The sequence below is a fragment of the Streptomyces sp. NPDC059866 genome, from assembly GCF_042731325.1.
GTDB lineage: Bacteria > Actinomycetota > Actinomycetes > Streptomycetales > Streptomycetaceae > Streptomyces > Streptomyces flavusporus.
This window is the reverse complement of the sequence record NZ_JBHWJT010000004.1, coordinates 228092-342807: the sequence shown is the minus strand read 5'-3', so window position 1 is coordinate 342807 and position 114716 is coordinate 228092. Positions and strand designations below refer to the sequence as shown.

At 71.5% G+C, this 114716-nt stretch carries 94 protein-coding genes and 1 tRNA gene (2 of these 95 running past the window's edge); 44 read left to right on the top strand and 51 right to left on the bottom strand.

All coding sequences use genetic code 11. From position 1 onward, the window contains the following. Together ACFV7R_RS07990 and ACFV7R_RS07985 are read right to left on the bottom strand one after the other, a co-directional pair. A protein-coding gene (locus tag ACFV7R_RS07990) for an acetyl/propionyl/methylcrotonyl-CoA carboxylase subunit alpha (protein ID WP_385261193.1) crosses the window boundary here: on the bottom strand, positions 1-1789 show its 5' portion. The gene continues 128 nt to the left of window position 1, outside the view; only the first 1789 of its 1917 coding nucleotides appear in the window; its start codon is at positions 1787-1789; its stop codon lies beyond the left edge, outside the window. A gap of 8 nt (positions 1790-1797) precedes the next feature. Beyond that, positions 1798-3414 (bottom strand): carboxyl transferase domain-containing protein, encoded by a 1617-nt coding sequence (locus ACFV7R_RS07985; protein ID WP_385261191.1) that lies wholly within the window; start codon positions 3412-3414, stop codon positions 1798-1800. Positions 3415-3500: 86 nt separating this feature from the next. On the opposite strand from ACFV7R_RS07985, the gene ACFV7R_RS07980 reads away from it, so the two are divergent. From ACFV7R_RS07980 to ACFV7R_RS07970, 3 genes are all read left to right on the top strand, one after another. Beyond that, a complete protein-coding gene (locus tag ACFV7R_RS07980; RefSeq protein ID WP_385261189.1) occupies positions 3501-4094 on the top strand; it encodes a TetR/AcrR family transcriptional regulator in 594 nt (197 codons plus the stop codon). 112 nt (positions 4095-4206) lie between these two features. Continuing rightward, positions 4207-5364 carry an acyl-CoA dehydrogenase family protein gene (locus ACFV7R_RS07975; protein WP_385261187.1) on the top strand — a complete coding sequence of 386 codons (1158 nt, stop codon included), beginning with the start codon at positions 4207-4209 and terminating at the stop codon, positions 5362-5364. A 35-nt stretch (positions 5365-5399) separates the two neighbouring features. After that, positions 5400-6272, top strand: coding sequence for an acyl-CoA thioesterase (locus ACFV7R_RS07970; protein ID WP_385261185.1), 873 nt, complete (start codon positions 5400-5402; stop codon positions 6270-6272). Here the strand turns inward: ACFV7R_RS07970 and ACFV7R_RS07965 are convergent. After that, entirely contained in the window at positions 6265-7053 is a 789-nt protein-coding gene (locus ACFV7R_RS07965; RefSeq protein ID WP_385261183.1) for a phosphatase, read from the bottom strand. The two genes, ACFV7R_RS07970 and ACFV7R_RS07965, sit on opposite strands and share 8 nt — an antisense overlap. 76 nt (positions 7054-7129) lie before the next feature. Further along, a complete protein-coding gene (locus ACFV7R_RS07960; protein ID WP_385261180.1) occupies positions 7130-8725 on the bottom strand; it encodes a PucR family transcriptional regulator ligand-binding domain-containing protein in 1596 nt (531 codons plus the stop codon). 183 nt (positions 8726-8908) lie between these two features. On the opposite strand from ACFV7R_RS07960, the gene ACFV7R_RS07955 reads away from it, so the two are divergent. From ACFV7R_RS07955 to ACFV7R_RS07945, 3 genes are all read left to right on the top strand, one after another. Further along, the gene (locus tag ACFV7R_RS07955; protein WP_385261179.1) at positions 8909-10366 is read left to right on the top strand and encodes a sodium:solute symporter; all 1458 of its coding nucleotides are present in this window, start codon (positions 8909-8911) and stop codon (positions 10364-10366) included. Between the two features lie 65 nt (positions 10367-10431). Further along, the gene (speB, locus tag ACFV7R_RS07950; protein ID WP_385261177.1) at positions 10432-11400 is read left to right on the top strand and encodes an agmatinase; all 969 of its coding nucleotides are present in this window, start codon (positions 10432-10434) and stop codon (positions 11398-11400) included. Beyond that, positions 11397-13082 (top strand): thiamine pyrophosphate-binding protein, encoded by a 1686-nt coding sequence (locus tag ACFV7R_RS07945; RefSeq protein ID WP_385261176.1) that lies wholly within the window; start codon positions 11397-11399, stop codon positions 13080-13082. The genes speB and ACFV7R_RS07945 overlap by 4 nt, the downstream gene beginning before the upstream one ends. Positions 13083-13088: 6 nt before the next feature. On the opposite strand, the gene ACFV7R_RS07940 is transcribed toward ACFV7R_RS07945, so the two are convergent. The 3 genes from ACFV7R_RS07940 to ACFV7R_RS07930 all read right to left on the bottom strand — a co-directional run bounded on the left by ACFV7R_RS07940 (position 13089) and on the right by ACFV7R_RS07930 (position 14975). Beyond that, positions 13089-13448 carry a peptidase inhibitor family I36 protein gene (locus ACFV7R_RS07940; protein WP_385261173.1) on the bottom strand — a complete coding sequence of 120 codons (360 nt, stop codon included), beginning with the start codon at positions 13446-13448 and terminating at the stop codon, positions 13089-13091. Between the two features lie 199 nt (positions 13449-13647). Then, positions 13648-14451, bottom strand: a complete 804-nt coding sequence (locus tag ACFV7R_RS07935) for an endonuclease I family protein (protein ID WP_385261172.1) — start codon at positions 14449-14451, stop codon at positions 13648-13650. A 155-nt stretch (positions 14452-14606) separates the two neighbouring features. Continuing rightward, positions 14607-14975, bottom strand: coding sequence for a hypothetical protein (locus ACFV7R_RS07930; RefSeq protein ID WP_385261169.1), 369 nt, complete (start codon positions 14973-14975; stop codon positions 14607-14609). A gap of 106 nt (positions 14976-15081) precedes the next feature. Here ACFV7R_RS07930 and ACFV7R_RS07925 point away from each other — a divergent pair, with 106 nt between their 5' ends. The 4 genes from ACFV7R_RS07925 to ACFV7R_RS07910 all read left to right on the top strand — a co-directional run bounded on the left by ACFV7R_RS07925 (position 15082) and on the right by ACFV7R_RS07910 (position 21882). After that, the gene (locus tag ACFV7R_RS07925; protein ID WP_385261167.1) at positions 15082-16098 is read left to right on the top strand and encodes an esterase-like activity of phytase family protein; all 1017 of its coding nucleotides are present in this window, start codon (positions 15082-15084) and stop codon (positions 16096-16098) included. A gap of 77 nt (positions 16099-16175) precedes the next feature. Next, positions 16176-19895, top strand: a complete 3720-nt coding sequence (locus tag ACFV7R_RS07920) for an ABC transporter ATP-binding protein (RefSeq protein ID WP_385261166.1) — start codon at positions 16176-16178, stop codon at positions 19893-19895. An 80-nt stretch (positions 19896-19975) separates the two neighbouring features. After that, entirely contained in the window at positions 19976-20368 is a 393-nt protein-coding gene (locus ACFV7R_RS07915; RefSeq protein WP_385261163.1) for a hypothetical protein, read from the top strand. 95 nt (positions 20369-20463) lie between these two features. Further along, complete coding sequence (locus ACFV7R_RS07910) at positions 20464-21882, top strand: S28 family serine protease (protein ID WP_385261160.1); 1419 nt, start codon at positions 20464-20466, stop codon at positions 21880-21882. Between the two features lie 35 nt (positions 21883-21917). On the opposite strand, the gene ACFV7R_RS07905 is transcribed toward ACFV7R_RS07910, so the two are convergent. The 7 genes from ACFV7R_RS07905 to ACFV7R_RS07875 all read right to left on the bottom strand — a co-directional run bounded on the left by ACFV7R_RS07905 (position 21918) and on the right by ACFV7R_RS07875 (position 28310). After that, complete coding sequence (locus tag ACFV7R_RS07905) at positions 21918-22553, bottom strand: hypothetical protein (RefSeq protein WP_385261157.1); 636 nt, start codon at positions 22551-22553, stop codon at positions 21918-21920. Between the two features lie 131 nt (positions 22554-22684). Next, a complete protein-coding gene (locus ACFV7R_RS07900; protein WP_385261154.1) occupies positions 22685-24514 on the bottom strand; it encodes a glycoside hydrolase family 3 protein in 1830 nt (609 codons plus the stop codon). Positions 24515-24850: 336 nt separating this feature from the next. After that, on the bottom strand, positions 24851-25651 hold the full coding sequence (locus tag ACFV7R_RS07895; protein ID WP_385261151.1) for a sugar phosphate isomerase/epimerase family protein: 801 nt from the start codon (positions 25649-25651) through the stop codon (positions 24851-24853). A gap of 31 nt (positions 25652-25682) precedes the next feature. Continuing rightward, positions 25683-26633, bottom strand: a complete 951-nt coding sequence (locus ACFV7R_RS07890) for a GNAT family N-acetyltransferase (RefSeq protein WP_385261148.1) — start codon at positions 26631-26633, stop codon at positions 25683-25685. A 77-nt stretch (positions 26634-26710) separates the two neighbouring features. Beyond that, positions 26711-27310, bottom strand: a complete 600-nt coding sequence (locus tag ACFV7R_RS07885) for a dihydrofolate reductase family protein (protein WP_385261146.1) — start codon at positions 27308-27310, stop codon at positions 26711-26713. 95 nt (positions 27311-27405) lie between these two features. Then, a complete protein-coding gene (locus tag ACFV7R_RS07880; protein ID WP_385261144.1) occupies positions 27406-27831 on the bottom strand; it encodes a nuclear transport factor 2 family protein in 426 nt (141 codons plus the stop codon). A gap of 74 nt (positions 27832-27905) precedes the next feature. Continuing rightward, positions 27906-28310, bottom strand: a complete 405-nt coding sequence (locus tag ACFV7R_RS07875; RefSeq protein ID WP_385261142.1) for a winged helix-turn-helix transcriptional regulator — start codon at positions 28308-28310, stop codon at positions 27906-27908. A 132-nt stretch (positions 28311-28442) separates the two neighbouring features. On the opposite strand from ACFV7R_RS07875, the gene ACFV7R_RS07870 reads away from it, so the two are divergent. Then, complete coding sequence (locus ACFV7R_RS07870) at positions 28443-29291, top strand: NAD(P)H-binding protein (RefSeq protein WP_385261140.1); 849 nt, start codon at positions 28443-28445, stop codon at positions 29289-29291. A gap of 147 nt (positions 29292-29438) precedes the next feature. Here ACFV7R_RS07870 and ACFV7R_RS07865 read toward each other — a convergent pair whose 3' ends face one another. Next, positions 29439-30485 (bottom strand): LacI family DNA-binding transcriptional regulator, encoded by a 1047-nt coding sequence (locus ACFV7R_RS07865; RefSeq protein WP_385261137.1) that lies wholly within the window; start codon positions 30483-30485, stop codon positions 29439-29441. Between the two features lie 307 nt (positions 30486-30792). Between ACFV7R_RS07865 and ACFV7R_RS07860 the strand changes: the two genes are divergently transcribed. The 3 genes from ACFV7R_RS07860 to ACFV7R_RS07850 are packed head-to-tail and all read left to right on the top strand — an operon-like array spanning position 30793 to position 33925. Next, on the top strand, positions 30793-31944 hold the full coding sequence (locus ACFV7R_RS07860; protein ID WP_385261134.1) for a Gfo/Idh/MocA family protein: 1152 nt from the start codon (positions 30793-30795) through the stop codon (positions 31942-31944). Then, entirely contained in the window at positions 31941-33095 is a 1155-nt protein-coding gene (locus ACFV7R_RS07855; protein ID WP_385261132.1) for a dihydrodipicolinate synthase family protein, read from the top strand. The genes ACFV7R_RS07860 and ACFV7R_RS07855 overlap by 4 nt, the downstream gene beginning before the upstream one ends. 32 nt (positions 33096-33127) lie before the next feature. Next, entirely contained in the window at positions 33128-33925 is a 798-nt protein-coding gene (locus ACFV7R_RS07850) for a sugar phosphate isomerase/epimerase family protein (protein ID WP_385261412.1), read from the top strand. Positions 33926-33983: 58 nt separating this feature from the next. On the opposite strand, the gene ACFV7R_RS07845 is transcribed toward ACFV7R_RS07850, so the two are convergent. After that, on the bottom strand, positions 33984-34577 hold the full coding sequence (locus ACFV7R_RS07845) for a DinB family protein (RefSeq protein WP_385261130.1): 594 nt from the start codon (positions 34575-34577) through the stop codon (positions 33984-33986). A gap of 65 nt (positions 34578-34642) precedes the next feature. On the opposite strand from ACFV7R_RS07845, the gene ACFV7R_RS07840 reads away from it, so the two are divergent. After that, complete coding sequence (locus ACFV7R_RS07840; protein ID WP_385261127.1) at positions 34643-35083, top strand: GNAT family N-acetyltransferase; 441 nt, start codon at positions 34643-34645, stop codon at positions 35081-35083. A gap of 198 nt (positions 35084-35281) precedes the next feature. Here the strand turns inward: ACFV7R_RS07840 and ACFV7R_RS07835 are convergent, their stop codons facing one another. The 6 genes from ACFV7R_RS07835 to ACFV7R_RS07810 form a co-directional block, all read right to left on the bottom strand. Then, the gene (locus ACFV7R_RS07835) at positions 35282-36259 is read right to left on the bottom strand and encodes a helix-turn-helix domain-containing protein (protein ID WP_385261124.1); all 978 of its coding nucleotides are present in this window, start codon (positions 36257-36259) and stop codon (positions 35282-35284) included. Between the two features lie 90 nt (positions 36260-36349). After that, positions 36350-36739: a D-ribose pyranase gene (gene rbsD / locus ACFV7R_RS07830; RefSeq protein ID WP_385261121.1), complete on the bottom strand. Its 390-nt coding sequence runs from the start codon at positions 36737-36739 to the stop codon at positions 36350-36352. Then, positions 36736-37638: a ribokinase gene (locus ACFV7R_RS07825; RefSeq protein ID WP_385261119.1), complete on the bottom strand. Its 903-nt coding sequence runs from the start codon at positions 37636-37638 to the stop codon at positions 36736-36738. Before ACFV7R_RS07825 ends, rbsD begins: the two co-directional genes overlap by 4 nt. A gap of 69 nt (positions 37639-37707) precedes the next feature. After that, positions 37708-39657, bottom strand: coding sequence for a substrate-binding domain-containing protein (locus ACFV7R_RS07820; RefSeq protein ID WP_385261116.1), 1950 nt, complete (start codon positions 39655-39657; stop codon positions 37708-37710). Then, complete coding sequence (locus tag ACFV7R_RS07815) at positions 39647-41167, bottom strand: sugar ABC transporter ATP-binding protein (RefSeq protein WP_385261115.1); 1521 nt, start codon at positions 41165-41167, stop codon at positions 39647-39649. Before ACFV7R_RS07815 ends, ACFV7R_RS07820 begins: the two co-directional genes overlap by 11 nt. Next, entirely contained in the window at positions 41164-42198 is a 1035-nt protein-coding gene (locus tag ACFV7R_RS07810; RefSeq protein WP_385261112.1) for a LacI family DNA-binding transcriptional regulator, read from the bottom strand. The genes ACFV7R_RS07815 and ACFV7R_RS07810 overlap by 4 nt, the downstream gene beginning before the upstream one ends. A gap of 168 nt (positions 42199-42366) precedes the next feature. Between ACFV7R_RS07810 and ACFV7R_RS07805 the strand changes: the two genes are divergently transcribed. Beyond that, positions 42367-44625, top strand: coding sequence for an ATP-dependent RecD-like DNA helicase (locus tag ACFV7R_RS07805; RefSeq protein WP_385261110.1), 2259 nt, complete (start codon positions 42367-42369; stop codon positions 44623-44625). 197 nt (positions 44626-44822) lie between these two features. After that, a complete protein-coding gene (locus ACFV7R_RS07800) occupies positions 44823-46112 on the top strand; it encodes a citrate synthase (RefSeq protein ID WP_385261107.1) in 1290 nt (429 codons plus the stop codon). Between the two features lie 626 nt (positions 46113-46738). On the opposite strand, the gene ACFV7R_RS07795 is transcribed toward ACFV7R_RS07800, so the two are convergent. Further along, entirely contained in the window at positions 46739-49003 is a 2265-nt protein-coding gene (locus ACFV7R_RS07795) for a heavy metal translocating P-type ATPase (protein ID WP_385261106.1), read from the bottom strand. Positions 49004-49110: 107 nt separating this feature from the next. Further along, positions 49111-49350 carry a heavy-metal-associated domain-containing protein gene (locus ACFV7R_RS07790; protein WP_129802521.1) on the bottom strand — a complete coding sequence of 80 codons (240 nt, stop codon included), beginning with the start codon at positions 49348-49350 and terminating at the stop codon, positions 49111-49113. Between the two features lie 150 nt (positions 49351-49500). On the opposite strand from ACFV7R_RS07790, the gene ACFV7R_RS07785 reads away from it, so the two are divergent. Next, the gene (locus tag ACFV7R_RS07785; protein WP_385261104.1) at positions 49501-50544 is read left to right on the top strand and encodes a zinc-dependent alcohol dehydrogenase family protein; all 1044 of its coding nucleotides are present in this window, start codon (positions 49501-49503) and stop codon (positions 50542-50544) included. A gap of 19 nt (positions 50545-50563) precedes the next feature. Here the strand turns inward: ACFV7R_RS07785 and ACFV7R_RS07780 are convergent, their stop codons facing one another. Then, positions 50564-50764, bottom strand: coding sequence for an AlpA family transcriptional regulator (locus ACFV7R_RS07780; protein WP_053763086.1), 201 nt, complete (start codon positions 50762-50764; stop codon positions 50564-50566). A gap of 333 nt (positions 50765-51097) precedes the next feature. Between ACFV7R_RS07780 and iolC the strand changes: the two genes are divergently transcribed. The 5 genes from iolC to mmsA are packed head-to-tail and all read left to right on the top strand — an operon-like array spanning position 51098 to position 57179. Then, positions 51098-52081, top strand: coding sequence for a 5-dehydro-2-deoxygluconokinase (iolC, locus tag ACFV7R_RS07775; protein WP_385261102.1), 984 nt, complete (start codon positions 51098-51100; stop codon positions 52079-52081). Next, the gene (locus ACFV7R_RS07770) at positions 52078-52959 is read left to right on the top strand and encodes a deoxyribose-phosphate aldolase (RefSeq protein WP_385261099.1); all 882 of its coding nucleotides are present in this window, start codon (positions 52078-52080) and stop codon (positions 52957-52959) included. Before iolC ends, ACFV7R_RS07770 begins: the two co-directional genes overlap by 4 nt. Before the next feature lie 7 nt (positions 52960-52966). After that, positions 52967-53788, top strand: a complete 822-nt coding sequence (gene iolB / locus ACFV7R_RS07765; protein ID WP_385261096.1) for a 5-deoxy-glucuronate isomerase — start codon at positions 52967-52969, stop codon at positions 53786-53788. Beyond that, a complete protein-coding gene (iolD, locus tag ACFV7R_RS07760) occupies positions 53785-55662 on the top strand; it encodes a 3D-(3,5/4)-trihydroxycyclohexane-1,2-dione acylhydrolase (decyclizing) (RefSeq protein ID WP_385261093.1) in 1878 nt (625 codons plus the stop codon). Before iolB ends, iolD begins: the two co-directional genes overlap by 4 nt. A 14-nt stretch (positions 55663-55676) precedes the next feature. Further along, complete coding sequence (gene mmsA / locus ACFV7R_RS07755) at positions 55677-57179, top strand: CoA-acylating methylmalonate-semialdehyde dehydrogenase (RefSeq protein WP_385261090.1); 1503 nt, start codon at positions 55677-55679, stop codon at positions 57177-57179. Positions 57180-57250: 71 nt separating this feature from the next. Here mmsA and ACFV7R_RS07750 read toward each other — a convergent pair whose 3' ends face one another. After that, on the bottom strand, positions 57251-58678 hold the full coding sequence (locus tag ACFV7R_RS07750) for a condensation domain-containing protein (protein WP_385261088.1): 1428 nt from the start codon (positions 58676-58678) through the stop codon (positions 57251-57253). A 259-nt stretch (positions 58679-58937) separates the two neighbouring features. Here ACFV7R_RS07750 and ACFV7R_RS07745 point away from each other — a divergent pair, with 259 nt between their 5' ends. The 3 genes from ACFV7R_RS07745 to ACFV7R_RS07735 all read left to right on the top strand — a co-directional run bounded on the left by ACFV7R_RS07745 (position 58938) and on the right by ACFV7R_RS07735 (position 63491). Beyond that, entirely contained in the window at positions 58938-61586 is a 2649-nt protein-coding gene (locus tag ACFV7R_RS07745) for a CocE/NonD family hydrolase (RefSeq protein WP_385261085.1), read from the top strand. Then, a complete protein-coding gene (locus ACFV7R_RS07740; protein ID WP_385261083.1) occupies positions 61583-62446 on the top strand; it encodes an ABC transporter permease in 864 nt (287 codons plus the stop codon). The genes ACFV7R_RS07745 and ACFV7R_RS07740 overlap by 4 nt, the downstream gene beginning before the upstream one ends. A gap of 313 nt (positions 62447-62759) precedes the next feature. Next, a complete protein-coding gene (locus ACFV7R_RS07735) occupies positions 62760-63491 on the top strand; it encodes a chaplin (protein ID WP_385261080.1) in 732 nt (243 codons plus the stop codon). Positions 63492-63574: 83 nt separating this feature from the next. On the opposite strand, the gene ACFV7R_RS07730 is transcribed toward ACFV7R_RS07735, so the two are convergent. Further along, entirely contained in the window at positions 63575-64840 is a 1266-nt protein-coding gene (locus ACFV7R_RS07730) for an NAD(P)-binding domain-containing protein (protein ID WP_385261410.1), read from the bottom strand. A 2-nt stretch (positions 64841-64842) separates the two neighbouring features. Then, on the bottom strand, positions 64843-66096 hold the full coding sequence (locus tag ACFV7R_RS07725) for an ATP-grasp domain-containing protein (protein ID WP_385261078.1): 1254 nt from the start codon (positions 66094-66096) through the stop codon (positions 64843-64845). A 167-nt stretch (positions 66097-66263) separates the two neighbouring features. On the opposite strand from ACFV7R_RS07725, the gene ACFV7R_RS07720 reads away from it, so the two are divergent. After that, on the top strand, positions 66264-67469 hold the full coding sequence (locus ACFV7R_RS07720) for a glycoside hydrolase family 26 protein (protein ID WP_385261077.1): 1206 nt from the start codon (positions 66264-66266) through the stop codon (positions 67467-67469). A 35-nt stretch (positions 67470-67504) separates the two neighbouring features. On the opposite strand, the gene ACFV7R_RS07715 is transcribed toward ACFV7R_RS07720, so the two are convergent. Genes ACFV7R_RS07715 through ACFV7R_RS07680 form a run of 8 tightly spaced genes read right to left on the bottom strand, consistent with a single transcriptional unit; the run spans position 67505 to position 76900 of the window. Continuing rightward, complete coding sequence (locus tag ACFV7R_RS07715; RefSeq protein WP_385261075.1) at positions 67505-68158, bottom strand: lipopolysaccharide biosynthesis protein; 654 nt, start codon at positions 68156-68158, stop codon at positions 67505-67507. Continuing rightward, entirely contained in the window at positions 68155-69306 is a 1152-nt protein-coding gene (locus tag ACFV7R_RS07710; RefSeq protein WP_385261073.1) for a glycosyltransferase, read from the bottom strand. The genes ACFV7R_RS07715 and ACFV7R_RS07710 overlap by 4 nt, the downstream gene beginning before the upstream one ends. Before the next feature lies 1 nt (position 69307). Continuing rightward, positions 69308-70072 carry a polysaccharide deacetylase family protein gene (locus ACFV7R_RS07705; RefSeq protein ID WP_385261071.1) on the bottom strand — a complete coding sequence of 255 codons (765 nt, stop codon included), beginning with the start codon at positions 70070-70072 and terminating at the stop codon, positions 69308-69310. Continuing rightward, positions 70056-71726 carry a lipid II flippase MurJ gene (locus ACFV7R_RS07700; protein WP_385261068.1) on the bottom strand — a complete coding sequence of 557 codons (1671 nt, stop codon included), beginning with the start codon at positions 71724-71726 and terminating at the stop codon, positions 70056-70058. Before ACFV7R_RS07700 ends, ACFV7R_RS07705 begins: the two co-directional genes overlap by 17 nt. After that, positions 71723-73066, bottom strand: coding sequence for an O-antigen ligase family protein (locus tag ACFV7R_RS07695; protein ID WP_385261067.1), 1344 nt, complete (start codon positions 73064-73066; stop codon positions 71723-71725). Before ACFV7R_RS07695 ends, ACFV7R_RS07700 begins: the two co-directional genes overlap by 4 nt. 5 nt (positions 73067-73071) lie before the next feature. Further along, entirely contained in the window at positions 73072-74499 is a 1428-nt protein-coding gene (locus ACFV7R_RS07690) for an exopolysaccharide biosynthesis polyprenyl glycosylphosphotransferase (RefSeq protein WP_385261065.1), read from the bottom strand. Then, the gene (locus tag ACFV7R_RS07685) at positions 74496-75785 is read right to left on the bottom strand and encodes a glycosyltransferase (protein ID WP_385261063.1); all 1290 of its coding nucleotides are present in this window, start codon (positions 75783-75785) and stop codon (positions 74496-74498) included. Before ACFV7R_RS07685 ends, ACFV7R_RS07690 begins: the two co-directional genes overlap by 4 nt. Positions 75786-75835: 50 nt before the next feature. Next, positions 75836-76900, bottom strand: coding sequence for a DUF3344 domain-containing protein (locus ACFV7R_RS07680; RefSeq protein ID WP_385261062.1), 1065 nt, complete (start codon positions 76898-76900; stop codon positions 75836-75838). Between the two features lie 319 nt (positions 76901-77219). On the opposite strand from ACFV7R_RS07680, the gene ACFV7R_RS07675 reads away from it, so the two are divergent. The 9 genes from ACFV7R_RS07675 (at position 77220) to ACFV7R_RS07635 (ending at position 83741) form a co-directional block, all read left to right on the top strand. Further along, positions 77220-77933 carry a hypothetical protein gene (locus ACFV7R_RS07675; RefSeq protein ID WP_385261060.1) on the top strand — a complete coding sequence of 238 codons (714 nt, stop codon included), beginning with the start codon at positions 77220-77222 and terminating at the stop codon, positions 77931-77933. An 838-nt stretch (positions 77934-78771) separates the two neighbouring features. Then, positions 78772-78894, top strand: a complete 123-nt coding sequence (locus ACFV7R_RS07670) for a hypothetical protein (protein WP_385261057.1) — start codon at positions 78772-78774, stop codon at positions 78892-78894. Positions 78895-79089: 195 nt separating this feature from the next. After that, positions 79090-79593 carry a tyrosinase family oxidase copper chaperone gene (locus ACFV7R_RS07665; RefSeq protein ID WP_385261055.1) on the top strand — a complete coding sequence of 168 codons (504 nt, stop codon included), beginning with the start codon at positions 79090-79092 and terminating at the stop codon, positions 79591-79593. Continuing rightward, a complete protein-coding gene (locus ACFV7R_RS07660; protein ID WP_385261053.1) occupies positions 79577-80443 on the top strand; it encodes a tyrosinase family protein in 867 nt (288 codons plus the stop codon). The genes ACFV7R_RS07665 and ACFV7R_RS07660 overlap by 17 nt, the downstream gene beginning before the upstream one ends. 539 nt (positions 80444-80982) lie before the next feature. Then, a complete protein-coding gene (locus ACFV7R_RS07655) occupies positions 80983-81258 on the top strand; it encodes a hypothetical protein (RefSeq protein ID WP_385261050.1) in 276 nt (91 codons plus the stop codon). A 371-nt stretch (positions 81259-81629) separates the two neighbouring features. Further along, positions 81630-81899, top strand: a complete 270-nt coding sequence (locus ACFV7R_RS07650; RefSeq protein WP_385261048.1) for a hypothetical protein — start codon at positions 81630-81632, stop codon at positions 81897-81899. Positions 81900-82441: 542 nt separating this feature from the next. Next, a complete protein-coding gene (locus ACFV7R_RS07645) occupies positions 82442-82708 on the top strand; it encodes a hypothetical protein (protein WP_385261046.1) in 267 nt (88 codons plus the stop codon). A gap of 342 nt (positions 82709-83050) precedes the next feature. Then, a complete protein-coding gene (locus ACFV7R_RS07640) occupies positions 83051-83323 on the top strand; it encodes a hypothetical protein (protein ID WP_385261043.1) in 273 nt (90 codons plus the stop codon). Between the two features lie 142 nt (positions 83324-83465). Next, the gene (locus tag ACFV7R_RS07635) at positions 83466-83741 is read left to right on the top strand and encodes a hypothetical protein (protein ID WP_385261040.1); all 276 of its coding nucleotides are present in this window, start codon (positions 83466-83468) and stop codon (positions 83739-83741) included. 1359 nt (positions 83742-85100) lie between these two features. Here ACFV7R_RS07635 and ACFV7R_RS07630 read toward each other — a convergent pair. The 6 genes from ACFV7R_RS07630 to ACFV7R_RS07605 form a co-directional block, all read right to left on the bottom strand. After that, a complete protein-coding gene (locus tag ACFV7R_RS07630) occupies positions 85101-85445 on the bottom strand; it encodes a hypothetical protein (protein ID WP_385261038.1) in 345 nt (114 codons plus the stop codon). Beyond that, positions 85442-85681 carry a hypothetical protein gene (locus ACFV7R_RS07625; protein ID WP_385261035.1) on the bottom strand — a complete coding sequence of 80 codons (240 nt, stop codon included), beginning with the start codon at positions 85679-85681 and terminating at the stop codon, positions 85442-85444. Before ACFV7R_RS07625 ends, ACFV7R_RS07630 begins: the two co-directional genes overlap by 4 nt. Before the next feature lie 121 nt (positions 85682-85802). Further along, positions 85803-86105 carry a hypothetical protein gene (locus ACFV7R_RS07620; RefSeq protein ID WP_385261033.1) on the bottom strand — a complete coding sequence of 101 codons (303 nt, stop codon included), beginning with the start codon at positions 86103-86105 and terminating at the stop codon, positions 85803-85805. A 219-nt stretch (positions 86106-86324) separates the two neighbouring features. After that, positions 86325-87689: an ISNCY family transposase gene (locus tag ACFV7R_RS07615; protein ID WP_385261030.1), complete on the bottom strand. Its 1365-nt coding sequence runs from the start codon at positions 87687-87689 to the stop codon at positions 86325-86327. A 117-nt stretch (positions 87690-87806) separates the two neighbouring features. Then, entirely contained in the window at positions 87807-87947 is a 141-nt protein-coding gene (locus ACFV7R_RS07610) for a multiprotein-bridging factor 1 family protein (RefSeq protein ID WP_385261027.1), read from the bottom strand. Positions 87948-88130: 183 nt separating this feature from the next. Continuing rightward, positions 88131-88203: transfer RNA gene (locus ACFV7R_RS07605), tRNA-Arg, on the bottom strand. Positions 88204-88524: 321 nt separating this feature from the next. On the opposite strand from ACFV7R_RS07605, the gene ACFV7R_RS07600 reads away from it, so the two are divergent. From ACFV7R_RS07600 to ACFV7R_RS07585, 4 genes are all read left to right on the top strand, one after another. After that, on the top strand, positions 88525-90132 hold the full coding sequence (locus tag ACFV7R_RS07600; protein WP_385261025.1) for a dynamin family protein: 1608 nt from the start codon (positions 88525-88527) through the stop codon (positions 90130-90132). 642 nt (positions 90133-90774) lie between these two features. After that, positions 90775-92442, top strand: coding sequence for a GTPase (locus ACFV7R_RS07595; protein WP_385261023.1), 1668 nt, complete (start codon positions 90775-90777; stop codon positions 92440-92442). A 277-nt stretch (positions 92443-92719) separates the two neighbouring features. Continuing rightward, on the top strand, positions 92720-93196 hold the full coding sequence (locus tag ACFV7R_RS07590) for a single-stranded DNA-binding protein (RefSeq protein WP_385261020.1): 477 nt from the start codon (positions 92720-92722) through the stop codon (positions 93194-93196). 283 nt (positions 93197-93479) lie between these two features. Then, positions 93480-94889: a TQXA domain-containing protein gene (locus ACFV7R_RS07585; RefSeq protein ID WP_385261017.1), complete on the top strand. Its 1410-nt coding sequence runs from the start codon at positions 93480-93482 to the stop codon at positions 94887-94889. A gap of 169 nt (positions 94890-95058) precedes the next feature. Here ACFV7R_RS07585 and ACFV7R_RS07580 read toward each other — a convergent pair whose 3' ends face one another. Next, positions 95059-96621 (bottom strand): alpha/beta hydrolase, encoded by a 1563-nt coding sequence (locus ACFV7R_RS07580; RefSeq protein WP_385261015.1) that lies wholly within the window; start codon positions 96619-96621, stop codon positions 95059-95061. Positions 96622-97174: 553 nt separating this feature from the next. On the opposite strand from ACFV7R_RS07580, the gene ettA reads away from it, so the two are divergent. From ettA to ACFV7R_RS07565, 3 genes are read left to right on the top strand one after another with little or no spacing between them, the layout of a single operon-like run. Further along, complete coding sequence (gene ettA / locus ACFV7R_RS07575; RefSeq protein ID WP_385261013.1) at positions 97175-98839, top strand: energy-dependent translational throttle protein EttA; 1665 nt, start codon at positions 97175-97177, stop codon at positions 98837-98839. Between the two features lie 2 nt (positions 98840-98841). Beyond that, a complete protein-coding gene (locus ACFV7R_RS07570; RefSeq protein WP_385261010.1) occupies positions 98842-99264 on the top strand; it encodes an acyl-CoA thioesterase in 423 nt (140 codons plus the stop codon). Continuing rightward, positions 99261-99938: a hypothetical protein gene (locus ACFV7R_RS07565; RefSeq protein ID WP_385261007.1), complete on the top strand. Its 678-nt coding sequence runs from the start codon at positions 99261-99263 to the stop codon at positions 99936-99938. The genes ACFV7R_RS07570 and ACFV7R_RS07565 overlap by 4 nt, the downstream gene beginning before the upstream one ends. A 17-nt stretch (positions 99939-99955) precedes the next feature. Here the strand turns inward: ACFV7R_RS07565 and ACFV7R_RS07560 are convergent, their stop codons facing one another. The 4 genes from ACFV7R_RS07560 to ACFV7R_RS07545 form a co-directional block, all read right to left on the bottom strand. Continuing rightward, positions 99956-100915 (bottom strand): ABC transporter ATP-binding protein, encoded by a 960-nt coding sequence (locus ACFV7R_RS07560; protein ID WP_385261004.1) that lies wholly within the window; start codon positions 100913-100915, stop codon positions 99956-99958. A 100-nt stretch (positions 100916-101015) separates the two neighbouring features. Further along, complete coding sequence (locus tag ACFV7R_RS07555) at positions 101016-103742, bottom strand: FtsX-like permease family protein (RefSeq protein WP_385261408.1); 2727 nt, start codon at positions 103740-103742, stop codon at positions 101016-101018. A gap of 1 nt (position 103743) precedes the next feature. Continuing rightward, positions 103744-107151 (bottom strand): FtsX-like permease family protein, encoded by a 3408-nt coding sequence (locus ACFV7R_RS07550; protein WP_385261002.1) that lies wholly within the window; start codon positions 107149-107151, stop codon positions 103744-103746. 143 nt (positions 107152-107294) lie between these two features. Then, positions 107295-107708 carry a globin gene (locus ACFV7R_RS07545; RefSeq protein WP_385260999.1) on the bottom strand — a complete coding sequence of 138 codons (414 nt, stop codon included), beginning with the start codon at positions 107706-107708 and terminating at the stop codon, positions 107295-107297. 101 nt (positions 107709-107809) lie between these two features. Here ACFV7R_RS07545 and ACFV7R_RS07540 point away from each other — a divergent pair, with 101 nt between their 5' ends. After that, positions 107810-108793 (top strand): methyltransferase domain-containing protein, encoded by a 984-nt coding sequence (locus tag ACFV7R_RS07540; protein WP_385260997.1) that lies wholly within the window; start codon positions 107810-107812, stop codon positions 108791-108793. Between the two features lie 6 nt (positions 108794-108799). Here ACFV7R_RS07540 and ACFV7R_RS07535 read toward each other — a convergent pair whose 3' ends face one another. The 4 genes from ACFV7R_RS07535 to ACFV7R_RS07520 all read right to left on the bottom strand — a co-directional run. After that, the gene (locus ACFV7R_RS07535; RefSeq protein WP_385260994.1) at positions 108800-110038 is read right to left on the bottom strand and encodes an FHA domain-containing protein; all 1239 of its coding nucleotides are present in this window, start codon (positions 110036-110038) and stop codon (positions 108800-108802) included. A 92-nt stretch (positions 110039-110130) separates the two neighbouring features. Further along, entirely contained in the window at positions 110131-111477 is a 1347-nt protein-coding gene (locus ACFV7R_RS07530) for a VWA domain-containing protein (protein ID WP_385260992.1), read from the bottom strand. 99 nt (positions 111478-111576) lie between these two features. Further along, positions 111577-112902, bottom strand: coding sequence for a PP2C family serine/threonine-protein phosphatase (locus tag ACFV7R_RS07525; protein WP_385260991.1), 1326 nt, complete (start codon positions 112900-112902; stop codon positions 111577-111579). Then, on the bottom strand, positions 112903-114716 hold the 3' portion of the coding sequence (locus ACFV7R_RS07520) for a tetratricopeptide repeat protein (protein WP_385260988.1). 730 nt of this gene lie beyond the right edge of the window; 1814 of the gene's 2544 nt are visible here — the last part of the coding sequence; its start codon lies beyond the right edge, outside the window; its stop codon occupies positions 112903-112905.

The window sequence follows — 114716 nt, the reverse complement described above, 5'->3', positions numbered from 1 at the left end:
TCATCGCCTCGACGACCAGCAGGCTCTGACCGGCGCTCACCTCGTCGCCGACGGCGACCTTCACCACCGTCACCGTCCCCGGCATGGGGGCGGTGAGCGAGTCGGCGCCGGAGTGGGCGGCGCGGGAGAGGGAGGCGGCGACCGGGTCGTGGTCGCGCACGTGCCATGCCTCGCCGTTGCGGCCCAACCAGTCGGCGGCGCGGTGGAAGGTGTGGCGTACGCCGTCGAGGGCGACGCAGACGTGGTCCTCGGCGACGATGTGGGTGCCGCGCGGGACGTACTCCACGGGGTCGGAGACCCGCAAGTGGAAGCCGACGGGTTTCGGTGCGCCGCCCAGGCGCCAGCCGCTCGGCACCGAGAACGGGTCCTCCCAGCCCTGTGCGCGAGGTTTCAGCGCATCGAGACGTACGGCCGCCGCCGCCTCGTACACCTCCTCCGGCACCTCCGTCGAGACCAGTCCCTCGACCTCCCGCTCGACCAGCCCGGTGTCCAGGTCGCCGCCGACGACCGCCGGATGGGCCAGCAGCCGCCGCAGGAAACCGGCGTTGGTCTGCACGCCCAGCGTCACCGTCTGCGCGAGGGCGGCGCGCAGTTTCCGCAGGGCGGTCGCGCGGTCCGGCCCGTACGCGATCACCTTGGACAGCATGGGGTCGTACAGGCTGCCGACCTCCGTGCCCTCGCTCAGCCCGGAGTCCGTACGGACACCGTCACCCTGCGGTTCCCGCAGCCGCAGCACCGTGCCGCCGGAGGGGAGGAACCCGCGTGCGGGGTCCTCGGCGCAGATACGGGCCTCAATGGCGTGCCCGGTGAGGGTGATGTCCTGCTGGGTGAGGGCGAGCCGCTCGCCCGCCGCCACCCGCAGCTGCCACTCCACCAGGTCCAGGCCCGTGACCAGCTCGGTGACCGGGTGCTCCACCTGGAGGCGGGTGTTCATCTCCATGAAGTAGTACGACGACGGATCCACGCCCGGGACGATGAACTCGACCGTGCCCGCACCGACATAGCCGCAGGAGCGTGCCGCCTGGACCGCCGCCTCGCCCATCGCCGCGCGCGTGGCCTCGTCCAGGAGCACGCTCGGCGCCTCTTCGATGATCTTCTGGTGCCGCCGCTGCAACGAGCACTCGCGCTCGCCCAGGTGGACGACGTTGCCGTGGCCGTCGGCCAGGACCTGGATCTCGATGTGCCGGGGCCGGTCGATCCAGCGCTCCACGAGGAGGGTGTCGTCGCCGAAGGAAGCCGCCGCCTCGCGTCGCGCCGCCGCGATCTCCTCGTCCAACCGGTTCAGGTCCCGCACCAGGCGCATGCCCTTGCCGCCGCCGCCCGCGCTCGGCTTGAGCAGCACGGGCGCGCCCAGTTCCCGGGCGGCCTCGGCCAGTTCGGGGTCGCGGCCGCCGGGGACGACCGGCACGCCGGCCGCCTTCACCGTCTCCTTGGCGCGGATCTTGTCGCCCATCAGGGCGATGGCCTCGGCGGGCGGCCCGATGAAGACGAGCCCGGCCTCGGCGCAGGCGCGCGCGAAACCGGCGTTCTCGGCGAGGAAGCCGTACCCGGGGTGGACGGCCTGCGCGCCGGTCCGAGCCGCCGCCTGAAGGATCCGCTCCACCGACAGATAGCTCTCGGCCGCCGGTGCCGGACCGATCCGTACCGCCGAGTCGGCCTCACGTACGTGCCGGGCGTCGGCGTCGGCGTCGGAGAAGACGGCGACGGAGCGCACGCCGAGCGACCGCAGGGTACGGATGACACGGACGGCGATCTCGCCGCGGTTGGCCACAAGAACGGTGTCGAACATCGGTCCCCTCACATCCGGAAGACGCCGAACTGGGGCTCACCCAGAGGCGCGTTGGCGCACGCGGTCAGGGCCAGGCCGACCACCTGCCGGGTCTCCAGGGGGTCGATCACCCCGTCGTCCCAGAGGCGGGCCGTCGCGTAGTAGGCATTCCCCTGACGCTCGTACTGCGCACGGATCGGGGCCTTGAAGGCCTCTTCCTCCTCGGCGGGCCAGGACTCTCCGCGTCCCTCGAGCTGGTCCCGCTTGACCGTGGCCAGCACGGAGGCGGCCTGCTCGCCGCCCATCACGGAGATCTTGGCGTTCGGCCACATCCACAGGAAGCGGGGGGAGTAGGCCCGGCCGCACATGGAGTAGTTGCCCGCGCCGTACGAGCCGCCGACCACCACCGTCAGCTTCGGTACGCGCGTACAGGCGACGGCCGTGACCATCTTGGCGCCGTGCTTGGCGATGCCCCCGGCCTCGTAGTCCCTGCCCACCATGAACCCGGAGATGTTCTGCAGGAACAGCAGCGGGATCCCCCGCTGGTCGCACAGCTCGATGAAGTGGGCGCCCTTCTGCGCGGACTCGGAGAAGAGGATGCCGTTGTTGGCGACGATGCCGACCGGGTGGCCGTGGATCCGGGCGAAGCCGGTGACGAGGGTCTGCCCGAACTCGGCCTTGAACTCGGCGAAACGGGAGCCGTCCACCACGCGCGCGATGATCTCGCGCACGTCGTAGGGGGTGCGGGGGTCGGCCGGCACCGCGCCGTACAGCCCGTACGGGTCCACCTTCGGTTCGACGGCCGGCTGCACCTCCCAGGGCAGCTGCCCGCGCGCGGGGAGGGTGGAGACGATCGTGCGCACGATCCGGAGGGCGTGCGCGTCGTCCTCCGCGAGGTGGTCGGTGACACCGGACACGCGCGCGTGCACGTCGCCGCCGCCGAGCTCCTCGGCGGTGACGACCTCGCCGGTGGCGGCCTTCACGAGCGGGGGGCCGCCGAGGAAGATCGTCCCCTGGTTCCGGACGATCACGGCCTCGTCGCTCATCGCGGGAACGTACGCGCCGCCGGCCGTGCACGAGCCCAGCACGGCGGCGATCTGCGGGATCCCGGCGCCGGACATCCGCGCCTGGTTGTAGAAGATCCGCCCGAAGTGCTCACGGTCCGGGAAGACCTCGTCCTGCATGGGCAGGAAGGCGCCGCCGGAGTCGACCAGATACACACACGGCAGGCGGTTCTCGTACGCCACCTCCTGTGCCCGCAGGTGCTTCTTCACCGTCATCGGGTAGTACGTCCCGCCCTTGACGGTGGCGTCATTGGCGACGATCACACACTCCCGGCCGCTCACCCGCCCGATCCCGGCGATCACGCCCGCCGCGGGAGCCTGGTCGTCGTACATCCCGTCGGCCGCCAGCGGGGCCAGCTCCAGGAACGGCGAACCCGGGTCCAGGAGGGTGTCGACGCGGTCGCGCGGCAGCAGCTTGCCGCGCGCGGTGTGCCGGGCGCGGGCCTTCTCCCCGCCGCCGAGCCGGGCGGCGGCCAGCTTGGCGCGCAGCTCCTCGACGAGGGCGCGGTGCGCCTCCTCGTTGGCGCGCCAGGTCTGCGACGCGGGGTCTGCCGCGCTGTGCAGCTCCGGTGCCTGAAGCATCCTGCGGTCCCCTCACCTTGTTAATGAGCGTTAACGCATTTCCTTCAGGTTAACGACCGCTAACCTCCCTGTCTAGAATCAAGTCCATGGCCACCAGAACCGACGCCCCCACCCGCCGCGAGCAGATCCTCAAGGAGGCCGCCCGGCTCTTCGCCGAGCGCGGCTTCCACGGGGTCGGAGTCGACGAGATAGGCGCCGCGGTCGGGATCAGCGGCCCCGGTCTCTACCGGCACTTCGCGGGCAAGGACGCGATGCTCGCCGAGCTGCTCGTCGGCATCAGCGGTCAGCTGCTGACCGGCGGGAAGCGCAGGGTCGCCGAGGCGGACGGGGACCCCGAGGCGGTCCTCGACTCGCTCATCGAGGGCCATATCGACTTCGCGCTCGACGACCGCCCGCTCATCACCCTGCACGACCGCGAGCTGGACCGCCTCCGGGACAGCGACCGCAAGCTGGTCCGCCAGCTCCAGCGGCAGTACGTCGAACTGTGGGTGGAGGTGGTCCGCGATCTCTACCCGGGCCTGTCCGAACCGACGGCCCGCTCGGCCGTCCACTCGGTCTTCGGCCTGTTGAACTCGACGCCCCACCTGGGCAGGCCGGGTTCGCTTCCGGGGCGGGGGGCCACGGCGGAGCTGCTGCACCGGATGGCGCGGGGGGCGTTCGCGGCGGTGGGGGAGGAGTAGCGCGGGCGGGGCGTGACGAGCGTTACGGGGGGATCACTCTGGACGCGGGTTCGTACTCGCCGGTACGGTTGCCTGAGCAAGCGCTTAGACATGTACCGGTGGAGGTGGCGGCGTGCGCCGTACGGTGTTCAACGAGGATCACGAGGCGTTCCGGGAGACCGTGCGCGCCTTCATCGAGGCCGAGGTCGTACCGGTGTACGACGAGTGGTTCGCCGCGGGGCAGGCGCCGCGCGAGTTCTACTACAAGCTCGCCGAGCTCGGCGTCTTCGGCATCCGTGTGGACGAGGAGTACGGCGGCGCCGGCATCGACTCGTACAAGTTCGAGGCCGTGCTCTACGAGGAGACCGCCCGCGCGGGCGTGACCTTCGGTGGCTCCGGCGTGCACGTGCTGCTCGGCCTGCCGTACATCAAGATGCTCGCCAACGACGAGCAGAAGAAGCGGTTCCTGCCGAAGTTCGTCTCCGGTGAGGAGATGTGGGCGATCGCGATGACCGAGCCGGGCACCGGCTCCGACCTCGCGGGCATGAAGACCACCGCCAAGCTGAGCGAGGACGGCACGCACTACGTCCTCAACGGCGCCAAGACCTTCATCACCGGTGGCGTCCACGCCGACCGCATGATCGTCTGCGCCCGCACCGCCGCGCCCACCGCCGAGGACCGCCGCCACGGCATATCCCTCTTCGTCGTGGACACCAAGGCCGAGGGCTACTCCGTCGGCCGCAAGCTGGACAAGCTCGGCCTGAAGACCTCCGACACCGCCGAGCTGGCGTTCGTCGACGTCAAGGTGCCCGTCGAGGACCTGCTCGGCGAGGAGAACAAGGGCTTCTACTACCTCGGCCACAACCTCGCCTCCGAGCGCTGGGGCATCGCCTACGGCGCGTACGCGCAGGCCAAGGCCGCCGTCCGGTTCGCCAAGCAGTACGTGCAGGAGCGGACCGTCTTCGGCAAGCCGGTCGCGCACTTCCAGAACACCAAGTTCGAGCTGGCCGCCTGCCAGGCCGAGGTGGACGCGGCCGAGGCCGTCGCCGACCGCGCCACGGAGGCCCTCGACGCCGGTGAACTGACCCCGGCCGAGGCTGCCAGCGCCAAGCTGTTCTGCACCGAGGTCGCGCACCGCGTCATCGACCGCTGCCTCCAGCTCCACGGTGGCTACGGCTTCATGAACGAGTACCCGATCGCCCGCCTGTACGCGGACAACCGCGTCAACCGCATCTACGGCGGCACCAGCGAGATCATGAAGACGATCATCGCGAAGGACATGGGCCTGTAAGGTTCCGGAAATTGCTGGCCAGTAGAAAAGTGGCCATGAACCAGGCACTTCAGTCTCTCCTCGATCTGCTCGACCTGGAGCAGATCGAGGAGAACATCTTTCGCGGCCAGTCCCAGTCCGCCGTCGTCCCGCGCGTCTTCGGCGGACAGGTCGCGGCCCAGGCGCTCGTCGCCGCCGGACGTACGGTCCCCGAGGACCGGACCCCGCATTCCCTGCATGCGTACTTCCTGCGCACCGGCGACGCCGGCGCGCCCATCGTCTACACCGTCGACCGCATGAACGACGGTCGCTCCTTCACCACCCGCCGGGTCGTCGCGATCCAGCACGGGCAGCCGATCTTCGCCCTGTCCGCGTCCTTCCAGAAGTACGAGGAAGGCTTCGAGCACCAGGCCCCGATGCCCCCGGCCCCCGACCCCGTCACGCTCCCCACCTCCGAGGACCGGCTGAGCGGGTACGGACACATCGACCCGCAGGTGGTCGAGAGGTTCCTCGAGGCGCGCGCCGCCGTCGACCTGCGCTATGTCGACGAGCCGCCGTACGGGCAGTTCGGCGAGCCCCGCGAGCCGCACTCGCAGGTCTGGTTCCGCACCAACGGCAAGCTCGCCGACGATCCCCTCCTGCACATCGTCCTCGCCACGTACGTCTCCGACATGACGCTCCTCGACTCCGTGCTGCTCGCGCACGGCCGCGGCGGCTGGGCCGTCGGGGACGTGGTCGGGGCCTCGCTGGACCACGCGATGTGGTTCCACCGGCCGTTCCGCGCCGACGAGTGGCTCCTGTACGACCAGGAGTCCCCGTCGGCGTACGGCGGCCGGGGTCTCGGCCAGGCCCGCATCTACACCCAGGACGGCCGCCTGGCCGTCTCGGTGATCCAGGAAGGGGTCGTGCGGGCACCGCGGGCTAAGTGAGCCCCGCCTCCGACAGCAGATACGCCGTCATCGGGTCGTAGTACCGGGGGCTGACCACATGGTCGTCGAGGGGGACCGTCACCTGGACGGTCCCCTCCGCCTCCGCGAGGAACAGGGCCGGATCGTTGCTGTCGGCGTAGCCGACGGAGTCGATGCCGTGCTGGCCGGCGCAGCCCGCCCAGCCGTGGTCGGCGACGACCAGGTCGGGCAGGGCGCGGCCGCCCTGTTCCATGGCGGTGAGGATGGCCTTCATCGGCTCCCCCGAGTGGGTGTGCCACAGGGTCGCGCCGTGCTCCAGCACCGCCACGTCCGCGAACTGCATGACGTAGCCCTCGTCCGTCTGCAGCCCGTCCGGGATCACCACGATCTCGCAGCCGGCGGTGCGCAGTGCGGCGGCCGTGGCGCGGTGCACGTCGAGCAGGCCGCCGGGGTGGCCGGTGGCGAACAGCACCCGCTGCCTGCTGTCCGCCGCCTTGCGCAACCGTGCCGCGAGCCGTTCCAGAGCGGCCACGGTGAGCTCGGGGTCGATGGTGTCCTGGCCGTACCGGTACTCGGGGTCGTCGTTCACGCCGACCCGCTCGGCCATCACCGCGAGCACGTCCTGCTCGTCGGTCCAGCGGTCGCCGAGCTCCAGGCCGAGCCAGAAGTTGCGGACGCCGTTCGACAGTTGGCGGTAGTGGGAGAGGTTGTTCTCACGCGGGGTGGCGACGTCGCCCGCGATACGGGTCTTCACAAGGTGCTCGACGAGCTCGGCGCGGCTGGGTGTCCCGGGTATCGGCATGGCTCCCATTGTGAGGCACGTCCCTGGGGCCGTCCCGGACGTCCCGCAGGCTGGGACGTGGGTCACTCACCCCAGGTCACAACAGCCGCAGCGCGAACCACAGTTCCATCCGTACGTCCGGATCGTCCAGGTCCGCCTCCAACAGCGCCGCGCACCGGGCGATGCGCTGCCGCACGGTGTTGCGGTGCACCGACAGGGCCACCGCCGTGCGGTCCCAACTGCCGTGCAGGGACAGCCAGGTGCGCAGCGTCTCGGTCAGGGCCGGGGTGGCGGTGACCGGGGCGAGCAGGGTGCGGGCGTGGGCCTCCGCCTCGGCCGGGGGGACCAGGCCCGTCAGACCGGGGCGGGGGTCGTGGCGGACCAGGGCGGCGCGGGTGGCGCGGGCGCGGGCCAGTGCGCGGGCGGCCCGGGCGTCGGCGGCGGGCCAGTCGTGCGGGGCGACGGGGGCGCTGACGCCCAGGGTCCAGCCGGGGTGCGGGGCGGGTTCGCGGTCCGCCGGCAGCAGGATCCGTACGACGTCCTCGGCCAGGTCGACCAGCGGCGAACCGAGCGCCGCGCCCAGCGCGGAGGCGGCCACCTGGTCGGGAGCGTGCGCGTCCGGCCGGGCGTGCACGACCAGCCACCGCTCCCCGCCGAGCAGCGGCGCGACCGTCTCCGGCTCGGCGCCCAGCAGCAGCCGTACGAGCGCCGACGACCTGGCCGCTCCCGTACCGCTCTGCTGCTCGCCGGTGAGGAGGGAGAGCAGCACGGCGGCGACCGAGGCGATGGCGTGGGCGCCGGGTTCGCGGTGGGGTGCGGCGACGCCGAGGACGAAACCCTGGCCGGCACCGAGGGCGTAGGCGGCGAGGTGGGTGCCGGCGACGGTGTCGGTGGCCGAGGTGGGAATGGCGCGGCCGGTCGTGGGGGCCGAGGTGCGGGTGGTGCGGCCGGTCGCGACGGCCGGGGACGTGGTGCGGGCCGGGGCCGGGCGGCCGGCTGCCGTTGCCGGTGGGCTTCCCGGCGCCTCGCCCGGCGTCGCGCGCATGCCGTCCGGACGTACCACCGCCGCCAGCTCCGCCAGCGCCCCGCTCACCCCGCCCTCCGGAGCCCGGCCCGCCTCGGCGATCCGGGACCCCTCCGGCCCGTACAGCACCGCCCACCCGCCGATCCGCTGGGCCAGCTGTCGCAGTACCGAGGCCACCGGGTCCGGGCGGGACGCCGCCGCGGCCAGGCTCTGCTGGGCCTCGGTGACGCGGCGCAGTTCGGCGAGCCGGGCCTGGGCCATCAGCTGCCAGACCGCGCGGGCCACGCCGGAGAAGGTGGTCTGCGGCGGGACCTCGAGGAGCGGCAGCTCGTGGGTGTCGCAGGCCGCGACCAGCGCCCGCGGCACCGTGTCGTGCACGGGCGCCACACCGAAGCCGAGCGCCGCACCGCCCGCCGCGACGATCCGGGAGACGTAGTCGTCGAAGTAGGTCCCCGATCCCGCCGCCTCCGGGATGTGCACGCCGGCCGTGAGCAGGAGCTCGCCGCCCAGGAGGTAGGGATACGGGTCCGACATCTCCGAGGTGTGCGCCCAGTGGATGACGATGCCGGGACCGGACGGCCCGGCGATCTGGCGCAGGGCCAGGTCCTCGCGGGCCAGGAGTGAAGCGAGGGGCACGGGTGGCGTGGGGGGAACCGCTGGGTCCGGCATGGTGTGCGTTCCCTCCATTCCGTTCGGCCCGGATGGATGAAACGTACACTTCGCAGTCGCTTTCCGGCCACCTAGTGTCGGTCCGGACCGGTGGCCGCGGGTACGGGCGGATGTCCCCGCGAGAAGCCACCGCACACCCCATCTGCACGACACGCCACCGAGAGCGCGTGAAGGAGGCCCCCCATGGCCGTCGACTACATCGTGATCGTCGTCTATCTGGCCGGCATGCTGGCCGTGGGCTGGTGGGGCATGCGCCGCGCCAAGTCGAAGAGCGAGTTCCTGGTCGCGGGCCGCCGCCTCGGCCCCTCCATGTACTCCGGCACCATGGCGGCGATCGTCCTCGGCGGCGCGTCCACCATCGGCGGCGTCGGGCTCGGCTACCAGTACGGGCTCTCCGGCGCGTGGATGGTGTTCACCATCGGCCTCGGCCTGCTCGCGCTGAGCATCTTCTTCTCCGCCCGTATCGCCCGCCTGAAGGTCTACACCGTCTCCGAGATGCTGGATCTCAGATACGGCGGCCGGGCCGGTGTGATCTCGGGCGTGGTCATGTGGGCGTACACCCTCATGCTCGCGGTGACGTCGACCATCGCGTACGCCACGATCTTCGACGTCCTCTTCGACATCAACCGCACCCTCGCGATCATCCTGGGCGGCTCGATCGTCGTCGCGTACTCCACGCTCGGCGGCATGTGGTCGATCACGCTGACCGACATGGTGCAGTTCGTGGTCAAGACGATCGGGGTCCTGCTGCTCCTGCTGCCCATCGCGGTCGTCAAGGCCGGCGGTTTCAGCGAGATGAAGGCGCAGCTGCCCACGGAGTACTTCGACCCGCTGGGCATCGGCGGCGAGACGATCTTCACCTATGTGCTGATCTACACGTTCGGCATGCTCATCGGGCAGGACATCTGGCAGCGCGTCTTCACCGCGCGCAGCGACACGACGGCGAAGTGGGGCGGCACGGTCGCCGGCACGTACTGCCTGGTGTACGCCCTCGCCGGCGCCGTCATCGGCACCGCGGCCAAGGTCCTCTACCCCAACCTGGCCAGCGCCGACGACGCCTTCGCCACCATCGTCAAGGACGAACTCCCCGTCGGCGTGCGCGGGCTGGTGCTGGCCGCCGCGCTCGCCGCCGTGATGTCGACGTCCTCCGGCGCCCTCATCGCCTGCGCCACCGTCGCCAACAACGACATCTGGTCGCGGCTGCGGGGCATCGTCCGGCCGGACGGCGAGCACGACGAGGTCAAGGGCAACCGCGCCTTCATCCTCCTCATGGGCCTCGCCGTGATCGGCACGGCGATCGCGCTCAACGACGTCGTCGAGGCGCTGACGGTGGCGTACAACCTGCTCGTCGGCGGGCTGCTCGTACCGATCCTCGGCGGGCTGCTGTGGAAGCGCGGTACCGCCCAGGGCGCCCTCGCCTCGGTCGCCGTCGGCGGCCTCGCGGTGATCGTGCTGATGGCGACCTTCGGCATCCTCGCCAACGAGCCCGTCTACTACGGCCTGCTGTCCTCGCTGGCCGCATACCTGATCGTCTCCCTGGCAACTCCCGCCACCGACGAGGCCGTCCTCGCCGCCTGGCGCGAGCGACTGGCCGGGCGGGCACCCGAACCCGTGGCCGAGGCGGTCCCGGCACACCAGTAGAGTCGTATGGCAGTAGTACATAGCTGTACATACGCGATGAAGCGTAAGAAAGAAGGCAGTTCCCGATGAGCAGCAACGAGACGCCCCGCGGCCCCGTCGACTCGTCCCGCATCCCGCGGTACGCCGGTCCCGCGACCTTCGCCCGGCTGCCGCGCCTCGACGAGGTCGGCCGCGCCGACGTCGCCGTGGTCGGCGTGCCGTTCGACTCGGGCGTCTCCTACCGGCCGGGCGCCCGCTTCGGCGGCAACGCGATCCGCGAGGCGTCCCGGCTGCTGCGCCCCTACAACCCGGCGCAGGACGCCTCCCCGTTCGCCCTCGCCCAGGTCGCCGACGGCGGCGACATCGCCGTCAACCCGTTCAACATCAACGAGGCCGTGGAGACCGTCGAGGCGGCCGCCGACGAACTGCTCGGCACCGGCGCCCGTCTGATGACCCTCGGCGGCGACCACACCATCGCGCTGCCGCTGCTGCGCTCGGTGGCGAAGAAGCACGGCCCCGTCGCCCTGCTGCACTTCGACGCCCACCTCGACACCTGGGACACGTACTTCGGCGCCGAGTACACGCACGGGACTCCCTTCCGGCGTGCGGTGGAGGAGGGCATCCTCGACACGTCGGCGCTGTCGCACGTCGGTACGCGCGGCCCGCTGTACGGCAAGCAGGACCTGGACGACGACGCCAAGATGGGCTTCGGCATCGTCACGTCGGCGGATGTGATGCGGCGCGGCGTCGACGAGATCGCCGACCAGCTGCGCCAGCGCATCGGCGACCGCCCGCTGTACATCTCCATCGACATCGACTGCCTCGACCCGGCGCACGCGCCCGGCACCGGCACCCCCGAGGCCGGCGGCATGACCTCCCGCGAACTCCTCGAGATCCTGCGCGGGCTGGCATCCTGCAACCTGGTCTCGGCGGACGTCGTCGAGGTGGCCCCCGCCTACGACCACGCCGAGATCACGTCGGTGGCGGCCTCCCACACGGCGTACGAACTGACCACGATCATGTCCCGTCAGATTGCTGAGGCGCGCTCGAAGTGACCCACGACCACGACCTGGTACTCCGCCCGACCGCGGCCCAGACGGAGGCCGCGCTGAACCCTCCCCCCGGCCGCAACGGCGGAGACCTGGTCGTGGAGACGCTGGCCGGGCTCGGCGCGACGACCGTCTTCGGCCTGCCCGGCCAGCACGCGCTGGGCATGTTCGACGCGCTGCGCCGCTCGGATCTGCGGTACATCGGTCTGCGGGTGGAGAACAACGCCGGGTTCGCGGCGGACGCGTACGGCCGCATCACGGGTGAGGCGGCGCCGCTGCTGCTGTCGACGGGTCCGGGGGCGCTGACCTCGCTGGCCGCGCTCCAGGAGGCGGCGGCCGCCTCGGCCCCCGTGCTGGCGATCAGCAGCCAGATCCCGACGGCGGGGCTGGGCGGCGGCCGGCACGGCTATCTGCACGAACTGCCCGACCAGGCGGCCTCGTTCCGGGGCGTGGTGAAGTCCGTCCACACCGTTCGCACCCAGTCGCAGATCCCGTCCGCCGTCGAGGCGGCCTGGAAGTCGGCGCTGACGGCCCCGCACGGGCCGGTGTGGGTGGAGATCCCGCAGGACGTGCTGCTGGCCGAGACGGCGATCCCGGTGGTCACGGGCGGCGACGCCTTCCCCGAGGAGCTGGCCCCGCGCCCCGAACTGACCGCTGTGGCCGCCGACCTGCTGTCCCGTGCGCAACGTCCGGCGATCATCGCGGGTGGAGGAGTGGTACGGGCGGACGCCTCGGGCAAGCTGAAGCAGCTGGCGGAGAGGCTCCAGGCACCGGTCGTCACGACCCCCGGCGGCAAGGGCGCGTTCCCCTGGACGCACCCGCTGTCGCTCCAGTCCTGGATCGAGGACCGGTACACCACGGACTTCCTGGAGGACGCGGACGTACTCCTGGTGGTCGGCTCGGGCCTCGGCGAACTGTCCTCCAACTACCACACGTTCAAGCCCCGCGGCCGGGTCGTCCAGATCGAGGCGGACCTCGGGAAGCTGGAGTCCAACCACCCGGCGCTCGGCATCCACGCGGACGCCCGCCTCGCTCTGCAGGCGCTGCTGGAGACGGTCTCGGAGCGGGAGGACGAAACGGCCCCGGAGCGGGTACGGGATCTGCTGTCCCGTGTGGGTGAGCGCATCGCCGCCCAGGAACTCACCCTGGAACAGGAGGTGTTGGCGTCGGTCCGCCGGGCGCTTCCGTCGCAGTCGCCGTCCTTCTGGGACATGACGATCCTGGCGTACTGGGCCTGGTCGGCCTTCGACCCGAAGGCCCCCAACACCATGCACTCCGCCCAGGGCGCGGGCGGCCTCGGCTACGGCTTCCCGGCGGCCCTGGGCGCGGCCGCCGCCGACCCCACCCGCCCGGTGCTGGCGGTGTCGGGCGACGGCGGCGCGCTCTACTCGATCGCCGAGCTGGCGACGGCCCGCCAGTACGACCTGAACGTCACCTGGCTGATCGTCGACGACGGCGGCTACGGCATCCTGCGCGAGTACATGACGGACGCCTTCGGCCAGGCCACGGCGACGGAACTCACCCGCCCCGACTATGTGGCGCTGGCCGAGTCCTTCGGTGTCCCGGGCGTCCGTACGACACCCGGAACGCTGGAGCAGGACCTGGCGAAGGCGCTGGCGTCACCCGGCCCGTCGGTGGTCGTCCTCCCGGCGGTACTCCGGATGTTCGCACCGACGCACCTGGACTGACGCGCGCTAACAGGCGCCCGGACCGACCCCGTCGATACGGCCGCCGAAGTCGCCGAGGTAGCGCGAGCGCCAGTCGCCGTTGAAGACGTCGCGCTTCTCGACCGGGCTCCAGTTGATGAAGCAGGCGCGGGTGCTCGCGACGGCCGAGCCGACGTGGTCGTGCAGGCTGGGCGGCATGTCGCGATAGCCGCTGCGTGCGGTCCACTCCCAGTAGCTGCCGCGGAAGCCCTCGCCGCTCCAGAAGCACACCGACCCGTCCGGGCAGGCGGGCGGGGCGGCGGCTTCGGCTGCGCCGGCACCGTGGGCCGGCAGGACGAGGGCGGTCAGGGCGAGGGCGGCTGCGACGGACCAGGAACGAAGCTTCATGGCACTCCTCGAGAACTCCGGTGCGCCCCGGCGGAGTTGCCGAGGCACTGCCATGCTCCCGACGGGACGGGCCGACTTGCCCGGGTTTGTCGCGTACACCACCTCTTGGAGCGAACCCGAAGCTCGGCGAGGTGATCTTCCTGGTGGAGCAGGCGCCGGTGCGCGGGGCGCATGGGCCCGCGGCACCGGCGCCCGCGGGTCACCAGATCGCCTCGACCCACTCCGGGTGGTCGATGAACGGGTTGCGGTTGCCCTGGTACGAGTCGTAGATGAGCTCGTTGCGGCGCTCCTCGAACGCGCTCGGCGGGTCCTCGTCGTTCCACTGCTTCAGGACCGAGAGACGGCCGTGGTAGGGGACGCTGCCGTTGCTGACGGAGTCGTTGGGCTCCAGGTCGGGCCAGCTGTCGTCGCCCTCGTAGCGGACGGCCATGTACAGGATCATGCGGGCCACGTCGCCCTTGACGGCGTCGCGGGGCTCGAAGGAGTTGGAGTCGGTGAGGCTGCCGCCGCCGTTGCTCACCGGGCTGCCGCCGTTGTCGAAGTCCTTGTTGCCGCGGATGCTGTTGAGCTGCACGTCCTCCGGGCGCAGGTGGTGCAGGTCCGTGCCGGGGCCCGCCGAGGTGCCGAAGTCGCCGTGGGACTGGGCCCACACGTGCTCGCGGTTCCAGTTGCCGGTGCTGCCGCCGTTGAGGGACTTGCTGCGGGAGATGCCGGAGTACAGCAGGATCACGTTGCTGCTGTTGTTCGGGTCCTGGTCGGTGACCTTCAGGGCGCTCCAGACGGCGGAGTACGAGATCGCCGTCTGGTCGCTGATGATCGTGTGGAGGGAGTCCTTCAGCGCGGTGCCGGTCTTGCCGATCGCGTCCTGGTAGTACGTGTCGTCGTACGCGGTGGTCGTCGCGCCGGCCGGGGTCGCGGCCAGGGTGGGGAGCGTGAGGCCGAGCAGTACGGCCGACGTGGCGAGCGCCACGGTCTTCCAGCGGCGGGTGTGCGTCGCGGGCATGTGGGGGCGTCCGTTCTACGCGGGTTGAGTGAGCGGGCGAACGGAGTGTGGCATGGACATGCATTCCGTGGTGTGAACGTGGCGTGTCGGGTGTGTGACGGAGTCCGTCAAAATGGCCCCCAACTGGTGTGGTTGGAGGCCGTTTTGGCGTGGGGTCAGCTCAGGAGGGCGCCGAACCGCTCGTCGTGGTCGGCGCGCTTCTTGCGGTATCCGTCCGAGAAGGCGTTCTGCGGGTTCTCTCCCATGGTGTCGGGCGGGATCTTCCCAGTCGCCGGAAGAAGGTCCGGTATTTCACGGAACACGGCCACCGCCGCGTCCCGATGAGCGCCTCCCCGGACCGTCGCCTGCAAGAGGTTGTCGACGGCGGCGAGGTTCTCCTTGAAGAATGTCGACGGCTTTTCCTTCTTGAGGAAATCCTCCGGTGGCGGCGGTGTCCCCCCGGGAGCCGCGAGGAGGCGCAGTGTCCACAGGGCCGCGTGGAGCTGTCCGCACGCGAAGTGCTCGGGGTGTCTCTGCTTCGGCATGTTCCCTGCATGCCCGGGACGCCAGGTTGCATGAACCTGGCGTCGGCGCCGGACGTTTCATGCAGACGCCGCCCCACCGTCACCGGCCCGCCCTACGGTGACGCCCATGCGCCTGAGAAACGTACTCGCGACCGCCGCCGCGGGACTTGCGGCGGCCACCTGTCTGACCGCCGCCGGCCCGGCGAACGCCCAAGAGAACAACGCCTGTTCACCCTCCGTCTCCATCGAGGGCTACTCCGACACCCTCGACAAGACGACGTACGAGGGCTCATACGTCGGTAACTTCTCCGCGCTCGCGATGGACCGCGACAGCTCGCTCGCGGCCCTCTCCGACCGCTCCTCCCTCTTCGGCCTCGACGGCAGGACGCTCGCGCCGAAGGCCGTCGTCCAGCTCGCCGACGAGAGCGGTGCCGCGCTCGACGCCGAGGGTCTGGTCGTCGACCGGGACGGAACGTACCTCGTCTCCTCCGAGACCGAGCCCTCCGTACGCCGCTACTCGCGCGACGGCCGGATCCTCGACCGGCTCCCCGTGCCGGACGCGCTCCGGGTCGCCCCGGCCGGGCGGGCCGTCGGCAACGGCACCTTCGAGGGGCTGACCATGCTGCCCGGCGGCCGTACGCTCATCGCCTCCATGGAGTACGCGCTCTCCGGTGACAGCGCGGGCATCGTCCGCCTCCAGACCTGGAAGCGTCACCACGGCAGCTTTGCGCTCGGCGCCCAGTACGCCTACCGCGCCGACACCGGTCTCGGTGTCCCCGAGGTCACCGCGACCCCCGACGGCCGTCTGCTCGTCCTGGAGCGCGGCTTCACCGCCGGCGTCGGCAACACCGTCCGCCTGTACCTCGCCGACCCGCGCCGCGCCACGGACACCAGCGGGATCGACAACCTGACGGGACAGGACGGCGTACGACTGATCAAGAAGACGCTGCTGGCCGACATCGCCGACTGCCCCGACCTCGGAGCCACCGCCAAGCAGCCCCAGCCCAACCCGCTCCTGGACAACATCGAGGCCATGACGATCACCGGCCGTACCAAGGGCCGCCTGAACGTCCTCCTGGCCAGCGACGACAACCAGAACGCGGTCCAGACGACGCGGTTCTACTCGCTGCGCGTGCGTACGTGATCGTTGCGGAGGGATGAAATCCGCTTCCGTGGACGTTGGTGCCTTCCGGAAGATCAGAACTGCAGGAGGGCACCGGCGTGGCACCGCAACGGGGATGGGCACGGAGACTGTGGGATTACGCCTGGCGATATCCCAAGGACGTCGTCCTGGCCCTGGGCTCCTCGCTCGCCGGCATGGCCGTCCTGGCCCTGGTCCCCCTGATCACCAAGGTGATCATCGACGATGTGATCGGCGACCGGACCCGGGGCATGGCCCCCTGGGCCGGTGCCCTCATCGGCGCCGCGCTGCTCGTCTACGTCCTCACCTACATCCGCCGCTTCTACGGCGGCCGCCTCGCCCTCGACGTCCAGCACGACCTGCGGACGGAGATGTTCGGGACGATCACCCGGCTCGACGGCCGCCGTCAGGACGAGCTGTCCACCGGTCAGGTCGTCGGCCGGGCCACCAGCGACCTCCAGCTGATCCAGAGCCTGCTCTTCATGCTCCCGATGACCATCGGGAACCTCCTGCTCTTCCTGATCTCCCTCGTGATCATGGCGTGGCTGTCGTTGCCGCTCACGCTGGTCGCCCTGGCCGTGGCCCCCGCTCTCTGGTTCATCGCGAAGCGCTCCCGCTCCAAGCTCCACCCCGCCACCTGGTACGCGCAGGCCCAGGCCGCCGCCGTCGCGGGCGTGGTCGACGGTGCCGTCAGCGGCGTCCGCGTGGTGAAGGGATTCGGGCAGGAGGACCAGGAGACCGGCAAGCTGCGCGAGGTCGGCCGGAAGCTGTACGCCGGGCGGCTGCGCACCATCCGTCTGAACAGCAAGTACACCCCGGCCCTGCAGGCCGTCCCCGCCCTCGGCCAGGTCGCGATGCTCGCGCTCGGCGGCTGGCTGGCCGTGCGCGGCCACATCACGCTCGGCACGTTCGTCGCCTTCTCCACCTACCTCGCCCAGCTCGTCGGCCCGGTCCGCATGCTGGCCATGGTCCTCACCGTCGCCCAGCAGGCCCGCGCCGGCACCGAACGCGTCCTGGAGCTGATCGACACCGAGCCCTCGCTGGCCGACGGCACCAAGGAACTCCCCGCCGACGCCCCCGCGACCGTCGAGTTCGACGACGTCTCCTTCGCCTACGACGACTCCAAGCCGGTCCTCCAGGGGCTCAGCTTCGAGATCCGCCCCGGCGAGACCCTCGCCGTCGTCGGCTCCTCCGGCTCCGGAAAGTCGACCGTCTCCCTCCTTCTCCCGCGCTTCTACGACGTGACGCGCGGCGCCGTCCTCGTCGGCGGGCACGACGTCCGTGAGCTGACCCTCGATTCCCTCCGGTCCGCGATCGGGCTGGTCCCCGAGGACTCGTTCCTGTTCTCCGACACCGTCCGCAACAACATCGCGTACGGCCGCCCGGACGCCACCCAGGAGGAGATCGAGAACGCCGCCCGTGCCGCCCAGGCGGACCGTTTCATCGCCGAGCTCCCCGACGGCTACGACACCACGGTCGGCGAGCACGGCCTGACCCTCTCCGGCGGCCAGCGTCAGCGCATCGCGCTCGCCCGCGCGATCCTCACCGACCCGCGTCTGCTCGTCCTCGACGACGCCACGTCCGCCGTGGACGCCCGTGTCGAGCACGAGATCCACGAGGCGCTGGGGCACGTCATGCAGGGCCGGACCACGCTTCTGATCGCGCACCGGCGTTCCACCCTCAACCTCGCCGACCGCATCGCCGTCCTCGACGCAGGCCGCCTCGCCGACCTCGGCACCCACGAGGAGCTCCAGCGCCGCTCGGCCCTTTACCGCCGCCTGCTCACCGACCCCGACGGACTCGGCGGCGTCTCCCCGGGCCACGCCCAGCCCGCCGTCCCGCCGGAGGACACCTCCGTACGCGACGAACTGGACGCCGAGTTCGACGCGGAGCGCGGGGTCACCCCCCGCCTGTGGACCGGCGACCGCGAGCCGAAGGACACCGCGCTCGCCGGGACCCCCGCCACCCCCGAACTCCTCACCCAGGTCGACGCCCTGCCCCCGGCCACCGACACCCCCGAGGTCGACGAGGCCCGCGCGGTCCGGCCGGAGGAGTCGTACGGGCTGAAGCGGCTGCTGCGAGGCTTCGGACTGCCCCTGCTGGTCAGCCTCGGCCTCGTCGCCGTCGACGCCGGCATGGGACTGCTGCTGCCCGTGCTGATCCGGCACGGCATCGACAGCGGCGTGACCCAGGCCGCCCTCGGCGCCGTGTGGGCGGCCTCGCTGCTGGCTCTGCTCGCGGTGCTCGCGCAGTGGTGCGCGCAGATCGGCGAGACACGGATGACCGGCCGGACCGGCGAACGCGTGCTGTACTCGCTCCGGCTGAAGATCTTCGCCCAGCTCCAGCGGCTCGGACTCGACTACTACGAGCGGGAGCTGACCGGCCGGATCATGACCCGGATGACGACCGATGTCGACGCCCTGTCGACGTTCCTGCAGACGGGCCTGGTCACGGCGTTCGTCTCGGTCGTCACCTTCTTCGGCATCATGGTCGCCCTGCTGGTGATCGACGTACAGCTCGCGCTGGTCGTGTTCGCCACGCTGCCGCCGCTGATCATCGCCACCTACTTCTTCCGCCGCGCGAGCGTGAAGGCGTACGAACTCGCCCGTGAGCGCGTGTCGTCGGTCAACGCCGACCTCCAGGAGACGGTGTCCGGGCTGCGGATCGTGCAGGCCTTCCGGCGTGAGCGGGACGGCGGACGGCGCTTCGCGGAGCGCAGCGACAGCTACCGGCAGGCCCGGATCCGCGGCCAGTGGCTGATCTCCGTGTACTTCCCGTTCGTGCAGTTCCTGTCGTCGGCCGCCGCGGCGGCGGTGCTGATCGCGGGTGCCGGGCGGGTCGAGGCGGCCACGCTGACCGCGGGCGCGCTGGTCGCGTACCTGCTGTACATCGACCTGTTCTTCGCTCCCGTGCAGCAGCTCTCCCAGGTCTTCGACGGCTACCAGCAGGCGTCCGTCTCGCTCGGCCGTATCCAGGAGCTGCTGCAGGAGCCGACGTCCACGAAGCCGGCCGGCGAACCCCGCGACGTCCGCTCACTGCGCGGCGACATCGCCTTCGAGGACGTGCACTTCGCCTACGGGAAAGAGGAGGAGGCTCTCAGCGGCATCGACCTCACCGTCCCCGCCGGGCAGACCGTCGCGTTCGTCGGCGAGACCGGCGCGGGCAAGTCGACCCTCGTCAAGCTGGTGGCGCGGTTCTACGACCCCACCAGCGGCCGGGTCACCGTCGACGGCCAGGACCTGCGTGCCCTCGACCTCACCTCGTACCGGCACCGTCTCGGCGTCGTCCCGCAGGAGGCGTACCTCTTCCCCGGGACCGTCCGCGACGCCATCGCCTACGGCCGCCCGGACGCCACCGACGCCGAGGTGGAGGCGGCGGCCCGCGCGGTGGGCGCACACGAGATGATCGCCACGCTGGAGGGCGGTTACCTCCACGAGGTCGCCGAGCGCGGCCGCAACCTCTCCGCCGGGCAACGGCAGTTGATCGCGCTGGCCCGCGCCGAGCTGGTCGACCCGGACGTGCTGCTCCTCGACGAGGCGACGGCCGCACTCGACCTGGCGACGGAGGCACAGGTCAACCAGGCGACGGACCGGCTGGCAGGACGCCGTACGACCCTCGTGGTGGCGCACCGGCTGACCACCGCCGCCCGGGCCGACCGGGTCGTGGTGATGGACCACGGCCGCGTCGTGGAGGACGGCACACACGAGGAACTGCTGGCGCGCGGCGGACGGTACGCCGAACTGTGGCGGACGTTCGTCGGTGCACCGGAGCCGGAGGAGCCGGTCACCGCGTCCCACTGACGGTCGTGCAACCATCCGACATACGTCGTGCGTCCGTACACCCGTACGCCATGTGTCGCGGTACGGGAGGGACGGGCGAAGTGGACAAGGGAGCGACAGGGATACGGCGGGGGCTCGCGCTCGGCATGGCCGTACTGACCGCGTCCGGACTGCTCGCACTCGCGGCACCGGCCGAGGCACAGGCGGCCGCCTCCTGCACCGGCCGCAAGGTCAGGACCCTCCCGTTCTCCACCGGCACCGTGCACGTCTACAAGCAGGGCCGCTACGTCTGCGCCGTCACGCTGGCCAAGAACCCCGGCCGCGAGCGGACGATGTCGGCCAGCGTGCAGGCGCGCGGCCACCGCCCGGTGATCCGCAAGGACAAACGCACCCGCCGCATCAGCACGCCGCTCGTGTACGTGGGGAACCGGTGCGTGTGGGTCAAGGGCTCGGTGAGCGGGGGCTCGGTGAGTTCGGGCTGGATCCTGTGCTGAACCCCTGGTCAGGCGCGTGTGCCTGAAACCCCCCTGGTGTGAACGGAGTTGCTCCGATAGCTTCCGGCGCACATCTGTTCTCACAGGGAGGGTGCATGCGCAAGGCGCTCAGATGGCTGCTCGCGCTCACCGTGCTCATAGGCACGTTGAGCACGGCGGGGGCGGCCACCGCCGCTCAGCCGGAGGCCACGGATATCAAGGACCGGCTGCTCTCCATACCGGGGATGCGGCTGGTCGAGGAGAAGCCGTACACCGGCTACCGCTTCTTCGTCCTCAACTACACTCAGCCGATCGACCACCGCAGGCCCTCCAAGGGCACGTTCGAGCAGCGGATCACCGTGCTGCACAAGGACGTCTCCCGTCCGACGGTCTTCTACACCGGCGGCTACAACGTCTCCACGAACCCCAGCCGCCGCGAGCCGACGCAGATCGTGGACGGCAACCAGGTCTCCATGGAGTACCGCTTCTTCACCCCGTCCCGGCCCAGCCCGGCCGACTGGACGAAGCTGGACATCTGGCAGGCCGCCAGCGACCAGCACCGCATCTTCAAGGCGCTCAAGCCGATCTACGACAAGAAGTGGATTTCTACCGGCGGTTCGAAGGGCGGCATGACCGCCACGTACTACGAGCGCTTCTACCCGCGCGACATGGACGGCGTCGTCGCCTACGTCGCCCCCAACGACGTCGTGAACAAGGAGGACTCGGCGTACGACGAGTTCTTCGCGGGCGTCGGCACCGAGGAGTGCCGCGACCGGCTGAACGGCGTCCAGCGCGAGGCGCTCGTGCGCCGGGAGCCGATGGAGCAGAAGTACGCGGCGTACGCGGCCGAGAACGGCTACACCTTCAACACCGTCGGCAGCCTCGACAAGGCCTACGAGGCCACGGTGCTCGACTACGTGTGGGGCTTCTGGCAGTACAGCCTGCTGTCCGACTGCGACACGATCCCCGCGGACGCCAAGAACGCCACCGACGAGGAGATCTGGACCTCGATCGACACGATCGCCGGGTTCTCCTTCTACACGGACCAGGGCCTGGAGCCGTACACGCCGTACTACTACCAGGCGGGTACCCAGCTGGGCGCGCCGACGATCGGGTTCCCGCACATCGAGAAGAAGTACATCCGCTACGGCTACCTGCCGCCGCGCTACTTCGTGCCGCGGGACATCGAGATGCGCTTCCAGCCGGGTGTGATGCGGGACGTGGACAGCTGGGTCCGCCACAACGCGCACCAGATGCTCTTCGTCTACGGCGAGAACGACCCGTGGGGTGCCGAGCCGTTCCGCCTCGGCAAGGGCGCGCGTGACTCGTACGTCTTCACCGCCCCCGGCGCCAACCACGGCGCCAACGTGGCCGGCCTCGTCGCCGACGAGAAGGCGCTCGCCACGGCAAAGATCCTGAAGTGGGCGGGTGTCGCGTCCGCCACCGTCCAGTCGGACCCGGCGGCGGCCAAGCCGCTGGCCAAGTACGACGCGAAGCTGGACAAGCGCGGCGCGGAGCGGACCCTGCGTCCGTAACCCCGTGCAACCCCGGTGCTGTGCCCGCCCGTCGACTACAGCGGGCGGGCACAGCCCACCGGGTTCTCGCCGCCCAGTTCGACGTAAAGGGCCGTCGACGCCGGGCAGTCGGCGCGGGTGGTGACGGCCTCGGTCACCTTGTACTCCGGCTGCTGCTTGCCCCTGCCGTTGCACGCGGTCTCCCGGACCTGGCCGCCGCCGGAGTCGTAGACACAGTCGCCGACGATGGTGCGGGGGCCGCCCCCGCCGCCGGGGTCGCCGGGGTGCGGCGGCTGGAGTTTGCGCATACAGGCGTAGCCCTGCGGGATCGCGCCGTCGCCGTCCTCGTCGTGCGAGGGGCGCTGTTCGCTGATGTGCAGCACGAAGTCCGTGGTCGCCGGGCACGGCGGCCCCTCGCTCACCCTGCCGTCGTGCCGCGCCACGACCCGCGCCGCCGCCCGCTCACTGGTGCAGGAGACCTCGGTGAAGCTGCTCGTACCGAAGGAACTGCACTCGTCCACCGCGAGGAACACCGCCCCGAACCCGGAGGGCCGCATCGCCGAGGCCGACGCCGTCCCCCCAGTGCCCGGCGGATCGTCCTCGGCCCCCCCGTTCGCGGACGCCTGACAGCCCATCAGTACGGCCGCCAGCAGGACCGGCAGAGCAGCCCCCACCGCACTTCTCCCACGCATGGTCATTCCCCCCACCCCCGTCCAGCGTGACCCGCCGCGGCGGGCCCACGCCAGACAAGCAGGGTGCTTTGCGCACGTTGGGGGTGGTGCGTCGGGTGTGCGGCGTACCGCGCCCTACGTCCAATTGACGGCTAGTACGTCAGCCCGTGTCCGATGGGATACAGCACCTGCGCCGGATCGTCGGCCCGCTGCACCGGCACCGGCAGCTTCCCGCGCGGCTCCACCCGCCCGGCGATCACCCGGGCGGCCGCCCGCAGCTCCACGTCCGTCCAGGAGTACGCGGCCAGGTAGGCGCGCACACCGGGGAGTCGGGCCACGTCGTACGGATTGCGGACCGCCACCGCGACCACCGGCTTCCCGGTCGCCAGCAGCCGCTCGACCAGCGTCTTCTGCGCGCTGCTCGCCGTGACGTTGTATGTCCCGACCACCACGGCGTCCGCATCCCCGGCCGCCGTCACGGCCTGGTCGATGGCCGTCGCCGACGGATTGATGCCGGTCGACAGGGCGGTTGCCGTAAAGCCCAGCTCGGTCAGGGCGCCCGCGAGCACACCGGTGGGCGGGCCCGTGGTGCCCGACGGCGAGGCCGGGTCGGCGCCGACGACGAGCAGCCGGGGATGCTCGCGCCGGGACAGCGGCAGCAGCCGCCCCTCGTTGACGAGCAGGGTCGTCGTCCGCTCGGCGATCCGGTCGGCCGCCGCCAGATGCGCCTTCGTGCCCACCGTGCGGTCGACCTCGCGCGCGCTGACGTACGGATCGTCGAACAGCCCCAGCTTCGCCTTCAGCCGCAGCACCCGCAGGATCGACTCGTCGAGCCGCTCCTCGGTCAGCTCGCCGTCCTGCACGGCCCCCAGGACCGCGTTCCAGGCGACGTCCAGCTTGGGCGCGTTGAGCAGCAGGTCCACGCCCGCCTTCAGCGCCAGCACCGGCACCCGGTCGTCGCCGTACTTCGTCCGTACGCCCGCCATGTCGAGGGCGTCGGTGACCACGACACCGTCGTAGCCGAGCTGCTCGCGCAGGATGCCGGTGAGGATGGGGCGTGAGAGGGTGGCCGGGTCGCCGGAGTCGTCCAGCGCGGGCACCAGGATGTGCGCGGTCATGATGGAGTCGATGCCGGCCTCGATCGCCGCGCGGAAGGGCGGAGCATCGAGCGTCTCCCACTGTTCCCGGGTGTGCTTGATGGTGGGGAAGCCGTAGTGGCTGTCGACCTCGGTGTCGCCGTGCCCGGGGAAGTGCTTGGCGGTCGCCGCGACCTTCGAGCGCTGGTATCCGGCGACCTCGGCGGCGACGAGACCGGCCACCGCGGCCGGGTCCGCACCGAAGGAGCGCACACCGATGACCGGGTTGGCGGGATTGACGTTCACGTCGGCGACCGGCGTGTAGTCCTGCTGGATGCCCATCGCGCGCAGTTCCTCGCCCGCGATCCGGCCGAGCGTACGGGCGTCGGAGCGGGAGCCGCCGGCGCCCATCGCCATCGCGCCCGGGAACAGAGTGGCCGGCTTGCCCACACGGGCGACGATGCCGTGCTCCTGGTCGGTGGAGACGAGTGCGGGCAGCCCACGCGGCAGTGCGAGGGACGCCCGCTGGATGCCGTTGGAGAGGTCGGCGATCTGGTGCGGGTCGCGGGTGTTGTGCGCCCACACGAAGTAGATGACGCCGCCCAGACGGTACTTGGCGATCAGCTCGGCGGCCGTCCGCACGCCGAACTCCCTGAGGTTGGCGTCGATGTCGGCCTGGTCGGGGGCGGTCGCCGAGTGGCCGTAGACCCGGGAGACGAAGAGCTGGCCGACCTTCTCCTCCAACGTCATACGGGAGATGAGGCGGCGCAGCGGGCGGTCGTCGTCGCGGGCGTGGGCGACGGGGCCGACCGTGAGGGCCGCGGCCGCGCCCGCGGTGGCGGCGAGGACGGTGCGTCTGGAGGGGATCGCGGTGTTTCCCGTGCTTCCCGTGCTGGTGTGGTGCACGTGCGCTCCTTCCGGAGGAGGTCCGCTGAAGGAAACTTCCAAAGTGCCACCAATATCCGGGAAGTTTCTGCCGGTCAAGGGGACGCACAGGGAAGGGGCGAGGGGCCGCCACCGGCGCATGGGAGGGGGGCGCGCCGATGGCGGCGGGGCGCCGGCCGCGGTACGGCGGAGAGGGTGGTCAGCGTTCGCAGCCAGCAGCGAGGCCGACACCGCACCGAGGAGACTCATCCGGCAGCCTGGCCCTTGGACGACGGCGGTACGGGGCGGGTTCCCATTCCGCACGATTTCAGGGAACTTGGGCACTCCGCCGCAGAGACCCTCCGGAGCAGCGGCCGGTCACGCCGAGTCGTTGAGGAGGCGTCCGAGGTGGTCCCGGCCTCCGTCCAGCAGGCCGGGAAGCGGGGCGGCCGCCTCGTACCAGCGCTTCTCGTACTCCCAGCACAGCCAGCCCTCCCAGCCGTGCCGGGAGAGGATCTCGACGCACTCGGCGAGCGGGAGGACGCCCGCGCCGAGGGGGAGCGGGGTGGTGTCGGTGGCGGAGGCGATGTCCTTGACCTGGACGTAGCCCAGGTAGGGGGACAGCGCCGCATAGCTCTCCGAGGGCTGCTCGCCGTCCAGCCAGGTGTGCATCACGTCCCACAGGGCGCCGACCTGGCGGTGGCCGACCTGGCCGAGGACGCGGATCGCGTCGGCGGCGGTGCGGTGCGAGTCGTGGGTCTCGAGGAGGATGCGGACGCCGGCGTCGGCGGCGTACTCGGCGGCCGTGCCCAGACGGCGTGCGGCGGTCGCGTCCGCCCCGGCGGGCTCCTGGTCCGGGCCGCCTCCGGGGAAGACCCGGATGTACGGGGCACCCAGATCGCGGGCCAGGTCGAGGAGGTCGCGGATCTCGGCGAGCACGGGCTCGTCGTCGCCCGGCGCGGCCGCCCGCGCGTACCCGGCGAGGCCCAGGATCTCGACGCCGGCCGCCTTGAACTCGGCGACCGTGTCGGCCCGTGCGGTGAGGTCGAGGCCGGCGTGGACCGGCTCCTCCGGGTGTGCGCGCAGCTCGACGCCGTGGTAGCCGTGGGCGGCCGCGAGCCGGGCCACCTCCGGTACGGGGAGGCCGGGGACGCCGAGGGTGGAGAACGCCAGTTTCATGTACCCAGCTTCATACACACCGGCGTTCCCGTCACTCCGGTGTGGCGCGCAGATCCAGCCGCCAGTCCTGGCCGACCAGGTCCTTGCCGAAGGAACGGTGCGGTTTCTCGGCGGCCAGGACGAAGCCGTGGCGCTGGTAGATGCCCCGGGCGGCGGTCAGGACGTCGTTCGTCCACAGCACCAGGTCGCGGTAGCCGACACCGCGGGCGAAGTCCACGACCGCCGTGACGAGCCGGTCCCCGATGCCGAGGCCGCGCGCGTCCGGCTCGACGAGCAGAAGCCGCAGCCGGGCGGTGCCGGGCGCCTCGTCCCGTACGCACATCACGCACCCCACCGGCCGCCCGGCCAGCTCGGCGATCCACGCCCGCTCCAGGTGCGGATCGTGGTCCTCGGCGAAGTCGGCGACGATCCTCGCCACCAGGCCCTCGTAGTCGGTGTTCCAGCCGAACTCGGCGGCGTACAGCGCGCCGTTGCGCTGCACGATCCAGCCGAGGTCGCCCGGGCCGGGTTCGCGCAGCACGACGTCTTCGGGGGCCTCGGGGGCCTCGGGGCGCGCTGCCCGGCCGCCGCCCAGGATCGTACGGACCGTCCGCATCGCCTCCACGAGCCGCGGCCGGTCCTCCGGCGGCACCGTGGCCAGCAGCGCCCCGACCGTCTCCCGCGCCCGCTCGTCGAGCAGACCGGCCGCCTCCCGGCCGGGCGCGGTGAGGGTGATACGGCGGCGCCGCGGATCCCGCTCCGACGGTCCGCGCTCGATCAGCCCGTCCTTCTCGAACCGGTTCAGGATGCGGCTCAGGTACCCCGCGTCCAGATGGAGTTCGGCGCGCAGATCGGCGGCGTCCGTGCCCGCGGAGTGCGCGAGCTCGTACAGGACGCGGGCCTCGGTGAGGGTGTACGGGGCGTAGAGGTGGCGGCCGTAGTCGAGGGCGCCGATGACGTTGGTGTAGAAGCGGTTGAAGGCGCGGATGTCCTGGACGGTCATGATCGCCGACCCTCCGGATCGTTGACTCAGTCAGAGATACCGTCGGGTCGAGCGTAGGACTCCCGAGCCCCTCGCGGCTACCCCTCGGCGGCCGGCCGGTAGACGCACACGTTCACGCCCGTCTTCCCGGTGACCGTGGAGACCAGCTCGAACGGCCGCTTCCCGCCGTCCTCCGGGAAGATCGACTTGCCGCCGCCGAGCAGCACCGGCATCACGATCAGCTGGAGCTCGTCCACCAGCCCCTCGCTCAGCAGCGTCCGGACCAGCGTGGGGCTGCCCATCATCGCCAGGTCGCCGCCCTCGGTCGCGCGCAGCTCCCGGATCCGGGCCACGGCCTCGCCGCCGGGGACGAGGGTGGAGTTGTTCCAGGTCAGGTCGGCGTCGGTGAGGGTGCTGGAAACGACGTACTTCTTGAGGGAGTTCATCTGGTCGGCGAACGGGTCGTCGCCCGCCCGCTCGGGCCACGCCGCGGCCATCGTCTGCCATGTACGCCGCCCGAACAGCAGCGCCTCGGCCCTGCTCAGCCCCCCGTCGAAGAACGGGCCGAGCACCTCCGGGTCGAAGTACGGATGCGACCAACCGCCGTGGGCGAAGCCCCCGTCGGTGTCCTCCTCGGACCCGCCGGGCGCCTGCACGACTCCGTCGATGCTGATGAACTCGGTGACCACGATGCGCATGGGGCTCACTCCTTGAGTTGTCCGGGCCGGTTGCGGCAATGACAGCACTGATGACTGCCGCACCGCCCGGAAATCATCGTGCGGTGGACGGAGTATTACCGCTGAGGTACGACCGGCGGGGGACCCTGAGTCCACACCGGCCGCACCGCAAGCCGGCTGAACCGCCAGCCGTCCGGAGTGCGGTGCAGGTCGGCCTCGCAGCGACCGCCGACGGTGAACAGCGTGTCGTCGTCGTACACATGGGTCATCAGGGCGTTCCAAGAGGCGGTGCCCCGCTCGCCGTCGACGTCGACGAGGAGCCCGGAAGCCATGTGCTGGGTTCGCGCGAAGCGCCCGAGCGCCTCCTCCGTGAGCCGCGTGGCGGCCTCGATGCCCTCCTCGACACCGACGGGCGCCTCCAGACGTACGTCCGGCGTGACGAAGGGGCGCATCCAGCCCGGGGAGAAGTCGCGGACGTCGAGGGCGCGGAAGTAGCGGTGGACGAGGGTGTGGATGTCCATGGGGCTGTGGTGATCGGTCATGGGGGAGAGGGTCGTACGTCAAGTGGACTTGAGGTCAAGGACGCGACCCCCGAACCGAACCCCACGCAGACGCGCTAGCGGGCAGCCGGTTCTGTGTCGTAGTCGTGCCGGGCCTGTTCGACCCTCTCCAGGTTCTCGGCGGCCCATTCGGCCAGGTGCGCGAAGAGCGGGGCGAGGCTGCGGCCGAGTTCGCTGATCTCGTACTCGACCCGAGGGGGGACCTCCGGGTGGTACGTGCGCACGATCAGGCCGTCGCGCTCCAGTTGCCGCAACCGCTGCGTCAGCACCTTGGGCGTGATCTTCGCGATGCGCCGCTCCAGTTCGACGAAGCGCTGCCGGCCGTGGGTGTGGAGCGTCCACAGGATCGGTGTGGTCCAGCGGCTGAAGACGATGTCCACGACCGGACTGATCGGGCAGGCGAGTTCCGGTTCGGTGGCCCCGGCCGGCGTCCAGGTCGTCGTGTCGGGCGCCATGCGCATCCCCCTGGGGTAGCCACTTTCCTATAGGTACCTACTATACCGACGGTGTTAGCGTCCTTCCATCGCCCGGAGAGTCGGCCTCCGGGGCCCTTTCAGCAGATTCAAATGCGCTGCCAAACACGGGAGTTGGACATGATCGTAGTGACGGGTGCGACCGGCAATGTGGGACGTTCGCTCGTACGGATCCTGGCCGCGGCCGGCGAGCCGGTGACCGCGACCTCGCGCAGGATCGCCGACGCGGATCTGCCTCAGGCGGTGCTGCGGCGACCGGCGGATCTCGTCGACGCGGAGAGCCTGCGGCCGGTCCTCGACGGCGCCGACGCATTGTTCCTGCAGAACGGCGGCCCCAGCGCGCACCTGCTCAGCCCCCGGGACCTCGTGGACGCCGCCAAGGCGGGCGGAGTGCGGCGGATCGTACTGCTGTCCTCCCAAGGGGTCGCGACCCGGCCCGGATCGGCCTCGCACGGGGAAGTCGCCCGGACCATCGAGGACGCGGTACGGCAGTCAGGGCTGGAGTGGACCGTCCTGCGGCCCGGCGGCTTCGCCTCCAACACCTACGCCTGGGCCGAGTCGGTCCGTACCCGGCGGACCGTCGCCGCGCCGTTCGGTGATGTCGGGCTGCCCGTCATCGACCCGGACGACATCGCCGAGGTCGCCACGGCGGCACTGCGCGATGGAGGCCGACATGCGGGGCAGGCCTACGAGTTGACCGGGCCCGCCCTCATCACGCCCCGGCAGCAGGCCGAGGCTCTCGGGGACGCGCTCGGCGAACCCGTCCGCTTCGTCGAGCAGACCCGCGACGAGGCCAGGGCCCAGATGCTGCGGTTCATGCCCGAACCGGTGGTCGAGACCACGCTGAGCATCCTGGGTGAGCCCACGCCCGCCGAGCAGCGGATCAGCCCCGACGTCGAGCGGGTCCTCGGTCGTACGCCCGGCACGTTCGCGGACTGGGCGCGGCGCCACGTCGCCGCCTTCCGATAGGCGTTGCCCTTCAGCCGGCCGAGTCCGCCCGTCGCCGGCTTCTGTCGGAGAAGGCACGGGGAAAGTCGCAGACCCGTCCCTCGCCTTCCTCCTGCACCATCGAGGTGACCCGGCTGGAAAGCCGCCCCTTCCCCGGGGCGGCACGCCTCACTCCCGCGGCACCCCCGAAGATCCTCGCACCATCAACTCCCCCCGCACCGTCGCGATCCCCCCGGGCGGCGGCTCCTCCCGCCCCATGGCGATCCGCCCGGCCCGCGCCCCCGCCTGCGCGAGCGGCAGCCGTACCGTCGTCAGTGAAGGCACCGCGTCGATGCTGAACGGCAGGTCGTCGAAGCCGGCCACCGAGACGTCCGCCGGGATCCGCAGCCCCGACTCCCGCAGCGCCGCGCACGCCCCCAGCGCGACGGAGTCGTTCGCGGCGACGACGGCCGTCAGGGACGGGTCCCGGCGCAGCAGCTCCAGGGTGGCCTCGTGGCCGGACCGGCGGTCGTAGCGGCCGTGGACCGTCCAGCGCGGGTCCTCCTGGATCCCCGCCGCCTCCAGCGCCGCCCGATGCCCCTCCAGGCGGTGGCGGGTGGTGGTGCGCTCCTCCGGGCCCGCGATGTAGCCGAGCCGCCGGTGGCCGAGGCCGATCAGGTGCTCGGTCAGCTGCCGGCCCCCTCCCCGGTTGTCGAAGGTCAGCGCGACCGCGGACGTGTCCGGCGCCGGCGGCCGGCCGCACAGCACCACCCGCGTCCCGGCGTCCGTCAGTTTCCGCAGCTTCGCGGAGACCGCCGCCATGTGCGAGGCGTCCTCGATCGCGCCGCCGGTCAGGACGACCGCCGCGGCCCGCTGCCGCTGGAGCAGGGTGAGGTAGGTCAGCTCGCGTTCCGGGGAGCCGCCCGTGTTGCAGACGACGGCCAGCCGCTCACCGCCCGCGCGCCCGCCCGGTCCGCCGATCTCGGACTGGATCGCGCTCGCCATGATCCCGAAGAAGGGGTCGGCGATGTCGTTGACCAGGATCCCGACCAGGTCGGAGGTCGCGGCGGCGAGCGCGCTGGCGGGGCCGTTGAGCACGTAGTCCAGCTCGTCGACCGCCTTGAGCACCCGCTCCCGGGTGGAGGTGGCCACCGGGTAGTTCCCGTTCAGCACGCGCGACACCGTCGCGGGCGAGACCTGTGCGCGGGCCGCCACGTCCGCCAGGGTCACCGTCATCTCGTCGTCCTCCGGTCGCGCGTCTTGTCGTACGTCGTCATACACATGCGGTGGTCGTACGTCGTCATACACGTGCAGTGCACGGGCCACGGTTTCGTGCAGACCATAAGGCCCGGAACCCCGCTTGTTCGCCCCCTCGAACAACTCGAGACGGTCACGGCCTTGTCTCAACCGCTGGTCAGAGGCTAGCTTCTCATGGGATAGAAAGCGCTTGCTGTACGGCTTACCAGTAGCACCGGTGGCATCAGTGAATCCAGGGAATCCAGACGCTCAACGGGGCGGACCAGACGCCCACGAAGGGAACGACGTGACACGCAAGACGGTGCGTATCGCCATGAACGGTGTGACCGGGCGCATGGGCTACCGCCAGCACCTCGTCCGCTCCATCCTGGCCCTCCGCGAACAGGGCGGCCTCGACCTCGGCGACGGCACCGTGCTGTGGCCGGAACCGATCCTCGTCGGCCGCCGCGAGCACGCCCTCAAGGCACTCGCCGAGCGGCACGGCCTGGAACACCTCTCCACGGACGTGGACGCGGTCCTCGCCGACGACACCGTGGACATCTACTTCGACGCCCAGGTCACCTCGGCCCGCGAGGAGGCCCTCAAGAAGGCGATCGCGGCCGGAAAGCACATCTACACCGAGAAGCCCACGGCCACCGGACTCGAGGGGGCCCTGGAACTGGCCCGCCTGGCGGCCGGGAAGGGCATCAAGCACGGCGTCGTCCAGGACAAGCTCTTCCTCCCGGGCCTGCTGAAGCTCAAGCGGCTCATCGACGGCGGCTTCTTCGGCCGGATCCTGTCCGTGCGCGGCGAGTTCGGCTACTGGGTCTTCGAGGGCGACTGGCAGCCCGCCCAGCGCCCCTCCTGGAACTACCGCGCCGAGGACGGCGGCGGCATCGTCGTCGACATGTTCCCGCACTGGGAGTACCTCCTGCACGAACTGTTCGGCCGGGTGCGCTCCGTCCAGGCCCTGACCGCCACCCACATCCCGCAGCGCTGGGACGAGAACGGCAAGCCCTACGACGCCACCGCCGACGACGCCGCCTACGGCATCTTCGAGCTGGAGGGCGGCGCGATCGCCCAGATCAACTCGTCGTGGGCCGTGCGCGTCAACCGCGACGAGCTGGTCGAGTTCCAGGTGGACGGCACGGAAGGCTCGGCGGTCGCCGGCCTGCGCAACTGCCGCGTCCAGCACCGCAGCGCCACCCCCAAGCCGGTCTGGAACCCGGACATCCCGGCCACCTACTCCTTCCGCGACCAGTGGCAGGAGGTGCCGGACAACGCCGAGTTCGACAACGGCTTCAAGGCCCAGTGGGAGCTGTTCCTCAAGCACGTCTACGCCGACGCCCCCTACCACTGGGACCTGCTCGCCGGCGCCCGTGGCGTCCAGCTCGCCGAGCTGGGCCTCAAGTCCACGGCCGAGGGCCGCCGTATCGACGTACCGGAGATCGCGCTGTGACCATCCGACTCCCTGACACCTCCGGCGAGTTGCGGACCTACGAGCCCCGCACCGAACCCCTCGCGCTCACTCCCGGCGCGGGTTTCTCCTCCCGCACGGTCTTCTCCGCGGCCCACGTGGTCGCCGACCCCTTCGCCGACGTCACCCCCGACTCACCGGCCGCCGTCGACTGGGACGCCACCCTCGCCTTCCGCCGCCACCTGTGGTCCCACGGGCTCGGCGTCGCCGAGGCGATGGACACCGCCCAGCGGGGGATGGGCCTGGACTGGGCGGGCGCGGCGGAGCTGATCCGCCGGTCGGCGGCGGAGGCCCGTGGCGTGGGCGGACGTATCGCCTGCGGCGTCGGCACCGACCAGATCACCGGCCCGGCATCCCTCACCCAGGTCCGGGCGGCCTACGAGGAGCAGCTCGCGCTCGTCGAGGAGTCGGGCGCGCAGGCCATCCTCATGGCGTCCCGGGCACTCGCGGCGGCGGCCCGGGGCTCCGAGGACTACCTGGAGGTCTACGGCCACCTCCTGCGCCAGTGCGCCGAGCCGGTGATCCTGCACTGGCTGGGCCCGATGTTCGACCCGGCGCTGGAGGGCTACTGGGGGTCGGGCGACCTCGACGCGGCGACTTCGACGTTCCTGGAGGTCATCGCCGCCCACCCCGACAAGGTCGACGGCGTGAAGATCTCCCTCCTGGACGCCCAGCGGGAGATCGACCTGCGCCGCCGCCTCCCGGACGGCGTCCGCTGCTACACGGGCGACGACTTCAACTACCCCGAGCTGATCGCGGGCGACGAGCAGGGCTTCAGCCACGCCCTGCTCGGCATCTTCGACCCGCTGGGCCCGCTGGCGTCCGAGGCGGTACGGGTCCTGGACACCGGGGACGTCAAGGGCTTCCGTGAACTCCTCGACCCCACCGTCGAGTTGTCCCGCCACCTCTTCCGGGCCCCGACCCGCTTCTACAAGACCGGCGTGGTCTTCCTGGCCTGGCTGGCCGGCCACCAGTCCCACTTCACGATGGTCGGCGGCCTGCAGTCGGCCCGCTCCCTCCCGCACTTCGCCCGCGCCTACGAACTCGCCGACAGACTGGGCCTGTTCCCGGACCCGAAGCTGGCGGAGGACCGGATGAAGAACCTGCTCGCACTGTACGGGGTGACCCAGTGACCAGTGACCTCTCCCGCTTCTCCATCAACCAGATGACGGTGAAGCAGCTGTCGATGCCGGAACTGGTCGAGGCATGCGTCGCGTTGGAGGTCCCCGGCGTGGGCCTGTGGCGCGAACCCGTCCAGTCGTACGGCGTGGAGGCGACGGCGAAACTGGTCCGGGACGCGGGCCTGACGGTGACGACGTTGTGCCGCGGCGGCTTCTTCACCGCGATCGACCCGGACGCGCGTGCTCACGCCCTGGCCGACAACCGCCGCGCCATCGACGAGGCGGCGACGCTGGGCACGGACACGCTGGTCCTGGTCTCGGGCGGCCTGCCACCCGGCTCCAAGGACCTGCACGGTGCGCGGGAGCGCATCGCGGACGCGCTGGCGGAGCTGGGCCCGTACGCCGAGTCCCACGGCGTACGCCTGGCCATCGAGCCGCTGCACCCGATGTTCGCCGCCGACCGCTGCGTCGTCTCCACCCTCGCCCAGGCCCTGGACCTCGCGGAACGCTTCCCCGCGCACCAGGTCGGGGTCACGGTGGACACGTACCACATCTGGTGGGACGACACCGCTCCCGCGCAGATCGCCCGTGCGGGCACCGGCGGCCGTATCCACACCTTCCAACTCGCCGACTGGACGACCCCCTTGCCGGAGGGCGTCCTCAACGGCCGCGGTCAGATCGGCGACGGGGCGATCGACATGCGGGAGTGGAAGAGCTACGTCGAGGCGGCCGGGTACACCGGTCCCATCGAGGTCGAGCTGTTCAACGAGGAGCTGTGGGCCCGGGACGGACGGGAGGTGCTGGCGGAGACGGCCCGGCGGTTCGTGGAGCACACCGCGTAGGGATTACCGGGTGGCCCGTCCGTGCGGAATGCGGGCCACCCGGGGCCGGCCGCCGACGTCATTCGTGCCGGTCGGCTTCCTGGGCTGCGCGCTCCAGTCGGCCTCGATAGTTCTCCCACCATGCCGCGTCGCCCGACGGCATGCTGTCGTTGCCCTTGTTCATCCCGACGGCACCGTCCATGAGTTCCCGGACGATGTCGGCCTGCCCGGCGTGCCGGTGCGTGTCGGCGATCACGCGCACCACGGCATGGTGCAACGTCACTTCGTTTCTGTCGGCCGGCCACCACGGCACCTTGCCGACCGTGTCCAGCGGCAGCGCGTCGATCGTTGCGTCCGCGTGCGCCCACGCCCGGCGGTAGAGCTGCACGATGTACTCGCGTGACTCGTCGGCGGTGGCCCACATGTCCCCGTTGGACTCGGCAGCGTCCTCGAGCCAGGGCAGTGGCTCGCCGGACGGCCGTCCGAAGGTGTCGCCGAGGTAGCCCAGTTCCATGGTGGCCACGTGTTTCACCAGGCCCAGCAGGTTCGTGCCGGTCGGCGTCCGCGGGCGGCGGATGTCGTACTCCGAGAGTCCTTCGAGCTTCCAGAGCACGGCATCGCGGGCGGACTGCAGGTAGAAGTGGAGGTCTGCCTTGGGATCCGATGCGGTCATGGGGCCAGTCTGCCGCTCGCGCGATCTCTGTCCACTGCCTTTGCCTGCCCGGTAGCGTGGTGATCATGGCGGACTGGGATGTTCGGCAGGCGTCGGTGGCGGACGTCGAGGCGGTGGCCGAGTTGCGTGCCGTGGTGCTGCGGGCGGATCTGGAACGGCTCGGGCGGTACGACGAGCAGCGGGTGCGGCAGCGGCTGCGGGACGGATTCGACCCGGCCCACACCTGGGTGATCGAGGTGGGCGGTGCGTTCGCCGGCTGCGTGGCGCTGCGACCGGCCGAGGACGCCCACTGGCTGGAGCACTTCTACCTGGCCCCGCATCTTCAGGGCAGCGGTATCGGTTCGGGTGTGCTGCGCGAGCTGCTGGAGCGGTGTGACCGCCGTGGTGTCCTCGTCCGGTTGAACGTGCTGCAGGGCAGTCGGGCCCAACAGCTGTACGAGCGGCACGGGTTCACGGCCGAGACCGAGGATCCGGTGGACGTGTTCATGGTGCGCAGGCTGGACTGATGGTCATGGTCGGCAGCAGCCCGGCGTGCGGTGCCGACCGTCGACGCCGACTACGACGACATCGGTACCGCACGCCGGTCCCCCCGGTGCTTCCCCGCCGTGCACGCCGTTCATCTGTGCACAAGCGCAAGGATGACAAGGTACGGACCTCGAATCCTTGGCCGCGCGTGCACGGATCTTGATAATTCCTGCATATCGTCATGCGGGCCGGCGATGGTCGTGGTGCCGGTAGTCCCTCGGCGTCGTCCCGTAGGCGCGGCGGAAGAGCCGGCTGAAGGTCGCGGGGTCGCCGAAGCCCCAGCGGGCGGCCACGGCCTGGATGGGACGGCCGTGCAGGCGCGGGTCGGTGAGATCGCGGCGGCAGCGTTCCAGGCGGCGGTGCCGGATCCAGGCCGCCGGTGTCGCGCCCTCCTCGGCGAACAGTTGGTGGAGGTGGCGCACCGAGATGCCGTGGGCGGCTGCGACGTCGGCGGGGGACAGGGACGGATCGCCGAGATTCTGGTCGATGAAGTCCCGGATGCGGACATGCAGGGCACGCCGGCGCGACTCCGGGGTCATCGCGTTCTCGGCGTCCAGGCAGCGGCCGAGCGCAGTGGCGAGCAGGTCCGTGGTCACCGACGCCAGCGCGGGGGCGTCGGCCGGTGTGAACTCGTCGGCGCGGGTGGCGACATCGGCCAGCCAGCGGTACAGGGCTCCGCCCATGCCGTGGTCGAGCGGGACCGGCTCGGCCAGCACCCGCCGGATCGTCCTCGGCGGCAGCGGCAGCAGAGCGTGGGGGAGCGTGACGATCACGCACGACAGGGGCGCGGACATCCCGGTGAGCCGTGCCTCGTACGGCAGGCTGCTGTCGACGAGGACGAGGTCACCTCTGCGGAACGTGCTCTCACGTCCGTCCTGCGCGGCGCACCCCTCGCCCCTGAACTGACAGTTGACCTGGAAGACCTCCGGGTCGGACCGCCGGATGACCCGCGCCGTGCGCACCGTCTCCAGCTGCGGGAAGCGCAGTTCGGCGATCTGTACGTCGCCGAGCGGCAGCACCCGCATCGTCGCGAGGAAGTCGTCCTCCCGCTCACTGCGCAGCAGGTTGGGCAGGTGGGTCCGCCCCGCCACGTCCTGCCACAGGTCCCACCGCTCGCTGGCCGGCACGACCTCGGTCCGGAACTCCTGCACCAGCATGAGAACAGGGTAGGGAGGCGGGGCCGGAATGAACCCGGAGAGAATTCGAAGGGACGGTGCAGCCTTCCCGGACCGAAGCAGCCGTGGGCGTCAGAAGAACACCCCGCACCGCAGCAGCACATTCGCGTACGGCCGGGCCTCCCCGGTCCGTACGACCAGCCGTGCGCCCGCCGACAGCTCCTTGAGCTTCTCGTGGGAGACCAGCGTCAGCTCGGGGAAGTGGCCGTCCAGCAGCGCTGATGCCGCCGGGTTGGCTTCCCGCACCTCGGTCGCGGCCGTCGCGCCCTCGATCACCAGCTCGGCCAGCAGGCCGTCGAGGACCTCGGCGAAGGACGGGACTCCGGCCCGGAAGGCCAGGTCGACGACGCGCGGCCCGCCGGGTATCGGCATACCGGCGTCGCACACCAGTACCCCGTCGCCGTGGCCCAGTTCGGCCAGTGCGCCGGAGAGATGACGGTTCAGGATTCCGGCCTTCTTCACAGCGCCGCGACCTCCGCCGCGGTGGGGAAGGACTCCTGTGCGCCCTGCTTCGTGACGGCCGCCGCCCCGACGCGGGCCGCGTACGCCGCCGCCTCGGCGAGGGACGCGCCCGCGCCCAGCTTCCAGGCCAGCGCCGCGGTGAAGGCGTCGCCGGCGCCGGTGGTGTCCACGGCGTCCACCTTCATGGACGGCACCCGCGTCACGCCCTCGGCGGAGGCCACCAGCGACCCCTCCGCCCCCAGCGTCACGACCACCGAACGCGGGCCGCGCGCCAGCAGGATCCGCGCCCAGTCCGCGGGGTCGTCGCCGACCAGGGCGTCGCCCAGGATCACCTTCGCCTCGTGCTCGTTCAGGATCAGCGGATCGCAGGCCGCCAGCACCTCCTGCGGCAGCGGCCGCGGCGGGGAGGGGTTCAGCACGAACCGGCTGCCGGGCCCCAGACTCCGTACCGTCTCCACGACCGTCTCCAGCGGGATCTCCAGCTGCGCCGACACCACCCGCGAGGTGTGGAAGAGGCTGCCCGCCGCCCGCACGTCCGCAGGCGTGAGCTTCCCGTTGGCGCCGGGCGACACCACGATGCTGTTGTCGCCGGACGGGTCCACGGTGATCAGCGCGACGCCGGTCGGCGCGCCGCCCACCAGGACGCCCACCGTGTCGACGCCGGCCGCCCGCTGCGAGTCGAGCAGCAGCCGGCCGTGGGCGTCGTCGCCGACCCGGGCCAGCAGGGCCGTACGGGCACCGAGACGGGCGGCCGCGACCGCCTGGTTCGCGCCCTTGCCGCCCGGGTGGACGGCGAGGTCGGAGCCGAGCACCGTCTCGCCGGCCGCCGGCCGCCGCTCGACCCCGATCACCAGGTCGGCGTTGGCCGACCCCACGACCAGCAGGTCGTAGTCGTACATCACATGTCTCCCCTGGTAGGTGACCTGAGGCGGGCGCCCCCGGTGAGGGCGCCCGCCTGTTGCCCGGTGTCAGCCGCCGAAGCCGGCCACGTTCTCCTTCGTGACCACCTTCACCGGCACCTTCACCATCTCGCTGACCTTCTCGCCGTCGGCGGCCCGCAGCGCGTTGTCCACCGCGATCCGGCCCAGCTCCTTCGGCTGCTGCGCCACCGACGCGTACAGCGTGCCCGCCTCGACCGCCTTCAGCCCGTCCGGCGTGCCGTCGAAACCGACGACCTGGACCGACTTTCCGGCCTTCGACCCCAGCGCCTTGATCGCGCCGAGCGCCATCTCGTCGTTCTCCGCGAAGACGCCGTCGATGTCCGGGTGGGCCTGGAGCAGGTTCGTCATCACGTCGAGGCCCTTGGTGCGGTCGAAGTCGGCGGGCTGCTTGGCGACCACCTTGATGCCCGGGTAGGCCTTCAGGCCCTCGGCGAAGCCGGCGCCGCGCTCCCGGCTGGCGGAGGTGCCGGCCTGGCCCTGCAGGATCACGATCGTGCCGTTGCCGCCGAGCTTCTCGGCGAGCGCCTTGGCGCCCAGTTCGCCGCCCTCGACGTTGTCGGAGGCCACCAGGGCCGCCGTGTCCGCCTTGTTGACGCCCCGGTCGACGCCGACGACGGGGATGTCCGCCTTGTTGGCGGCCCGTACGGCCGGACCGGCCGCGTCCGAGTCCACCGGGTTCACGATGATCGAGGACAGGCCCTCGCTGGTGAAGTTCTGCAGCTGGTTGGCCTGCTGCGAGGCGTCGTTCTGCGCGTCGGTGACCGTGAGGTCCACGCCGAGCTTCTTCGCCTCCGCCTCCGCACCCGCCCGGATCTGCACGAAGAACGGGTTGTTGAGCGTGGACAGCGACAGCCCGACCTTCTGCGTCGTCGACGAGGAGCCACTGTGCAGCAGCGAGGTCGCGCCCACGATCGCCGCGGCGACCACGGCGGCCAGTACGTACGTCAGCGCCTGCTTGCCCTTGTTGCCGCCACCGGCCCCGGCCGGTGCCGCAGTCGCCCCCGCCTTGCGCCGCACCGTGTCGAGCAGCACCGCCAGCGCGATCACGACGCCGATGACGACCTGCTGCCAGAAGGCGGAGACGGACAGGAGGTTGAGGCCGTTCCGCAGCACCGCCAGGATCAGCGCACCGATCAGCGTCCCGGACGCCTTGCCGGTACCGCCCGCGAGCGAGGCACCGCCGATGACGACCGCGGCGATCGCGTCCAGCTCGTAGCCCTGCGCGGCCTGCGGCTGCGCGGAGGACAGCCGGGAGGCGAGCACGATGCCCGCGGCCGCGGCGAACAGCCCGGAGAACGCGTAGATCGCGAGCTTCTGCTTCTTCACCCGCAGCCCCGACAGCCGGGCCGCCTCCTCGTTGCCGCCGATGGCGTACATGGAGCGTCCGATGTACGTCCGGCCGAGCACGAACGCCGTGAGCAGCCCCATGACGATCATCACGAGCACCGGCACCGGCAGCCAGCCGCCGAGCGTGTCACCGAGGTGCGAGACCGAGTCCGGGAAGGCGATCGGCGAGCCCTGCGAGATCACCAGCGACAGACCGCGGGCCACCGACAGCATGGCCAGCGTCGCGATGAACGGCGGCAGCTTCCCGTACGAGATCAGGAAGCCGTTGACCAGACCGGCCGCGATGCCGGTCCCGATCGCCAGCAGTACCGCCAGCACGACCGGGACGCCCTCGTTGGTGGCGCTCCAGGCGAGCACGGTGGCGGAGAGGGCGGCCACCGAACCGACCGAGAGGTCGATGCCCGCCGAGACGATCACGAAGGTGACGCCGAAGGCGAGGATCGCGGTGACGGCGGCCTGGACGCCGATGTTGAGCAGGTTGTCCGTCGTCAGGAAGTCGCCGGACAGCGCCGACAGCGCGACGACCAGGACGATGAGCGCGGTGAGCGCCCCGTTGTCGAGCAGCAGCCGGCGCAGTCCGCCGGAGGCGCCACCCGCGCCCGCCGAGCTCTTGAGCGTGTCAGTGGCCACGGGAGGCCTCCGTTTCAGTCGTAGGAGTGCTGACGGCAAGCGCCATCACGGCGTCCTGGGTCGCCCGGTCGGCGGGGAGTTCGCCCGCGATCCGGCCCTGCGCCATCACCAGCACCCGGTCGCTCATACCGAGCACCTCGGGCAGATCGCTGGAGATCATCAGGACGGCGGCGCCGGCGGCCGTCAGTTCGTTGATGAGCTGGTAGATCTCGACCTTGGCGCCGACGTCGATACCGCGCGTCGGCTCGTCGAGAATGAGGACCTTCGTGTCGGCGAGCAGCCACTTGCCGATGACGATCTTCTGCTGGTTGCCGCCGGAGAGGGTGCGCACCTGCTGGCCGAGGCCCGCCATGCGCACCCCGAGCTGCTCGGCGATCCGGGCGGCGGCCGCACGCTGGCCCCTGAGGTCGACGAGCCCGCCGCGGGTGGCCGAACGGAGCGTCACCAGGCCGAGGTTCTCCTCGACGGAGGCGTCCAGCACCAGCCCCTGCCCCTTGCGGTCCTCGGGGACGAGCCCGATCCCGGCGGACATGGCGGCGCCCACGTCATGGCGCCTGAGCTGCGCGCCCGCGACCTTCACGGCCCCCTTGTCGTAGGGGTCGGCCCCGAACACGGCCCGTACGACCTCGGTACGGCCGGCGCCCACGAGGCCCGCGATGCCGACGACCTCACCGGCGCGCACCTCGAAGCTCACGTCGTGGAAGACGCCGTCCCTGGTCAGCCCCTCCACCTTGAGGAGGGCCTCCCCGGCGTCGGTGCGCTCCCGCGGGTACTGCTGCTCGATCGACCGTCCCACCATGAGGCGTACGAGTTCGTCCTCGGGCGTGGCGGCGGGGACCTGCCCGACGCTCCTGCCGTCGCGGATGACGGTGACCCGGTCGCCGAGGGCGGCGATCTCCTCCAGGTGATGGGTGATGAAGACGATCCCGACCCCGTCCGCACGCAGCGCGCGCACGATGGAGAAGAGCTTCTCGACCTCCTCGGAGGTGAGCACGGCGGTCGGCTCGTCCATGATCAGCACACGGGCGTTCAGACTGAGCGCCTTGGCGATCTCGACCATCTGCAGGCGTGCGATGCCGAGTTCACGCACCCGCGCGCGCGGGGACACGTTGACGCCGACCCGCTTCAGCAGTTCGGCGGCCTCGGCCTCCATCCGCCTGCGGTCGATCATCCCGAACCGGCGCGGCTGCCGCCCGAGGAAGATGTTCTCGGCGACGGTCAGGTCGGGAACGAGATTGAACTCCTGGTAGATGGTGGCGATCCCGAGCCGCTCGGAGTCCTGTGCGCCATGGATGCGCACCTGCTCACCACCGACCAGGATCCGCCCGGAGTCGGGCGTGTAGGCACCGGACAGCATCTTGATGAGCGTGCTCTTGCCCGCGCCGTTCTCGCCGAGCAGCACATGCACCTCGCCCCGGCGCAGATCGAAGTCGACGCCGTCGAGCGCGACCACTCCGGGGAATGTCTTGCGTATGCCTTCGATGCGCAGCAGCTCGTCCGGGTTGCTCACGGCTGCCTCCTGTTCGTTGCGGGGGACGGCTCTTGGGGAGCGGACTCGCCGCACGAGCGGCGTACGACGAGTCGGGCGGGGAGGGTGACGGACTGCGGGGGCCGACCCTCGATCCGGTCGACCAGCGCACGGACGGCGGCCCGCCCCAGCTCACCGGTCGGCTGGGCGATCGCGGTGATCGGCGGATCGGTGTGCACGAACCAGCGGATGTCGTCGAACGCGGCGAGCGCGATGTCGTCGGGAATCCGCAGCCCGCGCGCGCGTACGGCGTCCAGCGCGCCGAGTGCCATCAGGTTGTCGGCGGCGAAGACGACCTCGGGCGGCTCGGCCAGCTCCAGAAACCCCTCGGTGACCCGGCGTCCGCTGTCGGCCTGGAAGTCGCCCTGCCCTATGTAGGCGTCGGGGAGGGGAAGCCCGTACTCGGCCATGGCGTCCCGGAAGGCCTCGACGCGCTCGCTGCCGGTGGTGGTGGCCGCGGGTCCCGCGATGATGGCGAGCCGCCGGTGCCCCAGCCCGTGCAGATGCGCGACGAGATCCCGTACGGCGGCCCGGCCGTCCGCCCGGACGACGGGCACGTCGACCCCCGGGATCCACCGGTCCACGAACACCATGGGCGTCCCGGCGCGCGCGGCGTCCAGCATGAGCGGGGAGCCGCCGTCGGTGGGGGAGACGAGCAGTCCGTCGATCCGGCGGTCGAGCAGGGTCCGTACGTGATGGTCCTGCAACTCGGGCCGTTCGTCGGCGTTGCCGATGATGACGCTGTACCCGAGGGCACGGGCCTCCTCCTCGACGGAGCGGGCCAGTTCCGTGAAGTACGGGTTCAGTACGTCGCTGATGACCAGCCCGAGGGTCCGGGTCTGATCGGTGCGCAGCGAACGGGCGACGGCGTTCGGCCGATACCCCAGCGCCTCGACGGCGGCCAGCACACGCGCGCGTGCGTCCGTGCTCACCGACGGATGATCGTTCAGGACGCGCGACACCGTGGCGACGGATACCCCCGCCTCGGCGGCAACGTCCTTGATACTCGCCATTGCCGCTTCCACCTCCTCGTGGAATCGATTACACAGAGGATTGGAATCGATTACACGCGGATTGGCAAGAGCCCGAGACCGGATCGTGATGGTCGCGCTCGGATGAGCGTCGGCAGGGGCCTGCCCTCGTCCCGGCGTCATGTCGGACCCCCGCTGTACCTTCGGATCATGTCCAATCAGGCAGGGAGCGGCGAACGGCGACTGGCCGTCCTGGAAGGCGTACTCGAGCGCATCACGTACGCGAATGAGGAGAACGGCTACACGGTTGCCCGTGTCGACACCGGCAGAGGCGGCGGCGACCTTCTGACGGTCGTCGGCGCGCTGCTCGGCGCCCAGGTCGGGGAGTCCCTGCGCATGGAGGGCCGCTGGGGCAGCCACCCCCAGTACGGCAAGCAGTTCACCGTCGAGAACTACACGACCGTCCTCCCGGCCACCGTCCAGGGCATCCGCCGCTACCTGGGCTCAGGACTGGTCAAGGGCATCGGACCCGTCTTCGCCGACCGCATCACCCAGCACTTCGGCCTGGACACCCTGAAGATCATCGAGGAGGAGCCCAAGCGGCTCATCGAGGTGCCCGGCCTCGGCCCCAAGCGGACGAAGAAGATCGCCGACGCCTGGGAGGAGCAGAAGGCGATCAAGGAGGTCATGCTCTTCCTCCAGACCGTCGAGGTGTCCACCTCCATCGCCGTGCGCATCTACAAGAAGTACGGCGACGCCTCGATCTCCGTAGTGAAGAACCAGCCCTACCGCCTCGCCGCCGACGTCTGGGGCATCGGCTTCCTGACCGCCGACAAGATCGCCCAGTCCGTCGGCATCCCGCACGACAGCCCGGAAAGGGTCAAGGCGGGCCTGCAGTACGCCCTTTCGCAGTCCGCCGACCAGGGGCACTGCTACCTCCCCGAGGAGCGCCTGATCGCCGACGCGGTCAAGCTCCTCCAGGTGGACACCGGCCTGGTCATCGAGTGCCTCGCCGAGCTGTCGGCGCCCCCTGAGGACGGTGAAGAGCCCGGTGTCGTACGGGAGAAGGTGCCAGGGCCGGACGGAGGAGAGCCCGTCACCGCCGTCTACCTCGTCCCCTTCCACCGCGCCGAACTCTCCCTCTCCGCCCAGCTGCTGCGCCTCCTGCGCACCGAGGACGACCGGATGCCGTCCTTCCGGGAGGTCGCCTGGGACAAGGCGCTGACCTGGCTGAAGGGCCGTACGGGCGCCGACCTCGCCCCCGAGCAGGAGGCCGCCGTCAAGCTGGCGTTGACGAAGAAGGTCGCCGTCCTCACCGGCGGCCCGGGCTGCGGCAAGTCGTTCACGGTGCGCTCGATCGTGGAGCTGGCCCGCGCCAAGAAGGCGAAGGTCGTCCTCGCCGCCCCCACCGGCCGGGCCGCCAAGCGCCTGGCAGAACTGACCGGCGCCGAGGCCTCCACCGTCCACCGCCTGCTGGAACTCAAGCCCGGCGGTGACGCGGCGTACGACAAGGACCGCCCCCTGGACGCCGACCTCGTGGTCGTGGACGAGGCCTCCATGCTGGACCTCCTCCTCGCCAACAAGCTCGTCAAGGCCGTACCGCCCGGCGGGCACCTCCTCTTCGTCGGTGACGTCGACCAGCTCCCCAGCGTCGGCGCGGGGGAGGTCCTCAGAGACCTCCTGGCCGACGGCAGTCCCGTCCCCGCCGTCCGCCTCACCCGCGTCTTCCGCCAGGCCCAGCAGTCGGGGGTGGTGACGAACGCCCACCGGATCAACGCGGGACAGCACCCCCTCACCGACGGCATGAAGGACTTCTTCCTCTTCGTCGAGGACGACACGGAGGAGGCCGGCCGGCTCACGGTGGATGTGGCCGCCCGCCGTATCCCGGCCAGATTCGGCCTGGACCCTCGCCGGGACGTGCAGGTCCTGGCGCCCATGCACCGGGGCCCGGCGGGCGCCGGCACCCTCAACGGACTGCTCCAGCAGGCCATCACGCCGGGCCGCCCGGACCTGCCCGAGAAGCGGTTCGGCGGCCGGGTGTTCCGCGTCGGCGACAAGGTCACCCAGATTCGCAACAATTACGAGAAGGGGAACAACGGTGTCTTCAACGGCACCGTGGGCGTGGTCACCTCGCTCGACCCGGTCGACCAGCGCCTCACGGTGCTGACGGACGAGGACGAGGAGGTTCCGTACGAATTCGACGAACTGGACGAACTGGCACATGCCTATGCGGTGACCATCCACCGCTCGCAGGGAAGCGAGTACCCGGCGGTCGTCATTCCGGTGACCACGGGCGCCTGGATGATGCTGCAGCGCAACCTGCTCTACACGGCGGTCACCCGCGCCAAGAAGCTGGTCGTCCTGGTCGGTTCACGCAAGGCGATCGGCCAGGCGGTACGCACGGTGTCGGCGGGACGGCGTTGCACGGCCCTCGACTTCAGGCTCGCGGATCCCCTCCGCAAAAAATGATCGATCAAACGAGTCGCAAACGTCACACAGTACTTCCGGATGGGGAATCGAGGGGGCAGGATGAGCAGGTTGGCGGCACTGAGTGCCGCCAATAAGCCCAATGGTCGACCCCGAGTGCACTCTCCTGAGCCAAATGGGGGATGGTAGAGACAGTCAGGGCACCTCGAAGATGAGGCACTACGTCGGTGAGGGAAGACGTGAGCGACAACTCTGTAGTACTGCGGTACGACGGCAGCGAGTACACCTACCCGGTGATCGACAGCACCGTCGGGGACAAGGGCTTCGACATCGGCAAGCTCCGGGCCCAGACCGGTCTCGTGACCCTGGACAGCGGTTACGGGAACACGGCCGCCTATAAATCCGCCATCACCTACCTCGACGGCGAGCAGGGCATCCTCCGGTACCGCGGCTACCCGATCGAGCAGCTGGCCGAGCGCTCCACCTTCCTGGAGGTGGCCTACCTGCTGATCAACGGTGAGCTGCCGACGGTCGACGAGCTCACCCGGTTCCGGGACGAGATCACGCGGCACACCCTGCTGCACGAGGACGTCAAGAACTTCTACAAGGGCTTCCCGCGCGACGCCCACCCGATGGCCATGCTGTCGTCGGTCGTCTCGGCGCTGTCCACCTTCTACCAGGACAGCCACAACCCGTTCGACGAGACGCAGCGCAACCTCTCCACGATCCGTCTGCTCGCCAAGCTCCCGACGATCGCGGCGTACGCGTACAAGAAGTCGATCGGCCACCCCTTCGTCTACCCGCGCAACGACCTCGGTTACGTCGAGAACTTCCTGCGTATGACCTTCTCGGTGCCGGCTCAGGAGTACGAGCTCGACCCGGTCGTCGTGGCCGCGCTCGACAAGCTGCTGATCCTGCACGCGGACCACGAGCAGAACTGTTCGACCTCGACCGTGCGCCTGGTCGGTTCCTCGCAGGCGAACATGTTCGCCTCGATCTCCGCGGGCATCTCCGCCCTGTGGGGCCCGCTGCACGGTGGCGCCAACCAGTCGGTGCTGGAGATGCTCGAGGGCATCCAGGCCTCCGGCGGCGATGTCGACTCCTTCATCCGCAAGGTGAAGAACAAGGAGGACGGCGTTCGCCTGATGGGCTTCGGCCACCGGGTCTACAAGAACTTCGACCCGCGCGCCAAGATCATCAAGGCTGCCGCGCACGATGTCCTGTCGGCCCTCGGCAAGTCCGACGAACTGCTGGACATCGCGCTGAAGCTGGAGGAGCACGCGCTCTCCGACGACTACTTCACCGAGCGCAAGCTGTACCCGAACGTCGACTTCTACACCGGCCTGATCTACCGGGCCATGGGCTTCCCGACCGAGATGTTCACGGTCCTGTTCGCCCTCGGCCGGCTGCCGGGCTGGATCGCCCAGTGGCACGAGATGATCAAGGAGCCGGGTTCCCGCATCGGGCGCCCGCGTCAGATCTACACGGGTGTCGTCGAGCGGGACTTCATCCCGGTCGAGGAGCGCTGAGCTTTTACTCGCCGGGCCCGCTGGCCGGTCACTGCGGCCGGCCCGGCGAGTGAGCCGAAGGGGCTTTTGCGCCCCGGAGGCGAACCGAGCCTCAAAACGTACAGAAGGCGCCCTGGCGTCGGTCCCCCCACGGGCCGACGACCAGGGCGCCTTCCCGTGTCCCGGTGCGGATTCCCCCCACGGGATCCGGCCGGGCGCCTGTGAGACCAGCGCCTGAATCGCTGTGAGCACAATGAGCAAAACTCTTCGTGCTCGGGTGGTGCGAACTGCACGGCTGCTGCGGTCTGCCGGGACAGCGCACTCTGGGAGGGCCGCTCAAAGCTCCCCGGTGTACGTGCCCCGGCAACGCATCTCTGAGGAAGTCCCCCAAGACATCCCCAGATGCCAGGTGACGCCCCCCAAGACGCCCTCTGACATCGCCAACTTAGACCTTCGAACCCCTTCGATGGTTACGTTCACATCACTGTGATCTGCGTCTCTTGCATATGTCCCATTAGATGCGCAAGAGGCCCAGTATGGCGAACGGGTCTCAAGCGTAAGGAAGATGCGCGAGCCTTGTGAAGAGCTTATGTGAGGCTCGTCTCGGACTCCAGGGGGCCCCGCTTCGGTTTCGGTCCCCTCCGGCTTCAGCGGAAGGTCCGCAGCCGGAGGCTGTTCGTCACCACGAAGACCGACGAGAAGGCCATCGTCGCCCCGGCGATCATCGGGTTGAGCAGCCCGGCCGCGGCCAGCGGCAGCGCGGCCACGTTGTAGCCGAAGGCCCAGACGAGGTTGCCCTTGATCGTGGCCAGGGTCCGGCGGGACAGCCGGATCGCGTCCGCCGCCACCCGCAGATCCCCGCGCACCAGGGTCAGGTCGCCCGCCTCGATCGCCGCATCGGTGCCGGTGCCCATCGCGAGCCCGAGGTCGGCGGCGGCGAGCGCGGCCGCGTCGTTGACGCCGTCGCCGACCATGGCGACGGTGCGCCCCTCGGCCTGCAGCCGCCTGACCACGTCCACCTTGTCCTCGGGCAGCACCTCGGCGATCACCTCGTCGATCCCGACGGCGTCCGCCACCGTCTCCGCGACGGCCCGGTTGTCCCCGGTCAGCAGCACGGGCGTGAGCCCCAGCGCGCGCAGTTCCCGCACCGCCTCGGCGCTGGTCCCCTTCACGGCGTCCGCGACGGCGAGCACGCCGCGCGCCACCCCGTCCCAGCCGACGACGACGGCCGTACGGCCGCTTCTCTCGGCCTCTTCCTTGGCGCGGGCCAACTCCTGCGGAAGGTCGCCGAACAGGCGCCCCACGGCCACCTCGTGGCCGGCCGCGTACCCGCGTACGCCCCGCCCGGGCACGTTCTCGAACCGCTCCACCCCCGGCAGCTCCCCGACCCGCTCCTCGGCACCCGCGGCCACCGCCCGGGCGACGGGGTGCTCGGAGGCGTGTTCCAAGGCGCCCGCGAGCCGCAGCACCTGCCGCTCGTCGGCGCCCTCGGCGACGTACACCTCCTGAAGGGTCATGCGGCCGGTGGTCACCGTGCCGGTCTTGTCCAGGACGACGGTGTCGACGCGGCGCGTGGACTCCAGCACCTCGGGCCCCTTGATGAGGATGCCGAGCTGCGCCCCGCGCCCGGTGCCCACCATGAGCGCGGTCGGGGTGGCCAGGCCCAGCGCGCACGGGCAGGCGATGATCAGCACCGCGACGGCCGCGGTGAAGGCGGCGACGGCGTCGCCGGTCGCGCCGAGCCACGCCCCGAAGGTGGCCGTGGCGATCACCAGGACGACGGGTACGAAGACCCCGGAGATCCGGTCGGCGAGCCGCTGCACCTGAGCCTTGCCGGTCTGCGCCTCCTCGACGAGCCGCGCCATCCGCGCGAGCTGGGTGTCGGCGCCGACCCGGGTGGCCTCGACGACGATGCGGCCCCCGGCGTTCACGGTCGCGCCGGTCACCGCGTCCCCGGCGGTCACGTCCACCGGCACGGACTCGCCGGTCAGCATCGACGCGTCGACGGCGGAGGCGCCCTCGACGACGGTTCCGTCGGTGGCGATCTTCTCTCCGGGGCGTACGACGAACCGGTCGCCGACGGCCAGGTCGGTGACGGGAACGAGGATCTCGCGTCCGTCGCGGAGCACCGCCACGTCCTTCGCGCCGAGCTCCATCAGCGCCCGCAGGGCGGCGCCGGCGCGGCGCTTGGAGCGGACCTCCAGATAGCGGCCGAGGAGGATGAAAACGGTGACTCCGGCGGCGACTTCGAGGTAGATCACCGAGGCGCCGTCGGCGCGCGAGACGGTGAGGTCGAAGCCGTGCCGCATGCCCGGCATGCCCGCGTCGCCGAAGAACAGCGCCCACAGCGACCAGCCGAACGCGGCCAGCGTGCCGATCGACACCAGCGTGTCCATGGTGGCCGCGGCGTGCCGGGCGTTCGTCCACGCGGCCCGGTGGAACGGCGCACCGCCCCAGACCACGACGGGGGCGGCGAGGGTGAGGGACAGCCACTGCCAGTTGTCGAACTGCAGGGACGGGACCATCGCGAGAAGGACGACGGGGAGGGCGAGCAGCGCGGAGACGATCAGATGGTGGCGCAGGGCCGCCGGTTCGGGATCCGCGTCGGAGGCGGACGGCGTCTCCTGCTCGCGTACGGGCTGCGGGGGCGGGGGCTCCTCGGCGGTGTAGCCCGTCTGCACCACGGTGGCTATCAGATCGGCGACCTCGGTTCCGGCGGGGTAGCTGATCCGCGCCTTCTCCGTCGCGTAGTTCACCGTGGCGGTGACGCCGTCCATCCGGTTGAGTTTCTTCTCCACGCGGGCCGCGCAGGAGGCGCAGGTCATCCCCCCGATGAGCAGCTCCACCTGGGAGACGTCCGGTGCGGGGGCGGATATGGCGGGCTGGGCGGGGATCTCTGCGGTGCTGGTCATGTGCGGACTCCAGACGACGTCCAGACGGCGGACCGGACCGTACGGGCCGGGGTCGGGTTCGGAGTACGACCGCCGGCCGGTACGGCCCGATGCCGGGAAAGTGGGTTTCAGGCGCGCCCGGCCAGCTCGAAGCCGGCCTCGTCGACGGCGGCGCGCACGGCTTCCTCGTCCAGCGGTGACTCGGAGACGACGGTGACCTCGCCGGTGGCGGCGACGGCCTGCACCGAGCTGACGCCGGGGATCTCGGAGATCTCGCCGGAGACGGCGCCCTCGCAGTGTCCGCAGCTCATCCCGCTCACCTTGTAGACGGCGGTGACGGAACCCGGGGTGTCGGTCTGGGCGGTCATGTCGTTACTCCTCGTCGAGGTGTATGGGGTTGACGGGGCCCACGGGGGCGCCCGTATACCTCACACTATACCCCTAGGGGGTATGAATCCAAGACCGGGGCGGTGATCGTGGGGTTGCCGGGGTGCGATCGACCAGGAGAGGGGCAGCGGATGCGGGCTGTGGTGTTCGAGCGTTTCGGGGAGCCGGCCGAGGTGCGGGAGGTGGCCGACCCGCAGCCCGCCGAGCACGGTGTCGTGGTGCGGGTCGAGGCCACCGGGCTGTGCCGCAGCGACTGGCACGGCTGGCAGGGCCACGACCCGGACATCACGCTGCCGCACGTCCCCGGTCATGAACTCGCCGGTGTCGTCGAGGCCGTCGGCGCCCGGGTGACCGGCCGGCGGCCCGGCGACCGGGTCACCGTGCCGTTCGTGTGCGCCTGCGGCACCTGCCCGTCGTGCGCGGCCGGCGACCACCAGGTGTGCGAGCGGCAGACGCAGCCCGGGTTCACTCACTGGGGTTCGTTCGCCCAGTACGTGGCGCTGGACCACGCGGATGTGAACCTCGTCGGCATCCCGGACGGCATGTCCTTCGCGACGGCCGCCTCGCTCGGCTGCCGCTTCGCCACGGCGTTCCGCGCGGTCGTGCAGCAGGGCCGGGTGGCGGCGGGGGAGTGGGTGGCGGTGCACGGCTGCGGGGGAGTGGGCCTGTCGGCGGTGATGATCGCTGCGGCGTCCGGCGCGCGGGTCATCGCCGTGGACGTGTCGCCGCAGGCCCTGGACCTGGCGCGGAGGTTCGGGGCGACGGAGTGCGTCGACGCGGGCCGGACGCAGGACACGGCGGAGGCGATCCGTGACCTGACGGGCGGCGGCGCCCATCTCTCGCTGGACGCCCTCGGCTCCCCCGCCACCTGCGCCGCCTCCGTGGGCGGCCTGCGCCGCCGCGGCCGCCACGTCCAGGTGGGCCTGCTCCCCTCGTCCACGGGCACGACTCCCGTCCCCATGGCCCGCGTCATCGCCCTGGAGCTCGAACTCCTCGGCAGCCATGGCATGGCCGCCCACGCCTATCCGCCGATGCTGGAACTGGTGGGCGCGGGCGTCCTCCGCCCCGATCTCCTCGTGACCTCCACCATCCCCCTGGACGCGGCCCCGCAGGCGCTGGCGGCCCTGGGTACCGCACCCGGCTCGGGCGTGACGGTCGTCGAACCGTGGAGCTGACCTCGAAAGGCTCGCGTGGTCACTCCGTTCTGCGGCCGCGGTTGCCCGGCCGGGAGGCGACCCAGGCGCGAACGGTGTCCGCGTACCAGTAGGGCTTGCCGCCCTCGACATGGTCGGGCGGAGGCAGCAGCCCGTGCTTGCGGTACGACCGCACGGTGTCCGGCTGCACCCGGATGTGTGCCGCGATCTCCTTGTACGACCAGAGCCTTCGGTCGGTCATGAGCTGCACCTCCCTGCGCTGCCGCGGCGCCGGCCGGGAACGGCCGTCGGGGGAGCCGGGCAGTGCACTGGCGATCACCAAGACTGTGTCCGGTCAACGACGCAGAGTGAGCACGGGGAAGCGCCTGTGGGCCGGGTGTGACCCGATGCCCGCGTACCCGCGACATGTGTGACAAGGGAGTGGCTTTTGTGACACGGGTGCAGCAAAGGCGTATACGAGGTGCCCTCACTGGTCCGTATGTCTGGACAAACTATTGACAGGCTTCCGTGCGGAGACTAGAAACCGGGGGAGAACCCGCCGACGACGGCGCGACGGGAACGCGAAGGGATCTCGATGGCGTACGACCTGATCACCATGGGGCGGATCGGCGTGGACCTCTATCCGCTGCAGACGGGTGTCCCGCTCCCGCAGGTGTCGTCCTTCGGCAAGTTCCTCGGCGGATCGGCGACCAACGTCGCGGTCGCCGCCGCCCGCCTGGGCCGCCGTACGGCGGTGATCACCCGCACCGGCGACGACCCCTTCGGCACCTACCTGCACGAAGCACTGCGCGACTTCGGCGTCGACGACCGCTGGGTCACCCCCGTGCCCGGACTGCCCACGCCGGTCACCTTCTGCGAGGTGTTCCCGCCGGACGACTTCCCGCTGTACTTCTACCGGCAGCCCAAGGCCCCCGACCTGGAGATCGACGCCCATGACCTCGATCTCGACGCCATCGGCGAGGCGGGCATCTTCTGGGTCACCGGTACCGGCCTGAGCGAGGAGCCCAGCCGTACGGCGACCCTCGCGGCCCTCGCCCACCGGGCGAAGGCGGGCACGACGGTCTTCGACCTCGACTGGCGTCCGATTCTTTGGAAAGACACAGCCTGGACCGACCCCGAAACGGCCCGCCCCTTCTACGCCGAGGCCCTGCGCCACACCACCGTCGCGGTCGGCAACCTCGATGAGGTGGAGGTCGCCACCGGCATCCGCGAACCGCACGCCGCCGCCCGCGCCCTCCTCGACGCCGGTGTCGAGCTCGCGGTCGTGAAGCAGGGGCCCAAGGGAGTCCTCGCCGTGCATCGCAGCGGCGAGTCCGCCGAGGTCCCCCCGCTCCCGGTCACCGTCCTCAACGGCCTCGGCGCCGGCGACGCCTTCGGCGGCTCCCTCTGCCACGGCCTCCTCGCCGGCTGGGAGCTGGAGAAGATCATGCGCCACGCCAACGCGGCCGGCGCCATCGTCGCCTCCCGTCTGGAGTGCTCCTCCGCGATGCCGACCCCGGACGAGGTGGCAGCGGCCCTCGCGGCAGGAGCCGTGGGCACCACGGGGGCCGGACAGTGAGCGTCGACGTCGCGGATCTCGTCCGCACCCGCACCCACCACCCCGAGGCGATCGCCGAGGCCGCCGCCCGCCGCGTCCGGCGCCCGCTGCTCGGCGCGAGCGGCCGCCTGATGATCGTCGCCGCCGACCACCCCGCCCGCGGTGCCCTCGGTGTCGGTGACCGCAAACTGGCCATGGCCAACCGCGCCGGCCTCCTCGAACGCCTCTGCCTCGCGCTCGGCAGACCCGGCGTCGACGGCGTCCTCGCCACCGCCGACATACTCGACGACCTGCTGCTGCTCGGCGCCCTCGACCACAAGGTCGTCATGGGCTCGATGAACCGCGGCGGACTCCAGGGCGCCCGTTTCGAACTCGACGACCGCTTCACCGGCCACCGCCCCGAGGATCTGCAGCGCCTCGGCTTCGACGCCGGCAAGCTGCTGCTGCGGATCGACTACGACGATCCGGGCTCCCTGAACACCCTGGAGTCCACCGCCCGTGCCATCGACGAGATGGCGGCCCGCAGACTCCCCGTCTTCGTCGAGCCGTTCATCTCCCGCCGCGACGCCGACGGACGGCTGCGCAACGACCTGTCCGCCGACGCCGTCACCCGGTCCATCGCCATCGCCTCGGGCCTCGGCGGCAGTTCGGCGTACACCTGGCTGAAGGTGCCGGTCACCGACAACCCCGACGACATGGCCCGGGTCATGGAGACGACGACGCTGCCCGCCGTGCTCCTCGGCGGCGATGTCGGGGACGATCAGGACGGCGCGTACGAGAAGTGGCGCGGCGCGCTGCAACTGCCCACCGTGCGGGGCCTGGTGGTCGGCCGTTCGCTGCTGTACCCGGCGGACGGCGATGTGGCCGCCGCCGTGGACACCGCCGTAGGACTGCTGTGAGGGCCGCATGAGCAACGAGTTGTACGTTCCGAAGGGCACCACCGCCGACGCGTACCACACGCTCGACATCGACCCGAAGTTGGCCGGCTGGACGCACAGCAGCCTGCGGATCGTCGAGTTGGAGCCGGGCGGCACCCATACCTTCACCACCGGGGACAGCGAGTGGATCGTGCTGCCCCTGCAGGGCGGTTGTACGGTGCAGGTCATGGACGAGGTGTTCCGCCTCCTGGGACGGGACAGCGTGTTCGCCTCGGTCACCGACTTCGCCTACGTGCCTCGCGACGCCCAGGCACAGATCTCCTCCGGCGCGGGAGGCCGCTTCGCCCTGGCAGGAGCGAAGTGCGAGCGACGACTCCCCGCCCGCTACGGCCCCGCGCCGGAGGTCCCCGTCGAGCAGCGCGGCAGCGGCAGTTGCGCCCGCCAGGTGCGCAACTTCGCCTCCGCCGACGCCTTCGACTGCGACAAGCTCATCGCCGTCGAGGTGATCACGCCCGGCGGCAACTGGTCCTCGTACCCGCCGCACAAGCACGACGAGCACCGGCCGGGCGAGGAGTCGCAGCTGGAGGAGATCTACTACTTCGAGATCGACGGCCCGGACGGTTTCGGCTATCAGCGCGTGTTCCCCTCGCGCGACGGCGGATCCGACGTCCTCGCCGAGGTCCGCTCCGGCGACGCCGTCCTCGTGCCCGACGGCTGGCACGGCCCGTCCATCGCCCAGCCCGGCCACGACATGTACTACCTGAACGTCATGGCGGGACCGGGTGAGACCCGGGAGTGGCGGATCTGCTTCCACCCGTCCCACGTCGAAAGCACAGGGGGATACCGATGACCACCAGGCTCACGGTCGCACAGGCGCTCGTACGCTTCCTCGCCGCCCAGTACACGGAGCGGGACGGCGTACGGCAGCGGCTCATCGACGCCACCTGGGGCATCTTCGGCCACGGCAACGTCGCCGGGATCGGCCAGGCGCTCGTCGAGTACGCGGACGTCATGCCGTACCACCAGGGCCGCAACGAACAGGCGATGGTGCACGCGGCGGTCGGCTACGCACGGCAGTCGGGCCGCCTGTCCACGCACGCGGTGACGACGTCGATCGGCCCGGGCGCCACCAACCTGGTCACCGGTGCCGCCCTGGCCACCATCAACCACCTGCCGGTCCTGCTCCTCCCCGGCGACATCTTCGCCACCCGCCCCGCCGACCCCGTCCTCCAGCAGCTCGAAGTGCCGTACGCGGGCGACGTGTCGGTCAACGACTCCCTGCGCCCGGTGTCGAAGTACTTCGACCGGATCACCCGGCCGGAAGCCCTGATCCCGGCCGCGCTGCAGGCCATGCGCGTGCTCACCGACCCGGTCGAGACGGGAGCGGTCACGCTCGCGCTGCCCCAGGACGTGCAGGCCGAGGCGTACGACTGGCCGGAGGACTTCTTCGCCGAGCGCACCTGGGTCGTACGCCGTCCGGGCGCCGATCCGACCGAACTCGCCGAGGCCGTACGGACCATCAGGCAGGCCCGGCGACCGCTGCTGATCGCCGGCGGCGGTGTCCACCACAGCCGTGCCGAGGGCGCCCTCGCCGAGTTCGCCGAGACCACCGGCGTCCCCGTCGCCTCCACCCAGGCCGGCAAGGGCTCCCTGCCCTACGACCATCCCCAGGACGTCGGCGGCATCGGCCACACCGGCACGGCCACCGCCGACGAACTGGCCCGCACGGCCGACCTGGTGATCGGCGTCGGCACGCGGTACACCGACTTCACCACCGCCTCCGGCACGCTCTTCGCGAACCCGGACGTCCGCTTCCTCAACCTCAACATCGCCGCGTACGACGGCCACAAGCTCGCCGGAATGCCCCTGATCGCGGACGCCCGTACCGGCCTGGAGGAGCTGACCGAGAGGCTGGAGATGCACGACCACCGGGTCGCGCCGTCGTACGTCACCGAGTACACCGAGGACAAGGAGCGCTGGGAGCAGCGCGTCGACGCCTGCTACGAGGCCGGCGAGCCGGACCTACGGCCGACGCAGCCGCAGGTGCTCGGCGCGCTGGACGCGATCGTCGACGAGTCGGACGTGATCATCAACGCGGCCGGTTCGCTCCCCGGCGACCTGCACAAGCTGTGGCGGGCGCGGTCGTACGACCAGTACCACCTGGAGTACGGCTACTCCTGCATGGGCTACGAGATCCCGGCCGCGATCGGTGTGAAGCTCGCCGCCCCGGACCGGCCGGTGTGGGCGCTGGTCGGCGACGGCACCTACCTGATGATGCCGACGGAGATCGTGACCGCCGTGCAGGAGGGCATCGCGATCAAGGTACTGCTGGTGCAGAACCACGGGTACGCGTCGATCGGAGGCCTATCGGAGGAGACGGGCGGCGAGCGCTTCGGCACCGCCTACCGCTACCGCAACGACGACGGAGCCTTCGCCGGCGCCCCGCTCCCCGTCGACCTGGCCGCCAACGCGGCCAGCCTGGGCATGCGGGTGCTGCGGGCGAAGACCGTACGCGACCTGCGGGCGGCGCTCGCCGAGGCGCGGGCCGCCGACACTCCCACATGTGTCTACGTGGAGACCGAAACGGCAGACACAGTGTCGGGCGCGCCTGAAGCGCAGGCCTGGTGGGATGTACCCGTGGCCGAGACCGCGACCCGAGCGTCCGCGGTCAAGGCCCGTGAGCTGTACGAACGGCACGTCTCGAGCCGACGCCGCCATCTGTGAAGGAGCAACTGGGCATGACGAAGATCGTCAACCACTGGATCGGCGGCAAGACCGTCGAAGGCGCGTCGGGCACGTACGGTCCGGTCACGGACCCGGCGACCGGCGCGGTCACCACGAAGGTGGCGTTCGCGTCCGTCGACGAGGTGGACGCGGCGGTCGCGGCGGCGAAGGAGGCCTTCGTGACCTGGGGCCAGTCCTCGCTGGCCCAGCGCACGTCCATCCTGTTCAGGTTCCGGGCGCTGCTGGACGAGCACCGCGACGAGATCGCCGAGCTGATCACCGCCGAGCACGGCAAGGTGCACTCCGACGCCCTCGGTGAGGTGGCGCGCGGCCTGGAGATCGTCGACCTGGCCTGCGGTATCAGCGTGCAACTCAAGGGCGAGCTGTCCACGCAGGTGGCGAACCGGGTGGACGTGGCCGCGATCCGGCAGCCGCTGGGTGTGGTGGCCGGCATCACGCCGTTCAACTTCCCGGCGATGGTGCCGATGTGGATGTTCCCGCTGGCCATCGCGTGCGGCAACACGTTCGTGCTGAAGCCCAGCGAGAAGGACCCGTCGGCGTCGGTCCGCCTCGCCGAGCTGCTGGCCGAGGCCGGTCTGCCGGACGGCGTCTTCAACGTCGTGCACGGCGACAAGGTGGCCGTCGACCGCCTCCTGGAGCACCCGGACGTCAAGGCGGTGTCCTTCGTCGGCTCCACCCCGATCGCCCGCTACATCCACACCACCGCCTCCGCGGCCGGCAAGCGCGTCCAGGCCCTCGGCGGCGCCAAGAACCACATGCTGGTCCTGCCGGACGCCGACCTCGACGCGGCGGCCGACGCGGCCGTGTCCGCTGCCTACGGCTCCGCGGGCGAGCGCTGCATGGCGATCTCCGCGGTCGTCGCGGTGGGCGCGATCGGCGACGAGCTGGTGGAGAAGATCCGCGAGCGTGCCGAGAAGATCAAGATCGGCCCGGGCAACGACCCGGCCTCCGAGATGGGCCCGCTGATCACCGCGGCCCACCGCGACAAGGTGGCGTCGTACGTCCGGGGCGCGGCGGCGGAGGGCGCCGAGGTCGTCCTGGACGGCACCGGCTACACGGTCGACGGCTTCGAGGACGGCCACTGGATCGGCATCTCGCTGCTCGACAAGGTGCCGACCAGCGCGAAGGCCTACCAGGACGAGATCTTCGGCCCGGTGCTGTGCGTGCTGCGCGTGGACACGTACGACGACGGCGTGGCCCTCATCAACAACTCGCCGTTCGGCAACGGCACCGCGATCTTCACCCGGGACGGCGGCGCCGCCCGCCGCTTCCAGCTGGAGATCGAGGCCGGCATGGTCGGCGTGAACGTCCCGATCCCGGTCCCCGTCGGCTACCACTCCTTCGGTGGCTGGAAGGACTCCCTCTTCGGCGACCACCACATCTACGGCAACGACGGCACGCACTTCTACACGCGCGGCAAGGTCGTCACCACCCGCTGGCCGGACCCGGCGGACGCCCCGGCCGGCGTCGACCTGGGCTTCCCGCGCAACCACTGAGGAAGCAGCGGCCGCCTCAAGGCCGTACGGCCGCCGAGCCCGGGGTCAGCCCTGCTGCTCGGCGGCCCTCTTCACCTGTCGGCGAGGTGACCGGCGCCTGCGGCCGACGGTGCCGAACCGCGGGCCACCAGGACGATGAGGTCGCGCAACCGCTCGGCGTACAGCCGCATGTTCTTGTACGCGATGTCGGTGTCCGGGTAGCGGCACGCGAACCACAGACCCTCGTGGAGCCGGTTGAGCCACACGCACACCTGGTCGCCGTACGACACCCGGATCAGTCCGTACGCCGCCAGCTCGGACCAGCGCCCGGAACCGGGGATGCCCCGGGCGTCGACGAACGAGACGATCGAGTACAGGTCGGGCGACGTCGGGCGGAAGTCGGAGCCGAGCAGGCGCAGCACCCGGGCGAGGGGCATCCGGGCCAGCGGCCTGCTGGTCTGCAGCTGGCTGCGCACGGTCTTCAGGAGGGTCGGGAAGTCGGCGGCCGGCACCAGGGGAACCTCGATCGGCGCGCCGCCGACGTACCAGCCGACCGAGTCCGACCACTGGGACTTCACCCTGGTGTGGAAGGGCACGACCGTGCGGTACACGGACTGCTCGCCGATCTCCCGGACGATGATGCTCGTGGCGGCCAGAACGCCGACCAGACTTCCGCCGTAGGGCCGGCAGTACGCCTCGAAGGCGGCGGCGTCGTCCGGGCTCACCAGCATCTCGGACATGAGCTTCTGGGCGGGCAGCAGGCCGCCGGGGACCAGACCGAGATCGACGGGGAAGCTCGGCAGCATGCCGTCGCACCGGTGGATGAACTCCCGCCAGCGGGCGACGATCTCATGGGTCTCGTCGATCCGGTCCGCGTCCGCCCGCTCGATCTCGCAGAAGTCGATGTAACTGCCGGCCGGTGTCCGCTCCACGACATGGCCCGCGACGTTCGCCGCATAGAGCTCATGGACCTCGGCGGGGATGCGCTGGATGGAGTAGGAGTCGACGTTGCTGTGGTCGAAGGCCATGTACACGCTGGTGCAGTCGTCCCGGACGACCGCCGTGTAGATGAGGTTCGGCCAGCCGAGCGCGTCCGCCGCGACGTCGAAGCGGTCCTGGAGGTGCCGGACCAGCTCCGCCGCTTCGGGAAAGTCGCCGACGACCTCGCGATGCAGCGACACCGCCTCGGTGTCGAGCGTGAACCGGCGCATCTCGCCGTCGCGCAGACGGAAGCCGCTGCGCAGCGTCTCGTGGCGGAGGGTCCAGCTGCGCAGTGCGTCCTCCAGTGCATCCAGGTCGATCCGGCCGGGGATGTCGAACGCCGTGCCGAGCCAGGTCGGCACGAACAGGCCGTCCTCACGCACGGAGCGGGCGGTGCGGATGTGCGACTCCTGGATGTACGCCGGTGGTCGGGAGTCGTCCGGCAGGCCCGCCGCTGCCTGAACGGTCGCCGGACTGAGCGTCCACTCGACGAGGCGTCCGGGCCGGACCTCGCACCGCTGGATGTCTGTGATGCGCACAGGGCGTCTCCGTTCGCAGAGGGGCAGATCTTCAAGGATCAGATGCGGATACGCCAGAAACGTGCTGTTTTGCGGCTTTTCATGGGGCTTTTCAGCGGAACGGATGGTGTCTCGAACGTCAGTGCCCGGCCCGGTGGGCAGTGGGGCGGGCGTACCACCGCCGCAGTACGTGGGAGAGGGCGCGTACCTCCGTGGGAGGGGTGGGGGTTCGGTCTCCGGTCGATAACCAGCCGACAGGTTCGCCCCGTACCGTTGACGCATGGATCTTCGACTGCCCGCATGGCGTGGGCTACGGCGGCCGCGGCGGATCGTCGCGGCCGCGGCCGCGGTCGTGGCGCTCGCCGGTGCCGGTACGTGGACGGCCGTCGCCGACGACGACGCGCCCGCGGTGCGCCGCGCCGACCGGGTGATGGCCATGGGTGACGGGGTGCGCCTCGACACCTCGTACTTCACCTCGGGCTCGGACGGCCGTCGGCCCGCCGTCCTGCTGGCGCACGGCTTCGGCGGCAGCAAGGACGACGTACGGCAGCAGGCGGAGGACCTGGCGTCAGACGGGTACGCGGTGCTGACCTGGTCGGCGCGCGGGTTCGGCGACTCGACCGGGAAGATTGGGCTGAACGGTCCCGATGTCGAGGTCGCCGACGTCTCCCGGCTGATCGACTGGCTGGCCGAGCAGCCCCAGGTACAGCTCGACAAGGGCGGCGACCCGCGTGTCGGCATGGCGGGAGCGTCGTACGGCGGTGCGATCTCCCTGCTCGGCGCCGGGTACGACGACCGGGTGGACGCCATCGCCCCGGCGGTCACGTACTGGAACCTCGCGGACGCCCTCTTCCCGAACGGCGTGTTCAAGAAGCTGTGGGCCGGGATCTTCGTCAACTCCGGCGGCGGCTGCGCCGAGTTCGAGCCGCGGCTGTGCGAGATGTACGAGCGGGTCGCCGAGTCCGGCACCCCGGACACCGAGGCGCGGGAAATGCTTCAGGCCCGCTCGCCGTCGGCGGTCGCCGACCGCATCAAGGTGCCGACGCTCCTGGTGCAGGGCCAGTCCGACTCCCTCTTCCCGCTCGGCCAGGCCGACGCGGCAGCCAGGGCCATCAAGGCGAACGGCGCCCCCGTGGACGTCGACTGGATCGCCGGCGGCCATGACGGCGGCGACATGGAGACGAGCCGCGTCCAGGCGCGTGTGCAGTCCTGGTTCGACCGCCACCTCAAGGACGACAAGGGCGCCGACACCGGCCCCGCCTTCCGCGTCACCCGCACCGGAGGCGTCGACTCCACCGACGGCGAGGCCCTGCTGCGGGGCGCGAGGGCGGACGCGTACCCCGGCCTGGAGAGCGGACAGCGCTCGGTGGAACTGACCGGACGCGAGCAGACCTTCGACAACCCGCCCGGCGCCGGCCCGCCCGCCGTCTCCGCGCTCCCCGGCCTCGGCGGCGCCGGCGGCCTCGCCCAGCTGTCCTCGCTGGGCGTAGGGGTGTCCCTCGACTTCCCGGGCCAGTACGCGCGCTTCGAGTCGGCGCCCGTCGGCGACGACCTGCGTATCACCGGATCGCCGACGGTGACCGTCCACGTGCGGTCCAGCAGCGACGACGCGGTCCTGTTCGCCAAGGTGTACGACGTCGGCGCCGACGGCACCCAGCAGGTGCTGCCCTCCCAGTTGGTGACCCCCCTCAGGGTCGAGGGCGCCAGGTCCGGCAAGGACGTGACGATCACCCTCCCGGCGATCGACCACGAGGTCGACAAGGGCCACCGGCTGCGCATGGTCCTCGCCTCGACCGACCTCGCGTACGCCTCCCCGGCCGCCCCGGCGACGTACACCGTCTCCCTGAAGAGCGAGCTGACGATCCCGACGGCCCCCGCCGTCACGACCGCCGCCGCCCCGCTGCCGGCCTGGGTGTGGTGGCTGCCGCTGACCGGCGCCGTGATCGCCCTGGCCCTGCTGCTCTCGGCCCGCCGCCGCACCGCCACGCCGGCACCGGACCCCGCCCTGTCCGACGTCCCGCTCCAGATCACCGACCTGAGCAAGCGGTACGCGAAGTCGGCGGACCGGTACGCGGTCAAGGACGTGTCCTTCCGCGTGGAGAAGGGCCAGGTGCTCGGTCTGCTCGGCCCCAACGGCGCCGGCAAGACGACGACCCTGCGCATGCTGATGGGCCTGATCAAGCCGGACGGCGGCGAGATCCGCGTCTTCGGCCACGCCATCCGCCCCGGCGCGCCGGTGCTGTCCCGGGTGGGCGCCTTCGTCGAGGGCGCGGGCTTCCTGCCGCACCTGTCCGGCCGCGAGAACCTGGAGCTGTACTGGCAGGCCACCGGCCGTCCGGCCGAGGACGCCCACCTGGACGAGGCGTTGGAGATCGCCGGCCTCGGCGACGCACTGGCCCGCGCGGTGCGCACGTACTCCCAGGGCATGCGCCAGCGCCTGGCCATCGCACAGGCCATGCTCGGCCTGCCGGACCTGCTCATCCTCGACGAACCCACCAACGGCCTCGACCCGCCCCAGATCCGCGAGATGCGCGAGGTGATGATCCGGTACGCGGCGGCCGGCCGTACGGTGATCGTCTCCAGCCACCTCCTCGCGGAGGTCGAGCAGTCCTGCACGCATCTCGTGGTGATGGACCGGGGCAGGCTCGTGCAGGCGGGCCCGGTCGGCGAGATCGTCGGCTCCGGCGACACCCTCCTCGTCGGCACCGCCGTGCCCGTGGAGGAGCCGGTCGCCGAGAAGGTCGCCGCCCTGCCGGGCGTCGCCTCCGCCGTCCTCACCGACGACGGACTCCTCGTCCGCCTCGACGCCGACGGCAGCCCGGCCCGCCTGGTCGCCGAACTCGTACGGCTCGAAGTGCCCGTCGCGTCGGTCGGCCCGCACCGCCGCCTGGAAGACGCCTTCCTCACCCTGATCGGAGGTTCCGCATGAGCACGCTCACCGAGCGCACCGAGGTCGCCTCCGGTTACCGGGCGGGCCGTACGCTGCCCCTCCGGGTCGAGCTGGTCCGCCAGTTGAAACGGCGCCGCACGCTGGTCATGTTCGGCATCCTCGCCGCCCTGCCCTTCGTGCTGGTCGTCGCGTTCGCGATCGGCGGCGAGCCGGACGCCGGCGGCGACCGGATCACGCTGATGGACTCGGCGACCGCGTCCGCCGCCAACTTCGCCGCGGTCAACCTCTTCGTCTCCGCGGGTTTCCTGCTGGTGGTCCCGGTGGCCCTGTTCTGCGGGGACACGGTCGCCTCGGAGGCCAGCTGGTCGTCCCTGCGCTATCTGCTGGCGGCGCCCGTGCCGCGGGCCCGGCTGCTGTGGTCCAAGCTGGTCGTCGGGCTCGGCCTGAGCCTGGCCGCGATGGTGCTGCTGCCCGTCGTCGCGCTGGCCGTCGGCAGCGCCGCCTACGGCTGGGGCCCGCTGCAGATACCCACCGGCGGTGCGCTCGACGCGGGCACCGCGGCGCAGCGGCTCGTGGTGGTCGTGGCGTTCATCTTCGTGTCGCAACTGGTCACCGCCGGGCTGGCGTTCTGGCTGTCGACCAGGACCGACGCCCCCCTGGGCGCGGTCGGTGGCGCGGTCGGCCTGACCATCGTCGGCAACGTCCTCGACGCGGTGACCGCCCTCGGCGACTGGCGGCACTTCCTGCCCGCGCACTGGCAGTTCGCCTGGGCGGACGCCGTCCAGCCCAGCCCCGAGTGGTCCGGCATGATCCAGGGCACCGCGATTTCCATTACATACGCACTCGTGCTTTTCGCTTTGGCGTTCCGGGGTTTCGCCCGCAAGGACGTGGTGTCGTAGCCGGTCAGGCGGCGAATTCACAGGGAGCGGTGCCCACTGATGGCCGGGTCTTTCCGAATGCGGTGCGGTCCAACCGGGTGAACCTGCGCAACCAATTCTCGGGCGCCGGGTTGATGAAGCCGTAGGGCATGCGACGCCATGAGAGGGGAACGCGCAGTGCTCAGTTGAGGCAATCGTCGCCGCAGAGGCCGCCGCTTTTTCTGTCAACTTCATCACTGCGCTGAACCCGGCGATCGGCAGCGGCCGGCCTTGGACGTCGATCTCCGTTCCAGGGCCGGCTTTCCCAATTCTTCGAGCAGGAAAGACAACCACATTGCGACAGACCCTGAGCAGGGGAGTGTTCGCGGCGGCCGCCGCCACGGGCATTCTGTCCCTGTACGGCAGCTCCGCTCTCGCCGGCACCAACGCGGCGGAAGCCGCCGAGGATTCTTCCGGCGTGCTGACCGGGAACAGCTTGAAGGTCCCGGTCAAGGTGCCGCTGGACCTGTGCGGCAAAACCGTCGATACGGTCGCGGCACTCAACGACGCGTTCGGCAACGTCTGCGGCAACACCTCGGACAACAAGACGGCCAAGAAGAAGGCCAAGTCGTCCGAGCCCACGTACGGCTCCTCCGGCGACACCACCGACGTATACGCGACACAGGTCGCCAAGGACGCTTCCGGCGTGCTGACCGGGAACAGCCTGGAGGTGCCGGTCGAGGTGCCGGTGAACGGGTGCGGCATCAGCGGCGATGTGCTCGCGGCCCTCGGCCAGGCGGTCGACACCTCCTGCTCGTCCGGCGACTACGGCTACGGCACCGACGAGATCACCACCCCGAAGCCGAGTGAGACGCCCACGATCAGCACTCCCATCCCGTCTGCCCCGCCGGCCAAGGAGACGCCGCGCGCCCGCCAGGCGCCGCCGGCCGAAGTGGAGCTCGGCGAGCCGAGCCAGCTGGCCGAGACCGGCAGTGGGGCGCTGATGGCGGCCTCGGCCGCCAGTGCCGCACTGCTCGCGGGCGGGGTCCTGGTGTACCGCCGCGCCCGCGCCACCTCCCACCGGTAGGCGCGTCCGGGGACGAAACGCCGCTCGGGGCCGCTGACGACTGTCTCGTCGTCAGCGGCCCCGAGCGGCTTTGCCGTCTTTCGTCAGCGGCGCACCGGTGACGGCGACTCGGTCAGGCGGCCGCCTCCCGGTACGGGGACCGTCCCGCCCGTCGGGGTCGTCCTGAGCCGGCGGCGTACCCCGCGGACGAGGGTCTCCGCCGTGAAGGACGCGCCCTGGACGAAGCGCATGGCCGGGCCGAAGCCGGGAGCGGTCACCAGGCCGGCGAGGAACAGTCCGGGCTGGGAGGACTCGAAGTCGCGTCCGACCACCGGGGAGCCGTCGGGCAGGACCGCCAGCGTTCCGCGCAGCTCGGGCGAGAGCAGTCCGAGCCGGTCGCAGCGCGCCCGGAAACCCGTGGCGGCGATGACATGTTCGGTCTCCAGGGCGCTCCGGACTCCCGCCCGGCTCACCATGTCCAGCCGTAGGCCGCCCGGTACCGCACAGGCCGCGGTGACCTCATGACCCGGCAGCAGCTCCACCACGCCTTCCACCCGGTCCCGCACCCACCACGCGCCCGCCGGACCCAGCGCCGTGGTCGCGATGCGGGCCCGGGTCGACTCCGGCAGGCGCCGGAACAGGCCGGGGCGCTCGGAGTAGAACCAGTTCCGCCAGCCGGGGCCGAGGCCGCTGTGCGGGGAGCGGACCGACTGCCACCAGGGGCGCTCCCAGGGCGGCGGCACGTCGTTCCACCGCAGCCCGTCGGCCCGCGCCAGCACCCGTACGGACGTGCCCTGTTCGGCGAGCAGCGCCGCGGTCTCCAGGGCCGCCTGGCCGCCGCCGATGACCGTGACGTCCTTGCCGCGGAAGCGGTCGAGGTCGCTGTGGTGGCTGCTGTGCGTCACCAGTGAGGGGTGCAGTCCGCGCAGGGCCTGCGGGACCTCGACGAACGGCATCACACCGACCGCCAGGGCCACCGCCCGTGCGTGCAGCGCCTGTCCGTCCTCGGTGACCGCCGTGAAACCGCCGGGGCCGGACGCCACCCGGGTCACCGTGCGCTCGTCCACCTCCGGTACGGCATGGCGCGCGAACCACAGGCCGTACGACGCGAACGCCTCGACCGGGATCGGCCGCGCGTGACGCGCCTCCAGGCCGTGCTCGGCGCAGTAGACGTCCAGGCGCCAACGCCCGGCCGGATCGGAGAGGTTGGACGCCCAGGGCTCCGACTTCAGGAACATGCCGCGGGGCATGTGGTCCCGCCAGGACGCCATGGGCCGGCCGAACACACGCAGGTTCAGCCCGGCGGCCGCGGCGTGGGACGCGATCGACAGGCCGTACGGGCCTGCGCCCACCACCAGTAGGTCGTACATCATCAACTGCTCGCTTTCTCGTTATCGGTCAGGGAGGGCGAGGACGCCCGGGGGATGGGCCGCGGTGCCGGTGCCGCCGCCGTCGCGCCCAGCCGCTCCCGCAGCCGGCGGGACACATGACGGGTCCACAGGGCCCACATCGCCCATCCGGGCGCGCGGTCGTCCCGGGCGTACCAGGCCAGTTCGCGCCCGCCCGGCGCCGCACGCAGCGCCGCGAGGGGCGCGTAGTTCTCCACCACGAACGCCCGCCCGGCCAGGGGGTCCCCGTCCGGCAGCGGACGGCCCGTCAGGTCCAGATGCAGGGCGCGGACGACGTCCAGTCCCGCGCTGTCCGCGAAGAGCCGGAACTGGGCGCCGGGGCGCGGGTTGAAGTCGAGCAGGTGATAGCTGCCCGTCGTGCCGCACCGGCGGAAGTCGAGGTCGAAGATGCCTCGGTAGCCCAGCTCGCCGGTGAGCCGCTCGGCCAGCGCCTGCACCTGCGGGTTGGGTGTCCAGCAGCCCACCGCGGTCAGCCCCGCTCCCCGCGGCCGGTCTAGGCGTTTGCGGCCCGGTCCGCCCGCGCGCACCGTGCCCGAGTGGTCGGCGTAGCCGTGGAAGAACCAGTCCCGGTTCGGTCCCGGCGGCAGGTACGACTGCAGCAGCAGCCGGCTGCCCGCCTCCTCGGTGCGCAGATACAGCTCCCGGGCCTGCTGCACGGAGCGCACCAGCACCGTGCTGCGCAGCCCGCTGTCTGACGGCAACAGCCAGGGCCGGCTCCACTTCGCCACCAGCGGCAGCCCGAGCCGCCGCGCGTCGGCAGCAGCCCGCGCCGCACTGTCCGGGATCAGCGTCACCGGGTGCGGGACGCCCGCGGACGCGCACACGGCGGCCAGTTCGGCCTTGTCGGCCACGCGTTCGGCCAGCGTGTCCGGCATCGCCGGCAGCAGGTAGGAGGGCGCGAGTTCCTTCCGCATCCGTGCCACGGCGATCGCGCACGCGTCGTCCATCGGGACGAGGACGGCCGGACGCGCGATCCGGTCGGCCACGCGGCGCAGCACGCCGAGGATGTCGTCCGGGGAGGCTCCCGGGAGCGGCGGCGGATGCATCTGACGCACATAACGCGACACATGGACGGGACTTTTCGCTGAATCGGCGACGACATGCACCTCCACTCCCGCCCTGCCGAGCGAACGCACGGCGCCCAGTGTTCCGTGGTGAAAAGGATTACGGTCGATTCGTAGCAGGACGGCGGGGACGCGGGTGTCGAGTAGCGGCACGAGTTCTCACTTTCTAACGGATCGGCTCACCCGCACGGGCGGGCGCAGCACTCGAAAGTCGCAATGGCAGTGGCGCCATTCGGCTTCCTGTGCCTGACTTCATGTGACGGTTGGTCAATAAGCAGGACTACGGCGGAAGGCCGGACGAGAGCGAGGAAAGGAACAGCATGGCCCCTCACCACAAGCGGATCCGGGTCCGCTGGCTGGCCGCGGGCGTGGCGGTCGCAGCCGCGTCGGCCGTCCTGGCGGCCGGCCTCCCGGTGGAGGTGAGGGTGGTGCCGAACGACGATGCCCGTCCTCCGGCGCCGGTCCCGGCGGCTCCCGCGCCCGAGGTCCCAGGGCCCTCGGCGGGCAGTAAGGCTCTGACCTTCGGTGCCTTCCTCGGCTCCGACGCCCGTGGCGTGGCCCGCATGACGCAGTTCAGCCACTGGCTGGGCGGTGCCGAGCTCCGCGTCGGCCACACCTACCTGCCCGGCAACAGATGGCGCGACATCGAGGGTGCCCCCGGCTTCCTCAACGTGTGGGCGAACTGGCGCAACCAGGAGGACGACCGGATGCTGGTCCTCAACGTCCCGCTTCAGGAGCGCAACGAGGAGGGCGTCTCCGACGCGGAGGTCCGCCGGCTGGTGCGGCGGGGCGCGGCCGGGGAGTTCGATCACCACTTCCGTGCCCTCGCCGAGCAGCTGGTCCGGCTGAAGGTGCCGGACACCGTCCTGGTGCTCGGCTGGGAGATGAACGGCACCACGTACACCCATCGCTGCGGTCCGGACCCGCAGGCGTGGAAGAAGTACTGGAACAGGATCGTCACCACCATGCGTTCGGTGCCGGGCCAGAACTTCCGGTTCGAATTCACGCCGAGCCGTGGCCGGGACGCCATTCCCTGGACGGAGTGCTATCCGGGGGACGACACCGTCGACATCATCGGCATGGATGCCTACGACCAGCCGGCCGGGAAGTCGTTCGACCAGCAGATGAACGAGCCGTACGGGCTTCAGGACCATGTGGATTTCGCGAAGGCCCACGGAAAACCCGTCTCGTATCCCGAATGGGGACTCTTCCGCAACGGCGACAACACCGAGTACATGCGGCGCATGCTCGCGTGGATCGCCGAGCACAGGCCGCTCTACAACACGCTGACCGACTACTGCCCGCACGGCGTGTGGCAGTGCGAGGACGACAACCCGAGGTCGTCCGACCTCTACCGGTCCTTCTTCGGCGCCACCGACGAGGCGACGCCCCCCACCCCACCCACGCAGGAGCCCGTCCCGCCCACCGAACCGCCGGCCCAGGAGGAGTGCACGCCGGTGGACCTGGGCAGCTGGCTGGAGCACTGGCTCGGCGGGAAGCTCTGCCTCCGCTTCGACTGGTGGTAGGGCACCCGCCGGGAGTTCGACCGGGTCCACCGCCGTCACCGCTGTCCGCGCACATCGGCGGCGGCGGCCGGGCCCGGCACCGAGGCGGCGGGGAGCGGGTCGTCGTCCTGGCGGGTCTGCCTCGGCCGCGCCAGCAGGGCCAGACCGCACAGCAGCCCGCCCGCGCTCGCGCCCACCAGAGTGGTCACCGCTGTGGACGTGGACGTCGGCTCGGTCGGCTTCACCGCGCGTGAGAACTGCACGAGCCGGACCTGGGTGTTGTCGCTGGTGTCGTCCGCGTGCCGGGTCAGCGCGCGGGAGACCGCGTTGGCCATGTCGACGGCGAGGCCGCGGCGCGAGGAGGTGGCCGAGACGGCCACCATCGGCGCGTCCGGCGAGGTCGCCGTGCGCACGCTGTGCTGCAGCGTCCGCACCGGCACGCGCGCCCACACCTGTGCGTCCCCGAGCACCGCGAGCTGCGTGGCGGCCCGGCCGTACGCCTGCGCGAAACCGAGGGCGGAGTCCGGGCCGGACTTGTCGGTCGGTACGGCGATGACGTAGCTGGTGGCCGTGTACTCGGGGGGTGTGACCAGGCCGTAAGCGCCGCCGAGCAGGCCCCCGAGGAGGGTGCCGGCCGCGAGCACGGACCAGGACGGCAGCTTCCTGAGACGGGCCGGGGACAGGCGCTGACGGATCGGAGTGGTGGTCATGACGGGCTGGCTCCCAGAGGTGAGAGGGACGACGAACTGGAGAGCGCGGCCGCGTACACGTCCATGAGGCGGGCTGCGCTGCGGGTGATGCTGTAACGGTGTGTGACCTCCGGTGCCGTACGCGGCCGGGGTCCCGCCGCGCGGACCTCGGCGATCGCGCGGGCATACGCCTCGGAGCCGCCTCGCACCCGCCGGGCGCCGGCGGCGGCCGACGGCGGCAGGTCCTCGATCGCCGGGCAGGAGGCGTAGAGCACGGGCAGGCCGGACGCCAGCGCCTCCACGGCCGCGAGGCCGAAGGACTCCTCCATCGACGGGGACGCGAGCAGGTCCATCGCGGAGGTGAGCGCGGGCAGGTCGGGGCCGGGGGAGCCGTCGGGGACGTAGGGGCGTTCGCCGGTGAACAGGACGCGGTGGGCCACGCCGGCCTCGTGGGCCGTGCGGCGCAGGATGGGCTCGTCGGGACCGCCGCCCACCAGCAGCAGCCAGTGGTCCTCCGGGAGCCGGGTGAGTGCGTGGACGAGGACGTCGAACCGCTTTCCTCGGGCGAGCCGGCCGACGCCGCCGGTGACGTACGCGTCCTCCGGCAGGCCCAGGCGTCGCCGGGTGCACTCGCGCCGCTCCGGGTCGAAGCGGAAGCGGTCCACGTCGATGCCGTTCGGGACGACCTCGATGCGGGGTGCGGGCACGCCCCAGCGCTTCAGGCGGTCGGCCACCGTCGCGGAGACGGCGACCGTCGACGAGCCGAGCCGCTCGCTGGCGAGATACAGCGCGCGTACGCCTGGCGTCAGCCTGCGGCCCTCCATCTGTGAGTCGCCCAGGGAGTGTTCGGTGGCGACGACTGCGCGGACCCCGGCGAGGCGTGCGGCGGGCCGGCCGTAGACGCAGGCCCGGTACAGGTGCGTGTGCACCAGGTCGTAGCGGCCTGCGCGGATCAGCCGGGCCAGGCGCGGGAGGGCGGTCAGGTCGCGGTTGCCGTCCATGCCGATGTGCACGACGCGGACGCCGTCGGCGGTGAGGCCCTCGGCGACCGCACCGGGGTTGGTGAGCGTCACGACGTCGCAGTCGACGGGCAGATGGCGCAGCAGCAGGCGCAGTTGCTGTTCGGCGCCGCCGACGCCGAGGCCGGTGATGATGTGCAGAGCCTTCATCTCACAGGCCCTCCACCGGACGGCGGCGCAGCCGGTGCAGCCGGTGCTTGAGGTGCAGGCGCCAGGCCGTGTCGTCCTGGCCGACGTGCACCCGCGGCAGGGCGTGCGGACCGGTCAGCGGGCCGGGGTCGATGGCGCAGGCGTAGGCGTATCCCGCTTCCCGTACGGCCGCGACGGCGCGGGCGTCGACCGTGCCGTACGGGTAGCAGAAGCCGTCGACCCGGGCGCCGGTCAACTCCGCGATCAGCGCGCGGCTTTCGACCACCTCGCTCTTCAGAGTGGGGTCGTCCGCCTTGGTGAGGTCGACGTGGGTCAGCCCGTGCGAGCCGATCTCCACGCCCGCGGCGGCCGCGCGCCGGATGCCGTCCGCGGTCAGCAGTGGCTTGCGCGGGCCGAGCGGATCCCAGGCGTTGTCGCCGCCGAGCCGGCCGGGCAGGACGAAGAGGGTGGCGCCGCAGTTCCAGCGGCGCAGCAGCGGCAGGGCGTCGGTGACGAAGTCGGCGTACCCGTCGTCGAAGGTGAGCCCGACCAGTCCCCGCCGCTGGCCCCGGGACCGGGCGGCGAGCAGCTCGGCCACGGACACGCCGCGCAGTCCGCGCCGGTGCAGCCAGGCCAGCTGTCTGTCGAGCCGCTCGGGCGTGACCGTGATGCGGTAGGGGTCGTCCGAGCAGTCGCCCACCGAGTGGTACATCGCCACCCACGGGACCGGGCCCGGGCGCGGGGCGGGGATTCTGCCGGTGTCGAGGGAATCAATGGAAGCGACCATGTGTGAGCCTTCGTGTGACGGTGCGTACGGAGCGCAGTGCGGATGCGAAGCAGGTGAGCGGGACGAAGACGGCGGTCACGGTCAGGCAGCCCGCCGCGAGGCCCGCCACCGGGGACTCGGGCCGGCTCGCGACGAACGCCCCGGCGGCGGTGGCGACGACCGCGGCGAGCACCGGTCTGCTCAGCTCGGCCAGGACCTTCGGGAGGCGGATCGAGACGGAGTGGGGGCTGCTGCGCCGGGCCGCGCGCAGGCCGACGAGGAGCAGGGCGGCGGTGACGGTGATGCCGATGGCGTTGGCCGCGGCGATCCCCTCCACGCCCCAGGGGCCCACGGTCGCGGCGCCGATCGAGGACGTCACGGCGATGCCCACGGTCATCACGGCGACGGGGTACCAGCTGGGCCGGCCCGCCGAGAAGTACGAGCGGACCAGGGCGCCGACCAGGGTCTGGCCGAGCAGCCCGACGGCGTACACGCGCATGACGTCCGCCGTCGCCGCGGTGTCGCTCGCGGTGAACGCGCCCCGCTGGAAGAGCAGTTCGATCATCTGCGGGGCACAGGCGATCACCGCGCACATGCCCAGCAGCACCACACAGGAGGCCAGCGTCAGATCCCGCTCGACGCGGCTGCGGGCCCGTTCGGTGTCGCCGTCCGCGAGCGCCCGCGCCACCACCGGGAACGTGACGGTGCACAGCATCAGCGACAGCGTCATGGGGAGCTGGGCGACCTTCTGCGCGTAGTTCAGGTGCGAGATGGACCCGGCGGGCAGGGAGGAGGCGAGGAAGCGTTCGACGAGGACCTGCGACTGGCGGCACAGCGCGAAGAGCAGTACGGCGGCGACCAGGGCGAGTTGCATCGGCCGCTCCTCGACCTCGGCCCCGCCCCTGCCGGGGGTCGACGTACGCGACGCCAACTGCCGCCACAGCGACGGCAGTTGCACCGCCACCATCAGAAGGCCGCCCGCCGCGACGCCGATCGCCGCGGAGCGCACGCCCCAGCGCCCGCCGAGCAGGAACATCGCGGCGATGATGCCGGAGTTGTAGACGACGTAGATCGCCGCGGGCGCGAGGAAGCGGCGGTGCGCCCGCAGGGCGGCGCTGCAGTACCCGGCGAGCCCGAAGGCCAGCACGCAGGTCGCCGTGAGCCGGGTGCAGTCGGCGGCGAGGCGCGGGTCGGGCAGACCGGGCGCCAGGGCCTGGACGAGGTAGGGAGCAACGCCTGCGACCAGCGCGGCCACAGCGGCGAGTGCGAGGCACAGGCGGGGCAGGGTGGCGGCCACCAGAGCACGGACGGGGTCGTCCGGGGCGCCCCGGGCGCGGCGGGCCAGCGCCATGCTGAACGCCGGGATCAGCACCAGCGCCAGCCCGTCCTCGATGAGCAGCGTGGCGGCGAACTCCGGTACGGTCCACGCGACCAGGAAGGCGTCCGTGTCGCTCCCGGCGCCGAACAGCCGCGCCAGTGACTGGTCGCGCACCAGGCCGAGCAGTGAGCCGGCGATGGACAGGGACGCCGTGACGAGCGCGGCCCGGGCGAGAAACCTCCGGGAGGACGACGCCGGCTCGGCGCCGTCCCCGGCCAGGGTGGCGGTACGCGCCGCGGGTACGGTCGCCGCGCCGTCGGTTGCGGGTCCGGGGCTCTGCGAGGGCGTCACCGTCATCGCGCCACGGCCTCCTCGACGCGCTCGCGAACCCCGTTCCGGGGCACGCCGTCCACCCGCTGGTCCCCGGCCAGCGCCCACCACGCCACGAGCCCCAGGGCCACGGCGGTCAGGACGGTCGAGGGACCACCGATGTCCCCGTACACGAAGTCGGTCAGCAGCCAGACCAGCAGCCCACAGCCGACCAGTGCGCAGTCGAGTCCCGGTCCCCGGTCGCGCACGCGCAGCAGCCGGCGCAGGCCGCACACCAGCAGCGCCAGCCAGCTCCCGGTGAGCGCGAGCAGCCCGACCAGGCCCTGCTCGCTCAGCAGCAGCAGGTACATGTTGTGCGGCGACAGCAGCGGCTGCCGCTGGTACGCCGTTCCCGCGCCCGCGATCTCGCTGCCCGACGACAGCGCCAGGGTGGCGTGGCGGTCCCGGTACTCGGGAAAGCCCTTCATTCCGACGCCGGTCAGCGGCTGCTGGCGCCACATGCCGGTGGCGGACGCCCACAGGGTGTACCGGTCGACGACCGACTGGTCGGGGGCGTCGGTGACCTGCGCGATGCTGTCGATCCGCTGCTGCAGCAGCGCCGTGCCGACGCCGAACCCGCCCACCAGGATCACGCCGGCGGCGACCGCGGCCGCCGCCACCTTCAGCGCGCGCCGCAGCCCGGTCAGCGCCAGCTGCACGGCGCATGCCAGAGCGGTCGCGATCCAGGCGCCCCGGCTGAAGGAGAGCGCGAGCGGCAGCAGCAGGGCCAGCGCGCACCCGGCGGCGGCTGCCCGCTGCCGTACGGACGCCGGGCCCAGCGCGATCCCGACCGCGCACACCAGGCCGAGCGAGACGACCATGGCCATGCTCATCACGTCATGCGGCCCGAAGGTTCCGACGGCCCGGATGTCCTCGCCCTGGTAGGAGGCGCCGGTCCGGGTGACGTACTGGTGCACGCCCACGGCCCCCTGCCACAGCGCGAGTCCCACGAACGACCAGGCCACCAGCCGGAAGTGGGCCCGGTCGCGGACCAGCAGCAGCACGGCTGCCGGGACGAGCACGAAGATCTGCAGATAGCGCCCCAGGCCGGTGAGCCCGGCCTGGGGCGAGGACGCTCCCATGGCGGCGAGTGCGAGCCCCACGACCGGCAGGCCCAGCACCACGGCCGCGACGGGCGACAGCGGGCGCCGCCGTTCGCGCAGGAGACGGACCACGCAGTACACCACCGCCAGACCGGAGGCCACGTCGGCGGGCCCCGCTCCGTCCGGCGTCAGCGGCAGGGCCAGCAGGGCGGGCACGGCCACCACGGGCAGGACCGGCGTCAGCGCGCCGGCCCGGGCCGGGAGCGATGTCAGGGCGTGGCTCACGTCGCTCAGCCCCCCGTCGGGCGCACCAGCGTGGCCGCGGTGCGCAGCAGGATGCAGATGTCCTGCCACAGCGACCAGTCGTCGATGTAGGCGTTGTCGAACCGGCAGCGGTCCTCGATCGAGGTGTCGCCGCGCAGCCCGTTGATCTGGGCGAGGCCGGTGATGCCGGTCCGCATCCGGTGGCGGACCGCGTAACCGGGGTAGGTCTGGCTGAACTGGGCGACGAAGAAGGGGCGTTCGGGCCGCGGCCCGACCAGGCTCATGTCGCCCCGGAGCACGTTCCACAGCTGGAGCAGCTCGTCGAGCGAGGTGCGCCGCAGCGTTCGGCAGAACCAGCGCATCTCGATCTCGTTCGCCACGCTCCACCGGGTCGCCGACTCGTGCTCGTCGACCGGGCGGTGGGTACGGAACTTCAGCAGCGTGAACGGCTTTCCGTTCTTGCCGATGCGTTCCTGCCGGAACACCACGCCCGGCCCGTCGCTGATCCGCAGCGCCACCGCGCACGCCAGAAGCAGCGGGCTGACCAGCAGCAACAGCGTTCCCGACACGAGAATGTCGAGCGCCCGCTTGCCCACGCCGCCGCGGCGCACCGGGGACATGTCCAGACGCCGGCAGGAGAACCCGGCCAGCCGCTCCCGCGTCGCGTACGACGGGCAGTCGGCGTCGACCTCCCAGACCACGCAGCCCGACTCGGCCAGCGCCCGCAGCAGCGGCCCCTGTTCGGCGCGTACGGAGGGGTGAACGGCCAGCACGGCCCGCACCCCGTTCTGGATGACCGCACGCTCGACCTCCTCGCCGGTCGTCAGCACGGGCAGGCCCTCGGTGCCGTCCGGCTGCCCGGCGACGACCCCCACCGGCCGCACACCGCATCGCGGGTGGCGCAGCACGGCGGCGGCCACGCGCTGCGCGGTCGCGACCGGGCCGACGACGAGTGCGGTGTGCGGGTGGCGCAGCAGTGCGGCGCGCCGCCGCCCGTGCACGGCTCCGCGCAGCGCACAGCCGACCGCCGCCTGCAGGGCCAGGCCCGTCAGTACGGTGCCGACGGACAATGCGTGTTCCGGCCGGTACGCCGCCCAGAGCGCCGAGAGCGCCAGCCAGGCCACCGCGATGCGGCCGCACACGGCGGGCAGTTCCTCCAGCAGTACCGGCACCGGCGGCCGGCCGTCGCGCGGGCGCAGCAGCAGCGACGCGACGACCAGCAGGGTGACGAGCAGCGGATGACGCTGGGCCTCGGTGAGCGCCAGCGCGCCCGACAGGGCGGCGACGCCGTCCGTGACGAGCAGCGGGACCGGTGAGGCCGTCCGGGCCGGGCGGCGCGGGACGGGGAACCGGAAGCCGGTGGCGGTGCCGCGCGGCGGCAGGACCGAAACTGGTGAGAATCCGTGGTCCCGTGGCGGAAGGCCGGGGGAGGGCACGGTACGTTCGGCGGTCACGAGTGACTGGACTCCCTGTACTTGATGGGCTCGACGCGCTGTGTCGTCTGGTTCACCTCGGCGCCACGGCCCGTGCCGGGCGGCTGACCGTGCTCAGCGCCGTGGGCCTCGGGGGGCTCGACCGCATGGGAGGGGCGCGCGTTTCGGGCGGCGGGCCGGGTGCCGAGCAGGTCGCGGTAGACGTCCGCGAGCGCCTCGGCGGTGTGCCGCACGTCGTGGGTGGTCAGCACATGCCGGCGGCCACGGTCGCCGAGCGACGTGCGCAGCAGCGGGTCGAGCAGCAGCTCGCTGACGGCTCCGGCCAGCGCCGCCGGTTTCTCCGGCGGGACCAGGCACCGGGCGGCGAAGGAGGGCGGCAGGCTCTCGCGGGCGCCGTCGACGTCCGTGACCACCACGGGCCGCGCGCAGGCCATCGCCTCCAGCGGGGCCAGTGCCATGCCCTCCCAGCGGGAGGGCAGGACGACGAGGTCGGCGGCCTGGTACCAGGGGGAGGCGTCGGCGACGGCTCCCACGAACAGCACGGACTCCGGGGCGCGTTCACGCAGCACGTCGCGGTCCGGGCCGTCGCCGACCAGGGCGAGGCGGGCGTCGGGCACCCTGCGTACGACGGCGTCCCACGCCCGGAGCAGCACGTCCTGCCCCTTCTGCGGGCACAGCCGCCCCACGCAGACGGCGAGCGGCGCTGCCGGGTCGATACCGGCGAGCGGCGCGAGCCCGGCCCGCACGGTGCCGGCGTCGGCCGGGTGGAAGCGCTCGGGATCGATGCCGTTGGGGACGACGGTCCACCGGCCGGTGATCCCCGAGCGCACGCCGGTCGCGCGTTCCGCCTCGCTCACACACACCACCTGCGCGGCCCAACGCGCCGCCCATCGCTCCCACTGGAGAGCCAGGGCCGCGGTGCCCCCGCCGACCGCCTCGAACGACCAGGCATGCGGCTGGAAGACGGTCGGAATCCGCCCGCGCACCACGAGCCGCCCGGCGAGCCCGGCCTTCGCGCTGTGCGCGTGCACGAGATCGGGCCGCACCTCGTCGATCAGCCGGGCCAGACGCCGTACCTCCCGCACGAGCGACGGCCCCGGCGACCGCGTCGCGTGCCAGTGCCGTACGTTCGCGCCGAGCGCCCGCAGTTCGGCGGCGAGCGCGCTGTCGGGGCAGGCCACGGCGATGTCGAGGCCGTCCGCCAGCTGTGCCCGGACCAGGTCCGTCACCACGCGGGCGACCCCGCCGTCCACCGGTTGGGTCAGATGCAGGATCCGCGGCCGAGTGTGGGTGGGTGACACATGCATGTGCGCGGCTTCCTCGCTCACGAAGACGCTCGGGGCGGGCGGCAACGGGTTCACTGCTGGGCGTCGACAGCGGCGAAGAGCACACCGGCCCACACCGCGTCCTGCTGTGACCGGAGCCGGAAGGTCAACTGGTCACCGGCGTTCTGCAGGACTCGGCCGAGGTCGAACACATCGGAGTCGTAGCCGAGGGTGTTGGCGTGCGCGGGCACCCGCGACGCAGCGTCTCCGGGCTCGCTGATGGTGGAGTTCAGGACGTCGTCCTGGGGGTTGGCGGGGTCGCTGAGGGCGATGGAGGCGGACCCGTTGGTCACGGTGAGCGAGTCGCCGGCGGCGCCTCGGTCGCCGTTGTACGCCACCAGGCCCGAGCGGCCCCCCGCGCCCGCCGCAAAGCGCAGATCGCGCAGCTGGATCTCTTGTCCCGAGCCGGAGTTCAGCGGCACGAAGCCGTCCCAGACCGCGAGGTGACGCAGCGGCTCCGCCGCGTTCTCGTACGCCACCACCAGCGTCCAGCCGCCCCATGCCCCGGCCGCCGATCTGCCCATGGCCACATTGACCTGCGCCACGGTGTACAGGCCCGGCCCGGAATCCCGCACCAGCCGTGTGACGTCCGCCGAGGCCTGGAAGGCGTCCGTGCCGCCTGCCACCCGGTGTCCTACGACCGTGTCCGCGCGGAGCTCCTGGTACTCCCCGCCGGGTTCGGCGATCAGCACCCGCTCGTTGTCCTCCGGCGGCTTCTGTTCGCCGACGCGCAGGTTGCCGCCCCAGTACAGACGCGCGTACGTCACCCGGGAGCCCTGGGGCAGCCGGACCTCCGCGCGGGAGGAGTTGTAGGTGTTCGGGTCGCGGTCGACGTCGACGTAGAACATGTCGAAGTCGCCGTTCACGCCGGCTCCGCCCTGCTGGACGGTCGGGCACGAGGATGCGGTGTGGCAGGTGATGGAGACGTTCGCCGCGCGGACGATTCCGCCGTGCTGGAGTGCGCTGTAGCGCTGGGCGAACACGATGCTCTCCGCCTCCGGTGCGGCAGAGAGGGAGCCGCCGGCCGCCCATGTCAGGGCAAGGGCGAAGGTGCCTACGGTCGCACAGCGAAGCAGCGGACCCAGGGAATGGCGCATGACCGTCGGTGCCCTTTCGGAACAGGTGGCGGTGGCAACGGCGGAACGAGTGGGGTGTGTCCGCCCTGAGGGTGCGTCAGGCAGTTCGCAACTCTAGTCACCAAACGGACAAAGGCGACGAATATCGATGAAATCTGACAAGTGTGTCGGAACGGTGAAGTTCGGGCGGCCTGGTGCGGTCGGCGGGCATGCCGCCGGATCAGGCGGAGCGCGGCGGCAGGGTGAACGCCGCATCACTAAAAGCCTATGAACGGTTGCAGAACGTCACGGGCGCTCTCAGTGTGGGTTCAAGATCCAACCCCTGTCGAAAGGAACTCCCATGGGTGCTCTGCCCGCACGGCGCATGGCGACCAGTGCACTGTGCGCCGCCCTCCTGGTCGGGATCACCGGCCCCGCCGCCTTGGCCGCCGACTCGACCCGCGAGCACCGCCGTGCGTCGTCGTCCGATGCGCGACTCCGCGCTGCGGACGTGCGTATCGCGCAGGTCAGGGCCTACAACAGGGGCGAACTCGCCCCGGTCGCCGACCTGCTGAAGGCCGTGCTCGAGGCAGACGACGGCCGACTGTCCGCCGTCGAGGCCAGGAAACTGGGAGCGGCCGCGAAGCGCGCCCTGGACAAAGCGGCCGACAGGGCTCCCGCCCCGCGCGACGCCGAGCTGAGAGTGCCCGAGCGGCGCGCCGCTGACCTTGCGGACGACGAGTGGGACGAGCTGGACGAGCTGGTCGAGCTGGACGACGACTTGGACGACCTGCTGGATGACGAGCTGGACGCAGAGCCGGACGAGGAGTTGGATGACCAGCTGGACGACGCCGAGGAGGCCGTCGACGACCTCCTGGAGGCGATCTCGGGCGACCTCGATGACGTGCTCTCGGAGGTCGACGACCTGCTGACCGAGGTCGAAGACCTCATCGACGAGCTGGTCCTGCTGGAGACGGACTCGCCCGCTGTGTCGACGCTGCCCAGCACAGTGCCATCGACGTCGCCGGCCGTCACGCTCCCCGCGATCACGCAGGTGCTGCTGCCGGCCCGGTGAGCGTCGTACGACACGACCTCTCGCCCGTCCCATCGTGGTGCCGGCTTCCAGGGGGCGGCACCACGACTGTTGTCCTCCCGCCCCTGTGCCGGCATTCTTCCGACCGGCTCCCCATCAAGGGTCAGGTCTTTCAGAGATTTCATATGAGGTATCGGCAATCTTCGGCACCTCCGGTTTCCGCCCAGGCCAGGGCTCGTTAGGCACGGCGACAGAATCCCCACCGGCGACCTGCGTTGCCGATGAAAGGAAACCGATGAAGTCTCTGAAGGCCGCCGCCGTCGTTGCCGGGTCCTTGATTGTTGCCGGTTCCGCCACACCCGCGTTCGCCCACAACACCCCGGCCCAGACCACCCCCGGCCTGGCGCCCACCGGCCACAGCGCCCCCGACCTGGCTCCCACCGGTCAGGGTGCTCCGCAGGCTCCGGTCGGTCAGCCGGTTCCGTACCAGGCTCCGGCTGGGCAGGGTGCTCCGCAGGCTCCGGCTGGTCAGCCGGTTCCGTACCAGGCTCCGGCTGGTCAGGGTGCTCCGCAGGCTCCGGCTGGTCAGCCGGTTCCGTACCAGGCTCCGGCTGGTCAGGGTGCTCCGCAGGCCCCCGCTGGTCAGCCCGCTCCGTACCAGGCCCCCGCTGCTCAGGGTGCTCCGCAGGCTCCGGCCGCTCAGAGTGCTCCGCAGGCTCCGGCTGGTCAGGGTGCTCCGCAGGCCCCCGCTGGTCAGCCCGCTCCGTACCAGGCCCCCGCTGCTCAGAGTGCTCCGCAGGCTCCGGCCGCTCAGAGTGCTCCGCAGGCCCCCGCTGCTCAGAGCGCCCCTGACCTGGCGGCCACCGACCTCAGCGGCGGCGTGAAGACCAAGATCCCCCTCGAGGCGAGCGCCACGGGCGACAAGTCGCTGATCCCCACGGTGAAGGAGGCCGCGGCCGCACTGAACGAGGCCAAGCCGCTGCACGGCAATCTGTGGATGTAGGGCTCAGTCCCACCGTACGGAGTCGGCCCTCGGTGGTGTTCGGGGGCCGTTCTTCCGTATGCACGGCCATGGGAAAGGCGCTCCATGTCACCGGAACGGCAGTCGGTGATCACTGTCCTGGCCGCGCTGCGGTGACCGCGCGGGGCGTTCGGCGGTTACCGCTACGGATCAACCGAACCCGACGAGGAGTGAGCCATGGTCGTCAGCGTCGGCGAAGTACCGGTGGGTGCCGAGGACGGAACACCGGACCCGGCGCTGCCCGGCCCGGTGGGCAGGACACGACGGGATCTGGCGCGCGGACTGCGTGCCTGCGCGCTCACCGCCGCCCTGGCCTCGGCGGTCGCCGTCTTCCGGCCCTGGCACCCCGGAGCCGGACCCTGGAACGCCCCGGGCGACGCGGCCTTCGCCCAGACCTACCGCGGTCGCCGCATCCGCGGCGTGTGGATCCCGGCGCGCAGCGCCGCCGAGGGCGGCCGGTGGCACGTCACCGTGGACGGCCGCCCTCTGCATCTGATGCGCCGCGCCGACGGCACCTGGCTGAGCATGGTCGACCACTACTGCTCGTACCGGACACCGCTCGAGGCCGCCCGTGCCACCGTCGACGAACTCGGCCCCGGCCGGCTGCTGCACGCGCCGGCTCCGGGACCGGTGGACGGCGGACACCTGCACACGGGGCACCCGCATGGCGTACGTGCGTAAGGACGCCGGCACGCTCACCAGGGCCGAGAAGCGCCGGTTCGTCAACGCGCTGCTGGAGGTCAAACGGCGGGGAGAGTACGACGAGTTCGTGCGGATGCACATCGCGTACTTCTCCTCCGACGGCGAAAAAGGACTGCGCGCCGCGCACATGGCGCCCTCCTTCCTGCCCTGGCACCGCCGCTTCCTGCTCGATCTGGAGGAGGCGCTGCGCCGGGTGGACTCGTCGGTGACGGTGCCGTACTGGGACTGGACGCGCGACCGCACGACCACCTCCGCACCCTGGACGGCGGACCTCCTCGGCGGCAACGGGCGCCGCTCCGACCACCAGGTGATGACCGGTCCGTTCGCCTACCGGGAGGGCAACTGGACCCTCAAGGAGGGCGTGACCGACGCCCCGTTCCTCACCCGGGACTTCGGCCGCCCCCGCGCCCCGATCGACCTGCCCACGAAGAAGGATCTGGAGTGGGCGCTGAAGGACCCCGCCTACGACGTGTCGCCCTGGGACTCGACGGTCACGCGAGGTTTCCGCAACAAGCTGGAGGGCTGGGGCACCGGCCGGGGCAACACCTCCTGGCGCAACCACAACCGCGTGCACCGCTGGGTCGGCGGGACCATGCTCGGCGCCGCCTCCGTCAACGACCCCGTCTTCTGGCTGCTCCACGCCTTCGTCGACCTGCAGTGGTACCGCTGGCAACACCGGCACCGCGGAGCCCGCTACCTTCCCGCGACACCGCCGGGCCCACACGACAAGCAGCACGGCAGGGTCGTGGCCCGGCACGAGTCACTGCCGCCATGGGACATGACGCCGGAAGAGCTGGAGGACGTCGGCCAGCTCTACCGGTACTCGTGAGCTGACGCGGGTTCAGCGGAATCATGAGAAGAGCCGTGGTGCTCGGGGGTGTTGGGACTTTCGTCCGGCTCAGGAAGGCGCCGGCGGTCTTCTCCCCCGCCCACCGCAGCCGCCTGGCAGGGCTGGCTGCCCCCGGACCAGCGCTGCAGCGGCTGGTAGGTGAGGTCGACCGGAGTCGCCCGTCGCGGCGAAGGTGATCCTCCGGCGTCGGCCGACGCGGGCCCGGTCGGCTCGTGGGACGTGCGCGTGGTCGCCCGCGGTGGCTCGGGTCTCGGCCAGGTGCGGTGGCGGCAGTGTCGCCCCGCGCACGAGGAAACGTGTTGGCCCCGGCGTGCACCACAGCGCCGGGGCCCCGACAGCCGACAGCCTCAAGGCGTGCGGGACGCGGTTCAGGATGGCGGCACACCAAGACACACATTTAGCAGAAAATATGCACACTTCGGGCGTTTCTCGTGGCTGAAGCCAGAAAGATCACTTACGGTGAATCTGTCAGTGACCAGACCGTAACGGACTGTGTCGGCACGAGAAACGGAGAGGTAATGCGCAAGTACCAGAAGGTCGCAGTCGTTGTGGCCATGCTCGGCAGCGTCAGCTTCCTGGGCGCTGGCGTCGGCCACGCTGATGACCACGGGGACGGCAAGTTCAAGCTCGACAACAAGCAGCACCAGGAGTGCTCGGCGGACGAATACAACTTCACGGGCACCGAGACGGGCAGCGTCTTCGCCCCGACCAACCCCGCCACCGGTACCCAGATCATCGACCAGAGCGAGCGCACGTCGGTGAACTGCGCTCAGATCTTCTCGCTCGGCAGGTGATCACCGATCAGGTGATCTAGGCATGCCCGGGGGTCGGACCGGGTGTTCGCGCCCCGGGGCATGCCGTCTGGTTTCCTCGCCGGTCCGCGTGTGGGGACGTTCCGTCCGTGGCGTCGTCGTCCGCGGTAAGAAGTCCTGAGTCTTGGTTGGTGCACAGTGTTGTTCAGGGGCTGTCCGAACGGCGGTGGCCGGATGTGACTACCGGATTCGACCCCCGATGTGGGCGCGAAAGTGCCAAATTTGTGCCGCTTTTCAAGAAATCTGCACACTTGGGCGTTTCGTGCGCCAAAACCAGCAAACGTCGCCTAGAGTCAGCGACTGTCAGTGACCAGACCGTAACGGGCTGTGTCGACACGAGGAACGGAGAGGTAATGCGCAAGTACCAGAAGGCCGCAGTCGTCGTGGCCATGCTCGGCAGCATCAGCTTCCTGGGCGCTGGCGCCGGCCACGCTGCGAACGGGGATCCGAAGGTCAAGCTTGACAACAAGCAGAGCCAGGAGTGCTCGGCGGACGAAGTCAACTTCACGGGCAGCCAGACGGGTTACGTCTACGCCCCCGTCAACGGCGCCGGCTTCCAGCTCGTCGACGACAGCGAGCGCACGTCGGTGAACTGCGCTCAGATCTTCACCATCGGCAGGTAATCACCGATCAGGTGATCTAGGCAGGCCCCGGGATTGGAACCAAGTGTCCGAGCCCCGGGGCCTGCCGTTTTTTGATGTCCTTGCCGGTCCATGCATGGGGAGATCCTGCGTCGGCGGGTCGTCGTCCGTGGTGAGAGGTCATCATGCCGTGGTCGGCGCGGCCCCGGCCGGCCCGTAGACCGCGTGCGGCCGTCCGCAGTGGGGTCCGGGCGCTCTGCGGGGTATTCGGGGAAGCGTGGCGATGTACTCCACCGTGTGTTCGAAGGCGGGATCTTCTGTCGTGGCCAGTGACGGCCACGGTCCTCTGTGCGTGATGAGGGTGCCCGCCCGTTGCGGTCGGCGGTTGTTCGCACGGCGGCGGGGACGTGACTTCCCGGATTCGGTCACCTGATGCGTACGCGGCAGCGGAACGATGTGCATTTTTCAAGATATGTGCGTGATGCGAGCGTTTCTCATGGAAAAGGCCAGAGAGATTACCTAAGTTGAAGCCTGTCGGTGACCAGGCCGTAACGGACTGTGTCGACACGAGGAACGGAGAGGTAATGCGCAAGTACCAGAAGGCCGCAGTCGTCGTGGCCGTGCTCGGCAGCGTCAGCTTCCTGAGCGCTGGCGTCGGCCACGCCAACGAGGACGGGAAGGTCAAGCTCGACAACAAGCAGAGCCAGGGGTGCTCGGCGGACGAATCCAACTTCACGGGCGTCGAGACGGCCAGCGGCTACGCTCCGGTCAACGGTGCCGGCTTCCAGCTCGTCGATCAGAGCGAGCGTACGTCGGTGAACTGCGCTCAGATCTTCACCATCGGCAGGTGATCACCGGTCAGGTGATCTAGGCAGGTCCCGGGGCTTGAGCCAGGCGTCCGAGCCCCGGGACCTGCCATTGCCGGGTCATGCAGAGGGAGACTCCGCCGTCCGGTCACGGGTGGCGGCCCTGTCGGCGAGTCAACGCCGACCTGTCCGACGCAGAGTCAGGCCGCCTGTGTCAGTGGATGCTGCGTCCGGCGATATATGCGTATAAATGCCAGATTATGGCTTTTCGGGAAACTTACCTACTTGGGGCGTTTCGCCCATCAAAAATAACGAACATCCCCTACAGTCGGCGACTGTCGGTGGCCAGCCCGTTACGAGCTGTGTCAACTCGAGAACGGAGAAGTAATGCGCAAGTACCAGAAGGCAGCAGTCGCCGCGGCCATGCTCGGCAGCGTCAGCTTGCTGGGCGCTGGCGTCGGCCATGCTGTCGGCGAGGACCCGAAGGCCACGGCCGACAACCCGCAGCAGAACCAGAAGTGCTCTGCGGACGAGAGGAATTGGACGCTTATCAACATCGGGGACGTCAATCTCTCAATCAACGCCCTCGGCTTCCAGGCCGTCGACCAGAGCGAGCGCACGTCGGTGAAGTGCACTCAGGCCCGCCCTGCCGGCAGGTAATCACTTATCAGGATGCAGGCAGCCCTTGAGGCTCGACCAGGTGTCCGAGCCCGGAGCTTGCCGTCCGGCTTCGTTGCCGGTCCAAGTGTCCGGAACGACTCCGCAGTCCAGTCACGGAGACCGACTGTAAAGGAAAAGGCAGATGCTCAATTCGAAGAAGATCGCAGCGGCAGTGGGTGTCCTGGGGAGCTTTGCTCTGATCGGTGCCGGTGCCGTCCAGGCTTTCGCCGATGGTTCCGGCGCGTGCGTCGACGACGGCAACGGCTCCAAGCGCTGCTCACAGGTGAGGGAGTACCAGGTCACCACCGACCAGCACGGAAACATCACCGTCGTCAACGATTCGACGCAGGACTGTCCGGCTTCGGGTGGTCAGATCAACTGCGTCAGCGACTTCTCCGTCCCTGGCAAGAACTCCTGACGTCCGACCGAGACGGCCGAGGGGTCCACTTGTCGTCGGCGCCTGTCGCGTGAGTCCACCCGTGCGTCAGAGGATGGCCGGGACCCACTATCGGGTCCCGGCCATCCCGTATGTCCGCGTCCACCCATCTGTCGACGACCTGGGGCGATTTTCCAGCCGACGGTGGCCAGGGGTCGGCCTCCTTGGCCGGCGACGACGCCCACCACGAAGTCATGGGTGAGGCCGAGAGTCCACCCCCGGCGGGAGGGCGAGGCATGGTGCCCCGGGATGGCGCCGACAGCATCTGTACGGTCCTACACCGGCCGTGAGCTGGTACTTTCCGTTCACGTGGACGACCGCGGGGCAACTGCCAGAGCAGGACGGGCACGGGCCAGTGGACCGCGGCCCGGGCGATCGAGCAGGCAGTGGCAGTCGGCGAGGCGCAGACCGTCGTCACCTTCTGACCTGGCTGGATGGAAACATCTCCTGAACCAACTCTTGCACCATCTCTCGCATCAACTCATGCGCCATCTCTTACGCGAGCCTTTCGGTCGGCCTCACGTCTGTGCAGGTCACCGCCTGTCATGGCGTGGTCGGGGGCCTGACAATCCCCCTATGCGCTTCTCGCAGCCTCCCCGAAGCAAGGAAAAGAGAGAGTTGAGGGGCGGGCTGGGCAACGGTCGGCGCGGCTGAGGATCGGGCGGCTGGAGGTGGTGTCGCGCGTCGGCGGGGCCTCCGCGCTCCGTGCCGGTGGCACACCAGGGCAGGGGCACGCTGCTGAGCAATCTAAGGAAAGGCGCTTGGCCTATCTTCTGGTGAATCTGACGGAGACTATTCGCCGTGAGCATGGCACCGCCCCACCCCGGAGCTGGGGCGGCTCTGAGGCCGAGGCCCGTCGTCTGGACGGGACGGCGCACCTCGCGCGTTGCGCCTACCGCGGCCCCGCTTGCGGAGGGGGCCGCCGCTGGGACATCGGCGGCCGTATCCGAGCAGCCCGCCTCCGCGCCAACCTGACGCAGGAGCGGCTCGCCGACCATGGCCGGCCTGGACCGCCAGGCCGTCAATCGCATCGAGCAGGCCACTCATCGCCCAAGGGCGACAGCCTGATCCGCATCGCCGACCCGAGGCGCGTCGACCTTGCCCCGGCGGCGTCGGGGGGCGTCGGCCAGGGCCGCGGGGGATCCGCTACCGGCGCAGTCGGCGGCGCTGCCGGGAGCGGGGGTCAGTGGCGTGTCGATGCCGGGGCGGTCTGCCTCGGTGGCCGCTGGCACAGCTTCTTGTGCAGGTAGATGGTCGAACTGGCCCCGCTGGTACCCGGGTTGTCGACTTCGATGTACAACTCGCCCGGTGGGATCGGCTGGTCGCAGCGTTCGCAGAACATCAGCGTCCCCTCCGCAGCGTCAGGCGGAGCAGGGCGCGCCCGGTGGGGCACGGGTTGCCGTCGTCGTGGTGGCGGCACGGCTCGTACTTGGGGGCGTGCTCGAAGAGGGCGAGGAGGGCTTTCTCGCCAACGCAGCGGGGGCAGCCGCGGGGGAACCAGTCGTAGTGCCCGTCGAGCCGCTTCTTACGCCGCGGGCCGAGGTCGACAGCGATCCCCGTCGTGAAGGGGACGCCGTCCCAGACGCAGGCGCTGCCGCGTACCTGCTGTTCGGAAAGCTTGTCGAGAGACGGCAGCACCAGTAGTGCCAGTGCCTGGGCCGACACCTCTTGGGCGGTGCCGCTCACCGCACGGCCTCCAGTCCTCGCGGCGCCGGCATCTGATGTACGAAGCCGAGGGACTCCGCCAGCTGCGTGAAGAGCCGCTGAGCCTCCGCGCGGGACATGACCAGGTCGGCTGTACCGCGCAAATCGTCGACCGCGTACAGCGCGAGCGGCACGCGGACCTCTCCGGTGGCGCCGACGGTGGTGAGCGGCTCGTGTCGGCGGGTGGAGGCGTGCAATCGTGCTGGGAGGAGTGTCATGGCGGGCCCGTTCGGTAGGTGACTGAGCGCGGAGCGTCACCGTAGGGCCGTGGGCAAGAGAGAAGGGGGACAGATTGTCCCCCTGTCCCAGACTGTCCCCCTGGTCAGCCGGTTACGACGCCTACCTTCTCGGCGAGCTGGCCGGCCTCCGTGCGCGTGGGGCGTTGCGCCACAGGTCCGCGGCGACATACCGGGCGGACGGGGTGTACGAGACGGTCTCGGTGCTGATCCGGTGCGCCATCTGCATGATGTGTAGGGCGGCCGTGCGGTCGCCGCGCTGCAGGTGCCCGCGAGCAACTTCCACCCACAGGCGGGCGCGACGCTCCACGGAGGGCATGGTGTCGGGGTCGATGTCGTCGGCCAGGCCCAGAGCCTTCGCCGACTTGCACAGGTCGGTCGCGACGGAGATGGCGGAGAAGTCCACGTTCGCCCGCCCGAAGACCGTGCTCGGGTGTACGTAGCTACTGACGACCCGTCGTCGTTTCCGGTGATGGCGGACAGGTCGTGGACCTGGAGTGCGGCGGCCAGGCGCAGCAGCAGGTCATGGCTGCGTAGCTACTTGCCGCTGAAAAAGGGTTCAGGCTGGTGGCGGGGCTGATGCGGGGAAGCGGTGGCATGTCGTCGGCCTGCCGGTGGTCTCCGTTCACCGGCTGAGGACGGTCATCCGGTGGAGGTTGTAGGCGAGGATCCCGAGTCCGGCCCAGGTCTGGGCGCCGGACAGTCGGCGAAGGCGGGTGCGGCGGAAGCCGAAGCTGCGCTTGAGGTGGCTGATACGGGCTTCGATACCGACTCTCCAGTTGCGCATCCGTCGGAACGGGCGGCTGCGTTCGTACTCCCGGCGAGCCTTTCCCGGGGTTCCGTTGCGCTGGAGACCGATCCGCCGGACCCCGAGCTCGGCGAGCGTCCGGTCGTTGGCTGCGGTGCCAAGTCCGCGGTCGGCGACCACGGTTGTCGGCGCCCGGCCGACCAGCGCCGTCACCCGCTTGACCGAAGGCACCAGCTGCGGGGCATCAGCTGGGTTGCCGCGGTGGACCTGGTGGTCGGCAACGAAGCCGTTTTCTGCCTCGGCCACCAGCGCGGTGTAGCCGAACTGGGTGGGGTGCTGGGGCTTGCCCTTGCGGATCGGCCGGGCGTCCGGGTCGGCCAACGACACCAGCCGGTCGGGGATCTTGCGGGTCCCCGCCAGTCGTAACGCGGTCTGTTCCAGCAGGCGCTGGGTGCCCTCCACCGTCTCGGCCGGCTCACCGACCAGGCGTGCCAGCCGCCCCGACGGCCGCCCGCGCAGGGCGCGCCGCGCATTGTGCTCCACCGTGGCCACATCTCGCAGTGTCGCTGCGGCGATGGCGGCGACCTCGCCGGTGAGCCGATCGATCTCGCCCAGCGCCTGGCCGGTGCGCCGCCGCAGTGTGCGGGAGATCTGCTTCAGGCGGCGGCCTGCTGACCGGCTGCGATCACGGAAGCGGGTGCGCCTGGCGGCGCCGGCGGCCTTGATCCGGCGCACCAGCCGGCCCAGCCTGCGCACTCCGTGCTCCAGCAGGCCGGCGTCCGTGGGGTGGTCGATGTCGGCTTCGATGACGGTGGTGTCGATGCGCAGCCTGCGGCACCGCAGCAGCTTGTCCTCCACGAGCTTGCCCAGCAGCGCGGCGTTGAGCTGCTCGATGGCCGGGGGGCCGCTGCGGCGTACGAGTTTGACCAGCGTCGTCGGGTGCGGCACCGGGGAGGTCAGCGGGATCCGGCAGAACCGCCGCCAGCTCAACGAGTCCGCTACCTCACGGCACAGCGTCTCGTAGCCGAGCTGGTAGCGGTGCTTGAGATACAGCAGACGCAAGAGCGTTTCGACCGGAACCGACGGCCGCCCCAGCCGTTCGGCGGACACCGCCCGCCACGGTGCGACGAACCGCTCGTCATCCAAGTAGGCATCTATCCCGGCCAGTTCAGCGGGCAGCTGCCGCGCCTGCTCCGGCAGCACCTCCCACCACGTGTCCTGTGGCACGGACACACGCAACATCGCCACCACCCCCGGCCGGCCACGACCCAACACCACTGTGGCGGCCACGGACAACGCGCACCAGCTCTCCGCGCAGGTCACCCCATCAGGAGCCCCGACTTCTTCAGGGGCAAGTAGCTAGCGGTCGCCGGACTCGATTTTCTTCAGCCAGTCGACGCCGCGCCCGCAGAGTTGTGCAAGTACGGCCCGCGACATGCCCCGGGATTCCCGCAGTACACGGATGCGTTCGCCGACGCCGAGGTCTGCTGACAGGTCCACGCGTGCCCCCTCGGGTGCCGGTGCCGGTGCCGTTGCGGCCAGGCTACGGCGGCCGTCAATGCCCCGGGCATGACGCAGCATGGTGTCCACGAGCGTAGATGACCAAGGCGCTTGGCGTGTAAGCGATGCGCATCGGGCCGGCATGAAAAAAGACCAGCGTTTCCGCTGGTCAATGGGCGTTTGCGCCCCCGGCAGGACTCGAACCTGCGGCCAAGCGCTTAGAAGGCGCCTGCTCTATCCACTGAGCTACGGGGGCCGGGTGTGGTGGCCTCTGTCGTGGTGCCCGGGTGTGGGCTGATCCGTGACGTTGCCGGGGACAAGGATAGAGCTCCTGGATCCCTGCCCCTGTTGCTTCGCCTCCGTGGCTCGATGTGGAGGTTCGGTGAAGCGGACCTGATAATCGCAGGCGGGTGCGAATCGTGCATCGCTTTTCGCGCCACACGCGCCGGGTGTTGTGCACTCGTTATGCCTGGACTGTGCTCCTGCCCCAGTAGTCCCTTCCGTCCCTTGTGTTCCGTCGGCGCGCAGACATGCTCATATGCTTCAGATATCCCATAAAATTGGGCATTCTTCGCATGTGGTGACCTTGGACGTACGGCCTCAGCTGCTCGACGCACTTTCCGCGCTGCGCGACCGCGTCGCCGCCGCACGCTTCCCGCTGCCCCTTCCCGGGGCGCCACGTGCGCGTGCCAACCGCGACGAACTGCTCGCTCAGCTCGACGACTACCTGGTGCCCCGGTTGAGGGAGCCCCAAGCGCCGTTGCTGGCCGTCGTGGGAGGTTCCACCGGCGCCGGCAAGTCGACGCTCGTCAATTCCCTGGTGGGCCGACGGGTCAGCGAGGCGGGCGTACTGCGGCCGACGACACGGACGCCGGTGCTGGTGTGCCACCCGGAGGACCATCACTGGTTCAGCGGCATGCGTGTGCTGCCCGACCTCACGCGCGTGTGGGTGCCGCACCGGGAGTCCGACGACGATCTGCTGCTGCCGGGCGAGAACCCCGCGCGCGTGCTGCGCATCGAGACCGCCGATACCGTGCCGCCCGGCCTCGCCCTCCTCGATGCGCCCGACATCGACTCCCTGGTCGCCGACAACCGCACTCTCGCGGCCGAGCTCATCTGTGCCGCCGACATCTGGATCATGGTCACCACGGCGGCCCGGTACGCCGACGCCGTGCCGTGGCACCTGCTGCGGACCGCCAAGGAGTACGACGCCACCCTGATCACCGTGCTCGACCGGGTGCCCCACCAGGTGGTGTCCGAGGTCTCCCGGCAGTACGGTGCCCTGCTCACCAAGGCCGGGCTCGGCGACGTACCGCGGTTCACCGTGCCCGAGCTGCCTGAGTCGGCCTGGGGCAGCGGGCTGCTGCCGACCACCGCCGTGGCGCCGCTGCGCACCTGGCTCGTGCACCAGGCCCAGGACCCCGCGGCCCGGCAGCACGCCATGGCCCGTACGGCGTACGGCCTCATCGCCTCGCTCAGGTCCCGGATGCCCGAGCTGGCCAGTGCCGCCGCCGCCCAGTACGCGGCCGCCCTGCGGCTCACCTCCGCCGTCGACTCCGCCTACGACAGTGAGCACGCGCGCGTGCGGGGGCGGTTGCAGGGGGGCGCCGTGCTCGCCGGTGACGCGTTGAAGCGCTGGCGGGCCTTCCCGCTCGACTGCACCGCCGGTGAGCTCCTGGACGCCCTTGTGGAGAGCCTGTGCGAGCTGCTGCTGTGTGCTGTCACCGCCGCCGACGAGCGCATCGACGAGGCCTGGCGGCGCGAGCCGGCGGCGGACGCCCCGGAGCTTGCGGACCGCGACGCCTCCCTGGAGACCGCCGAGCACCGGATCGGGATGGCGGTACGGCGGTGGCGGCGCGAGCTCGAGGAGCACGCCGAGGACGAGGTGCGCCACCTCGACCGCAGCGTCGCTCCGGACCCCGAGGTGGTCTCCGCGCTGGTCGCCACCGTTCTGCTGGGCGGCCACCGGTCCCGGTCCGCGGGCGAGGGGATCGCCGAGCGGATCGGTGCCCACGGTGCGCTGCGGCTGCGGGAACGGGCCGGACGGCTGCTCGGCGAGTACGTGGACCGGGTGATGCACGCCGAGCGTGAACGCCGGCTCGCCCCGCTCGACGCCCTCGAAGTCCATCCCGAACCCCAGTCCGAACTCATCGCCGCGCTGTCCGTACTGCAGAAGGAGAGGTGACCGGTGACTGCCGTCACTGACCAGGACCACACGGAGCACGCCGATCCCGACCACCAGGAGGACGCGGCCTCCGTGAACGAGCGCGCAGACGACCGTGCCCCTGTGACGGGCGATTCCGGAAACCGTTCTTCCAGGGCGGGCGTTTCCGGACACAGAGTCTCTGAGCAGGCCGTTTCCGGAATGACCAAGGGGGGCGACTCCGGAAAGAGCGTCTCCAAGGAGAGTGCTGCCGAAAGGGACGTCTCCAAGGAGAGCGATTCGGGAAAGGGGCCCTCCTTCACGGAGGGCGACGGCGACCGCGGAAAACCCCTCCTCGAAGAGGGCGAATCCGTCGAGCGGCGCTTTTGGTGGGGGCGGCGCAAGTCAGGGGAGTCCGGTGTGCAAGGGAACGGGGACCACGCGCGCGTGCAGGCCGACCATGACCCCTACCGTGACCGTGCGAGCGAAGGCCGTACGGACGCCCGTACCGGATCTCCTGCGGACTCCCCTCCCCGCTCCCTCGCGGAGCCCCGTAGCGACTCTCCGGCGGAATCCGGGGCGGACTCTCCTACGGAATCCCGTGCGGACTCTCCTACGGAGCCCCATGCGGACTCTGTCACGGCCTCCGAAGGCACCTGGGACGACGGTCTGATCGCGCGGCGGGTGAACGAGAAGACCGCCGCCGAGCAGCTCGCGGTGGCGGAGAGCAAGCCGTCGGCGCCGCAGACCGTGGCCCCGCTCGCGTACGACGGTCCGACACGGTCCCGGCTCGACGCGCTGCGCGAACTGGTGGGCCTGTCCCGTACCCGGCTCGACAACAGGACGCTGGCCGAGGCGAGCCGGGTCCTCGACGAGGCGGCGGCCCGGCGCAAGCTGTCCGGGCAGCACACCGTCGTCGCCATCGCGGGCGCGACCGGCAGCGGCAAGTCGCAGTTGTTCAACGCGTTGGCCGGGGTGGCCATTTCGGAGACGGGCGTACGGCGGCCGACGACCGCCGCGCCCATCGCGTGCAGCTGGAGCGACGGCGCGGCGAGCCTCATCGACCGGCTCGGCATCCCCGGACGCCTGCGTCGCCGCCCGCTGCAGAGCCCCGAGGCGGAGGCGCAGCTGCGCGGGCTCGTCCTGGTCGATCTGCCCGACCTCGACTCGGCGGCCGTACAGCACCGCGAGCAGGCCGAGCGGCTGCTGGCGCTCGTCGACGCGGTCATCTGGGTCGTGGATCCCGAGAAGTACGCCGACGCCGTGCTGCATGAGCGCTATCTGCGGCCCATGGCCGGGCATGCGGAGGTCATGTTCGTCGTCCTCAACCAGATCGACCGACTCCCGGGGGAGGCGGCCCACCAGGTGCTCGACGATCTGCGGCGGCTGCTGGACGAGGACGGGATCGCCCTGGGGGAGTACGGCGAACCGGGCGCGACCGTGCTCGCGCTGTCCGCGCTCACCGGTGACGGCATCGGGGAACTGCGTGAGGCGCTCGGCCAGTTCGTGGCGGAGCGCGGTGCTGCAGCCCGCCGCATCCTGGCCGACCTGGACGCCGCGGCGGTGCGGCTGTGGCCGGTGTACACCACCGGGCGACGTACGGGGCTCAGCGAGCAGGCGCGGGACGAGTTCTCCGCGCGGCTGGCCGACGCTGTGGGCGCCACCGCCGCCGGCGAGGCCGCCGAGCGGGCCTGGCTGCGCAACGCCAACCGCGCGTGCGGCACGCCCTGGCTGCGGTTGTGGCGCTGGTTCCTGGAGCGGAGCGAACCCACCACGGGTCGGCTGCCGGTGCGCACGCAGGCGGACGAGCAGGCCACGGCGCGGCAGCGCGTCGAGCAGGCGGTGCGGACGGTGTCCGACCGGGCGTCGGCGGGGCTGCCGGTGCCCTGGGCGCAGGCCGTGCGCGAGGCGGCCGTACGCGGCTCCCAGGGGCTGCCCGAGGCACTGGACGAGCTGGCCGCGCCGGCCGGGCTGCCGACGGGACGGCCGCCGACACCGGGCTGGTGGCCGGTGGCCGTACTGGCGCAGGCGTCCATGACGCTCTTGCAAGTCGTCGGGGGGCTGTGGCTGGTGGGGCAGATCGTCGGGGTCATGTCGCCGAATCTCGGGGTGCCGGTGCTGCTGATGGTGGCCGGAATCATCGGCGGCCCGCTCGTCGAGTGGAGCTGCAAGATGGCGGCCCGGGGACCGGCCCGGCGGTACGGACTGGAGGCGGAACGGCGGCTGCGGGAGGCCGCGGCCGGGTGCGGCCGGGCCCGGGTACTCGATCCGGTGGCGTCGGAGCTGCTGCGGTACCAGGAGATTCGTGACCAGTACGGGCGGGTCGTCGGGGCGAGGGCCGGGGTGAGGTAGCCGCTCGGAAGGCCGACCGCACCGGTGGGGCGTGCGGGACGGGATCCCTCGAACGAGTGGTGGAGTTGTCCACAGGCTGGGGATGATCCACAGCCCTCTGCGGGCTCGGCTCGGCGGAGGCAGTCTGGCTTCGCGGCGATCGCGACGGACGCGGTCGCCACGAGAGCGGCGGCGCGCGCAGGGATGGCGGCCGCCGCGGCAGACGCAGCCGTACGGGACGGGCCCGTACGTATGCCTGCCCGGCGCGAGCGGCCGGGCGGGGGAGGGGAGCCAGAAGATGAACGAGACGATGGTCTGCGCGGTGGGCAACGTGGCGACGCAGCCGGTCTACCGGGAGATGGCGGCGGGACCGTCGGCGCGGTTCCGGCTGGCGGTGACCGCCCGGTACTGGGACCGCGAGAAGAGCACATGGACGGACGGGCACACCAACTTCTTCACGGTGTGGGCCAATCGGCAGCTGGCCACCAACGCGGCGGCGTCCCTGTCGGTGGGCGATCCCGTCATCGTGCAGGGCAGGCTGAAGGTACGGACGGATGTGCGCGAGGGGCAGAGCTGGACCTCGGCCGACATCGACGCCGTGGCGATCGGTCACGATCTGGCGCGCGGCACCTCGGCCTTCCGGCGCGCGAACCCCAAGAACGAGACGGAGACGACCGGTTCGCCGGCACAGGCCGAGCCCACCTGGGAGACGCCCGTCGCCGACACCGCAGGCACCGAGCCCCAACAGCGGCCGGAACCCGCGGCGGTGACGTGACGTCGGCTCCGGTCCGGTTCCGCCCCGGAGTCGTACGAGAGTGACCGAACTGCGGCTTATCGGCGAATGCGTGCCCGGACGGTCACGGTGGATTTGTCGATAAGCCCTGTTCGTGGGCCTCCTGGCGATAACGATTCCGAGTCGGATTGTCGGCCCGGCGGGATCACCGGGAAAGGTGGTGCGCCCGCATCCCTAGGATGCCGGGCATGGCTCTCGGGGCCTGAGATTCTGCTGGTGGGACCGTACCCCCCACGTCAACGGGTCCTGCTCGAAGGGGAATTCTGTGTTTTCTTCGTTCTCCGCACTGTCCGTGTGCGGGCGACAGGCGGCCCGTCTCGCCGCCGTGACGCTGGTGTCGGGACTGACTGTCGCTGCCGGGCCGGCCATGGCGGTGCCTGCCGCGGCCGGCTCAGGGGCGGCGCAGACCCACGGCGGGGCGGCGGCCACCATGGGCGGCCTGAAGACCTACGGCGCGGCGGTGGTCCACGCCGCTGAGGGCGACCTGGAGATATCCGCGGGCCTGTTCGAGATGTCCGTCGAGGGCGGCGGCACGCTGCAGACGTACTGCGTCGACCTGTACAACCCCACCCAGAAGGACGCCAAGTACCACGAGACGTCGTGGAGCGGCACCTCGCTGGGCGCCAACGACGACGCGGGCCGGATCCGCTGGATTCTGCAGAACTCCTACCCGCAGGTGAACGACCTCGCGGCGCTCGCGAAGAAGGCGGGCATCCGCGGCGGCCTCACCGAGCAGGACGCCGCGGCCGGCACCCAGGTGGCCATCTGGCGCTACTCGGACGGGGTGGACGTCGACGCCGTCGACCCGGAGGCCGAGAAGCTTGCGGACCACCTGGAGAAGAGCGCCCGGGACGCGGCGGAACCCGAGGCGTCACTGACCCTCGACCCGCCCGCGCTCTCCGGCCACCCCGGTGAGTTGCTCGGCCCGGTGACGGTGCACACCGACGCGGACAGTGTGACGGTGACCCCGCCGCCGGACGCCGCCGCCCACGGAGTGCGGATCGTCGGCAAGGACGGCAAGGACGTCACCACCGCGACGGACGGCAGCCGGCTGTTCTTCGAGGTGCCGGCGGACGCGGCGGCCGGTTCGGCCGAGCTGACCGTGCAGGCCTCGACGACCGTGCCCGTGGGCCGGGCCTTCGCCTCCGAGAGCAGAAGCCAGACGCAGATCCTGGCCGGCTCCAGCGAGTCCACCGTCTCGGCGACGGTGAGCGCGACCTGGGCGGAGAAGGGCGCGATACCCGCGCTGTCCGCGCAGGAGAACTGCGCCGAGGGCGGCGTGGACATCACGGCCGTCAACCAGGGCGACGAGGCCTTCACCTTCGAGCTGATGGGCGCCGAGCACACCATCGGCGCCGGTGAGTCGAGCACCGTGACCATCCCGCTCCAGGAGGACCAGGCCTACGACTTCACGATCACCGGACCCGGCGGCTACGAGAAGCGCTTCGCCGGAGTGCTCGACTGCCGCACCCAGGCCGACGAGGCCGACGAGGCCGGTGAGTCGACGCAGATCCTCAGCGAGCCGAGCCCGGCCACGGCAGGCGGCACCGCCTCCGACGTGAACCTCGCCGCCACCGGCAGTTCCGACGCGACGCCGGTGATCGCGGGCGCGGCCATCGGCCTGGTCGTGATCGGCGGCGCGGCCCTGGTCGTGGTCCGCAGGAAGAAGGTGTGACCCATCGAGCGCGGCGCGCCGGGGCTGCCGTACTGAGACGGCGAACCCGCAGGTCGGAAGCGCTGGGCCAGACACCGTCCCCCCAGGCCTGACCGCCAGGGGAGACGGTGTCGAAGACGAGGCGCGGCCCCTTTGACGCGTATCCGGGTCACGCCCCTGTGGGGGTCTGTCAGGTGCAGACCTTGCCGGTGGGCGGGAGCTGGCCGCGTGTCAGGTAGCGGTCGACGGCGGTGTCGATGCAGGTGCTGCCGCGGCGGTACGCGGCGTGCCCGTCGGCGTCGTAGGTGAGCAGGCGGCCGGAGGAGAGCTGGCGGGCGAGCGCCTTGGCCCAGGGGTACGGGGTGGCGGGATCGCGAGTGGTGCCGACGACCAGGATCGGAGCGGCACCTGGCGCGGTGAGGGGGTGTGCGGGCTGGGCCGGCGGGACCGGCCAGTGGGCGCACATCATGAGCAAGAGCCCCATCGACTCGCCGAACTGGGGCGAGGCGCGCAGGAACTGCGGCAGCGCCGCCTGGGCCTGCGCGGGGGTGAACCGCGGGCCGGTGGGGGAGCTCAGACAGTTGACCGCGTAGAGCGCCTCGATGGCATTGCCGGAATCGTCCTCTTCGGTGCCGAGGAGCTGCTGCAGCGCAGTGGTGTCACCGGCCAGCACTCCGCGGAGCGCGGCGCGCAGCTCCTCCCACAGGTAGTCCCTCAGCGCCGTCGTGACCGCAAGCATGAGATCTTCCCCGGTGACGGAGATGTCCTTGCCCCGCTGGATGGGGGCGCGGTCCAGGGAGCTTCGCAGCGTGTCCAGTCCGCGGCTGATCTCCTCGACGGAGTGGCCCAGCGGGCAGTCGGTGCGGGAGGCACAGTCGGCGGCGAAGGACTCCCAGGCCGTCTGGTAGCCGGCTGCGACCTGCAGGACGTGTTGGTATCCGTCGAGAGTGGGGTCGACGGCACCGTCCAGCACCAGCCGGCCCACCCGGGACGGGAAGAGATCGGCGTAGGTCGCGCCCAGGTAGGTGCCGTAGGAGATGCCGACGTAGTGCAGCCGGTCATCGCCCAGGAGCGCACGAAGCACGTCCATGTCCCGGGCCGCATCCAGGGTGCCGACATGGGGCAGCAGCCGCCCGGCGTCCCGTGCGCACGTGGTGGCAACCTGCTTGAACGCCTCGTCATAGGCGCCGATCTCCGCCGGGTCGGCCGAGAGGTTCGGGAGGAACCCCATGGAGGTCGCGGGTATGTCGGTCTCGCAGTCCACCGGGGTGCTCTCCCCCACGCCGCGCGGGTCCACCGCGACCAGGTCGTAGGAGGCGCGCACGGCCGGGGAGAAGCCGTCGGCGGTGCCCGCCAGGAAGTCGACCGCGGATACGCCGGGGCCGCCGGGGTTGACCAGCAGCGAGCCGATCCGTGCGCCGTTCCCGGTGGCCTTCTTCCGGGTGGCCTTCAGGAGGATGTCGCCTGCGTCCGGATGGGCGTAGTCCAGCGGCACCTTCACGGTGGTGCACTGGAACGGAGGGGAGTCGGGGCAGGGCACCCAGTGGAGCTCTTGCTGGTAGTAGCGCCGCAGTTCCGGTGAGACGGCCGCGTCGGTGGCGGTGCCGTCCGCCCCGGCCCTCTGCATCGCGGCGGGGGCTGCTGCGGGTGGGACATGCAGTGCGGTCAGCAGCACCCCACAGGCACCCAGCATCACCACCCTGCCGCGCAGCCTCCGCCTGGGTATTCGATCCGTGTCTCGGACAGCGATCATCGCCACGCCTTCCTTGTGCGCCCGTGCGATGCAAGGGCCTGTCGGATGCGGCTTCACAACGGGCCCCGGACACCCGCGCCCGGATCGGTCCCCCGGCGCCTCCCGTCTGCCGAGCCGTGGTCCGGGTCCTGTCCCGGAGCGGCTCTGCACCGTGCACTCCGTTGTGTGATCAGTCCATCACGTACGGTGCTCACGGGGTTGTTCGAGTAGGCCGAATGCGTGAACCGCGGCGAGCGGTACGGCCGGGTCATGCCCTGCCGCCGTCCCGTGCCGACTGATGCCGACGCCCCTTTCGCCACCCCGGAACCCGGTTCGAATCCTGCCGAGTCATGGCGATCGTCAGCCCACAGGCCGCGCCGGGCCGTCTCTGGGCCGTGCGAGGGCGTCCGAGGCCGGTCGATGACGACCGGCAGTGACAGATGAGCCTGGGGTCCTCGGAACGAAATCCCAGGTCAGGTCCCCTTGGCCATACGCGTTTCCCCCCAGGGCTGGCCGTCAGGCAAGATGGGGTGTATCTGCCCACTGCCAGTTTCAAGCTGCCGGACGGTTTCTCTTGGCTGAGTTCATTTACACCATGCGCAAGGCGCGCAAGGCGCACGGCGACAAGGTGATCCTCGACGACGTCACCCTGAACTTCCTTCCGGGTGCCAAGATCGGCGTCGTCGGCCCGAACGGTGCCGGTAAGTCGACCGTGCTGAAGATCATGGCGGGGCTGGAGCAGCCCTCCAACGGTGACGCGTTCCTGACGCCCGGCTACAGCGTCGGCATCCTGCTCCAGGAGCCCCCGCTGAACGAGGAGAAGACCGTCCTGGAGAACGTCCAGGAGGGTGTCGCCGAGGTCAAGGGCAAGCTCGACCGGTTCAACGAGATCGCCGAACTGATGGCGACCGACTACTCGGACGCGCTCCTCGAGGAGATGGGCAAGCTCCAGGAGGAGCTCGACCACGCCGAGGCCTGGGATCTCGACGCCCAGCTCGAGCAGGCGATGGACGCGCTGGGCTGCCCGCCCGGCGACTGGCCCGTCACCAACCTCTCCGGTGGTGAGAAGCGCCGTGTCGCGCTGTGCAAGCTGCTGCTGGAGCAGCCCGACCTGCTGCTCCTCGACGAGCCCACCAACCATCTCGACGCCGAGTCCGTGAACTGGCTGGAGCAGCACCTCGCCAAGTACCCGGGCACCGTCGTGGCCGTCACCCACGACCGGTACTTCCTCGACAATGTCGCCGGGTGGATCTGCGAGGTCGACCGTGGCCGTCTGCACGGCTACGAGGGCAACTACTCCAAGTACCTGGAGACCAAGGCCGCCCGCCTCAAGGTCGAGGGCCAGAAGGACGCCAAGCGGCAGAAGCGTCTGAAGGAAGAGCTCGAGTGGGTGCGGTCCAACGCCAAGGGGCGGCAGGCCAAGTCCAAGGCGCGTCTGGCCCGTTACGAGGAGATGGCCGCCGAGGCCGACAAGATGCGGAAGCTGGACTTCGAGGAGATCCAGATCCCGCCGGGGCCGCGGCTCGGCAACGTGGTCGTCGAGATCAACAACCTCAGCAAGGCTTTCGGCGAGAAGGTCCTGATCGACGACCTCTCGTTCACGCTGCCGCGTAACGGGATCGTGGGTGTCATCGGTCCGAACGGTGCCGGCAAGACGACCCTGTTCAAGATGATCCAGGGTCTGGAAGAGCCCGACGCCGGTTCGATCAAGGTCGGCGACACCGTCAAGATCTCCTACGTCGACCAGAGCCGCGAGCACATCGACCCGAAGAAGACGCTGTGGGCCGTTGTCTCGGACGAGCTGGACTACATCAACGTCGGGCAGGTGGAGATGCCCTCGCGGGCGTACGTCTCCGCCTTCGGCTTCAAGGGGCCGGACCAGCAGAAGCCGGCCGGCGTCCTGTCCGGCGGTGAGCGCAACCGGCTGAACCTCGCGCTCACCCTCAAGCAGGGCGGCAACCTGCTGCTCCTCGACGAGCCGACCAACGACCTCGACGTCGAGACGCTGTCGTCGCTGGAGAACGCGCTGCTGGAGTTCCCGGGCTGCGCCGTGGTCGTCTCCCACGACCGGTGGTTCCTCGACCGCGTGGCCACGCACATCCTCGCCTACGAGGGTGACTCCAAGTGGTTCTGGTTCGAGGGCAACTTCGAGTCGTACGAGAAGAACAAGATCGAGCGCCTCGGTGCGGACGCGGCGCGTCCGCACCGCGCCACCTACAAGAAGCTGACCCGGGGCTGATCTTGCGGCACATCTACCACTGCCCGTTGCGCTGGGCGGACATGGACGCGTACGGCCACGTCAACAACGTGGTCTTCCTCCGCTACCTGGAGGAAGCCCGTATCGACTTCCTGTTCCGCCCGGACAAGGAGTTCAAGCAGGGGTCCGTGGTGGCGCGCCATGAGATCGACTACAAGCGGCAGCTCGTCCACCGGCACGCGCCCGTGGACATCGAGCTGTGGGTCACGGAGATCAGGGCGGCGTCCTTCACCCTCTCCTACGAGGTCAAGGACGGCGACCAGGTCTACGTCCGGGCCTCGACGGTGATCGTGCCGTTCGACTTCGAGGCGCAGCGGCCGCGCCGGATCACCGCGGAGGAGCGGGAGTTCCTCGAGGAGTACATGGACGACGTGGACGCGGACGAGGGGGAGGCCGTCGCCGCATGACGGTGCTCCACCTCGCCGACGAGGGGGAGGCGGCGGACCTCGCGGCCTTCCTCTCCCGGCTGCTCCACTACGACCGTGGAGCAGCGGTGCGTCTGCAGGCGGCGGGCACCGCACTCGCCGTCTTCGGACGGCCGCCGTCCTTCGAGGTGCTGGCGATCCGGGCGGTGCGGCTGGCCAAGCCGTACGAGAACGGGCTGGACGTCACGCTGGACGTGACCGTGTCCGCCGGTGAACTGCTGGAGTCCGTGGACGAGGCGGCGGCCACGGCTGCCGTCCCGGCCGCGGTGACCGGGCCGCCATGGGCCGGCGTCATGCCGCCGCGCGGTGGCTGGCGGCCGGAGCCGGGGCTGCCGGACGCGGATGCGCTGCGGGCGACGGTCGCTGCCGCGGTGGCCGAATTCCGCTTCCGTACACAGGAGTTGGCGCCCGAGGGACGTACGCGGGCCGAACTCGACCGGATCGGGCGGGAGATCTGGTCCCGGACGGTCGGGGGGACGGCGCTTCCGGTACGGGCCGTGCACGCGGCGCAGTCCCTGGGGTTCCTTCGGCCGGTCACGCGCGCGGAGGACCTGGGCCTGTTCGCGTCGGGCGCCTGGCTGCGGCTGCGGACCCCGTACGGCTCGATCGCCGTCCGACGGGCAGGACTCGGGGCTCTGGGCGTCAGCGTGCGCTGACCCGGTCGCCCGCCCCGTCAGTCGCGTTCGCTGTTGTCCGGCCAGACGCCGATGTGGTCCGGCTCCAGTTCCAGGGCGACGCGGTCGCGCATGCCCAGGGTGCGGGTGTACTCGGCGGGGAGTTGCAGACGGCCCGCGCGGTCGAGCATGGCGTACTCGCGGGCCACCACCGTCTCGTGGCCGGTCGTCGCGTCGCGTTCGCTGCGGCGCAGGACCTCGGTGGAGGTGCGGCCGTCGCGGATGGCGACCGTGCGGCGGACCTCGTCGGCGACCGCCTGGTCATGGGTGACGATGACGATGGTGGTGCCCAGGTGTTCGTTCGCCGTGCGGAAGGCGGCGAAGACCTGCTCCGCGGTGTGGGAGTCGAGTTCGCCGGTGGGTTCGTCGGCGAGCAGGACCGCGGGGTTGTTGGCGAGGGCCACCGCGATGGCGACGCGTTGCTGCTGGCCGCCGGACATCTGGTGCGGGCGGCGGTCGCGACAGTCGGCGACCTCCAGCAACTCCAGGAGCTCCAGGACGCGTTCGGACTGGGCGCGGCGGCGGGCCCGGCGGGAGCCCGCGAGCTGCATGGGCAGGGCGACGTTCTGGGTGGCGGTGAGGTAGGGCAGGAGATTGCGGGAGGTCTGCTGCCAGACGAAGCCGACGACCTCGCGACGGTAGGCGAGGCGGTCCCCGGCAGTCATCGACAGCAGGTCGCGGCCGGCGACCCGGGCGGCGCCGGCGGTGGGGGTGTCCAGACCGGCGAGGATGTTCATCAGCGTCGACTTGCCGCTGCCGGAGGCGCCCACCAGGGCCATGAGTTCGCCCTCGCGGACGAGGAGGTCGAGGCCCTGGAGTGCCTGGACCTCCACGCCGTCCGTGCTGAAGATGCGGACCAGACGGTCGCAGGTGATCAGGGCGTCGTGGCCGTAGGCGGGGCGCTCGCGGTGGGCGGTCGCACGGTGGGCCAGGTCGGCGAGGGTGGGGTTCGTCGTCATCGCAGGGCTCCTTCGCCGAAGGTCGAGTGCGCCGGATTCGAGTGCGCCGGATGCGAGGGCGCCGGATTCGAGGGCGCGGAGTCGAGTGGCTGCTCATGGCTCATCGGGAGTCGCCCGCCCTCAGTTCTCTCACCGACCCCCGCCGTCCCGTCCACCACGCCTGCCCCACCGCCACGCCCACGCTCAGCAGCAGGACCGCCGCCGCCGGTAGGGCCAGCGACAGCGGGTCCGTGCTCAGCTGCGCCGGGCCCACCTCGGGCTGGGACGAGGGCAGGGCGATGGCCGTGAGGTCGATGCCGGGGGAGAGGAGGCGGATGGTGGTCCAGGCGGCGAGGGTACCGCCGAGGGCGGCCAGGGCGGAGTGGGGGAGCGACTCCAGGACGAGGAGCCGGCGGCCCTGGGCGCGGGTGAGGCCCATGGTGCGCAGACGGGCGAGGAGGGCGGTGCGTTCGGGGGCGGCGCGCAGGAGGGACAGGAGCAGGGCCAGGACGGCGTACCCGGCACCGGCCGCCACCGCCGCCGTGTAGAGGCGTTCGGCGCCGGACTGCAGCGGCGAGTCGACGAACCGTCCCCGCTCCTCGGCCCGCAGCTGTACGTGCGCCGAGTCGCCCGCCGCCCGACGCAGCGCGCCCCCGTCCAGGTGCTCGCCGGTCACCAGCAGCGCGGTCGGCCGGGCGGCCTCCGCGCCCAGCCCGGCGCGGTCCACGATCAGGAACTCGGTGCCGGTCACGGCCGGGGTGCGGTCCCGGACGAGGTCGATCCGGACGGTGACCGTGCTGCCGTCCGCCAGGCGGACCGGGAAGGGCCGGGTGCCGTAGGTCTCGGCGACGGCGGGGGAGGCAAGGGCGGGCAGGGGCGCCCGCGTGTGACCCGAGCGCCTCAACTCGCCCTCGTCGAAGGCTCCGAGGGACGTCCGCCGGGCCAGCGCCGCGTAGTCGTCGGGGTCGACGCCCGCCAGCGGTACCGACTGCGGGTCGCCGTGCGGTTTCGCCTGGTACGCGATGCTCGTCTCGGCCAGTCCGCGCACGCCGGGCGCCCGGCGGATCCGGTCGGGCAGGGCGGACGGCAGGGGGGCGGTCGCCTCGATACGGACGTCGGCGCCGATGGCGAGGACCGCCGCGCGGTCGCGGGTCTCCTGGACACCCGCAAGCACCGAGCCGCCGAAGGCGGCCGTGGTGAGGGCGGTGGACAGGGCCAGCAGCGGCAGCACCGCGGAGACGGACGTACGGGCCGCGCGGGCCAGCGACAGCGGGCCCACCGCGCCGCGCAGCCGGGCGGCCGGGCGGGCGAGGCCGCGCAGGGGGAGCGGGTAGAGCCGGATCAGGACCAGGGCCGCGATCATCGCCACCAACACCGGTGCCGCCGACGCCAGTTGATCGCCCGTCGTGCCCCGTCTGCGCAGCGTCTCGACCGCGCCGGCCGCCAGCACGACCAGCGTGAGTTCCGCGACCGTACGGCGCCGGGAAGGACGTACGGACGCCACGTCCTCGCGGTCGCCGTGGACGTGGATGGTCCGGTGCGTGAGCGCGGCGCGCAGGGGGAGCGCCAGGCAGGCCACCGCCGTGACCGCGAGGGCGGCGACGAGCGCGGGTGTGCGGCGGCCCTCGGGGACCGCGAGCAGCGCGGCGACGAGGCCGAGGGCGGCCGCGGGCACGGCCACGACCGCGGTCTCGCCGAGCAGGCGGGCCGCAAGGCCGGGCAGCCAGGCGCCGCGGGCGCGCAGCAGGGCGAGTTCGCTGCGGCGGCGGTCGGCGGCCAGACCGCCCGCCATCACCAGGACGACGAGGGCCACCGTTCCGGTACCGAACGCGGCCACGGCGACCAGCGGGCCGATGCCGGCGCGCTGCTCGTCGTAGGAGGTGAGCACGTCGTCGAGGTCGGTCGCCGCCTCCGCGCGCGGGTCGGTGGCCGTGCGGACCTCGCGCAGTCCCGGCCCCGATTCGAGCGCGGCGACCGCGGACTTCAGGGCCCCCAGGTCGTGGCCGTGCAGGGCGTCGACGTCGGGGGCCACCTGCCAGTAGCGCCCGGGGGCTCCGGCGGTGCCCAGCAGGGCGGGGGCCGCTTCGGGGGCGAGCAGCAGGGCGCCGAGCCAGTACCGGCTGCCGCTCGGGTCGTTCGGCACGCGGACCAGGGCGGGGGTGCGCAGCAGCGGCTGGGTCGACCAGTACGCGCCGGCCGGGTCGCGGGGGGTGACGATGCCGGTGACGCGCACGGCGAGCGGGGCGCGTTCCACGCCGGGTACGTGGATGACCCGACCGACCCTGATGTGCAGGCTCCTGGCGGTCTCGGCGGTGACCGCGGCCTCCACCTCCGCGGTCGCGGCGGTCACCGGCGGGGAGGACACGCGCGGCAGCCGGCCCTCGGTCAGCCGGGAGTGGCCGGCGAGCCCATGCTGGGCGGCGAGCGACACCTGCGCGGGCAGTCCGCTCGGCCGGGCCAGCCAGCGTTCGGGAACCTCCTGATTGACGGTGGTGCGCACGCCGTACGTCGACTGGTCGGGGTCGGCGACCAGTGGTGGACGGGCGGCTCGCAGGACGTGGGTGTACTGCTCGGCCAGGATGTCCGGGCGCAGTGCCTGCTCCCGCCGGCTCTGCTCCAGGCCGGGGTCGGGCTGTGGGGCGTACAGCTGGACGGTGGTGCGGTCGGGGAAGGCCTGCTCGACGGCCCGGCGCAGTCCGGCGTCCGCGTACCGGTCGACCGCGCGCGGGAACGCGGCGGCCAGGCAGGCGGTCATCGCCACCAGCAGTGCCAGCGCCCAGGCGGCGCCCGGGGCGGCGCGCAGCCGGGTGCGGATCCAGGGCGCGGCAGGGCGGACCGGCTTCGGCATCTCATTCACCCCCTGTTTCCCTGAGCGCCCGCGCCGGGTCCGTGCGGCGCAGCGCGAGTGCCGCGGTGACGAGCAGCGGGACGAGCGCAACCGCCGCCAGCAGGACGGCCACGCGGGGAACCGGAAGCTCCACCAGCACCTGAGGCACCGGCCGGGTGGCCTGCGCGGTCAGGACGATCAACGGGATCACCGCCCGGGTCAGTACGGTCCCCAGCGCGGCGCCCACCAGCAGCGCCAGCCCCACCAGGACACCCTGTTCGACGGCGACCATCCGGGCCAGCCGGCGACGCGGAGTGCCCAGGGCGCGCAGCACGGCGAACTCGGCGTCCCGCTCCCGCAGCGACCCCGCCGCGCTCACCGCGAAACCGACCGCGGCCAGCGCCGCCGCCACCCCGGCCGCGGCGGCGAACGCGGCCTCGGGGCCGGCGCCGAACGGATCGTCGCGCAGCTCCTCGGCGATCTCGTCCCGGACGATCACCTGCTCGGGTTCCAGATCGGGCCGGGCCCGCAGCGCGGCGGCCACCTCGGCGGCCTCGCCCGGCGCGGTCCCCAGCCACCACTCGGTGGGCGTGACGCCGGTGCCGTACCGGGCCTGCAACACCCGGTTTACCGACCGCAGATCGACGAGCAGAGCCCCTCCGTCGTGGTCGTCGGGCGTGGTCGGCAGCGCCCGTACCGCCCGGACGATCCGCACCGGCAGGGTGTGACCGCCGAACGCGACGTCCACGCGCTCCCCGGGGCGAGCGCCCGCCGACTCGAGGAAGCGGTCGGTGGCGACGGCCGTGATCTGCGGCGGCGCGGGCCGGCCGGCCTGCAGTCGGATGGTCAACGACGAGATGACCCAGGTGTATTCGTGGGGGACGTAGCCGGTGCCGTAGGTGACCGTGAGCGGTTCGGAGGAGCCGACGCGGGGGCGGGTGGGCCTGGTGTCGGCGTTGGGAGACGCGGCCGTGCCGTCGCTCTCGGAGACGGCCTTCCAGCCGGTGGGCAGCGGCAGCCGCCGAACCGTCCCGTCGGTGGCGGTGGCCGTCAACGCGTCGACGCTGAAGCGGTGTTGCTGGGCGCGGCCGAACGGCTGGCCCATGGTGAGGTGCAGACCGGTCAGGGTGGCCGGGCCGAGCGGGCCGTCGAGGTCGGGGGTGAGGGTGTGGCGGCGGCCGTCCGCGGGGAGTTCGCCGGCCGGGATGCGGTACGGCGTGCCGTAACGGTCCTCCACGACGAGGGTCACGTCCGCCGTCATGCCGGGGGCGGAGGCGCGCAGGCCTGCCGTCAGCCGGAGCCGGGCGGTGTGCGCGGGTATGCGGGCGCCGGCCGCCGATCCCTCGGGGCCCAGCCCGCTCAGCAGCGGCCGCACCGGCTGGGCCGTCAGATCCGGGCGCATCAGTACGGCGTCCGCTGCGTGTGCGGTGTCCAGGGCGAGCACGGTCGCCGTCCGGTCGCCGGACAGCGGCAGTTCCGTACGGACGGCGGGGGCCGCCTCGGCGACGTGCGGCACGGCCGCGTACTCCTCGGTGCGGCCCGGGCCGGCCTCCCCGGCGGCGAGTACGCGCACGGGCGCACCGGCGCGGAAGTCCGCCTGGTCGTCCTGCGAGCGGTTCCAGGAGGCGCCCTGACCGATCGCCAGCATGCCCAGCGCGACCGCGAGCACCAGCAGCAGCACCGGGCCCGCCCCGCGCATCGGGCGGCGGCTGAGCTGCCAGCCCGCGAGCGCGGCGGTCAGCCCGCGCCCGCCGGCCGCCCGGCGTTCGGCGAGCCGCGCCACCGGCGGCAGCAGCCGCAGCGTCAGCACCGTCCCGGCGAGCAGTGCCAGCGCGGGCGCCGACACCAGCAGCGGGTCGATGCCCAGGGTGCCGGCGGTGGTGCCGCTGACGGCGCCGGAGGTGTGCCGGTCCAGCTGCCAGTACGCGACGCCGGCCACGGCCAGCAGGCCGATGTCGGCGCCGGCGCGGACGGGGGTGGGGAGGGGGGCGCCGGAACGCGGCCCCAGCAACGCGCGCAAGCGCCCGGACCCGGACCCGGCGACGGTGCTGAGCCTGCGTTGAGCTCGCCCGCGCCGGCGGGGTACCGCTGCGCCCACCCTCCCCCACTCTCGGCTTCGCTCGAGCGGGGGGACCCCCATCGCCCCAGCGGCACGACTGCCCGCAGCTACGCGCAGCGCCGGCCCCGTCACCGCCAGCGCGCACCCCAGGGCCACGCCCACCGCCACCAGCCACACCCCACCGCGGCCCCCGGTCGGCACGTCCAGGTGCAGGCCGATCCGGGCCAGCGGTCCCTGCCCGGCCAGGAGCCGGGTCAGCGGACCGGACAGCAGCGGCGCGCAGATCACCGCGGGCGCGGCGAGCAGCAGTGCCTCCAGCGCGGCATGGCCCGCGATCTGCGTGCCGGAGGCGCCCCGCGCCCGCAGCAGCCGGGTCTCCCCCGCGCGTTCGGCGCTCAGCAGCCGGGCCACCAGCAGCAGCGCACAGCCCGCGAGCAGCACCAGCTGCAGGGCGACGATCAGCAGGGTGGAGCGGGAGACGAGCAGGGAACGGTCGAGCCGGTCGAGGACGGCGGGCAGCTGGGTGGCCGCGGCGGTCGTGCCGCTGAGCGCCGGCTGCTCGCGCAGTGCCGCGCTTCCGGCGCGGGCCGCCTCGCGCAGCGCGTCGACCCGGCCGGTGGACAGCGTGGAGAAGTCCGCCGACGCCAGCCAGCCGGACTGCCCGGTGCTCACCGCCTTGCCGGTCAGGGTCTCGGGGGCGGCGAGCAGCGGGCCGTACGTGGTGAAGCCGCCCTTGGTGATGCCGCGGCCGTGGAGGTCGTCCAGCTGCCAGTACGCCGCGGTCGGCTCGGCGGGACGGTAGACGCCGGTGATCAGGACGCGGGCGTCCCGGTCGCCGAGGCGGTCGACGACGGTGAGGCGGGCGCCGGGCTCCAGGCCGAGGCGCCGGGCGACGGTGCTGGGTACGGCCGCCTCGACGGCGTCGGCGGACGCGCGGGGGAGGCGGCCGTCGGTGATCCGCACCTGGGTGCTCTCCAGGGCGGCGAAGTACGTCAGGTCCGGGTCCGAGTCCTGCGCCGACCGCTCGTCGCTGGGGCGCAGGGCGCGGGGCAGGGCGTACGGCCCCGACCGCAGATAGCTCCGCACCGTCACCGGCAACCCGTCGAAGGTCCGCCGCGCCCCTTCCCGTACGGCCTTGTCGGCGTCCGCGCGACCGTCGGCCGGGACGTCGGCCTTGACGATCAGCGCGGTGTCGGCGGCGTTGCGGGGGTCGTGCAGGGAGTGGCGCAGCGCCGCGTCGCCGATCGCACCCGAGTAGGCGGTGAGCGTGGCCAGGACGGCCGTGGTGAGCAGGACGGTGAGCAGGGCCGCGGTCAGGAGCAGGCGGTGCGCCCGCGCCCGTAACACCACGAATCCCGCGAACCCCGTCACATGACCCCCCGCTGTCGTCCGGACCTCCGGGCGATGTTGGCAGAGGGGCCGCGCTCGGGTAAGCGCTTGTGGATCGGGCTTGACCGGATTGTGACCGGAATCCGGCGTTGTACGACCGGAATCCGGGACTCACCCCTCGGGCGTCAGTCCGGGGTGTTCACCATCGAGGCCGCCGCGTAGGTCAGGTAGTTCCACAGCGTGCGCTCGTGCTCCTCGGACAGGCCCAGCTCGTCGACGGCCACCCGCATGTGCTTCAGCCAGGCGTCGTGCGCGGCCCGGTCGACGGTGAAGGGGGCGTGGCGCATCCGCAGGCGGGGGTGGCCACGGTTCTCGCTGTACGTCGTCGGGCCGCCCCAGTACTGGATCAGGAAGAGGGTGAGGCGCTCTTCTGCGGGGCCCAGGTCCTCCTCGGGGTACATCGCCCGCAGGGCCGGGTCCTCGGCGACTCCCTCGTAGAAACGGTGGACCAGGCGGCGGAAGGTCTCCTCCCCGCCGACCTGCTCGTAGAAGGTCTGCTCCTGAAGCGTGCCGCGCCGAATCTCTTTCACGCTGTCCATGCTCTCAGACCGGGTGACCGAGGACTCAAGACCTAGGACCACCTCCGCCACCACGCCCCGAGGTACTCGCCTGGCGTCGCGAACCGCAGCACAGTGGACATATGGGCGCGCATGCACTCGACAAGGACCTGGAGGCCGTCGCCGCCTCGGTGCGGGCGGCGCTGGTGCAGGAGATCGACGCGAGCGGGGCCTGGGTCGCGGACCCCGTGTGGCGGGAGGTGTTCGCAGCGGTCCCGCGCCATGTCTTCGTGCCCTACTACTACATCGGGACCGTGGACGGCTACGAACGGCTCTGGGGCGAGGACCCCGACCCGCGCGCCCGTGAGCGCTGGGTGCGCGGCGCCTACGCCGACACCCCGCTGGCCACCCGGCTGCGCGACGGTGAGCTGGTCTCCTCCAGCAGCCAGCCGTCCCTCATGGCGCTGATGCTGGCCGAGCTGCAGGTGGCGGACGGCAACCAGGTCCTGGAGATCGGCGCGGGCAGCGGTTACAACGCGGCGCTGCTCGCGCACCGCCTCGGTGACGACGACCTCGTCACCACCGTCGACCTGGAGCCGGAGATCACGGAGTCGGCCCGCCGGCACCTGGCCGCCGCCGGGTACCGCCCGGTCGTCGTCACCGGGGACGGGGCGCGCGGGGTGCCCGAACGCGCTCCCTTCGACCGGATCATCGCGACCTGCACCATGTCGTCCATCCCGCACGCCTGGCTCGCCCAGTGCCGCCCGGGCGGCCGGATCCTGACCCCGCTGGCGACCGGCCTGGTCGCGCTGACGGTGCAGGACGCCGCGCATGCCGAGGGGCGCTTCCTGCACACGCCCGCCTATTTCGTGCCGCTGCGCGGCGGCGTCCGGCCCGAGCCGGAGCGGGCGTCCCTGGGCGCGGTGCCGCTCCGGGGCCGGCAGCACGAGCTGTTCCGGTTCCTGCTCGCCCTGACCCGGGGCAGCCTGGACCCGCTGGAGGCGTACGCGCTGTGGGAGGGCGAGGGGCACCCCCGTCGCGAGCGGTACGGCGTCACCGTCGCCGGCGAACACCAGTGGGCGTGGCTGGACGAGCCGGAGGGACCGTACACCTGGTCCCTCCGCTGAACAGTTCTAACCCCGGCGGATGGTGATCGTCGTCCAGGCGCCCACGTGCACCCGGTCGCCGTCCTGGAGTGGTACCGGCACGAAGGGCTGGATCGGGTCCTCCGAGCCGTTGACCGTGGTGCCGTTCGTCGAGTTCTGGTCGACGACCGCCCAGGTGCCGTCCGGCTGCTGCACCAGCACCGCGTGCTGGTGCGAGACGCCCGGGTCCTCCGGCGGCACCGACAGGTCGATGTCGGGGGTGTCACCGGTGGAGTGCCGGCGGCGGCCGATCGTGACCTGGTTGCCGGAGAGCGTGCGCTGCTGCTCCGGGGAGTACGCGGGCAGGTTCAGGCCCGCGGCCTCGGGACCGGAGCGCTGCATCATCGCCATGAAGTACTCGCGGTCCGGGCCGATGGTCGCCGTCCAGGTCGCCGGCCGCTGCGGGGCGCCGGGGCCGGGCGGCGGGGGCGCGGTCTGCGAGCCGGGCTGGGGATAGCCGTAGCCGCGGGGCTGACCGGGGCCCGCGGAGGACGGCGGGGAGATCACCCAGTCGTCACCGCCGCCGAAGGACGGGCCGCCCGGCTGCGGACGGTTCCCCTCCTGCGGGAACGCGGGCGGGGCGGGCGGGCCGGGCTGCTGGAACGCCTGCGGAGCACCCGGGTGCGTACCGGGGCCTCCCGCGGGACCGGGCGGCGGCGGAACCGGCCGCGACGGGTCCGCGCCGAAGCCGGGCTGGCCGGGGTGACCGGGCGGGCCGGGAGGACCGCTCGGGTCGCCGCCGAAGGGCGGGCCCGGCGGGATCGGCTCGGCGGGCCGGTTCATCTGCGAGGGCCGCGAGCCCTGGTACTCGTACGACTCACCGCTCCCGAAGGACGGCGGGGCGGGTGGCCGCTGGAAGCGCGGGTCCCCCGGGCCGGACGCCGACGGGCGCGGGGCGGCCGGGGTGTACGAGGTCGCGGTGTTCGTCAGGAAGTTCCACCGGCACTCCTCGCAGAACGGCGCGCCGCCCTCACGGGGCGTACGGCACTGCGGGCAGAGTTCCGGAGCGGCGTCCGGTACGGCGGACAGGTGCGGGCGTCCGCCGGGCTGGCCGGCGTTCGGCCCACCGGGCTGGCCGTTCGGGCCGGGCGGCGGCGGGAAACCGTAGCCGCCGCCTGCGGGGGGCGGTGGCGGAGGGGGTGGTGGTACGGCACCGGCCATGCGGTGACCGCAGACCTCGCACCAGTCGTCGGAACCCGACTGGTGTCCGTTCGGGCAGGTCGGCATGTCGGCGCTTCCCCCTCTCCTTTCCGGCCGTCCGGCCGGATTTTCTCCAACCCCAAGGGGTCAGGCTCGCTGCTTTTCAGGGTCCTGCTACGTCACTTCTTCACACGAACAGTCTTTGTCGACCGGGTCTCGAGAGTCATCTCGTCGGCCTCCTCGACCTTCGCCTTCAATCGCACAGTACCTGTCGCGGCATCGACCACGTCCACCACCTTCGCAAGGAGTTTCGCAGTATCCGCATTCCCGGAGGCGCTGGCGAGCTGAACGGCCCGGCCCAGTTTGGCCGTTGCTCCATCGATGTCTCCCGATTTGCGCAGATCCAGTCCTTGTTGGATGACTTGCGCCAGTTCGGCCTGACCGGTGTAGTGGGCCACTTGCGGGTTGATCGAGGTCGAGGCCGCCATGTCGTCGGTCCAGACGGCCCGGACCAGGCCCTGGGCGCCCAAGTTCTGCGTCGTACCGTCGGGTTGCGGGATCACCAGGGAGACCCGCGCGGCCAGCATCTCCTGGCCGATGGCGGCGGGCGGGACCTCGACGCACACGTGGTAGTCACGGGACTCGTCTCCCCAGGAACCGGTGGGGTAGTCCCCGGCGCGCGGGCCCGCCTCGGTGCGCCGGTCGGTCAACTCCTCGACGGTCGGCGCGACTTGCTTGACGAACTTGATGGTGGTGCCGACCGGGGTCCACAGCCTGAGGGCGACGTCCGCGACCTCCTTGCCCATGGCCGTCTCCATCATCTGCGTGAAGTCGGCGGCCAGTCCGGCCGGGTCGGCGACGATGTCGGCGGTGCCGAGCAGGGCGGAGGCGATCCCTGTGACTTCTTTCACTTCCCAGTCGGTGCCCACGCCCCGGGCGTCACAGGTGAAGCGTCCGGCACAGGCGTCCAGCGACGCCTTGAGGTCCTCCGCGGACTCGTGCTCGTTGCGGCCGTCGGTGAGCAGGATGCCGTGCCGGATGGCGACGTCCGCCGAGGACAGCAGCCGGTCGGCAAGACGCAGCCAGGTCCCGATGGCCGTACCACCGCCGGCGCTGAGCTTGCGCAGGGCCTGCTTGGCCTGCTCGCGGGTGGTGGCGTCGGCGACGGCGAGACGGCCGCCGCCCGGGTAGACCTCCTTGGCGACGTGCGTGCCGCCGATCACCGCGAAGTGCACGCCGTCGCGCAGGGTGTCGACGGCGGCGGACGTCGCGTCCCGGGCGTTGCGCATCTTGGTCGGCGGGTAGTCCATCGACCCCGAGCAGTCGACCATGATCGCCACGGCCGCGGACGGGCCCTCGCCCGGCGCGTAGAGGTGGGGTGCCGCCACCGCGCTTCCGATCGTGCCGCCGCCGGTCGCGGTCACCGTCACGATCGCGTTGACCTCCCGGCCGCCCTCCGGCAGGTACTCGTTCTGGTACACATCCATCGAGAACTGCGGCACGTTCGACTTCGAGAAATTGGCCATGCCCTATCGGCTCCCCCTTGAACGCCCCGCAGGATGCGGGGCGACGACGGAATACGGACCGGTCCCCTCCGGTCCGTCGAGGCGTCCCCGTACGCGGCCTCAGGCCGATCCTGCCCCCTGCGGCGGGGCCGGGAACGGCACGAGGGCCACTGTTACGTTGTCGTGGCCCCCACCGTCCAGCGCGTGACCGACCAGAACCCGGGCGCCGTGCAGCGGACGGACGGCGGCGTCGGCCGGGAGGACGTCGGCCATCTCCTCGGCCGCCTCCGCGTAGTTCCACAGGCCGTCCGTGCACACCACCACCACACCCGGCCGGTCCGGCTTGAAGGAAGCGGTGTGCGGCTCCAGTTCGTAGGCGTCCGCACCCAGCCAGCCCGTGATCGCGTGGGCGCGCTCGTCGGCGTACGCCTCCGCCTCGTTCATCAGGCCCGCGGCGACCATCTGCGCGGCCCAGGAGTCGTCCTCGGTGAGCCGGGCCGGGGGCGAGGTGCGGTCCACCGGCACCCAGTAGGCGCGGCTGTCACCGACCCAGCCGACCACCAGCAGGCCCGCGGTGACCACCGCGCCGACCAGTGTGCAGGCCGGGGCGTTCTGGTGCGGGGCGTGCTCGCGGGCTGTGGCGGGTTCCTGCGCGAGCGCGTTGACCGCGTGGGCGGCGGCGACGATCGCGTCGTGCATGGCCTGCTGCGGGTGCGTGCCGAGCGGCAGGGCGGCCAGCAGCGACTCGCTCGCGGCGCGGGAGGCGGCGAGCGAGGCGTCGTCGGGGCGGGTCGCCGAGGACACGCCGTCGCAGACGATCGCCACCAGGGCGCCCGAGCCGTCGGGCAGCGCGGTGCGGCCGATGCCGAACGCGTCCTCGTTGCGGTGGTGGCGCAGACCGCGGTCGCTGACGGCCGCGATCGGGCCGTACTCCTGCTCCATGTGGTCGCGTTCGCGCGGCTGGGCGTGTCCGCAGTTCTCGCAGTAGCCGTCGTCGTCGACACGGCCCGCGCGGCACGCCACGCACAGCTTGGCCGGGTCGGCGGGCGCCGCGGCATCGGCGGCGACGCGCGGGTCCGGGGCCTGGAGGGGGTACTCCTCGGGTTCCCGGGAGCGGTCGAAGCGGACGCCGGTCGCGGTCGGGGGCGGTGTGGCCGGAGACAGGGGAGCACCGCCCGAGTCCGGGCCCGGGAGGTCCGCCGGCAGATGTACCGCGGGGGGTGCGGCGGAGCTGTCCGCGCCGGCGGCGACGGGCCAGCCGGCCGGCGGCACCACAGCCGGGGTTCCCGAGCCGTTCAGGGTGAGCGTCGGGCCGTCGTCCGGCCGTGGCGGTACGGCGGACAGGTCGTATCCGCAGGCACCGCAGAAACGGTCACCCGACTCGAGCGGCTCCTCGCAGCTCGGACACCTCGACAAGGCGGCCTGCTGGGGCATCTGCGACATCAACTACACCCATGTCCGGGGGCGGTAACGGTTGGCACGTTCCACCAGGTCGATCCTCTCCTCGCCGCCCCGCGCCAGCCGGGCCAGCGTGCGGTACGAACGCTCCAGGCCGAAGCGCAGGCCTCGTTCGTCCAGGCCGCTGCCGAGCAGCGTCCGTCCCCCGGCGGCATGGGGGTCCCCCCGTCCGGCCGGGGCCGGGTGCGGGGGAGGGACGGATCCCTGGCCACCGGAGAGTATCCAGTCCAGGGCACAGCCGAGCACCTCCGTGACCAACTGCTCGCGGCGCGTCGGATCCAGGCGGTACTCATCCAGCGCCTCCACCTGCCCGGCGGCGGCGCTCAGATCCTCCAGGAAGGGTACGTCGGAGCCGACCGCCGTGCGTTGCCGGAGCCGGGCGCGCACGGCCGCCACCCGGGCCGCCGTGTAGTGGATGGACGACTCCGGCACCGACTCCAGCGTCGTCACGGCGCTGCGCCGGTCGCCGGTCGCGAGCTGGACGCGGGCCAGGCCGAAGGCGGCGCTCACATAGCTCGGGTCGGTCGACCACACCAGGCGGTAGTACTCGGCGGCGTTGTCGAGCTGGCCGAGCACCTCCGCGCACAGGCCGAGCGCGAGCTTGGGTGCCGTCTCGCCGGGGAAGGCGTCGTAGATCGCGTCGAAGGCGAGGGCGGCTCCCTCGTGGTCGCCGGTGACCAGCGCGGTCACACCCCGGTACCAGACCACCCGCCAGTCGTCGGGCCGCTCCGTCTCCAGGGTGCGCAGGGCGTCCAGTGCGGCGGCGGAGTCGTCGTTCTCCAGCCACGCCCGGATCTGCCGCAGCCGCGTCTCGATCGACGGGGCCGGCGCCGCGGCCAGCGCACTGAGCAGCTCGGCCGGGGCGGTCGCCATCAGGCCCGCGAGGAAACCGGCGTTGGGGTCGCCCGGGTCGACGCGGGGGACGGGCAGCGCGAGGGCGGCGGCAGCGGTACCGACGGGTTTGACGAGGCCGGCCGTGGTGCTCGGCGCGGCGCCGGTGAGCTGAGGCTGCTGCTTCCGCGCCCGTACGACCCGCGCCCCGAGCCGCGACACCTCACCCTCCAGCGGCGGGAACAACTCCGTGTCCGTCACCCGCAGTTCCGGTCCGAACAGCGTCGACAGTGACGGCCGTGCCCGGCCCGTCTGCAGCGACACGACCTCGCGCAGCACCCCCGTCAGCTGCTCCGACATCTCCTGCGCGGAGGCGAACCGGCGGGCCGGGTCGGGGTCGGTGGCGCGGACCAGGAGCCGGTAGAAGGACTCGTACTGGCGGAAGACCTCGATGTTGTCGGGGTCGGGCAGGGAGTCGACGTAGACGTTGGTGTAGCCCTGGAAGTCGAAGGTGAGGACGGCCAGGGTGCGGGCCACCGTGTACAGGTCGGACGCCACCGACGGGCCGGCCTCCGCGACCTCCGGTGCCTGGTAGCCGACCGTGCCGTAGATCGCCGACTCGTCGTCGTCCATGCGGCGCACCGCGCCCATGTCGATGAGCTTGAGCTGGTCCTCGGTCTGGATGGCGTTGTCGACCTTGAAGTCGCAGTACAGCAGGTTGCGGCTGTGCAGGTGGTCGAGGGCCTCCAGCGCCTCGATGCCGTACGCGCAGGCCTGCTCCACCGGCAGCGGGTCGCGTCGGCCCTCCGGAGTGCGGCGGGCGTTCGCGATCTCCTTGAGGGACTTGCCGCCGACGTACTCCATGACGATGTAGCCGTCGAGGGAGCCGGTGCGCTGGTCGAGGTGCTCGACGAAGTTGTAGATCCGCACGATGTTGGCGTGCTCGATCTCGGCGAGGAAGCGCCGCTCGG

What these genes read in the sequence shown, in the direction of transcription:
- ACFV7R_RS07985 (WP_385261191.1), bottom strand. Translation starts at nt 3,414, where the DNA reads ATGCTTCAGGCACCGGAGCTGCACAGCGCGGCAGACCCCGCGTCGCAG.
- ACFV7R_RS07980 (WP_385261189.1), top strand. Translation starts at nt 3,501, where the DNA reads ATGGCCACCAGAACCGACGCCCCCACCCGCCGCGAGCAGATCCTCAAG.
- ACFV7R_RS07970 (WP_385261185.1), top strand. Translation starts at nt 5,400, where the DNA reads ATGAACCAGGCACTTCAGTCTCTCCTCGATCTGCTCGACCTGGAGCAG.
- ACFV7R_RS07965 (WP_385261183.1), bottom strand. Translation starts at nt 7,053, where the DNA reads ATGCCGATACCCGGGACACCCAGCCGCGCCGAGCTCGTCGAGCACCTT.
- ACFV7R_RS07960 (WP_385261180.1), bottom strand. Translation starts at nt 8,725, where the DNA reads ATGCCGGACCCAGCGGTTCCCCCCACGCCACCCGTGCCCCTCGCTTCA.
- ACFV7R_RS07955 (WP_385261179.1), top strand. Translation starts at nt 8,909, where the DNA reads ATGGCCGTCGACTACATCGTGATCGTCGTCTATCTGGCCGGCATGCTG.
- speB (WP_385261177.1), top strand. Translation starts at nt 10,432, where the DNA reads ATGAGCAGCAACGAGACGCCCCGCGGCCCCGTCGACTCGTCCCGCATC.
- ACFV7R_RS07940 (WP_385261173.1), bottom strand. Translation starts at nt 13,448, where the DNA reads ATGAAGCTTCGTTCCTGGTCCGTCGCAGCCGCCCTCGCCCTGACCGCC.
- ACFV7R_RS07935 (WP_385261172.1), bottom strand. Translation starts at nt 14,451, where the DNA reads ATGCCCGCGACGCACACCCGCCGCTGGAAGACCGTGGCGCTCGCCACG.
- ACFV7R_RS07930 (WP_385261169.1), bottom strand. Translation starts at nt 14,975, where the DNA reads ATGCCGAAGCAGAGACACCCCGAGCACTTCGCGTGCGGACAGCTCCAC.
- ACFV7R_RS07925 (WP_385261167.1), top strand. Translation starts at nt 15,082, where the DNA reads ATGCGCCTGAGAAACGTACTCGCGACCGCCGCCGCGGGACTTGCGGCG.
- ACFV7R_RS07910 (WP_385261160.1), top strand. Translation starts at nt 20,464, where the DNA reads ATGCGCAAGGCGCTCAGATGGCTGCTCGCGCTCACCGTGCTCATAGGC.
- ACFV7R_RS07905 (WP_385261157.1), bottom strand. Translation starts at nt 22,553, where the DNA reads ATGCGTGGGAGAAGTGCGGTGGGGGCTGCTCTGCCGGTCCTGCTGGCG.
- ACFV7R_RS07895 (WP_385261151.1), bottom strand. Translation starts at nt 25,651, where the DNA reads ATGAAACTGGCGTTCTCCACCCTCGGCGTCCCCGGCCTCCCCGTACCG.
- ACFV7R_RS07890 (WP_385261148.1), bottom strand. Translation starts at nt 26,633, where the DNA reads ATGACCGTCCAGGACATCCGCGCCTTCAACCGCTTCTACACCAACGTC.
- ACFV7R_RS07885 (WP_385261146.1), bottom strand. Translation starts at nt 27,310, where the DNA reads ATGCGCATCGTGGTCACCGAGTTCATCAGCATCGACGGAGTCGTGCAG.
- ACFV7R_RS07880 (WP_385261144.1), bottom strand. Translation starts at nt 27,831, where the DNA reads ATGACCGATCACCACAGCCCCATGGACATCCACACCCTCGTCCACCGC.
- ACFV7R_RS07875 (WP_385261142.1), bottom strand. Translation starts at nt 28,310, where the DNA reads ATGCGCATGGCGCCCGACACGACGACCTGGACGCCGGCCGGGGCCACC.
- ACFV7R_RS07870 (WP_385261140.1), top strand. Translation starts at nt 28,443, where the DNA reads ATGATCGTAGTGACGGGTGCGACCGGCAATGTGGGACGTTCGCTCGTA.
- ACFV7R_RS07865 (WP_385261137.1), bottom strand. Translation starts at nt 30,485, where the DNA reads ATGACGGTGACCCTGGCGGACGTGGCGGCCCGCGCACAGGTCTCGCCC.
- ACFV7R_RS07850 (WP_385261412.1), top strand. Translation starts at nt 33,128, where the DNA reads ATGACGGTGAAGCAGCTGTCGATGCCGGAACTGGTCGAGGCATGCGTC.
- ACFV7R_RS07845 (WP_385261130.1), bottom strand. Translation starts at nt 34,577, where the DNA reads ATGACCGCATCGGATCCCAAGGCAGACCTCCACTTCTACCTGCAGTCC.
- ACFV7R_RS07840 (WP_385261127.1), top strand. Translation starts at nt 34,643, where the DNA reads ATGGCGGACTGGGATGTTCGGCAGGCGTCGGTGGCGGACGTCGAGGCG.
- ACFV7R_RS07835 (WP_385261124.1), bottom strand. Translation starts at nt 36,259, where the DNA reads ATGCTGGTGCAGGAGTTCCGGACCGAGGTCGTGCCGGCCAGCGAGCGG.
- ACFV7R_RS07825 (WP_385261119.1), bottom strand. Translation starts at nt 37,638, where the DNA reads ATGTACGACTACGACCTGCTGGTCGTGGGGTCGGCCAACGCCGACCTG.
- ACFV7R_RS07810 (WP_385261112.1), bottom strand. Translation starts at nt 42,198, where the DNA reads ATGGCGAGTATCAAGGACGTTGCCGCCGAGGCGGGGGTATCCGTCGCC.
- ACFV7R_RS07805 (WP_385261110.1), top strand. Translation starts at nt 42,367, where the DNA reads ATGTCCAATCAGGCAGGGAGCGGCGAACGGCGACTGGCCGTCCTGGAA.
- ACFV7R_RS07795 (WP_385261106.1), bottom strand. Translation starts at nt 49,003, where the DNA reads ATGACCAGCACCGCAGAGATCCCCGCCCAGCCCGCCATATCCGCCCCC.
- ACFV7R_RS07790 (WP_129802521.1), bottom strand. Translation starts at nt 49,350, where the DNA reads ATGACCGCCCAGACCGACACCCCGGGTTCCGTCACCGCCGTCTACAAG.
- ACFV7R_RS07785 (WP_385261104.1), top strand. Translation starts at nt 49,501, where the DNA reads ATGCGGGCTGTGGTGTTCGAGCGTTTCGGGGAGCCGGCCGAGGTGCGG.
- ACFV7R_RS07780 (WP_053763086.1), bottom strand. Translation starts at nt 50,764, where the DNA reads ATGACCGACCGAAGGCTCTGGTCGTACAAGGAGATCGCGGCACACATC.
- iolC (WP_385261102.1), top strand. Translation starts at nt 51,098, where the DNA reads ATGGCGTACGACCTGATCACCATGGGGCGGATCGGCGTGGACCTCTAT.
- iolB (WP_385261096.1), top strand. Translation starts at nt 52,967, where the DNA reads ATGAGCAACGAGTTGTACGTTCCGAAGGGCACCACCGCCGACGCGTAC.
- iolD (WP_385261093.1), top strand. Translation starts at nt 53,785, where the DNA reads ATGACCACCAGGCTCACGGTCGCACAGGCGCTCGTACGCTTCCTCGCC.
- mmsA (WP_385261090.1), top strand. Translation starts at nt 55,677, where the DNA reads ATGACGAAGATCGTCAACCACTGGATCGGCGGCAAGACCGTCGAAGGC.
- ACFV7R_RS07745 (WP_385261085.1), top strand. Translation starts at nt 58,938, where the DNA reads ATGGATCTTCGACTGCCCGCATGGCGTGGGCTACGGCGGCCGCGGCGG.
- ACFV7R_RS07740 (WP_385261083.1), top strand. Translation starts at nt 61,583, where the DNA reads ATGAGCACGCTCACCGAGCGCACCGAGGTCGCCTCCGGTTACCGGGCG.
- ACFV7R_RS07730 (WP_385261410.1), bottom strand. Translation starts at nt 64,840, where the DNA reads ATGTACGACCTACTGGTGGTGGGCGCAGGCCCGTACGGCCTGTCGATC.
- ACFV7R_RS07720 (WP_385261077.1), top strand. Translation starts at nt 66,264, where the DNA reads ATGGCCCCTCACCACAAGCGGATCCGGGTCCGCTGGCTGGCCGCGGGC.
- ACFV7R_RS07715 (WP_385261075.1), bottom strand. Translation starts at nt 68,158, where the DNA reads ATGACCACCACTCCGATCCGTCAGCGCCTGTCCCCGGCCCGTCTCAGG.
- ACFV7R_RS07710 (WP_385261073.1), bottom strand. Translation starts at nt 69,306, where the DNA reads ATGAAGGCTCTGCACATCATCACCGGCCTCGGCGTCGGCGGCGCCGAA.
- ACFV7R_RS07705 (WP_385261071.1), bottom strand. Translation starts at nt 70,072, where the DNA reads ATGGTCGCTTCCATTGATTCCCTCGACACCGGCAGAATCCCCGCCCCG.
- ACFV7R_RS07700 (WP_385261068.1), bottom strand. Translation starts at nt 71,726, where the DNA reads ATGACGGTGACGCCCTCGCAGAGCCCCGGACCCGCAACCGACGGCGCG.
- ACFV7R_RS07685 (WP_385261063.1), bottom strand. Translation starts at nt 75,785, where the DNA reads ATGCATGTGTCACCCACCCACACTCGGCCGCGGATCCTGCATCTGACC.
- ACFV7R_RS07680 (WP_385261062.1), bottom strand. Translation starts at nt 76,900, where the DNA reads ATGCGCCATTCCCTGGGTCCGCTGCTTCGCTGTGCGACCGTAGGCACC.
- ACFV7R_RS07675 (WP_385261060.1), top strand. Translation starts at nt 77,220, where the DNA reads ATGGGTGCTCTGCCCGCACGGCGCATGGCGACCAGTGCACTGTGCGCC.
- ACFV7R_RS07665 (WP_385261055.1), top strand. Translation starts at nt 79,090, where the DNA reads ATGGTCGTCAGCGTCGGCGAAGTACCGGTGGGTGCCGAGGACGGAACA.
- ACFV7R_RS07660 (WP_385261053.1), top strand. Translation starts at nt 79,577, where the DNA reads ATGGCGTACGTGCGTAAGGACGCCGGCACGCTCACCAGGGCCGAGAAG.
- ACFV7R_RS07655 (WP_385261050.1), top strand. Translation starts at nt 80,983, where the DNA reads ATGCGCAAGTACCAGAAGGTCGCAGTCGTTGTGGCCATGCTCGGCAGC.
- ACFV7R_RS07650 (WP_385261048.1), top strand. Translation starts at nt 81,630, where the DNA reads ATGCGCAAGTACCAGAAGGCCGCAGTCGTCGTGGCCATGCTCGGCAGC.
- ACFV7R_RS07645 (WP_385261046.1), top strand. Translation starts at nt 82,442, where the DNA reads ATGCGCAAGTACCAGAAGGCCGCAGTCGTCGTGGCCGTGCTCGGCAGC.
- ACFV7R_RS07640 (WP_385261043.1), top strand. Translation starts at nt 83,051, where the DNA reads ATGCGCAAGTACCAGAAGGCAGCAGTCGCCGCGGCCATGCTCGGCAGC.
- ACFV7R_RS07635 (WP_385261040.1), top strand. Translation starts at nt 83,466, where the DNA reads ATGCTCAATTCGAAGAAGATCGCAGCGGCAGTGGGTGTCCTGGGGAGC.
- ACFV7R_RS07625 (WP_385261035.1), bottom strand. Translation starts at nt 85,681, where the DNA reads ATGACACTCCTCCCAGCACGATTGCACGCCTCCACCCGCCGACACGAG.
- ACFV7R_RS07615 (WP_385261030.1), bottom strand. Translation starts at nt 87,689, where the DNA reads ATGTTGCGTGTGTCCGTGCCACAGGACACGTGGTGGGAGGTGCTGCCG.
- ACFV7R_RS07590 (WP_385261020.1), top strand. Translation starts at nt 92,720, where the DNA reads ATGAACGAGACGATGGTCTGCGCGGTGGGCAACGTGGCGACGCAGCCG.
- ACFV7R_RS07580 (WP_385261015.1), bottom strand. Translation starts at nt 96,621, where the DNA reads ATGATCGCTGTCCGAGACACGGATCGAATACCCAGGCGGAGGCTGCGC.
- ACFV7R_RS07565 (WP_385261007.1), top strand. Translation starts at nt 99,261, where the DNA reads ATGACGGTGCTCCACCTCGCCGACGAGGGGGAGGCGGCGGACCTCGCG.
- ACFV7R_RS07560 (WP_385261004.1), bottom strand. Translation starts at nt 100,915, where the DNA reads ATGACGACGAACCCCACCCTCGCCGACCTGGCCCACCGTGCGACCGCC.
- ACFV7R_RS07555 (WP_385261408.1), bottom strand. Translation starts at nt 103,742, where the DNA reads ATGCCGAAGCCGGTCCGCCCTGCCGCGCCCTGGATCCGCACCCGGCTG.
- ACFV7R_RS07545 (WP_385260999.1), bottom strand. Translation starts at nt 107,708, where the DNA reads ATGGACAGCGTGAAAGAGATTCGGCGCGGCACGCTTCAGGAGCAGACC.
- ACFV7R_RS07540 (WP_385260997.1), top strand. Translation starts at nt 107,810, where the DNA reads ATGGGCGCGCATGCACTCGACAAGGACCTGGAGGCCGTCGCCGCCTCG.
- ACFV7R_RS07535 (WP_385260994.1), bottom strand. Translation starts at nt 110,038, where the DNA reads ATGCCGACCTGCCCGAACGGACACCAGTCGGGTTCCGACGACTGGTGC.
- ACFV7R_RS07530 (WP_385260992.1), bottom strand. Translation starts at nt 111,477, where the DNA reads ATGGCCAATTTCTCGAAGTCGAACGTGCCGCAGTTCTCGATGGATGTG.